Here is a 115,343-nt window from a genome sequence, read left to right as displayed (position 1 = left end):
AAAAAAAGAAGAAAACAAAATGGAAGCTAAGATTTCCCGTGATTCGATTATTAGTCTTATGCTTTATCCTTTTACCCATTATTATCTTTAGTGTTATTTCATATCGTGATAGCGGTAAAAAAATCATAGGTACAGAAAAAACCTCAAGCGATTCTATCGGATATGAAACCATTAATCTCGACAATAATGAAGATGAAAGCAAGGCGGATTCTGTAAAAACTGAGGATAATATTCAAAACGATTCAAATGTGAGTAGTCCAGAGGAACAAAGTGAAGTTCCTTTGGTAGAAGAGAAATCAACCGATGATAGTAGTCAGCCAACCACCCAGAGTGTGCCTGCTAGTTCTAATCAAGCCCCGGGTGATCAACAACAAACAGATAAAAATAGTAGTACACAAACAGTAACAAAAAAAACAGAGCCCACTGTAAGAGTAAAATATCATACGGTCCAGCCTGGTGAGGGTCTATTCCGAATTGCAATGGATTATTACCAGTCTCAAAAAGGGATAGACATTATTAAAAAGGCGAACAATTTAACCAGTGAAAATATTTATGCTGGTCAAGTATTAAAAATCCCATTAAACAACTAACCGATCATCCTTTGGTCGGTTTTTTTATGGAAAAAAACATATTGTTTAGGACAAGTTCATAAGTATATAAGGAGAAATGGAGGGATAAGAATGGATTCTCCAATCCAATTACTTGAACATACCGACCAAGCAACTAAACAAATGTTAGAAAACGTGAGAAAACGGAAAAAAAAGTTTGATGATACAAAACTATGGCATTATATTTCGATATATGCGACTCTTTCCCTTGCTTTAATCTTTATGGCATATTTTTATTTTACGATTTATCTGCATTTTTCTTATTCTTTTTTAGCTGTATTATCCGCAACTATCAATGATTCATTCAGTGTGTCACTTTTATCAATCGTGCTTATTGGACTAGGGTCCATGAATGTGTTAAAACAACAAAAAGAGAAAAAGGAAAAGGAATATCAGGAACTAAGGTGTGAGATTGTCGATCGGAGTAAAGATTTATGGAAAAAGGAAGATGAATGGAAGAATCGTCATGTTGTGTTTGAAACTATGAAGAAAAAATACGATATTAACCTCTATCACGAAAAAAAATAAGAAGCAGAGTCGTTTCTGCTTCTTATTTTCATTAAAAGAACTTTTTCTTGTCACGTTCTTCCTTTAATATCTCTACAGCTTCACGGAAGCGAAGGGAGTGAATAATCTCACGTTCACGTAAAAATCGAAGACTATCATTAATATCCGGATCATCACTTATGTTTATTAACCATTGATAAGTAGCCCGTGCCTTTTCTTCTGCCGCAATATCCTCATATAAGTCAGCAATAGGATCTCCTTTAGCCGTAATATATGTTGCTGTCCACGGTACTCCCGCAGCATTATGATAGTACAAGGCACTGTCATGATCGACATAATGTTCCCCTAGTCCAGCGGCTTTTAATTGCTCTGGTGTTGCATCTTTCGTTAATTTATAGACCATTGTAGCAATCATTTCGAGGTGAGCAAATTCTTCTGTTCCGATATCTGTAAGAAGCCCGATTACCTTATCAGGAATAGTATATCTTTGGTTTAAGTACCGGAGGGCAGCGGCAAGTTCTCCATCTGCACCTCCATATTGCTCAATTAAATACTTTGCTAATGTTGGATTACATGTGCTCACTCGTACAGGGTATTGAAGTTTTTTTTCGTAAATCCACATGAATGAAAATCCCTCCTTTTTAAACTTTTTTCAGTAACCGGCTCCGATACAACTGTTCACTACTAAACCTGCCAAGGCCAGGGTGTGTCATCCCAGTTCCAAGGATAGCCTGAGTAACTGTTCCCGTATTGCAACAAGGGACCAAATTGACTTTCAAATTGCTTTTTCAATCGTTTTCTTTCTTTTGCATAATGATTGAATTGATTAATAGCTTCAAGGTCATCGTTATGTGTGTCTAAGTATAGGGTTAGCTCGACTAAAACAAAGTCAACTGCTTGGAGCTGTTCCATTAATTGATAATATTCAGCGGGTACCTGTTTCATGTGGATAGACCCCCTTGCGCTTTTTCAGAAGAATTAAAGTAAGGATCATAAAGGTCCTTCCATAACGTGCCAGCTTTAAGTGCATCTAGTGGAGAAAATTGTGGAAGGTTCGGTGGCTGGAATCCCATATATAAATGAGGTGGAGTGGAATAAGTTTTTTCTAGTATTGTCTTACAAGGGTCAAACGGACTCACGTAAGGATGATATGTTTTAAAATGAGTATTCATGGTAGCCCTCCCTATATTCAACATCAATTAATCTTATGAAAAAATTATCGTTTCATGACATAAAACTTTAAGATATTAAAGGGTTTTATTATCTGTTTGTAGAAGTATAATGAGAAGAATGGATTATTATTTTGAGGTGATGGGAATTGTTCGTAAAAAATATAATGATACCAAAGCATGAGTGTTATACGGCACAGGATAATATAACGTTGAAGGATGCTTTGGACATGTTAGAGAATCATCAGATTGACGGATTACCTGTCTTACATGGAGATCAATATTTAGGGGTAGCGACCAGATATAAGATCTATGAAAACTATTTTCTTTCCAATAAACAAAAGGAAGAGTATTTAACCTCGACTTTTGTTAAAGATGTTGTTACACACCAGGATAAGTTTTTGCAAGGTGAGGAACTATTTGAGAAAACACTCATTGACCTGAAGGATTTCCCTTTGTTGGCAGTAGTGGATTCAACTAAAAAATTCCTTGGAGTGGTGACTCGTTCTGATGTCATTAGCTCTTTTGAAAGTGCTTTTGGAGTAAATCGTCCAGGTGTTAGAATTGCATTCACTTCAGTTGAAACGGAAGGTCGTATTGCCCGCTTATCTGAAATTGCCCATCACTTCCATGAACATATCATTTCACTTGTAACATTTGATGAAACTGATAAATTAGTGAGAAGAATCGTTATGAAGATTGAAAAGAAAGACAATATCGACAGGTTTACGAAAAAGCTAGAAGAGCATGGTTTTCGTATCTTGAGTATTCAAGAAGACTAATTAACTCCAAATAGGTAAAGAAATAAAATCCCTCTCATACATTTATATGGGAGGGATTTTCATGTATTTTAATATAGTTATGCTGCTAGTCACTTTCTTATCCGGCTATTTAACAATTAAATGGATACCAATTACACATCCGTTCGTCCTATCTGACTTTTTTATTAGTCTTGTTGTGAATCCAATAAAATTTTTTGCTGCTTCTTTAGCTTTTTTTATCGGAATCATCTGTGTGGGTAGTCAAATTCGAATGATCATACATACAGCTAAAAGAACCTGGAAAAAAGACTTTCATTTAAAGTTGTTATTTTATTCCAAAATTGTAGGACTCTTAGTAGTATTCTTCTTACTTTTTCAATTGGGCTGGGAGCACACGCTTGTTTTTTTTAGTTTAAGTATGGTTTATGGTATTATTTCCGTAAAACAATAAGACAGCAAAGGGGAAAAATGAAATGATTATTTTATTGGTAGTCCTATTCATTCTTGGGGCATGCCTACTTGCATATATGTTATTGGAAGCTTTCAGAAATAAAGTTTTGGAACATAAGCTGGCCTTTCCAGACTTTCCGGAATCCTTAGGAAATGTTTCGCTATTTTTTATTTCAGATATACATAGGAGAGAGATTTCAGATACCATTATTAACTTAGTTAAGGGAAAAGCGGATTTTGTCGTAATCGGGGGAGACTTAACAGAAAAAGGTGTATCCTTTGATAGGGTTAAAGCCAATTTAATGAAGTTAAAGCGGGTAGGCCCTGTATATTTTGTTTGGGGAAACAATGACTATGAAGTGGATTATCACGAATTAGATGCTATTTTGCTAGATGCAGGTGTTAAAGTGTTAGATAATACAGCAGTTACCTTTGAATCCAGACTGGGAGAGAAATTATGTTTATTGGGTGTAGATGATTTAAATCAAAACCGAGATCGACTTGATTACGCCCTTCAAGATGCTGAGGAAAGTAGTTTCAAAATTTTAGCATGCCACTATCCAAACATTACTGAGAAGATAGTTCCAGAACACAGTATTCGTCTAGTGTTAAGCGGACATACTCACGGGGGGCAAATACATATTTTTGGTTATAGTCCCTACAAAAGAGGCGGTATTAAAAAGTTAGCAAATACCATACTTCTCATTAGTAACGGATATGGAACGACAGCTCTTCCTCTAAGATTAGGGGCACCTGCTGAAACACACCTAATAACGCTAAGCAGGGAGCAAAAACAATAGGTCTATGTAGACAATTCACCAATAACCCCTTGAGGCATACACTGAAAATAAGAGTTATGTCACGGCAGGGGGCAAAAGCATGCGCTTAGAACGCTTAACGGCCAATAAGATTAAAATATTTTTAACCTCTGATGATTTATTTGAAAGAGGGCTATCGAAAGAAGATATATGGAAGGATTCAAGCAAATGGAACCAGCTCTTTCATGATATGCTTGAAGAGGCAAGTGAGGAGTTTGATGTAGAAATACAAGGTTCAGTGGCAGTTGAGATTTTCTCCCTTCAAGCTCAAGGGATGATATTAATCATTACAGTCGACGATGTAAAAGATGATGATGATGATTTATTGTATGATGGATTTATTGAAATGCAGGTTAGGCTTGAAGGCTGTGAGGATCTTTTATATGAATTTAAAGACTTTGAGGATATCATAGACCTTTCAAAAAGGTTATCCATTGCAGATATAAGGGGAGGCAGTTTATATATCCTAAATAACCGGTATTATCTTCTGATGGACCAGGTGGATACGACAAAAAAAGAAATAGCTGCCTGTATATTATCGGAATTTGGAAACCCATCCATCATTAGTACTTACGTTCTCGCTGAATATGGCAAAGTAATTGTTGAAAATAAAACAGTGGAAACCATACTTCTATATTTTAAGTGAAATATTATAGTAACATTTTTTTCGAGGGGGCTTCGGTCCCTTCTCTCTGTTTATGGACAAAGAATAACAAAATAGGAGTAGAATTTTTTAAGATTCCCTATTAAAATAGGAATGACAGCGTTTACAAGTTTGCGCAATAAATTATCTACATGTGCATTTTTCTTCTTGCATAAATCAATTAAACGTGTATACTTGTCTCTGAAAGCGGACAACATTCGTAAAAGCAATTTCTTAGGAGGATTACAAATGGGAGCCGAAAAAGCTAATGAAAAGACTAATCAAGAGGGAAATCATGATGTGTTGAAATCAACGCAGACGGTTATACATAAGGCCCTTGAAAAATTAGGTTATCCAGAAGAAGTATATGAGCTCTTGAAAGAACCGTTGCGTATGATGACAGTGAAAATTCCAGTAAGAATGGATGACGGTTCTATTAAAATATTTACTGGCTATCGTGCACAGCATAACGATGCGGTTGGTCCAACAAAGGGTGGAATCCGTTTCCATCCAGGTGTAACTGAAACAGAAGTGAAAGCCCTTTCCATTTGGATGAGCTTGAAGTGTGGTATAGTTGACCTTCCATACGGTGGTGGTAAAGGTGGTATCGTTTGTGATCCACGTGATATGTCCTTTAGAGAGCTTGAGAGACTAAGCCGAGGATATGTACGAGCAATCAGCCAAATCGTTGGGCCAACGAAAGATATTCCAGCGCCAGACGTATTTACTAACTCGCAAATCATGGCGTGGATGATGGATGAATATAGCCGGATAGATGAATTTAATTCTCCAGGATTTATCACTGGTAAACCCCTTGTCCTAGGTGGATCACATGGACGTGAATCTGCAACTGCGAAAGGTGTAACCATTTGTATACGTGAAGCGGCTAAAAAGAAAGGCATTCAAATTGAAGGTGCCAAGGTAGTTGTTCAAGGGTTCGGAAACGCAGGAAGTTATTTATCAAAATTCATGCACGATGCAGGAGCTATCGTAGTGGGAATTTCTGATGCGTATGGTGCCTTGTATGATCCGAATGGTTTGGATATAGATTATCTTTTAGATAGACGCGATAGTTTTGGTACGGTTACAAAATTATTTAATAATACCATCACCAATAAAGAATTGTTAGAGCTTGAATGTGATATTCTTGTACCTGCTGCAATTGAAAATCAAATTACTGCAGAAAATGCCCGTAACATTCGTGCAAGCATAGTAGTGGAGGCGGCTAACGGTCCAACCACTTTAGAGGCAACCGAAATCCTAACAGAACGTGGAATTCTACTTGTTCCAGATGTCCTTGCTTCTGCAGGCGGTGTAACAGTATCTTATTTTGAATGGGTTCAAAATAACCAGGGTTACTACTGGTCTGAGGAAGAAGTAGAGGAAAAACTTGAAAAAGTAATGGTTAAATCATTTAAAAGTATTTATGATACAGCTCAAACGCGTCGCATAGATATGCGTCTTGCAGCCTATATGGTTGGGGTTAGAAAAATGGCGGAAGCAAGTCGCTTTAGAGGCTGGATTTAAATAGAAACCTTTTGTTCTTGAAACACTTTAAAAAATCTCCTATCATTATACGGTAGGAGATTTTTTATGTGAAATTACAATCTACTTCATATATTTGAAATTTTAAGGAGATGTACCAAGTTGGAAATTGAAGATGTAATTATAATAGGTGGGGGTCCCTGTGGATTAGCTGCAGCAATTTCATTACAACAAATTGGGAAAAAGCCTTTGATTATTGAAAAGGGAAATCTGGTTAATTCTATATATCATTACCCGACACATCAAACCTTTTTTAGTACAAGTGAAAAATTAGAGATTGGTGAAGTACCTTTCATAACAGATAGCTACAAACCCAAAAGGAATCAAGCGCTAGTTTACTATAGAGAGGTCGCCAAACGAAAGCAATTACGTATTCATTCATTCGAGACGGTTGCTAAAGTATCCAGCAGCGGAGAAGTATTTCTAGTTGAAACAAATGTGAGGACATATAGTGCTAGATATGTTGTTGTAGCAACTGGTTACTATGACCATCCGAATTATATGAAAGTACCGGGGGAAGACCTGTCAAAGGTTTTTCACTATTTTAAGGAAGCTCATCCCTACTTTGACCAAGACGTTTGTGTTATCGGAGGAAAAAACTCTAGTGTGGATGCTGCTATAGAACTTGTTAAGGCAGGTGCAAGGGTGACCGTCCTTTATCGAGGGAAGGACTACTCTCCAAGTATTAAACCATGGATTCTCCCAGAATTTGATTCATTAGTTAAAAACGGTACAATTGTTATGGAATTTCAGGCTCATGTAAAGGAAATTACAGGGGACCATCTTGTTTATGAAAAGGATGGTAAACTACACAAGATTCGAAATGATTTTGTTTTTGCTATGACAGGGTACCATCCAGATCATCAGTTTTTGAAAACAATGGGCATTCAAATTGATGAGGAAACAGGAAGGCCGCTTTTTAACCCGGACACAATGGAGACAAACATAGAGGGAATTTATATTGCAGGTGTCATTGCCGCAGGAAATAATGCAAATGAAATCTTTATTGAAAATGGTAGATTTCATGGTGGGCAAATTGCACAATCAATAGTAGAAAAAGAAGGCAAAGGGTGAGTGCAGATGAATAAGGTGGTATTATTAACAACTGGTGGGACAATTGCTAGTAAACCGAATAAGGATTCAGGTAAATTAGCTTCAGGTGCTATAACAGGGGAAGAACTGGCATCTATGTGTAATTTACCGAATGATATTGAAGTGATAGTCGAATCTGTTTTTCAAAAAGCAAGTATTCATATTACATTTGATGATTTAATAGTCCTAAAGAATAAAATCGAAGAATATTTTAAAGATGAAGCTGTTTCAGGAGTGGTCGTAACACACGGTACGGATACAATGGAGGAAACTGCTTATTTTCTTGATTTAACTATTAATGATTCCAGACCTATTGTTGTTACTGGCTCACAACGTTCTCCCGAAGATCAAGGTAGCGATGTATATATAAATATGCGGCATGCTATTTATTCTGCATGTTCTAGTGATTTGACTGACGTGGGAACAGTTGTTGTTTTTAATGAACGAATCTTTGCTGCTAGATATGTGAAAAAGGAACATGCATCAAATATACAAGGGTTTAATGCTTTTGGTTTTGGATATCTCGGAATTATTGATAATGATAAAGTACAGGTTTTTCAAAAACCAATTAAAAGAGAATATTTTAACATCCAATCATCTATTCCGCAGGTTGAAATTATTAAATGCTACATTGGTGCTGATGGGAAATTTGTTAAGGCTGCTCGAGAAGCGGGTGTTGCGGGTATTGTACTTGAAGGAGTAGGACGAGGTCAGGTAGCCCCGTTAATGATGGAAGAAATTGAAAAGTCGATAGCAGCAGGAATAAAATTAGTGGTCACAACTAGTGCGGAAGAAGGAGCAGTTTATACGACCTATGATTACGAAGGAAGTGCCTATGACCTTTATAAAAAAGGGATAATTCTTGGCAGTGACAATGACTCTAAAAAGGCAAGGATTAAATTGGCAGTCGCCATGGCTAGTGGATTGAAGGATATTCATTTTTGAAAAATCAAACTATCATTTTCTTTATAAAGGTTCCATGATACGATAAAGAAAACGGATTTGAAAAGAGGTTCATCATGCTTGGAATATTATCAGCCGGGATTGCCCCCGGACTGGCCTTACTAAGTTATTTTTATTTAAAAGATGAATACGACTCAGAGCCGATTTCCTTTGTTCTTCGGACATTTCTATATGGAGCACTACTTGTGTTTCCAATTATGTTTGTTCAACATGTGCTTGAAACGGAACATTTATTAAAGTCTGATTTGATTAATGCGTTTCTTAGCTCCAGTCTTCTCGAGGAATTTTTCAAATGGTTTATTCTTTTTTATGCTGTTTACCAGCACGTTGAGTTTGATGAACCTTTTGATGGAATTGTATATGGAGTAGCTGTTTCACTTGGATTTGCAACAGTTGAAAATATTTTTTATCTTTTGGCTAACGGAATTGAACATGCAGTCACTCGTGCACTTTTACCAGTTTCAAGTCATGCCCTTTTTGGGGTTATTATGGGATTTTATATTGGAAAAGCCAAGTTTACTGAGGGGATGAAAGTAAAATGGGTGATTCTCTCGTTACTATTGCCATTTCTTCTCCACGGATCATATGATTTTATATTAATTTCACAAGAACATTGGTTGTTTATTATTTTTCCGTTCATGATTTTCCTATGGTGGTTTGGCTTAAGAAAAGTAAAAAAAGCAAAAGTATTGAGTGCGACTCATATGAAAAAACAGTATTCAGTTCAGAAAACCCTTCACTCTTGAGGGGTTTTTTTAATTATTTGTTTAAAATGGAATAAAAACACCAAGATAACAAAAAATAGGGTTACTGTTAAAAAGATTCATTATGGGGGTTATTATTCCATGTTAAAGAAAAAAATCCTAATCAAATGCTTCTTAGTTATCTTTTTCTTTACTATGCCATTTTCTTTTATGGTAAATCATGAGGCCCATGCTTTTTCCGGCCAGGTCATTCAAAAAGGAGCTGTAGGAGATGATGTCATTGAGTTGCAGTCTAGGCTTCAGTATATTGGCTACTATAATGGGAAAATCGATGGAGTATTTGGATGGAGTACATATTGGGCTTTAAGAAACTTTCAATATGAATTTGGATTACCAATTGATGGATTGGCAGGGACAGGAACAAAGGCTAAACTTGCCAAAGCTAGTAAATATAATGAACAGTTTGTGAAGAAACAAATCAACACTGGTAAAAAGTTTACCCATTATGGCGGGGTTGATCAAAGTAAGCAAACAGCACCTAGTCCAAAAGCACCAACCAAAAAGGCTCCGGCAAATAATGAAACAACCAAGTCTCCTGCACCTAAGGCAACAGCACCAAAAGCAGCGGCAACTAAGAAACCAACCGCAGCAAACACGCCAAATGGTTTTTCACAAAATGATATCCGTTTAATAGCCAATGCTGTTCATGGGGAATCACGAGGAGAGCCATATATTGGTCAAGTGGCAGTAGCGGCTGTTATCCTAAACAGGGTTAATAGTTCAACATTTCCTAACACCGTTTCTGGTGTAATATTTGAGCCTGGCGCATTTACTGCAGTTGCTGACGGGCAAATTTGGTTGACACCTAACGAGAGTTCTAAGAAAGCTGTTATGGATGCAATAAATGGCTGGGATCCAACGGGTGAAGCATTGTATTATTTTAACCCAGACACTGCCACTAGTGGGTGGATTTGGGGTAGACCCCAAATTAAACGAATTGGGAAACATATTTTTTGTAAGTAGAGAGGTGAATAGAATTGATTAGAGGCATATTAATAGGAATACTTGTCGTAGGCGTTGCAGGAACAGCTTATTGGGGGTACCAAGAGCACCAAGAGAAAAATGCTATTCTTTTAAATGCGGAAAATAGCTATCAACGAGCATTCCATGATCTTACCTATCAAGTTGATTTATTGCATGATAAAATCGGGACGACTTTGGCAATGAACTCTAGAAAGTCACTTTCCCCATCATTAGCCGATGTATGGCGCATCACTTCACAAGCACATAGTGATGTTGGGCAACTTCCATTAACCTTACTTCCGTTTAATAAAACGGAGGAATTCTTGGCGAAGATTGGTGATTTCAGTTATCGGACAGCTGTCAGAGATTTAGATAAAGAACCGTTATCAAAAAGTGAATATGCAGCCTTACAAAAATTATATAAGCAATCAGGTGATATTCAGAATGAGCTAAGAAATGTTCAGCATATGGTCCTAAAAAATAATCTTCGTTGGATGGATGTTGAACTGGCGCTTGCTTCTGGTAAAGAGCAGACCGACAATACGATTATTGATGGTTTTAAAGCAGTTGAAAAAACTGTTTCAGGCTATGATGAATCTGACCTTGGTCCTTCATTTGCTAATATGCAATTAAAGGATGAAAACTTTAAGAAGATTAAAGGAAAAACTATTTCACGTGATGAGGCCGTTAAGATTGCGAAAAAATATATGAATTTCGATGGGAATGCAAAGGTCAAAGTAACGGAAAATGGTAAGGGTTCAAATTACGGTTTTTACAGTGTATCTATTAAAAATACCCAAACAGGCCAAGAGGCTAGTATGGATATAACGAAAAAGGCTGGACACCCAATTTGGTTTATTAATAATCGAGATATAAAAAAACAGATCATAAGCCTAAATGAGGCTGATAACAAAGCTGCAGCCTTTTTAAAGGAAACAGGTTTTAAAGATTTGGAAGTGTTTGAAAGTACTCAATATGATAATATCGGCGTATTTAACTTTGTTACGAATGTTAATGGAATTAGGATTTATCCTGAGGCAGTAAAGGTAAAAGTTGCTTTAGATAATGGTGATATTATTGGCGTATCCGCAGATGAATATTTAAAGTCCTTCCAAACTAGGGAAATAGGAAAACCATCAATTACTGTAGAGCAGGCGCGGAGTAAGGTGAATCCTAACTTTAAGGTCATGGAGGACAGGCAAGCAATCATTGTTAATGACCTGAATAAAGAAGTGTTGTGCTACGAGTTCCTGGGGACGATTGGAAACGATACGTATCGGATATTTATCAATGCAGTAAGTGGGATGGAAGAAGAAGTCGAAAAGCTTAATAACGCAGAGGCTATTTACGAAGACGTACTATGAGGAAAAGCTTTGCTTTTCCTCCTTTTCAATTTAGGAATAAAATGAAACAATCGCTCCCATACTATTACTATATGGATTCTGGAGTGGTAGGTATGAAAAAGGTTGAGCAAATATTAATGAAAGTGGTTATCATTCAGTTTATTTTTCTGTTTTTATCACAATTAATCTTTCATCAAATGGATGTATTTCCTCAAATTAAGCAATTAACTAAATATGAAGGTGTAAATGAAAATACATTCACAGAGATCCTCCAAACCTTCCAAGGAAAGTAAGAAAGCAGGCAACCCTGCTTTTTTTTATTTCTATAAGATTCTATATTAAATAATTCATTTTTAAAATGTTAAAAAAAAGAGGCATTTCTTCATCTTGTGGTAAAATAAGTAGAAGAGAAATTAGACGATCATGATGGCCATATAGGAGGATTTATGGAAAAGAAACTATCTATTGCAATTGACGGCCCTGCTGCAGCCGGAAAAAGTACCGTAGCAAAAATTGTAGCCGAAAAACTATCTTACATTTATATTGATACTGGGGCAATGTACCGCTCATTAACATATAAAGCTATTGTGAACCATGTTAATTTAGAAGATGAGGCTTCTTTATTGGACACGCTTTTATCAACTACAATTGATTTACAGCCATCAGAAAAAGGGCAAATAGTATATTTAGACAATAAGGATGTAACAGACGAAATTCGATCTGCAGAAGTAACTAACTCTGTATCTTATGTTGCAAAGCATGAGAAAGTTCGCAAAGAAATGGTTAGAAGGCAGCAAGCTTTTGCTGTCGGTGGTGGCGTAGTAATGGATGGACGGGATATTGGTACTCACGTACTACCCAATGCGGAAGTAAAAGTATTCCTCCTTGCAAGTGTAGAGGAAAGAGCAGTCCGTCGTCATAATGAAAACATGCAAAAGGGATACCCATCAGACTTAGAACAATTAAAGGTAGAAATTGCACGAAGAGATAAGATTGATTCAGAGAGAGAAGTAGCACCTTTGAAAAAAGCGGATGATGCAATTGAAATTGATACAACTTCTTTGACCATTCTAGATGTGGTTGAAAAAATAATGGCTCTGGTGCTCGAAAGGATTGGATAAGTGTGACGTTTTATGATTTTGCAAAGTCGGTAGTTTCTGGGGTTTTTAAACCTTGGTACAGAATTGAAGCTATTGGGGTAGAGAACTTTCCTAAAGAAGGCGGAGTTCTACTTTGCTCTAACCATATTCATAATTTTGACCCTATAGTCGTAGGTATTATGGCACCACGTCCTGTTCACTATATGGCGAAAGAAGAGATTTTTCGTGTTCCTGTATTAGGGGACGTTGTAAGAAAATGTAATGCCTTCCCTGTAAAAAGAGGGTTTGGCGATCGTGAGGCATTAAGGTCAGGGTTAAAGGTCTTAAAGGAAGGGAATGTCTTCGGTCTTTTTCCTGAGGGAACTAGAAGTAAGACAGGAGAATTAGGAAAAGGACTTTCAGGAGCAGGTTTTTTCGCTTTAAGGTCTGAAGCTTTTGTGTTACCATGTGCAGTAATTGGCCCATATAAAAGTTTCAGTAAACTGAAGGTGGTATATGGGAAACCAATTGATATGAGTGAAATGAGAGCGGCAAAAGCTTCAGCAGATGAAGTCACTGAATTAATTATGTCAGAAATTCAAAAACTAAAAAATGCGTATCAATAGGTTCTGCTTGACAAAATAGTCTATTTGTAAGAAGTTATTAAAAAGGGATTTTTTTTGAAAATTCTTTTCTTTTAAGTGTGTTTTATATGTGGTGTTTACTGCGTGGTATTCACCAGATCATATATAGACTTTTTCAGTAAAAGGATTAAGGAGGAATACATAATGACTGAAGAACTAAATCAAGTAGATGTGAAGAGCTTTGAAGTGGGTGACAAAGTAACTGGACAAGTTACTAAAGTCGAGGAAAAGCAAGTGTTAGTGGCTATTCAAGGCAGTAAACTTGATGGGATCATTCCAATTAGTGAGCTTTCAAGTCTGCATATTGAAAAAGCAACTGATGCTGTGTCAGAAGGGCAAGATTTAGAATTAGAAGTCTTAAAGGTTGAAGAAGAAGCACTAATCCTTTCAAAAAGAAAAGTAGATGCTGAAAAGGCATGGGAAAACTTAGAAAAACAATTCCAAAGTGGCGAAGTATTTGAAACTGAAGTGAAGGATGTTGTAAAGGGTGGCCTTGTAGTTGACCTAGGCGTCCGTGGTTTTGTACCTGCCTCCCTAGTGGAAGCACACTTTGTAGAGGATTTCAGCGATTATAAAGGACGTACACTTACTTTTAAAATTGTTGAACTCGATAAGGAAAAAAATCGTTTAATCCTCTCACACCGAGCTGTTGTAGAAGAAGAAAAAGGAAGACAAAAGCAAGATCGTATTGGAGCAGTGCAAGTTGGCCAAGTAATCGAAGGTACGGTTCAAAGGATTACTGATTTCGGTGCTTTCGTCGATATTGGTGGTATTGATGGTCTTGTTCATATCTCCCAATTATCTTACGAACATGTTGATAAACCTTCAGACGTTGTCCATGAGGGGCAAAAAGTTCAAGTGAAAGTGTTAAGTGTTGATAGAGATAATGAAAGAATTTCCTTATCAATAAAAGAGACTTTACCTGGACCATGGTCAAACATTTCCGAAAAAGCACCCAAAGGAAGTATTTTAGATGGTGTAGTAAAAAGATTGGTATCTTATGGTGCTTTTGTAGAGGTGTTCCCTGGTGTAGAAGGACTTGTTCACATTTCTCAAATTGCACATAAGCATATTGGTACACCACACGAGGTACTAAAAGAAGGTCAAGAGGTAAAAGTAAAAGTGCTTGATGCAAATGAACAGGATCAAAGATTATCACTAAGTATTAAAGAACTGCTCGAGAAAGAGTTTGAAGAAAACTTTGATTATGAGCTTCCAGAAGAGTCAAAAGGCTTCCAATTAGGTGAAATGATTGGCGATAAATTAAAGAATCTAGGAAAATAATGGTGATATTAAGTGTCTAGATCGGAACGGAAATGGGATCACATTCGCTTTGCCCTTCAAAAAAGGCAAAACAGCTTACCTTTTTTTGATGATATTAAATTTATTCATCAAAGCTTACCGGATATCAGTGTGTCCGATGTACGATTAGACCACAAAATTGGCGAACTTTCTTTAAGTTCGCCAATTTTTATCAATGCGATGACTGGCGGCGGCGGTGAAAAAACGTATCGAATTAACCAAGAATTGGCGATGATAGCTAGCCAGATGGGATTAGCTATGGCAGTTGGTTCACAAATGTCTGCACTGAAAGATAAAAGTGAGCGGTTTACTTATGAAGTAGTCCGTAAAGAAAATCCAAAGGGGATTCTTATAGCTAATCTCGGCAGTGAAGCAACAGTAGAAAATGCTAAAGCGGCAATTGATATGATCGAAGCGAATGCATTACAAATTCATTTAAATGTTATTCAAGAATTAACCATGCCTGAGGGAGACCGAGATTTTTCTGGTGCCTTAAAAAGAATTGAAACAATTGTCGAACATGTTGATGTACCTGTGATTGTTAAAGAGGTTGGTTTTGGTATGGCTAAAGAAACGGTCCAATCCCTTATTTCTGTAGGAGTAGCTGCAGTGGATGTGGGAGGGGCCGGGGGAACGAATTTTGCGGAGATAGAAAATAAACGCAGAGAAAAAGCCCTGCCGTTTTTCCACCAATGGGGTATTCCAACACCGGTATCTATCATAGAAGCCTCTACTGTACATCAAGCATCAATTATAGGCTCTGGTGGGTTTTTATCAGCTAGTGATTTAGCAAAGGGGTTAGCCATCGGTGCGAACGCAATCGGATTTGCTGGACATTTTTTACGCATTCTTGTAGAAAAAGGAATGGAATCCTTGCATAACGAAGTGGAATCCCTTCATTACGAGTTAAAATTGATTATGACTTCTTTAGGAGCTAAGTCTATTTCAGACTTACAAAGAGCACCTCTCATGATTACAGGTGAAACCTTCCATTGGCTTAGCCAGAGGGGAATAGAAACGAAACACTTTAGCCAGCGTTCCATTAAATAAAGCTCTCGCATTTGCGAGAGCTTTTTCTTTTTCTGGCTATCTTTTCCCGTCGTTTAGTCCCCTTGCTTCTTCCGGAGTGGATAGCTTTGTTGCGCCTGGATAGTGTAATGCCTGGTCACGATCAGATTCAACTCTTCCACTTTCTCTTAGTTTTTTTTCTTGGCGGTCTTTTCCCATGATTCACACCTCCTCTTAATAAGATGATACACATTGGAAATATTATTCGAGGAAGTATGAAAGTACATAAAGATTACCAATAATGAAAATAATAGGAGGTGTGTGGAAATGGAAGGGGCAATGTTTTATTGGATTTGTTGGTCATTTTGGGTGTACCTAACATTTATTTTAGATAAACATCATCCATATCGTTTGAAGCTTTCGGTATTCGTTCTACTCTTAATAATATCTTCAAATTTTCATTTTACTTTTGCTGAAGTTGAATTTTATGCTAGCGGATTTTATTTATTGATTTTATCTTATGCGTTGATCAGTCAGGAAAAAATAGGAGCTATTTTCTATTATTTTATCTGTTCCTTTATTGTCTCAATGGCGTATGTGACCTTTCATTTGTTTGAGATTTTTGATCCTATTTGGATTATATTTAAAAAAGAGTGGATGATGGGAATATGCTTTGGTTATTTAGCCATTCTATTGCAAAAAACACTAAGAGGACGATTACTCATTATTTTAGCTGGAACAATGCAGGGGGAATTTTTATACGCCTATATCCTAAGTAAATATCAGTTTCCATATACGATTGGTGCTTTTGCATACTTAGATGTATGTGCATTAATTTCTGCTTTACTGGTTGGCTGGAGTATTTTTGAAAATGCTGGTGTTTTTTTACAAAATCATCTTCACTTTCTTGAAAAAGGGAAACAAAAATCGTCATGAATTAGATTCATGGCAAGCTTTCCATTGAGGAAAGGATTAACATTTGTTAAAATAATAAAGTTAGGCCCTTCTACATAACAGAAGGGTTTCTTTACTTAATAAGAACTCTATAAATGTTGCTAACATAATAAAATATATTTTTAATATAAGAATAAGAAAGGATGGCGATCAAAATGGTTAAACCTGTTATTGCCATTGTAGGACGGCCAAACGTTGGTAAATCTACTATTTTTAATCGAATCGTTGGTGAACGAGTTTCTATCGTAGAGGATATTCCTGGAGTTACAAGAGATCGTATTTATAGTTCTGGTGAGTGGTTAACACATGACTTTAATGTAATTGATACGGGTGGAATTGATATTGGTGATGAACCGTTTTTAGAGCAAATTCGTCAGCAGGCAGAAGTGGCAATCGATGAGGCGGATGTTATTGTCTTCTTAACAAATGGTCGAGAAGGAGTAACAGCTGCGGATGAAGAAGTAGCAAAAATTCTATATAAGTCTAAAAAGCCAATTGTATTAGCTGTAAATAAAATCGATAATCCTGAGATGCGTGAGCAAATCTATGATTTTTATGCACTTGGATTTGGGGAACCGATTCCAGTTTCTGGCTCACATGGTCTAGGACTAGGAGATTTACTGGACGAAGCAGCAAAACACTTTCCGAAAAATAAGCAAGCAGATTATGATGATGATGTCATTAAGTTTTCTTTAATTGGGCGTCCGAATGTTGGGAAGTCTTCACTTGTTAACGCGATATTAGGTGAAGAACGTGTTATTGTCAGCAATATTGCTGGGACAACGCGTGATGCTGTCGATTCACCGTATACGTATGATGGAGGAAAATATGTCATAATAGATACAGCAGGAATCAGGAAAAAAGGAAAAGTGTATGAAACTACGGAGAAGTATAGTGTGCTTCGTGCGCTAAGGGCGATTGAACGTTCCGACGTAGTCTTGGTTGTTATTAATGCCGAAGAAGGTATTATTGAACAGGACAAGAAAATTGCAGGTTACGCACATGAGGCAGGACGAGCCATTGTTATTGTGGTTAACAAATGGGATGCGGTAGAAAAAGATGAGAAAACGATGAAGGAACTAGAACAAAAGATAAGAGAACATTTCTTATTTCTTAGTTATGCTCCAATTGTATTCTTATCTGCAAAGACGAAGAAGCGAATTCATACCCTCCTTCCGATGATTAACACAGCGAGTGAGAACCACTCAATGCGTGTAGAAACAAGTGTGTTGAATGATGTTATTATGGATGCAATTGCTATGAATCCAGCACCAACTGACAAAGGGAAACGCTTGAAAATTTATTATGCAACTCAAGTTGCAGTAAAGCCTCCTACTTTTGTTGTTTTTGTCAATGAACCAGAATTATTGCATTTCTCCTATGAACGTTTCTTAGAGAACAGGATTAGAGATGCGTTTGGTTTCGAGGGAACCCCTATCAAAATTTATGCTAGAGAAAGAAAATAAAGATAAGGTGGGTGTAATATATGCAGGATCAGAAAGCAGCAATAGCTGTTGTAGGCGCAGGGAGCTGGGGCACAGCACTTGCGATGGTTTTAGCCGATAACTCACATGAAGTTCGTTTGTGGAGCCATAACGATGTCCAGGTAAAGGAAATCAATGACTGTCATACAAATAAAAAATATTTACCTGAAATTGTTCTCCCAGATTTAATAGTTGGGTATGCATCCTTACATGAATCATTGGACGGAGTTGACACTGTCATCTTAGCAGTCCCAACCAAAGCAATTCGTGAAGTTCTAGGAAAAATACGAGGCGTCATTTCAAGTCCAATTACCATTGCGCATGTTAGTAAAGGAATTGAACCAGATACACTTTTACGTATATCAGAAATGATTAAAGAGGAAATGCCCAAAGAACTGTTGCAGGATGTGGTTGTTCTTTCTGGTCCAAGTCATGCGGAAGAGGTAAGTCTTAGACACCCCACAACCGTTACCGTTACATCTGAAAATATGGCTGCTGCTGAAAAAATCCAGGATCTTTTTATCAATCATAATTTCCGGGTATATACAAACTCAGATGTTATCGGAGTCGAAATTGGTGGTGCACTAAAGAATATTATTGCATTAGCTGCGGGGATTACAGATGGTCTAGGGTATGGAGATAATGCTAAAGCTGCATTAATGACTCGTGGATTGGCGGAAATTGCTCGTCTAGGCACCAAAATGGGTGCTAATCCGTTAACGTTTTCTGGATTAACTGGAATTGGTGATCTTATTGTTACATGTACCAGTGTTCATTCGAGAAACTGGCGAGCTGGAAATTTGTTAGGCAAAGGCAAAACCTTGGATGAAGTCCTTGATAACATGGGGATGGTTGTAGAGGGTGTTAGAACAACAAAGGCTGCTTATCAGTTAGCTAAGGAGTACAATGTAAACATGCCCATTACAGCTGCCTTATATGATGTCTTATTTAATGGGAAAAACGCGAAGGACGCAGTTGATGTATTAATGGCCCGTGGTAAAACCCATGAGATGGAAGATTTAGTTAATGTGTTAGATGAACGAAATATATAGTCTATTTGAAGCCGTTTCATTAGTAACAGTTGGCAAGAAATATAAATAATTTTGAATGATTTATTTTCTTGTGGAAAAATGTGCATTTTTATAAAGAAAATAGGCGTACGATGATACGCTTTCTATGTAGATTGCATACAATGCAACGAAGCAACCTGGTAGTATGACGCTGGAGTTTGGGTTATTTAGTCCAATTGGCTGAAGTAAAGAATTCGCCCCTCTTTACTTCAGTTTTTTTCTGTCCGAAAGTTATTTAGATAAGGACAAGGTATGTTATAATTAATTTTTGAAAAAAGGGGGAATTAGAGTTGTCACCAGCAATGATTAAAATGTGGATTTCAATCGCAGGAATGGGTTTGATGTTTCTTGCAATTATTACCATATATTTTAGCAGGTATAAGTTAAAAGGAGTTCTACGAGTTATTACAGCTTTTTTTGCTTATTTATTTATGCTCGTCGCCGGCTTGACTTTGCTTATCGTTTTCTTTACTTAATATCCTAATACATAAATCTAAAGGTGATTTTATGAAAATAAAAATGTTAGGCCTCATACTTGTTATTACCGCTGCTCTTTTATCCGGGTGTATGTATCCTAAAGAGGAATTAACCCAAAATCAAATACCATATAAAGATCAAGTTCAGGCAGTACAAACGGCCGTTGATGACTTTAAAAGGGACAATGGTGGAATTTTGCCGATAAAAACAAAGGAAGCAGAAACGCCTATTTATCAAAAATACCCCATTGAGTTTAAGAAATTATCGCCAAAGTATATAGCAGAGCCCCCTGGAAATGCCTATGAAAACGGAGGGATTTTTCAATACGTCCTTGTTGATGTGGAAACAAACCCAACCGTTAAGTTACTGGACTTAAGGATGACAGAAACCATTCGAGAGCTTAAACTGAGGATTAAAACGAAGGGCTATCCACCCTATAAAACTCAAATTGCAAAAAATGTGTTTTCACTTGATTATAAAAAACTAGGCTATGAGACGGCTCCGTTTGTTGTGAGTCCATATACCAATCAAAATCTATCCCTGGTGATAACGGGGAGTGCGGAGGTCTATGTAGATTATCGCCCTGATCTATATCAAAAGTTAAAGAATAGTGACATAGTGGTCAAACCAGGTGAAGATATTCGTTCTATTTTGGTCAAGGATTCTATGTTTGTTCCAGCCTATTCACTACCGTACACCATTGATATAAAAACGAAAGAGCCTATATTCCTAGAAGAGTAGATTGGTTTTTCCTACTTTCAAGTTGTGCAAATAGTCCTAAAGGATATAGCTGCTAATATTTTTTTTAGTCATAACCCTTTTCCTAAGAAATATATTGTAGGAGAAGGGTTTTTTTTGCTAAAAAATTTATCGTGATATGGAAGTTAGTTTGCTTCTGTATCCGTGACAATAGTTAGAAACCCTCCATAACATCATACGTTCAGAGAAATACAGATATCAGAGCATCAGGTGAATTTTTAATAAGGGGGGTAAAAAATTTTAGAAAAGTGTCATAAGAATGTAGGACAACGTCATAAACATATACTGTCCAAAAATACCTAAAATGGATGATATTATCCCACTTTACTCTATGATCAGGAGGGGATCACTTGGAAAAGGTAGACATTTTTAAAGATATTGCCGAGAGAACTGGAGGCGATATTTATTTAGGAGTAGTAGGAGCAGTTCGTACAGGAAAATCAACTTTTATCAAGAAATTTATGGAGCTTGTTGTTTTACCGAATATAAACAGTGAAGCGGAGAGATCAAGGGCACAAGATGAGTTGCCACAAAGTGCAGCAGGTAAAACAATTATGACAACAGAACCTAAATTTGTGCCTAATCAGGCAGCTACGGTTCATGTAGATGAGGGCTTAAATGTTAATATTAGGCTCGTAGATTGTGTGGGTTATACAGTACCAGGAGCCAAAGGGTATGAGGATGAGAATGGTCCAAGAATGATTACAACACCTTGGTATGAAGAGCCTATTCCGTTCCATGAGGCAGCAGAAATTGGTACGAGAAAGGTCATTCAAGAGCATTCAACAATCGGAGTTGTTGTAACAACAGATGGTACGATTGGAGAAATACCAAGAAGTAACTATATTGAAGCTGAGGAAAGAGTCATTAACGAACTTAAAGAAGTTGGTAAACCTTTTATTATGGTCGTTAATAGCGCTCAACCATACCATCCAAGTACAGAAACGCTTAGATCAAGTTTAGCTGAAAAATATGACATCCCAGTCATCGCTATGAGTGTAGAAAGTATGCGCGACAGTGATGTCCTAAATGTCCTTCGTGAGGCACTTTACGAGTTCCCAGTACTTGAAGTCAATGTAAATCTTCCGAGCTGGGTAATGGTATTACGTGAAAACCATTGGCTTCGTGAAAGCTATCAAGAGGCTGTCAAAGAGACAGTTAAAGATATCAAAAGATTAAGAGATGTGGATCGGGTAGTTCAACAATTCAGCGACTTCGACTTCATTGATAAGGCTGGGTTAGCTGGAATTGAAATGGGTTCAGGAGTTGCGGAAATTGATTTATTCGCTCCGGACGAATTATATGATGATATTTTAAAAGAAATTGTTGGGGTTGAAATCCGTGGAAAAGATCATTTGCTTGAATTAATGCAGGATTTTGCTCATGCAAAAGCAGAGTATGATCACATTGCGGATGCTTTAAAAATGGTAAAGCAGACTGGTTACGGCATTGCGTCACCAACACTTTCTGATATGAGCCTTGAAGAACCAGAAATCATCCGTCAAGGAGCGAGATTTGGAGTAAGATTACGTGCTGTAGCACCATCTATTCATATGATTAAAGTTGATGTAGAATCAGAGTTTGCTCCAATTATCGGGACGGAAAAACAAAGTGAGGAGCTTGTACGCTACTTAATGCAAGACTTTGAGGATGATCCATTATCCATTTGGAATTCTGATATTTTTGGACGAAGCTTGAGTTCCATTGTTCGCGAAGGCATCCAAGCAAAGCTTTCCTTAATGCCAGAGAACGCAAGATATAAATTAAAAGAAACATTAGAGAGAATTATAAATGAAGGATCAGGCGGCTTGATTGCCATTATCCTCTAGCACGGGACTCCCTTTTGGAGTCTTTTTTTTGTTATTCTCTCAGAATTTGTAAGAAATAATAGTCCAATATAGTAGAATTTTGTTGAATCAAAGAAAAGATTACCATTATTTCATGAAATCTTCTTGATATGCTGAATTGATTGTGATAATCTTTTAACAGAATTACGTTATATATCTAATAAAACCGCGCTATGACGTATAGAAATTAGAAAAATTGTTTAGAAATGTAGATAAGTAATCTTATTTACGAATCTTGATGATAACTTTGGGAGGAGGTGAAAGGCATGAACAAGACAGAACTTATTAATGCAGTTGCTGAGGCTAGCGAGCTTTCTAAAAAGGACGCGACTAAAGCAGTTGATGCTGTTTTTGATGCGATTTTAGATGCTTTGAAAAACGGTGATAAAGTACAATTAATCGGCTTCGGAAACTTTGAAGTACGCGAGCGTGCAGCACGTAAAGGTCGTAACCCACAAACTGGTGAGGAAATCGAAATCGGTGCAAGCAAAGTTCCAGCTTTCAAACCAGGTAAAGCGCTTAAGGATGCAGTAAAATAATTACATAATTTATTGCTTTAAGCGAATAGGCTAAAGCAAAAAGGTCATGGAAAATTCCATGGCCTTTTTTCTTTTGGCTCTGTTATACTTGCCTGTTGATTTTCGCTCCAGGCACAAGCGGTTCGTGGGTGTTTCGGCGAGCCTCCTCGGCGCTAGCGCCTGCGGGGTCTCCCCTGAACCATACTCCCACAGGAGTCTTCGTGCCTTCCGCTCCAATCAACAGGGTGTAAATATCAACACTGTTCTTTAACACAGCCTTTCTTTTATCTATCGTAAAGATAGGTTCCTTGAAATACTTTGTTTTTGCTTGAACTGTAAATTGTGCTAATATGTATTTGTCATATATACTTAACAGATATACATTAGGAGGAATTTAGAATGTCACAAGTAAATCGTGCCCAAATTGAAGAGGCGGTACGTTTAATATTAGAAGCAATTGGTGATGATCCAAACAGGGAAGGTGTTCTTGATACACCTAAGCGTGTGGCAAAAATGTATGAAGAGGTTTTTAGTGGCTTAAATGAAGATCCAAAACAACATTTTGAAACAATATTTAGTGAAGACCATGAAGAACTAGTATTAGTAAAAGATATCCCATTCTATTCTATGTGTGAACACCATCTGGTGCCTTTTTATGGGAAAGCGCATGTAGCGTATATACCTAAAAATGGTCGCGTCACTGGATTAAGTAAACTAGCAAGAGCAGTTGAAGCTGTTGCAAAAAGACCTCAATTACAAGAACGAATCACTTCAACAGTTGCTGATAGTATGATGGAGAAACTAGAGCCACATGGTGTCATGGTTGTTGTTGAAGCAGAGCATATGTGTATGACTATGCGCGGAGTAAAAAAACCTGGCTCGAAAACTGTTACCACTGCGGTCCGTGGATCACTTGCTGATGATGCAATTGCTAGGTCTGAAGTGCTTTCCTTAATAAAATATTAAGGTGAATTATTTTTACTATTGGAGTGAAGAAAGTGGAAAAGCGCAATCCGCAAAATAACGAGTATGTGGTCATTAAGGCTATTGAAGATGGAGTAAGTGTAATAGGCTTAACAAGAGGCACTGATACTAGATTTCATCATTCAGAAAAGCTGGACAAGGGAGAAGTGCTAATTGCTCAATTCACAGAGCATACTTCAGCCATTAAAATTAGAGGAAATGCCCAAATTCTCACACAGTATGGTGAAATGGAAAGTGAAATAAAGAAATAGGTGTTTCAAAAGTTAAAATTGATTAAATGATTATTTTGTGAATTCCTGCCCATAAGATACCTTTTATGATATAATGGTGTCTGCCTTGTTTTTAAAGATAGGAATAGGATCTTCTTTATTTTATGGGCATGAATTTTACTTTTTAAATAGAAAATAGAATACATAAAGACATTACTTCGGGGAAGCAAGGGTGATTAAATTGCAGGACATTCGACGAAAATTTACAAATATTAGAGAGCAGGTCGAAAAAAAAGTTTTTGACGCATACCTGCTCGACCATATTGAGACGCCCATCATAGATGAAGATAAGCTCCTTATCCTTATTTCAATCATGGACCGTATCGAATTGTCTTATAGCAAAATGCAAAATTACGCCATGTCAACGATGCTTATACAAATTGCCCTTGATACCCATGAACATATATCAAACTTTTCAAAAGATGAAAAAAGCCGACAATTAACGGTTTTAGCTGGGGATTATTTTAGCGGACTATATTATAAGCTACTTGCTGATTCGGATGATATAACGCTTATTAAGGCCCTTTCTGAAGGAATCAAACAAGTGAATGAACAAAAAATCTCTGTTTATCAAAAAGAATCAGATGGTATCGAGAAGTTAATGGCAAGTATTAAAGTAATTGAGAGTGCTTTACTAATGAAACTATCAGAGGTTTTTAAAGTAGAGCTATGGAATGATTTCTTAGCACATTTATTTTTATTCAAACGATTAATAAAAGAAAAAAACCAATTTATTCAGACAAAAAGTTCATTGTTATTTGAGGCACTGAAAAAAATTGTTTTTCCAATCAATGAATACAGATTAAAAGAGATTTCGGGTGAACAACAAAATCATTTACTAATGATTTGTGATCAATATATTGAGTTATCAAGACAAATTATTGAAAAAGGATTAGACCAGCTTCCTTATTTAAATGATGTGCTAGAAACGAGAATTTCTACGTTATTGAAAGAATATAAGCCATATGCAAAAACTTTTGTGGAAGAAGGGTAAAAACATGCAGCAATCGAAAGAACAGCGAGTTCACAATGTCTTTGAGAAAATTTCTGATAACTACGATAAAATGAACTCTGTTATTAGTTTTCAGCAGCATATCAAGTGGCGCAAAGACACCATGAAAAAAATGAATGTTCAACCCGGTTCAAAAGCACTCGATGTTTGTTGTGGAACAGCTGATTGGACGATTGCCTTAGCAGATGCTGTTGGGCCTGACGGTAAAGTTGTTGGCTTAGATTTCAGTCAAAATATGCTTAAAGTAGGCGTTGAAAAGGTAAAAGAACTAGGGCTAAAGCAGGTTGAACTTGTTCATGGTAATGCCATGGAGCTTCCTTTCCCAGATAATAGTTTTGACTATGTAACAATTGGCTTTGGTTTAAGAAATGTACCTGATTACCTTCAGGTGTTAAAAGAAATGCAACGAGTTGTAAGACCTGGCGGGATTGTTGTTTGCTTAGAAACATCGCAGCCAACCTTGATCGGCTATAAACAGCTTTACTATTTTTACTTCCGTTTTATTATGCCGATGTTCGGTAAATTACTCGCAAAGAGCTATAATGAATATGCGTGGCTTCATGAATCAGCAAGGGATTTTCCAGGGATGAGGGAGCTTGCCCGCATGTTTGAACAAGCTGGCTTAACCGAGGTAAAATACAAGCCTTATAGTGGTGGAGCAGCTGCTGTTCATATTGGTAAAAAAAAATAACGGATTGAAATCGAAGACAGGATGAAAAGCAGGGTGAATACAATGAAATTAAAAATGATGTATTCATTTTTGAATTCGGATATTAACTTAATAGAAAAAAAGCTTGAAGAGACGATTCAAACCGAGTCTCGTTTACTCAAACAAGCTTCTATGCATACATTACAAGCCGGAGGAAAAAGGATTCGTCCTGTTTTTGTTTTGCTTGCAGGTAAATTTGGACATTATGATATACATGTGATGAAAAACGTTGCTGTTGCCCTTGAACTTATTCATATGGCTTCACTTGTTCATGATGATGTGATTGACGATGCTGACCTTCGCCGTGGTCAACCAACCGTTAAATCCAAATGGGATAACAAAATTGCAATGTACACAGGTGACTTTGTTTTCGCTCTTGCATTAGAATTGATGACAAATATTAAAAATCCCACTGCCCACAAAATACTAGCCAATACAATCGTAGAAGTGACAGTAGGGGAAATTCAGCAAATAAAAGATAAATATCGTTTTAATCAAAATCTCAGAGATTATCTCCGCAGAATTAAGAGAAAAACGGCCCTATTAATTGCTGTTAGTTGTCAACTAGGTGCGATAGCTGCTGATGTTGAAGAATCTGTTCATAAAAAACTTTATCGTTTCGGTTATTACGTTGGTATGTCATTCCAGATAACGGATGATATTTTAGATTTTACGGGTACAGAAAAAGAACTTGGAAAGCCTGCAGGAAGTGACCTCCTCCAAGGAAATATCACTGCACCAGCACTTTACGCAATGGAAAATGCTGCAATTCGTCAAGAAATCCTAAAGGTGCATGCAGAAATGGATTCTACCGAAATTACTAAAATTATCTCTCTAATTAAACAATCAGGTGCTATCGAGAAATCAATCGCACTAAGTGATCGCTACTTAGATAAAGCTTTAGCTGTACTGGAAGAATTACCTGCAAACAAAACACAAAAAACACTTCGTGATATTGCAAAGTTTATTGGGAGAAGAAAGTTTTAATGCAATCATCTATTTATATCAACTTGCACAATATTCGAAAAAATGGTAACATTTTTCATGGATTGTTTTCGACTAACAATCAATATACATAATTAATTAGGAGTGGAATTCATGGAAAAAACATTTTTAATGGTAAAGCCTGATGGCGTACAGCGTAATTTAATCGGTGAAATCGTTTCACGATTTGAAAGAAAGGGCTTCCAATTGGTTGGAGCAAAGTTAATGAACATTCCTACTGAACTTGCGGAGGAGCATTATGGTGAGCACAAGGAGCGCCCTTTCTTCGGAGAATTAGTAGACTTTATTACTTCTGGCCCAGTTTTCGCGATGGTTTGGCAAGGTGAAAATGTAATTGCTACTGCCCGCCAAATGATGGGATCAACTAATCCAAAGGATGCAGCGACAGGAACAATCCGTGGAGACTTTGGATTAACAGTTGGTAAAAATGTTATTCATGGATCGGATTCTCCTACTAGTGCTGAGCGTGAAATCGGCTTATTCTTTAAGGATACTGGAGTAGTTGAGTACACAAAATTAGTCAACGAATGGATTTACTAATCTAAATAATTTAGAGGCACTTGTATAGTCATTATACGAGTGCCTTTTTGTATACGATTACAAAATATTTTTCCTTATTTTCTGAATAGTTATACTAGGTTTATTGAGCATGATATGTTATATTGATACATAATTCTTTAATGAGTTGAAGGGGGAAAGAGAATGGGGATTAGATACTTAACAGCAGGAGAATCTCATGGACCGCAACTAACAACAATTTTAGAAGGCTTTCCTGCGGGGATGCCATTATTAACTGAGGATATTAATGAGGGACTAGCAAGACGTCAAAAAGGTCATGGTCGTGGGAGAAGAATGCAAATCGAGAAAGATACGGCAGAAATCGTATCAGGTGTTCGACATGGACAAACACTTGGCTCACCAATTGCCCTTGTGGTTAAGAATAATGACTGGAAACACTGGACGAATATAATGGGTGCTGAACCCTTAAATGAAGGACAGGAAGACGAAATTAAGCGTAAAATAACGCGTGCTAGACCAGGTCATGCTGATTTAAATGGAGCAATAAAATATGGCCATCGAGATATGAGAAATGTTCTTGAACGTTCATCAGCCCGTGAGACAACTGTAAGGGTGGCAGCAGGTGCAGTTGCAAAGAAATTGTTATCCTTAGTTGGTGTGGATGTCGTTGCTCACGTAGTAGAAATTGGCGGAGTGACAGCCAATGTTGACTCTTCGTTATCCATTGATGAACTGAAGGAAAGAGCAGAACTTTCACCTGTTCGTGTAGCAGATCCAAATGTGGAAGTAGAAATGATGGATGCAATTGATAATGCAAAGAAAAATGGAGATTCAATTGGTGGGGTAGTAGAGGTTATTGTCACAGGCATGCCTTCTGGAATCGGAAGTTATGTTCATTATGACCGGAAACTAGATGCAAAGCTAGCAGGTGCCATTGTCAGCATCAATGCCTTTAAAGGTGTTGAATTTGGAATTGGCTTTGAGGCAGCAAGAAAGCCTGGGAGTGAAGTGCACGATGAAATTGCTTGGAATGAAGAGAAGGGCTATTACCGCAAGACCAACCGACTGGGTGGCTTTGAGGGAGGAATGACAACAGGAATGCCGATTGTTGTTAGGGGTGTGATGAAGCCAATCCCAACCCTTTATAAGCCTTTAATGAGCGTGGATATTGAGACGAAAGAGCCTTTTGCTGCCAGTGTTGAACGTTCAGATAGCTGTGCTGTACCTGCTGCTGCTGTAGTGGCAGAACATGTCATTGCTTGGGAGCTAGCGAACTCGCTAGTGGAACAATTTTATAGTGATCGTTTTGATACATTTATGGATGAAATTAAAAGGCAGCGTGAATATGCGAGGAAGTTTTAATGGAAACCATTCAAATTCAAACGGAGTCGAAAAGTTATCCTGTCTTTGTTGGGGAAGGTGTAAGAAAAGAATTGAATGATTTTTTATTCAATCATTTTACTGACCTAACAAGAATATTAATTATTACGGATGAAACGGTTGCCAGACTTCATTTACAAGAGCTACAAAAGGTTCTAAGTGCATGGAACCCTATTATTTTTATAGCTCCTAGCGGAGAAAAGGCAAAAACCTTTGATGTATATTATCAAGCTCTGTCTACAGCACTCGAAAACGGTCTTGACCGAAAATCTGTTATTCTTTCCTTTGGTGGCGGAGCAGTAGGAGATTTGTCAGGCTTTGTTGCAGCTTCCTACATGAGAGGGATTCCGTTTATCCAAGTCCCGACTACAATATTAGCTCATGACAGTGCGGTAGGTGGTAAAGTTGCAATTAATCATCCGCTTGGGAAAAATATGATTGGAGCTTTTTATCAGCCAGAAGCTGTTTTTTACGACTTGGAATGGTTAAAAACGCTTCCCGTGCAAGAAATTCGCTCTGGCTTTGCTGAGGTTATTAAGCATGCACTTATTTCTGATTCTGACTTTCTTTATTGGCTAAAAGCAAATATTCCTGATATCCAATCAATTAGCCAAGAGCGATTAGCTGATTCCTTAATAAAGGGTATAGGAATTAAAAATAAATTTGTATCTCAGGATGAGAGAGAAACAGGGGTACGAGCCTATTTAAATTTTGGTCATACATTAGGACATGCGATTGAATCGGAAATGGGATATGGGAACTTCACCCATGGGGAAGCCGTCATGATTGGAATGGTGTATGCCTTAAAACTCAGCAATCAACTTTTGAATCTATCGTTTAATGTAACCGAATTTGTTCGATGGGTGAAAGAACTAGGATATGATATAAAACTGCCAAGTCATTTGTCCTTTGAACAGTTACTGAGAAAAATGAAGCAGGATAAAAAGTCAATTGGTCAATCGTATCGGTTTGTATTATTGGAACAAGTTGGTCAGCCAAAACTACAGGAAGTATCTGAAAAGGTTTTGTTAGAAGAGTTAAAAAGGTTATAAAAAGGGGGATTTTCATGATCAGAGGGGTAAGAGGAGCTACGACTGTTACTGAGAACTTAGAAGAGGCTATCGTTTCTGCGACTGAAGAGCTTCTAACAAATATGATAGAGATGAATGAAATACATCCCGATTCAGTTGCATCTATATTCATTTCCACAACCGAAGATGTAAATGCAACATTTCCTGCAAAGTCACTACGGAGGTTTCAAGGATGGACCTATGTGCCTGTAATGTGTATGCGCGAAATTCCAGTTCAGAACTCCTTGAACATGTGTATAAGAATAATGATGCATGTAAATACATCAAAATCACAACAAGAAATCCAACATATCTATTTAAATGAAGCGAAATCACTAAGGCCTGACCTTGACAGTAGGTTGTCATTATAAGAGAATCCTGTTAAAAGAAAGTTATAACCATAAACGATTGGAGTGGGGAAAATGAGATGGAAAGAACAATTATTAACACTGACTCCCTATCAACCAGGAAAATCAATTGAGGCAGTAAAGAAAGAGTTTAAATTGGATCAGATTGTAAAATTGGCATCAAATGAAAATCCTTTTGGATGTTCCAAACAGGCAATGGCTGCTCTTTTAGATCATCAATCTAGTATGGCTATCTATCCTGATGGCTATGCGACTCATTTAAGAGAGATACTTGCTTCTTTTTTAAATGTTGATATGGAAGAACTTATTTTAGGAAATGGTTCAGACAATCTAATTCAAATTATTTCTAGAGCACTATTACATTCCAATGCTAGTACGATTATGGCGACACCAACCTTTTCACAGTACAAGCATAATGCTGTTATTGAAGGTGCCGTTATTAAGGAAATTCCGCTTGTAGAAGGTGAACATGATTTAGATGCTATGCTAGAGGCTGTTGACGAACAGACCAATATTATTTGGGTATGCAGCCCAAATAACCCAACAGGTACATATATACCAGAACAAAAATTAAATAACTTCCTTGATCGGGTTCCATCACATATTCTTGTTGTTCTTGATGAAGCGTACTATGAGTATGTTGTGGCGGATGATTACTATGATTCCATTAATCTAACACGAAAATATGAAAATTTAATTGTCCTAAGAACTTTTTCTAAAGTATACGGACTAGCTGCTTTAAGGGTTGGCTACGGGGTTGCGAATCCAGCGATTATCAAAGCACTTGAACCTGCTAGGGAACCGTTTAATGTGAATACTTTAGGGCAATTAGCAGCAGCAGCTGCCGTGAAGGATCAGGTTTTTGTCGAAGAATGTAAAATAAAAAATAGACAGGGTCTTGAACAATATTATTCATTTTGTGAAAAATTTGATCTTAGCTATTACCCTTCTCAGACCAATTTTATACTAATTGATTGTCAAACAGACGGGGATGAGGTTTTTCATTATTTACAAACAAAAGGATATATCGTACGTTCCGGTAGACCACTTGGCTTCCCAACTGCTGTTAGAATTACGGTTGGTTCTTTTGATCAGAACGAAGGTGTACTAAACGCATTAAGCGAATTTCTAGCTGAAAAGTAAACATGTTCTTGCGCTTTTCATATTAGGGGGAAAAATCAATGAAAGGCCGGGTCTTTGTTATTGGTTTAGGGTTGATTGGTGGTTCATTAGCTTTATGTATCCAAAAAGAACATAAAGCAACCATTATTGGATTTGATATTAACAGCGAACAAGCCCGTCTTGCCAAAATGTTGGGTGTAATTGATGAGATAGCTGAAAGTATTACAGCTGGTGCAATAAATGCGGATTTAATTGTTATCGCTGCACCTGTTAATGAGACGAAACAAATTATTCAGTTGCTTTCAGAGTTACCATTAAATCCCAATGTCATTGTGACTGATACAGGAAGTACAAAAACAAAAATTGTAGAAAGTGCGACTAGCTTAAAGGAGCAAGGTATCACTTTTATTGGTGGACATCCGATGGCTGGCTCTCACAAAAGTGGTGTTTCTGCTGCGAAAGAAATACTATTTGAAAATGCATTTTATTTACTAACACCTGAAAGGCATATTGCAAATAGTAAGGTAGACCAATTGAAGAATTGGTTAAAAGGGACTAGTGCAAAATTTTTAATTATATCCCCGGAAAATCATGACTATCTTACCGGAATTGTTAGCCATTTTCCTCATATTATTGCGGCATCGATTGTTAGACAGACAGAAAAATTATCAGAATCTGAAAGTCTAATTCCCCGGTTGACTGCAGGCGGATTTAGGGATATCACTCGTATCGCCTCAAGTAGCCCCGAGATGTGGAAAGATATTTTACTTAATAATCGGGAAATTTTAATAAGATTGCTAGAACAATGGCAGGATGAAATGAATGGGATAAAAACATTACTTGAAAGTGAAAATAGCGGGGCAATTTTCAATTATTTCAAGCAAGCAAAGGAATTCCGTGATGGTCTGCCGCAGAAGGAAAAAGGAGCTATACCTGCCTTTTATGATTTGTTTGTAGATGTACCAGATTACCCTGGCGTAATTTCTGAAATAACTGGCTACCTAGCTAAAGAAAACATTAGTATTACCAATATTAGAATTCTAGAAACAAGAGAAGACATTAATGGAGTTTTAGTTATCAGTTTTCAATCCGATGAGGACCGGCAAAGAGCAGAACGATGTATTGGTATCTACTCAAGCTACGCAACCTCCAATGGTTATTAACAAAAAATGATTTAAAAAGGTGATTTTTATGGCAGCATTAACACTTAAGACTGATATTGGCCGTTTGTTTGGTGAGGTAACCATTCCTGGAGATAAATCAATCTCTCACCGGTCGGTTATGTTTGGTTCCGTTGCACATGGTGTGACAACGGTAACTAACTTTCTAAAAGGTGATGATTGTTTAAGTACCATCTCCTGTTTCAGGAAACTCGGTGTAAGAATTGAGGAAAGTAATGACCAACTACGGATCTTCGGAAATGGCTTTGAAGGGTTAACAGAGCCGAATGAGCTATTGGATGTTGGCAACTCTGGGACGACTATTCGATTATTAATGGGTATATTAGCGGGAAGACCGTTTTTTTCATCGTTAATTGGTGATGAGTCAATTGGAAAAAGACCAATGACAAGGGTAACCAATCCATTATCAAATATGGGTGCAAAAATAGACGGGAGACATAATGGATCCTATACTCCCCTTTCTATTCGTGGTGGACATTTAGAATCAATCAACTATACACTCCCTGTTGCAAGTGCGCAGGTGAAATCTGCACTCATACTAGCTGGTTTACAGGCGGATGGAGTGAGTCAGATCATTGAGCCAGCTGAAACGCGTGACCATACTGAAAGAATGATTCGTAGATTCGGTGGCAAAATCGAAAAAGATAACAAAGTAATTACGGTCAAAGGTGGTCAAAAACTAACAGCAGCTTCGATCCATGTTCCTGGTGACATTTCTTCAGCTGCCTTTTTCTTAGTTGCAGGGGCAATTATATCAGGGAGTGAAATCCACCTTAAAAATGTTGGCCTTAACTCAACTAGAACAGGGATTATAGAAGTATTGCAAAAAATGGGTGCTGATTTAGAAATACATGAAAATCAGGACAACAAGTTTGAACCTACCGGAGACCTAATTATCAAGTCTTCATCTCTTAAGGGAACAATCATCGAAGGTGATTTGATTCCAAAATTAATTGACGAGGTTCCAATTATTGCTCTTATGGCAACTCAGGCTGAAGGGGACACAATCATTAAAGATGCAGAAGAGCTAAAGGTAAAAGAAACCAACCGCATTGATACGGTGGTGCAAGAACTAAAAAAATTAGGGGCATCAATAGAGGCGACTGAGGATGGGATGGTTATCCATGGAAAGTCCAAATTACATGGTGGAGTTGTTTCAAGTCACGGAGATCACCGCATTGGGATGATGCTGGCTGTAGCCGCCCTCCTGAGTAAGGAAGAGGTCCTCCTGGAGAAACCAGAAGCTATTTCCGTTTCATACCCTAACTTCTTTGAACATTTAAATAACCTTATTCAATAAAGCTGCATTTACTGCGGCTTTTTTTTGTGGAAAATACTCTCGAAGTCATAGTTTTGTCATTTCGAGCATAGCTTGTCTTAAAGAGAAAAGCAGGTGGTGTGCTCTTGTATATTATTGAAAATGCCAATATCCTTAAAGGCGAGCAGCTAACTTCATGTTCAATCCTAGTTACAGAAGATCGGATAACTACAGTTCAAGGTAGTTTACCTCATTATCGGTTAATGAAGATGAATATTGAACCATTTTTTATGACCCCTACTTTTGTGCTTTTAAATTCAACCATCCCGAATATTCGGTCCTTTCCAGAGATGAAAAAATGTTTGATTGAACAATTCCTGTTAAAGGGCTGTACTACGTTATTTACCTATGCAAATGTTTTTTATGAAAATGAATTAGAAGAAAAGATAAATGAAGTAAAAACCTCTTTAATAAGTTGCCCGATTGATTTTATTATTGGGGTGAAGATTCCTGTACGCCTTATAACACCAAACTTTATTAGAAACTGTAAGAAAAATAAAGTGCCAGCCATATTCGTTGAACTTACAAATCAAGATGAGTTAGAAAAAATACCATGGGGATGGATAAGGGAAGCCTTGTTTCCTTTTAACTGCCCACTTTTTCCAATAATTTCTCCCACATTAAAGAAGGAACAAAAGGTAGTCTTGTCGAAATGGAAAGGTATCATGGTAAAAGAAAAAATACCTTCACACTTCGATGAAATAATTGAAGATCAGCCCTTGACAGTACATTTATTAAATAAAATTGGTTTATATCCGCAAAAAGCTAGCCTAATGAGTGGAACCGAGTTAAGCTATAACTTGTATTTAAGACGTAGAGAAATCAAGAAGGTTGATGAACTTCATTTATTTCATTATCATGGTGATAGACTGGCAGTTACAGTTCACAAAGGAAAGGTGATCCGTTCAGCGGGAAATGTTTTATTTAAACCTGGAAATGGAGAACATGTTAAGGTGCGAACCCCATCTTATTTTTCTTTGTAAAATCAAGGGGGAGAAGAGGTATTATTCCAATGGACAGAGTAAATAAAATTATTACCTTATTAGAAAACGGCCAACATAATGAGGCCTTAACTGAATATAATGTTGTATTAAATAGCGGCATGCCTGAAGAGAAATATTTACTTGGAGAAGAGTTGTACCAATACGGTTTCCTAGAAGAAGCTAAGGCATTAATTGAGAATCTGTTAAAAATTTACCCTGAAGAGGGAGAGCTTCTTGTTTTGCTGGGTGAAATATTAGTTGAGGCAGGAGAGGAAGAAGAAGCCATTCTAGTCCTTGAAAAAATTTCAGAACAAGATGCTAATTATGGACAGTCATTATTATTGCTAGCAGACCTTTATCAAATCCAGGGTCTTTATGAGGTATGTGAAAGAAAACTTTTAAAAGCAAAAGAAATATTGCCAAATGAAGTAATCATTGATTTTGCTTTAGGAGAGCTATTTAGTGAACAAGGCGAAGTAACAAAAGCAATGAATGCTTATGAAGTGGTTTTAAAGGAAGAACACGAAATTGCCGGTGTCAATATACATCAAAGAATGGCTGACTTATTGAGCGCTTCTGGAGCTTTTGAGGATGCGTTGATGTATTATGATAAAGCACTAGATGAAAAGTTAGAAATTAACACATTGTTTGGTTATGCTTTTACTGCTCTCCAGGCAGGATACAACCGGACTGCCATTGAAAAATTTAATGAACTAAAAGGCCTTGATCCAGAATACCATTCACTTTATTTACATCTCGCAAAGGCCTATGAGCGGGAAGAGGAACTAGAAAATAGCCTTGAGGCAATAAAAGAAGGAATTAAACAAGACGAATTTAATAAAGAACTATTTTTTTATGGTGGAAAAATAGCTATCAAGCTAGGAAAGGGAAAAGAATCAGAGGAATTTTTCCGTGAGTCTCTTGCATTAGATCCAGGGTTTACGGAAGCGGCTCTTACCTTAAATAAACTCTTTTTTCAACAAGAACGGTATGAGGACGTTATTGAGCTAATTTCTCAGATTGAGTATGTAGAGGATGAAGAACCTCAGCTTTTATGGGATTCTGCACTTGCATTTGAGAAGCTTGAAGCATATTCATACGCATTAGACAAATATGAAAGTGCATATACTTTCTTTAAGAATAATGAAGCCTTTTTACATGACTTTGGATATTTTCTAATTGAGGAAGGAAAAAACGACCGAGCCGCCGAAATTTTTAAACAACTACTAATTGATGATCCAACAAATGAAGAGTACTTAGATTTACTCGACCGATTAACCGAATTACAAGACTAAGAATGCTGATTATGCAGAGGAGGGAAACTATCATGGCAACCCCTGTTTCTGTCAACGAGAAGAAGGACTTTATTCGCTGGTTTTTAAATCACTACCAATTAAAGAGGAGAGAATGTGTTTGGATCTTAAACTATTTAATGAGCCACGATCAGCTAATGGAAAAGGTTCATTTTGTTGAGCAAGCACAGTACTGTCCAAGAGGATTGATTATGTCTACACACTGTGTAGATAAGGTGCCATTTCGGTTCTATAAGGAAAATGTCATGACAACCGATGCAGAAAAATCCTTTCATGATATCCGGCTTAATCGGGATGAGGATATATTTATCCAGTTAAACTTTCATGCTTCAAATCAAGCTCATCAATATGCTGCTGTTCTAGAAGAAAATCCATTCGTCCCAAAACATCTACAAGTGAATGAAAAGGATGGAGTAATTGCAGAACAACTTCTACAGAATAGTATAAAACGTTTTCAACGTGAGAAGTTACTTCAAATGATTGATGAAGCTCTTGACAAACAAGATCGTATGGCATTTGAAATGTTAACAGAAAAATTAAATAAACTAATGGCTGTTGAACAAAAGGGAAGTTTGCGCTAAGCATGCTTCTTTTTTTTATTTTGCTTTTGTTGTGTTGAAAAAATAATGATAATATATGGATAGTAATCAAAAAGGTTGGTGTAAATAAAATGAAATGGGTTCCACAAGATATAGAGACTTACATAACTGCGAAGGAATACGTAGATACTGCTATTATACCGCTTTATGCTGTTTCAGTTGGAGAGGATATGAAACAATCAGCCGCATCGGCTGAGTTTATTACTTTATTAACAAGTCATTTAGAAAGACAGTTTACAGGAAGACTATTATTATTCCCGCCTTTTACTTATCTTAAAAATGAGGTGAGAGAAAAAAGTGTAACAACCTTACAGGAGTGGGAAAAGACGATTTCACAAGGATCATTTAAGCATTTGTTTTACATAACATCCGACATTGATTGGAGAAATCGGGAAGAAGAACTAAATGGATCATTAATCTGGCTGCCAACTCTCCCGCTTGAACAGATGAATAATTCTCAGAAAATGGAAATGATTGATAGCCAAGTAAAACAGCTTTTTGTTCTTTTTACGCAAAAATGGCATGAAAATGAGTAAAACTATTCATATTATATGTTTTTAAAATAGTATGATATTGACCTTGCTTGCAGATTGATATATCATTGTTATGTCCTAGTTTTATATGTGTTTAATTTATTGTCCGCTGGACTTAACTTCGTGAATAGAGGGGGGATAATCATGAGTAAAGAGCGCGTTTCAAGACGTCAATTTTTGAGCTACACATTAACAGGTGTAGGTGGTTTCATGGCAGCCGGCATGTTAATGCCAATGGTTCGTTTTGCTGTGGATCCTGTATTAAAAGCCGAAGAAGGCGGAGACTTTATTGCAACAAAGCAAAAAGTTTCTGAAATAACAAAAGAACCAGTTCGAGTTGACTTTACCTTTAAGCAAAAGGATGCTTGGTATGAGTCAGAAGTAACTAATACGGCTTGGGTTTATAAGGGTGATGATGGAAAAATTGTGGCTTTATCGCCAACTTGTAAACATCTAGGCTGTACGGTTAACTGGAATACCGACAAGGAACATCCAGGTCAATTCTTCTGCCCATGTCATTACGGCCGTTATGAGAAAAACGGTAAAAACATTGCAGGTACACCACCGTTAGCACCACTTGATTTGTATCCATACAAAGAAAAAGACGGGTACCTTTATTTAGGAAAAGCTCAACCACGGAAGGAGGCGTAATCATTGTTAAACAAAATTTACGATTGGGTAGATGAACGTTTAGATATTACGCCTTTGTGGCGCGATATCGCAGACCATGAAGTACCAGAGCATGTTAATCCAGCGCATCACTTTTCAGCGTTTGTTTATTGCTTTGGCGGTCTAACATTCTTCGTAACTGTCATTCAAATTTTATCTGGTATGTTTTTAACAATGTACTATGTACCAGACATTAAAAATGCTTGGGAATCAGTTTATTATCTTCAAAATGAAGTTGCTTTTGGACAAATCGTACGTGGTATGCATCACTGGGGTGCAAGTTTAGTACTTGTCATGATGTTTTTACATACACTACGCGTCTTTTTCCAAGGTGCCTATAAAAAGCCTCGTGAATTGAACTGGGTTGTCGGAGTTCTTATTTTCTTCGTCATGCTTGGTTTAGGTTTTACAGGTTATTTATTACCATGGGATATGAAAGCGTTATTTGCAACTAAAGTTGGTCTTCAAATTGCTGAAGCCACTCCATTTATTGGAACTTATGTGAAGGTTTTACTAGCAGGTCATGAACACATCGTTGGGGCTCAGACATTAACTCGTTTCTTTGCAATCCACGTATTCTTCTTACCTGGTGCATTGCTTGGATTAATGGGAGCTCACTTTATCATGATTCGTAAGCAAGGTATTTCTGGACCACTATAAAATTAATCTGACATAGTATATTTTTTCTAATCTCTACGGAAAAAGGAGGGGATTTCTCGATGCATAAAGGTAAAGGTATGAAGTTCGTAGGCGATTCTCGTGTGTTAGCACCTGAAGCACGTAAACAGATGCTTCCTAAAGATTATTCAGAATACCCTGGTAAAACAGAGGCATTCTGGCCGAACTTCCTTTTGAAAGAATGGATGGTAGGAGCTGTATTTCTAGTCGGGTATTTATGCTTAACAGTAGCACATCCAGCTCCGCTTGAAAGGATTGCTGATCCAACTGATACAGGATATATTCCATTACCAGACTGGTATTTCTTGTTCTTGTACCAATTATTAAAATACTCATTTGCATCTGGTCCATATACAGTTATTGGTGCAATGATTATGCCTGGACTTGCTTTTGGAGGACTTTTATTGGCACCGTTCCTTGATCGTGGACCGGAACGCCGCCCAACAAAGCGTCCACTTGCTACTGGATTCATGTTATTGGCGTTAGCTTCCATCGTGTTTTTAACTTGGGAATCTGTTGCTACTCATGACTGGGCTGCTGCAGAACGTCAAGGTAAGATTGTTCCTAAAGTGGAAATCGATAAGTCAAGTGAAGGCTACCAAATTGCAAGTAAAAACACTTGTATAACTTGTCATGGTGAAAATCTTCAAGGTGGTGCTGGTGCACCAACTCTTATTGGAACTGGTTTATCAGCTGATGAAGTAGCGAAGATTGCTAAGCAAGGAAAAGGCGGAAAAATGCCTCCAGGTATCTTTAAAGGTACTGATGAAGAGTTAAAGAAACTTTCAGAATTTATTTCTGGATTAGGTAAAGAATAATTAAATTCAGAAAAGCTGACGGGGAATCGTCAGCTTTTTTATTACACTTCCTACAAAATAGAAATTGAAAAGGGGAGATTTTGTGCGTTGGGTTTATCCTCTCTTGGCAAATCGTTCAATCCTTCAAATCTTGCTTTTAATTAATATAGCAGGAACTATATATGGATATTATTGGTATGGGTGGCAGCTTAAGGAGACACCAGCCATTTTTCTTTTATTTGTACCCGACAGTCCAACTGCAAGTTTATTTTTTATGTTTGTCCTTATTGCTTTTTTATTAAAGAAAAATTGGCCGATAATAGAAGCCTTAGCAATTGTTACACTTTTTAAGTACGGGATTTGGGCAGTTGTCATGAATATTTTAGTTTACTTTGTTCAAGGAGAATTAGATTGGATTGGCTATATGCTAATTTTCTCTCATTTTGCGATGGCAGTTCAAGGACTATTATATGCGCCTTTTTACCGCTTTAGATGGTGGCATTTAATTGTTACGGCTATTTGGACTTTACATAATGATGTCATTGATTACGTATTTTTCATGTTGCCTAGTTATCATATGCTCAATCGCTTTACTCCACAGATTGGATATTTCACTTTTTGGCTCTCAATCGTTTCAATAGGACTTGCATATTATTTTGTCATTCGACCCGAAAGATTCAGGCTTGAAATAAAATAACCAAACATGGTCTAACCTTGTCCAGCTTTTCATACATTTTAATAGTGATGAAAGGGGGGACAAGGATTGAAAATGAAATGGTTATTTATATTTGCAATTGTCATTATGCTCACTCCCATAACTGTACATGCCGAACAGCAATCGCCAATGGAGAAGCTGGATGATATCTCTGATGAGGCTCTCCAAATGGTGAAGTTTCATAGATATGAGGATGCAAAAAAATTACTTGATTACTTTTCCGATCAGTTTATAAGTATTACTGGAACAGAAAAGCCCTTAACGATGGACGAGGTTAGGATTGTTAACACCTCCCATGATGAAGCGATGGAAGCTGCTGTTAGTCCCAATATGAAATATGAGGAAAGAATAAATAAACTAACAAAATTCCGTCTTGTCATTGATGCAATCGCAACTAGTCATCAGCCCTTATGGACAGAAATGGAAGAACAAATCATGACTGCGTTTCACCAAGCGAAGGATGCAGCAATAAATGGTGATAGGGCCCATTTTCACTCAAACTTTAATACTTTTTTATCATTATATAATGTCATATATCCAAGTATGAAAATTGATGTGCCAGTAGAAAATATACAAAGATTAGATGCCCGAATTGATTTTATCAATGAGTATCGTTCCCAGGTTATAACTAATACAGACAGCCAACAAGAGCTGACTGCACTTGATACAGATTTGAAAAATCTTTTTGCAAACATGGAAGAGGATGAAGCAGATCCATCACTATGGTGGGTCATTATTTCAACAGGCAGTATTATTATCATGACATTGTCTTATGTGGGCTGGCGCAAGTATCAGGGTGATAAAAATATGAAGAAAAACCGCTCAAGAGACCAAAAAGATTGACGCATCTAATCAGCTTTACTAAAATGAATAGCATCAAGAGCTGATTGGGAGGATTAATATGTTATACCTTGTTTACTTCGCAGTTATTATTCTTATTCCACTATGGGCCCAATTTAAAGTTAAAAATACCTTTTCAAAATATTCTCGAGTGCCCTCTTCAACCTATGTTAGAGGGGCCGAAGTTGCCAGACAAATATTAAATTCTAATGGTCTCTTCAATGTATCAGTTGAAGAGGGCAGAGGCTTTTTAAGCGATCACTATGACCCAAGGACGAAGACCGTTCGTCTATCGCCTGAAAATTATCATGGTCACTCTATTGCGGCAGCTGCAGTGGCCGCACACGAATGCGGACACGCCATCCAAGACTCTGAAGGTTATGCCTTCCTACGCTTTCGACATGCGTTAGTCCCGGTTGCCAATATAGGATCAAATTTTTCTTGGATTCTGATTATGATAGGAATATTTGCCCACCTGAGTGGTATGCTTTTACTTGGAATTATTTTTATGGCAGTAGCCGTTCTTTTTCAAGTTATCACCCTACCTGTTGAATTTAATGCTTCGAACAAGGCGATGGATCAAGTAGTTTCTTTAGGCTTAGTAGGGAATGGCGAAGAAAGGGAAGCAAAAAAAGTTTTAAATGCAGCAGCTTTAACTTATGTAGCTGCAGCTGCTGTTGCTGTACTTGAATTATTAAGACTGGTACTTATCTTCACGGGTATGAATAGAAGTGATGATTAATACCAATAAAAAAGGCTGACTCCTGTCAGCCTTTTTTAATCCCCTATTGGCATTTTATTTTCATCCAGTGTAAATCCTTCTCCGTGAACATCATGAACGACCGAAATTGAAATAAATGCGTGTGGATCAACCGAAGTAATTAAATTTTTAAGGCGGATTAACTCATTTTTAGCTACCACACAATATAAAACGTCACGGTCGTTTTTAGTATAAGAACCGTAACCTTTAAGAGCCGTAACTCCTCGATCCATTTCCTCCATAATTTTTTTGGAAATTTGTTCGTTTTTTTCAGAGATAATCATGGCTCCTCTAGCAGAGTACGCCCCTTCTTGCATGAAATCAATGACCCTTGCTCCCACAAAAACAGCGACTAACGTATACATAGCTTCTTTATAATTTAAGTATGTAATTAATGAGAGGGTAATGACACATGCATCAAAAAGGAACATCGTTTTGCCCATGCCCCAACCAAAAAATTTTTGGGCAAGCCTAGCTATAATATCAACTCCACCAGTGGTACCTCCAAAACGAAAAATGATTCCTAAGCCAATCCCAGCGAAAACACCTGCAAATAAGGCAGCTAACGTTAAATCACTCTTGAGGGGCATTTCTACAGGATTGCGTTGAAGTATCCATAGAAAAATGGAAACGCCAACGGTTCCGATGATTGTATATAAGAAAGCATTTCTTCCTAGCATCTTCCAACCGATAAAAAATAGGGGGATATTCAGTATTAGGTTTGTATAGGATGGATTCCAGCCAAACAAGAAGTAAAGCAATAGTGTTATTCCAGTGAAACCGCCTTCAGCAAGTTTATTTTGCATATTAAAATTAACTAGGCCGAATGAAAAAATGGCAGCGCCTAATAAAATGAAAAAAATATTTTTTATTTTAAGACCAAAAATCATGATCATGCCTCCTCTTCCATATATTTCTCTCTTATGGCGGTTCTTATTATAGCGAATTAATATGGTTAGAGCAATGCGAAGGTGAAAAGTACCTGTTACGAACGAAAACATTTGTAAATCAGCCTTAATTTAGCTAACATAAAAAAAGATATATATAGTAACTAAGTAAGATTTACTAGTGTTTTGGAAAGAGGTGAAAGTAAATGGCCGCAAAGTCAATGAAGGAACTTCAAAAAGAGGTTGATACATACATTGGGCAATTTAAGGAAGGTTATTTTAGTCCTCTAGCTATGCTTGCTAGACTAACTGAAGAGTTAGGAGAGTTAGCTAGAGAAATAAATCATTACTATGGTGAGAAACCAAAAAAATCAAGTGAAACTGAAAAGGCGATAGAGGAAGAGCTTGGCGATCTTCTTTTTGTAATCATCTGTTTAGCTAATTCCTTACATATCGATTTAGAAGAGGCTCATGATATGGTCATGCACAAATTCAATACAAGGGACAAGGACCGCTGGACAAGAATTAATCAGGATAATAGGGAGTGAAGAAGATGAGTAAAGTTAAGATAATTATTGCTGGCCCCCGTGGACGTATGGGGAGTGAGGCTGTAAAGCTTGTAACAAATACAGAACAGTTTGAACTAGTAGCGGTACTTGATCATAAATTTGATGGAATGATGCTAAGTGATATTGAGGGGTTTCAATCCATTTCAAGTGTGCCCGTATATACTGACATTGTGAAATGTCTGGAAACCATAGAAGCAGATGTGTTAATTGATTTAACCACTCCAGAGGTTGGTATGTACCATGCCAAAACAGCACTAGAATATAATGTCCGCCCAGTCGTGGGTACAACAGGTTTTTCCAATGGGAATTTAGATGAATTACAGCAAATTTGTGAAGAAAAGAAATTAGGTTGTATTATCGCACCAAATTTTGCAATCGGTGCAGTTTTAATGATGAAATTTTCGCAGATGGCTGCTAAATACTTTAACGATGTCGAAATTATTGAAATGCATCATGACCAAAAACTTGATGCCCCCTCTGGTACGGCAGTAAAAACAGCTGAAATGATCTCTGCTGTAAGAGAGGCAAAGAGACAGGGACATCCAAATGAAAAGGAAACACTACCTGGTGCACGTGGTGCAGAATTTGATGGGATGCACGTGCATTCTGTACGATTGCCTGGATTGGTTGCACATCAGCAGGTTTTATTCGGTTCAGATGGTCAGACGTTAACCATTCGCCATGACTCCTACAACCGCAGCTCATTTATGTCAGGTGTAAAGGTAGCGGTAGAGCTAGTCATGAAGAATCCGTCCTTTATATATGGACTTGAAAATATTTTAGAATAGAGGTGAATTATGAATATTGCATTAATCGCGCATGATAATAAAAAAAATGATTTAGTACAATTTGTCACGGCATACCAAGTGATTTTTGGGAAACACACTTTATTCGCTACTGGAACCACAGGATTAAGAATTAGCGAGGCCACTGGCCTACATGTAACACGTTTTCAATCAGGTCCGCTTGGTGGTGATCAGGAAATCGGTGCATTGATTGCAAAAAATAAAATGGATGCCATCTTTTTCTTTCGTGATCCACTAACAGCGCAGCCACACGAACCGGATGTGACGGCTCTCGTTAGATTATGTGATGTGTATGCTATCCCTCTAGCAACTAACATGGGTACGGCTGAATTACTGATTAGAGGATTGGAGCTAGGGTTAATCGATTGGAGAAATATTGTAAAAAAGACTGGTGACGAAAATGAAGAGTGAACATTTACATATCCTTGCTTTTGGGGCCCATGCCGATGATGTAGAAATTGGCATGGCCGGTACCCTTTCGAAGCTTTCTTCAGAAGGAAAAAGGGTAGGAATTTGCGATTTGACGGATGCTGATCTTTCTTCTAATGGGAACGTTCAATTAAGAAAAGAAGAAGCAGCTCGTGCAGCAGAGATTTTAGGAGTATCCTACAGAGCTTCCCTTGCAATGCCTGACCGAGGATTATTCTTAAATGAAGACTACATAAAAAAAATAGTAAATGTCATCAGAACACATAAGCCCAAGATTGTATTTGCACCCTATTTTGAAGATCGTCATCCAGATCATGGTAATTGTTCCCGTCTTGTAGAGGAGGCGGTTTTTTCTGCAGGGATAAAAAAATATCATACAGGTATAGAAATGGAGCCACATCGGGTAGAGAAAGTATATTTCTATATGATTAATGGGTTTCATAAGCCTGACTTTACTATTGATATTTCTCCATTCATTGATAAAAAACTTTCTGCCTTACGTGCTTACCGGAGCCAGTTTGAACAGAGTGATCAAAGTATTGATACCCCATTGGTAAATGGATATATTGAAACGGTGGAAGCAAGAGAAAGAATGTTTGGGAAATTGGTCGGTGTAAGCTATGCAGAAGGATTTAAAACAAAAGTACCAGTACTCTTGGATCGTGATTTGATAGGAGATTAACCATAATGAAACTTAAAATAGGTATTACTTGTTATCCAACTGTTGGAGGATCGGGAGTAGTAGCAACAGAGTTGGGTAAGATGCTTGCTGAAAGAGGACATGAAATACATTTCATTTCTTCGAGCATGCCGTTTCGGCTAAACAAAATGTATCACAATATTTATTACCATCAAGTTGAAGTAAATCAGTATTCAGTTTTTCAATACCCACCATATGATATTGCTTTAGCTAGTAAAATGGCGGAGGTTGCAAATCGAGAAAAACTAGATGTTCTTCATGTCCATTACGCAATCCCACATGCTGTTTGTGCTATACTAGCCAAACAAATGAGTAATCGAGATATTAAGATTGTCACCACCTTACATGGGACGGATATTACTGTGCTGGGTTATGACCCATCCTTAACAGATGCGATTAAATTTGGAATTGAAAAGTCTGATGCTGTGACTGCGGTATCGAACGCACTAGTGAATCAAACGTATGAACTTATTCATCCGGATAAACAAATCGAAACCGTTTATAATTTTATTGATGAACGAATTTACAAAAAGACTGATTCCTCATCATTGAAAGCTGAATTTGAAATAAAAGAGAACGAAAAGGTCATTATCCATGTTTCGAATTTCCGGGCAGTTAAAAGAGTTCAGGATGTCGTGAAAACTTTTGCGAAAATATCTGCAGTCATGCCTGCTAAACTATTATTAGTCGGTGATGGTCCTGAAATATCGATCGTGTGTAAACTCGTTAAACAGCTTGCACTGGAAGATCAGGTCATTTTTCTTGGTAAACAAGAGAATCTTGAGGAACTGTATTCCATTAGTGATTTGAAACTATTGTTGTCTGAAAAGGAAAGCTTCGGTCTCGTGGCTTTAGAGGCCATGGCTTGTGGGGTGCCTTGCATTGGTACGAATGTGGGTGGAATACCAGAAGTCATTCAACAAGGTCAAAACGGATTTATATGTGAGGTAGGAGATATAGAGGATATTTCCATTAAAGCCATTTCATTGTTAAGTGATCCTCGACTTCATCTTGATTTTTCTAATCGGGCCATGGAAACAGTAAAAACAAAATTTATGGCCGACAAAATTGTAGAACAATACGAACAAATTTATTTTAAATTAATGAATTAAGGTGAAGTGTATGATAGAACCTTTCTTATCAGCCATTCCTGTTCTAAAAATGCTAGAAGATGCTGGTTATGAAGCCTATTTTGTGGGCGGGTCGGTTAGAGATTACCTATTAAAAAAGGAAATCAGTGATGTGGATATTGCGACATCTGCAACGCCTGGAGAAGTGAAAAGAATTTTCCCTAAGACTGTTGATATTGGAATAGAACATGGAACAGTTCTTGTTCTGTTCAATAGTGGATCGTATGAAGTAACTACGTTTCGGTCTGAAGCAGAGTATCTGGATTTTCGTAGGCCGAAAGAGGTTTCCTTTATTCGTAATTTAAAAGAAGATTTACAGAGAAGAGATTTTTCGATGAATGCGATTGCAATGGACCGGAATGGAATCTTAATGGACCCCTTTGATGGTCAGTCGGCAATAAGGAGAAAAGTAATTCAGACTGTTGGTCTTGCAGAGGAGCGGTTTCACGAGGATGCCTTAAGAATGATGAGAGCGATTCGCTTTGTAAGCCAGCTTTCCTTTACAATTGAACAGGAAACATTAAATGCTTTAAGAAAACATACACATTTACTTGAACATATAGCGATTGAACGGAAGAGAGTAGAATTTGAGAAACTTTTATCTGGGAAAAGTCGGAAAGAAGCTTTTCAACTTTTGCTCGCTACTGATTTATATGCCTACTTGCCAGGAATGAACAATAATAAAAAGCTCTTAGAAGAGTTGGTACACTATCAATGTGATCATTTAGGAAGGAAGGAAATGTGGTCCTTGCTAATTTATTGTTTAAAACTAGAAGGGAAAAAAGTCGAGTCATTTTTAAGAGACTGGCGTCTTCCGCTAAAAGATATTAGGGATATCCAGCTCATTGTACAATTTACGAGAATTAGACTAGAGAATGAATGGTCTCTAAGTCAGTTATTTGCTGCTGGCCGGGATGTCCTTATCTCTGTTGAAAAACTCTACCAAGTAATAACGAATAAAATCGGTGATGAGTCGGTTTGTTACTGGGTTGAACGCTATGAGAAACTTCCAATTAAAGAGCGCTCAGAAGTAACTGTAACTGGAACTGACATAATGAACTGGTTTAATAAAAGTGGCGGGCCATGGCTAAAAGAGACCATTTCTAAAATTGAGAATGCCATTTTAGAGGGAAGAGTGGTTAACGATAAACAGAAGATTAAGGAGTGGCTTATAGAGTGCAGTCGGAAATAAGAAAAGAATTGCTTGATGCCTTTACGAATGCTCGTGAAGATTTTTTATCAGGACAACAGTTAGCAGAACTAATCGGCTGCTCAAGAACTGCTGTATGGAAGCATATTGAAGAATTAAGAAAAGAAGGCTTTGAATTAGAAGCTGTCAGAAAAAAGGGATATCGCATTATTAAAACACCTGAAAAAATCACAGCAGATGAGATAAGATTGGGTTTAACGACAGAATTCATAGGTAGGAACATCCATTATGAAGAAAGTGTTGAATCTACTCAAAAGATTGCTCATCGATTGGCTGCTGAGGATGTCCCAGAAGGAACCATGATAATTGCGGAAGAACAACGCTCAGGAAAAGGGAGAATGAACCGGAAATGGCATTCACCTAAATATACTGGAATCTGGATGAGTCTCATACTTCGTCCCAATATCCCGCTGACAAAAGCACCACAATTAACCCTTTTAACTGCTGTTGCAGCTGTACAGGCAATTGAAGAGATGACAGGGCTTAATCCGGAAATTAAGTGGCCTAACGATATTTTGCTAAATGGAAAAAAGATAACGGGAATATTAACAGAATTGCAGGCAGAAGCAGACCGAATTCATTCCATCATAATTGGGATTGGGATAAATGTTAATCAGAAAAAAGAAGACTTTCCCGAAGATATTCAAGAAACAGCCAGCTCTCTTTTTATTGAAAAGGACGAAGTCGTCTCCCGTGCAGGTTTAATTAGAAGTTTTTCCAAGCACTTTGAAAAACTATACTTACTTTATTTAGAACAGGGCTTTTTCCCTATAAAAATACTATGGGAAAGTTATGCTATCAGTATTGGCAAGGTCTTAAAAGCAAGAACATTAACTTCTACTATTGTGGGAAGAGCATTAGGAATTACGGATGAAGGAGTATTAAAGCTTGAGGATGACACAGGTGTCATTCATCACATTTATTCGGCTGATATTGAACTATAAACAGCTGTGAGATAATACTTGCGCGAATCTAGTACTTTTTGTATGATAAACACATTGGGCAGTATCCTTCGGAACTGCACCGCTTAAGTTTTGTACCAACAATTAAAAAGGTTTCTGCCTAGATCCGTTATGCGGACCGGGACAGAGGGATGGAACATGCCAAAGAGTAACGGGATCCTCTGCCTTCAGAAGGATCTTTTTATTTGCTCTTCAAACTCGTTTTGTCGCCTCTCCCATATTTTAAGGAGGGAAAATGATGAAGCAAACAACAGATTTCTTGAAAATGAAGGAAAATAATGAAAAGATTGTCATGTTGACCGCTTATGATTATCCATCTGCTAAACAAGCGGAACAAGGGGGAGTTGACGTTATTTTAGTCGGTGATTCTCTTGGAATGGTTGTTCTTGGATATGATTCTACTATTCCTGTGACGATTGAGGACATGATTCATCACACAAAAGCTGTGAAACGAGGGGCTAAAGAAACCTTTATTGTAGCAGACCTTCCGTTTTTAACCTATCATTTATCTATCAGAGATACTTTAATAAATGCCGGTAGACTCATGCAAGAAGCGGGCGCACATGCTGTTAAACTGGAAGGTGCAGATGAGGTTATTGAAAACATTACTGCATTAACCCGTGCGGGTATTCCTGTTTGTGGACATTTGGGCTTAACACCACAATCTGTTGGTGTATTAGGCGGGTATAAAGTTCAAGGGAAAGATGCCCAGGCTGCAAGAAAACTAATGGATGATGCTAGAAAAGTGGAGGAGGCAGGTGCTTTCGCACTTGTACTTGAATGTGTTCCTAAGCAGCTTGCTGAAGAAGTTTCAAGAACCGTAGCTATTCCAGTCATTGGTATAGGGGCAGGAATGGATGTAGATGGGCAAGTACTCGTTTACCATGATATTTTGGGATACGGTGTCGAGCGAGTACCTAAATTTGTGAAACAATACCATTCCGTCAATCCATTTATGATTGAATCCATTCAAGCGTATGTATCAGATGTTAAAAAGGGACTGTTTCCGGAGGATAAGCATTCTTTCACAATGAAAGAAACTGAGCTCAAGGTTCTCTATGGAGGTAAGGAATGAAGGTCATAACAACTATTAAGGACATGCAGTCAGAAATCATGAATCAAAAGGCGTTAGCTAAGTCTATAGGCTTCGTTCCCACTATGGGGTTTCTGCATGAAGGTCATTTAACACTAATAAAGCAAGCAAGGCAAGAAAATGATATCGTCGTCTTAAGTATATTCGTTAATCCATTACAATTTGGACCAAAAGAAGATTATTCATCCTATCCGCGAGATTTCGAACGGGACCGGGCTTTAGCTGAATGTGAACAGGTGGACTTTCTTTTTTATCCATCCGTAGAGGAAATGTATCCAAGTGCCCCATCTGTCAAAGTAGTCGTTCAGGAGCGAACGGACGTCTTGTGCGGAAAATCCCGTCCAGGTCATTTCGACGGAGTTGCAACAGTGCTGACGAAGCTGTTTCACATCGTCATGCCAACGAGGGCTTATTTTGGAATAAAAGATGCTCAACAAGTTGCAGTGGTCAAGGGATTAATTGCAGATTTTAATTTTCCAATTGAGTTGATTGCTGTAGACATCGTTCGTGAAGAGGACGGGCTTGCAAAAAGCTCTCGAAATGTTAACTTATTCCCTGAAGAAAGACAACAGGCACCTGTTTTATATAAAAGCCTACTGGAAGCAAAAAATGCCATTGAAACTGGAGAACGGAATTCAGAAAGGGTAATTAAACAAATCACTGAAATGATCACTAGTGAATCCAACGGCTTGATTGATTATGTTGAGATTTTTTCTTATCCACAGCTAAAACCACTGGAAAAATTAGAGGGTACCATAATTGTAGCACTTGCAGTAAAATTCTCTAAGGTTCGAATAATAGACAATTCCATTATTCATATAGAAGACTAGGGTAAAGGCATCCATAGAGGAGGAATACGATGTTTCGTACCATGATGAGTGGCAAAATCCATCGGGCAACAGTTACTGAAGCCAATTTGAACTATGTTGGCAGTATTACTATTGATGAAGATATTTTAGATGCAGTTGGAATGACAGCCAATGAAAAAGTCCAAATTGTTAACAATAATAATGGTGCAAGACTTGAAACCTATATAATTCCTGGTGAAAGAGGAAGTGGTGTTATCTGTCTAAATGGTGCCGCCGCACGCCTTGTCCAGGTAGGGGATATTGTTATCATTATTTCCTATGTCCTTGTACCTGAGGAAAAGGTTAGGGTTCATACACCGAAAGTTGCGATTATGAATGAAAACAATCGCATAAAAGAACTCTTACATGCAGAACCAGCACTCACTATTATGTAGCTAAATCCCCATTTTGGGGATTTTTCTATTTAATAAATGAATAATAATATTAAGTGGATTACTTTTAGTGTAATGTAGAATTGTTTTCTTTTTACTAATTTTGTGATACCGTTTAATGAACGAAGGTTTGGGGTGTAAATAACATGTTAAATAAATTCGTCGTTATTGATTTGGAAACGACAGGGAATCTTCCAAAAAAGGGCGATAAGATCATACAATTTGCTGCAGTTGTCATTGAAAACGGAACGATCACAGAGCAATTCTCGTCACTTATTAATCCTCAAAAGGCCATCCCTGCTTTTATTGAAGAATTGACAGGTATAAATGATGAAATGGTGAAGGGGGCTCCCTTATTTTCTGAGATTACGGAAAAAATCCAATCATTATTGGAAGAAGCCTATTTTGTAGCTCATAATGTTTTATTTGATTTATCTTTTCTTCAAGAGGAACTCATTCAAGCTGGCCATGAGGGATTTTATGGTCCAGTACTAGATACAGTTGAAATGGCAAGAATCCTTTATCCAACTGCTGATGGGTATAAGCTTTCTGATTTAGCAGAGAAAGAAAATTTGCGTCATGACCGTCCACATCAGGCTGATAGTGATGCCCAGGTTACTGCTGAATTATTTTTGATTCTATTGAATCGGTTGACAGCACTCCCATCACTAACACTAAGGCAGATCACACACCTTTCAGGGGGATTAAAGAGTGATTTGCAACAGCTTTTAGATGAATTGTTGATAAAAAAGGATAAGAAACAAGATAAATTACCAGAAACTATTGAAATATTTCATGATATTGCCTTGAGAAAAAATAAGATTGAGTCACCAGAGGTAGCGACAGAGAGTGACTTGTCTTACCCATTAACTGAAGAGGAAAAAACGGATGTCGTTAAACATGGCTTTGATGTTTTTGAGAAGAGGTCAGGCCAGTTTAAAATGATGGATACCGTTTACCAAGCTTTACAATCTCAAAGACATGCTCTGATTGAAGCCGGAACAGGTGTCGGGAAATCCCTAGGCTATCTATTACCAATGGCTTATTTTACAAAAATACATAAACATCCAATTGTTGTAAGCACGCATACCATTCAACTTCAGGAACAAATTTTAAAAAAGGAAATTCCATTGTTGGCTGCTATTCTACCTTTTAGGATTCGAACTGTTCTTTTGAAGGGTAGGAACCATTATTTAAGTCTGGAAAAGTTTTATCAAACACTAATGGACGAAAATGATAATTATGATACGACCTTAACGAAGATGCAAATACTAGTTTGGCTGACTGAAACGGAAACTGGAGATAAAGATGAATTAAATCTTTCTTCTGGAGGTCTGATTTATTGGAATAAGATTAAAAACGAAACAACCGTGTATTCGCAAAATCAGCAGTGGCAAGAAAGGGATTTTTATATTAAAGCGAAAAGAGCCGCACATGATGCAGATATCATCATTACCAATCATTCTTTATTACTAAGTGATATTAAGGGAGACGGCTCTATCCTGCCAAAGTTTGAGTATGTTGTGATAGATGAAGGTCATCATCTTGAAAAAGTGGCGGGACAATTTTTTGGTAATTCATTAGATTACCTATCCACTCGGCTGCTTGTGGGTCAATTTGGCGTTTTTGAACAAAAACAGCTATTGTATGAACTAGAGAAATTGCTTTCGCAAACTATTGGTAATAAGCTAAATTTCCAAACTTCTGAAATGAATCAACTTGTAATTGATATTAATTATGAAATGGATGAGTTTTTTAAAATGATTGCGTTGTTTGCAAAAACAAAGCTTTCCAATAAAAAAGGATTTAATCGAGTGAAGATCCGATATGCTCATTCAGACGGTGGCAAGGAAGGGAATGGGTTAAAGCATTGTGCAGAGAGATTTTCCTTTTTACTAAAGGATTTACACGCTAAAATTAGCGAACGTCTTGATTTGATTAATAACGATAGTGAATCCTTATCAAAAGAGCAGCAAATTAAAATAGAAGAAATTTATTTGTTCTTAAAAGAACTTAGTGAACTTAGAGATACCATAATGAATTGTTTTATTAAAGAATCGAAGGACGTTAAATGGATTGAGATGGATACCCGTTCACCTCAAAACGTGACAACTTTTATTGCACAGCCTGCTTCAGTGGCTGCATCACTAAAGAAGTTCTTTTTTCAAAAGAAAAAGGCAGTGATCCTAACATCTGCAACTTTAACCGTTAATAACTCATTTGATTATATGATGAAGGAAATCGGGATGGATAGCGACTCTCCTATTCAAATGACCATTCCATCACCCTTTGAATATAACAAACAAGTTCAACTATTTATTCCTGAGGATTTGCCAGAAGTTAATACCGTAACGTTAGATGACTATGTAATAGCAATAACCGAACATATTATTACCATTGCGGAAGCCACAAAAGGAAGAATGCTTATCCTTTTCACTGCATATGACATGCTTAAGAAAACCTATGAGTTGATTAAGGAAAGTGGTTTTTTAGATGAATTTGTCCTAATAGCTCAAGGGATAACGAGCGGAAGCCGTACGCGTCTTACGAGAAATTTTCAACGATATGATAAAGCAATTCTTTTTGGGACGAGCAGTTTCTGGGAAGGAGTAGATATTCCTGGTGAGGATTTATCTTGCCTTGTGATTGTAAGATTGCCCTTTAGCCCACCAGATGAACCATTAACGGAGGCAAAATGTCAATTAATTGCACAGGGGGGAGGCAACCCCTTCTCAGAGTACTCTTTGCCTGAAGCCATTTTGCGATTCAAACAAGGATTTGGGAGATTGATTCGCACCGAGAATGATCGAGGAGTTATGTTTGTTTTTGACAAAAGAATTATCACCACTAAATACGGAAAGTCATTTTTACAATCTATACCTTCAGTTCCAATAAAGAAGGGAACAATTGATGAGCTTGTTCTACGGATTCAGCCTTGGTTAAAGTAGGGGAAATAGATTATAAACATAATACAGCATAAAATTTGGAAAATTACACATTCTATTCATAATGGGAGGAATGTGTATGAGAACACTGCTCATTTTATTAGCCCTATTTATCCCTTGTACATTAATTAAGGCTGAGGAACCAATTGACAATCAAGTGGAGAACATCGATTTACACTTAAATGACCATGAAGCTGTCGTCACTTTTTTGGGTCTTTCAGAAGGTGAAGCAGTGTTGCTTCAAGCCGCAAATGGTAAAAATATATTGATCAATATGGGTGGCAAAGGAACGAGGGCAGAACTAGAAGAAGGTCTTTCTCTTTATGATGTAAAAGAAATTTCAACTCTTTTCTTAACAAATGATGATGTATCGTTAGATAAAATCAAACAGTTAATCTCTAGCTATAAAATAAAAGAAATTATCACTACTTCTGAAATCTCTGCGCAACTAACTAATGAGTTAAAAACAATCAATCATATACCAATCCTTGCGTGGGGAGCAGGGACTAAGAAGGAAATCCTTCCTGATATGACAGCAGAAGTGGAATTTGTAGGAGAAGAATCAAATGAAGGTATGGACTTAAAATTGCAATTTTTTAACCATACTATTTTTTTGATGAGTTCCAATAGTCCGCGAGCTGAACAAGTTCTTATGAAGAAAAATTTAAGGAATGTTAATGTGTTTAAGATACCCAACTGCAGTATGGAAGGACCTCTGTCAGAACAATTGATACAATATCTTAACCCTGAAATATCTATTCTATTCGAAGGGAATAATGGTATGGACACTAAAACTCTTCGTGATTTGAATGAAATTTGGTCAGAGGTCTACTCTACAAAAAAGCATGGTACTGTAACAGTTAAATTTACAGAAAATAATTATGAGGTCATCAGGATTCCAGTAAAGTTAGATGAATAATCTACCTCTAAAAAATTCAATTAATTTAATTATTATTAATAACACGGTTTCAACGTATCCTGTTATAATAGTAGAAAGATTCTTCACAAGCGGAGTTTTGGTAGGAAAAGGAGAAATATGGATGGAAAGTAAAATTGAAGTATTGTCTACAGTGAAAATTCAGTACAGCTCTGATTTATATAAAATTGTGGATGCCTTAAATCGAACCTTAAAGCAAAAAGATCTCATGTTTGGGCTTGCTCTAGACCAAGATGATAAAAATAAAGCGATTTTTACAATATATCGTACATAAAGAAGTGAACTAAAAGTGAAAAAGTGGATTCTCTCTATTGTCATATTTTTTGTAGTCCTTATTGGGATTTTAATTAAGGTGTATTTATCTGCAATGAATCCAGTGAAGGCTGCGGAAGAAAAAGCGGTTTTACTGGCAAGTAAAAAGGCACAATTAACTGAAATACAGGATTTTCATCTTTACAATGGCTTAGAGACAGTTAATGTCATTGAGGGGAAAAATAAAAAGGGTGACAAGATTATTGTTTGGATTCCTGAAAAAAGTAAGAAGGTTTTTGTAAAAAAAGCTAAAAATGGACTCTCTAAAGAAGAGGCTGTACAAAAACTGCTGCAGGAAAAGAACCCTAAAAAGATTATATCCGTTCGCCTAGGAATGGAAAAAAATATCCCATTATGGGAAATTTATTACCGTTCTGAAAATAATTTAATAAATTATTATTATGTTCACTTTGAAACAGGTGAGTGGCTAAAAAAAATTGAAAACCTATAGAGGGATGGAGAATGGAGGAAGTATTGGTAATGGAATTAGCACAAAGGGTGTTGGCACTCACACCTTCCACAACATTAGCTATTACGGCAAAGGCAAAGGAATTAAAGGAAAAAGGTGAAGATGTCATCGGATTAGGTGCGGGGGAGCCTGATTTTAATACTCCACAGCATATTTTAGACGCTGCAGTAATCTCAATGAATGAAGGTCATACGAAATATACACCTTCAGCAGGATTACCGGCGTTAAAACAGGCCATTATCAAAAAGTTTGCATCAGATCAAGGTTTAGCATATAAACCAAATGAAATTATTGTGGGCAATGGTGCTAAACATGTACTCTATACTTTATTTCAAGTACTTTTGAATGATGGTGACGAGGTAATCATCCCGACTCCCTATTGGGTAAGCTACCCAGAACAGGTTAAGTTAGCTGGTGGTGTTCCTGTTTATATTGACGGATTAGAACAAAATCAATTTAAAATTACACCTGACCAATTAAAAAATAATATTACAAGCAAAACGAAAGCTGTAATTATCAATTCCCCAAGCAATCCTACAGGAGTATTGTATACTGCTGAAGAACTTTTAGAATTAGGTAAGGTATGTCTTGATGAAGACGTTCTTATCGTCTCAGATGAGATATACGAAAAGCTTGTTTATGGAAATCATAAACATGTTTCAATTGCAGAGCTATCTCCACAACTGAAAGCTCAAACGATTGTTATCAATGGTGTTTCCAAGTCTCACTCTATGACAGGGTGGAGAATTGGCTATGCGGCGGGAAATCAACAGATTATCGAAGCAATGACTAACTTAGCAAGTCATAGCACGTCAAACCCAACAACTACTGCCCAATATGCAGCAATTGCTGCTTATAATGGGCCACAAGAGCCGGTGGAGGAAATGAGAAAAGCCTTTGAAGATCGTTTAGAGATTATTTTTGATAAGCTAACGGCCATTCCCGGATTCACTTGTGTAAAACCACAAGGTGCATTTTACTTGTATCCAAATGTTAAAAAAGCAGCACAAATGACAGGATTTAATCATGTGGATGACTTTGTTGAAGCGCTACTAGTAGAGGCAAAAGTGGCTGTCATTCCTGGTTCTGGTTTTGGAACACCTGATAATATCAGACTCTCTTATGCAACTTCATTGGAACAATTAGAAAAAGCTGTTGAAAGAATGAACCAATTTGTTATCGAGAAAACTCAATTATAAAACATTAGTAAATTAAATTTATTAACCTAACGGCTGTGTTAAAGAACAGTGTTGATTTTTACACCCTGTTGATTGGAGCGGAAGGCACGAAGACTCCTGTGGGAGTATGGTTCAGGGGAGACCCCGCAGGCGCTTTTCGCCGAGGAGGCTCGCCGAAACACCCACGAACCGCTCGTGCCTGGAGCGGAAATCAACAGGTAATTTAACAGCGCCAACCTAATATAAAAGTCTGCATTATGCAGGCTTTTTGCTTTTCCTTTCCAAAGCTGGATGCCTAATACTCTTACTAGGAAGGATTGTTCGTGGTATACTAATCAGGAGGTGTCCAAAGATGAAAACAAATATTTTAGCATGGCTTCAAGAAGGGACAATAACGGTTCCTAGCTTATTATTTTCTGAATATCGAAATCTTAATTTAAACGAAACAGAACTTGTTCTTTTATTAAATATCCTAACCTTTTTAGAAAAAGGAAACGAATTTCCTACCCCAGAAGAACTTTCCGCTCGAATGACTATTTCCATTGCTGATTGTAATGAAATGTTAAGAAGATTGATTCAAAGAGGATTTATCGAAATCATTGATTCCTACTCAACTGATGGCATTCGTTATGAAACATACTCAGTTAATCCACTTTGGGAGAAACTTGTTGACCAATTCTTATTAAGCAAAAAAATGGTTAACAAACTGGAAAAAAAGACTGAAGAAACAGACCTTTATACCTGCTTTGAGAAGGAATTTGGCCGCCCTCTATCACCATTTGAATGTGAATCTCTTGGTATGTGGATGGATGACGATCACCATGACCCTATCATAATAAAAGCAGCACTAAGAGAATCCGTTATGTCAGGAAAATTAAACTTTCGATATATAGATAGAATTCTGTTTGAGTGGAAGAAAAACGGTATTCGAACCATTGACCAAGCGAAAAACCATGGACAAAAATTTAGACAAAAGCAAACACAAAAAGCAAGCATTAAGGATGAACCCCATCAGCCATCCGTACCATTTTATAACTGGTTAGAGCAATAAATTACAAACGAGAGAATCATCTCTCGTTTTTATTTGATTTTTATATTAGCTGTGTTAAAGAACATTGCTAATTTTAATACTCTTTTGATTGGAGCGGAAGGCACGAAGACTCCTGTGGAAGTACGGGTCAGGGGAGACCCCGCAGGCGCTAGCGCCGAGGAGGCTCGCCGAAACGCCCACGGAAAGCGAAGTGCCTGGAGCGGAAATCAACAGACAAGTTTACGAGTTATATTATTATTACAGGTTAGGTGATATCTTTGTTAAATAATACACAGATTCGTTTTTGTTTAGACCAGATGGGAGCTATGTTTCCTGACGCACATTGTGAATTAAACCATTCCAATCCTTTTGAACTGGTTATTGCCGTCGCACTTTCAGCACAATGTACAGATGTACTTGTGAACAAGGTGACAAAAGACTTATTTCAAAAATACAAAACACCAGAAGATTACTTAAAAGTCCCACTTGAAGAACTGCAGAATGATATTCGGTCTATTGGCCTTTATCGAAACAAAGCTAAGAACATTCAAAGTCTATGCAAATTGGTCTTGAATGAATACGGTGGAGAAATACCAAAGGACAGAGATGAGTTAACCAAACTTCCGGGAGTGGGTAGGAAGACGGCAAACGTCGTTGTGTCAGTTGCCTATAATATCCCTGCTATTGCTGTTGATACACATGTTGAAAGAGTAAGTAAGCGTTTAGGGATCTGTCGTTGGAAGGATTCAGTTTTAGAAGTGGAAAAAACGTTAATGAAAAAAGTTCCAAAAGAGGAATGGGGCGTTACCCATCATCGGTTAATCTTTTTTGGAAGATATCATTGTAAAGCCCAAAATCCACAATGTCCAAGCTGCCCGCTGTTAGAGCTATGCAGGGAAGGAAGGAAGAGGATGAAGGGAAAGGTTGAAAATCATGGATAAACAAAGCGATGCGGCTTCTATGATTTTGAGTGAATGGAAACAAATTGAAAGACAGCTTGAAAAACTATTTTCTGAACGTGACCAAAAAAACACAAAAGAATCGATGGAAAAGGGGATCAATCTATTTCTTCATTTTTTAATGGTTTCAAATGATACTGAGTACATCGACCGTGGACCAATACCATATGAAAGTTTCCAATTTAAACCAGTAAATATTGTAGAAAGGTTGGAGTTTATCCAATCAAGACCTACTTTGTTTCATTCATACCGTCAGTTGTCAGAACTGATGTTGGAACAACAAAAGCTTTATGCAAAGAAATTAATAAAAAAATCGTCTAAGCCAATAGCCTAGACGATTTTTTTTATTAATAAGGTTCACGCGAGCCTGAACCTTGACCACTTGAAGGAGTTCCAGGAAGTGTAGCCGGTGGGGTGGTACCACCTTGGTCTCCACCATCTCCACCGTCATTTCCGTTGCCGTCTCCATTGTTATTTCCATTACCATTGTTATTACCATTACCGTTACCGTTACCGTTACCATTACCGTTACCGTTACCATTTCCATCACCGTTACCATTTCCATCACCGTTGTTGCCATTCCCATTCCCTTGATCAATTTCAGGGGTAGGAATCTCAATGGCAGTAGTAGCAGGGTCACTCCTTTTATTATCTACAATTGCAATAATTGAGAAGGAATATTTTGCTCCTGGAATTGCTGGTATCATTAATGTAGTTTCTGCTTGTGTGTATTTCTTTTGAGCAGAACCATCATTGACAGTAATTTCGAACGTAACTGGTAAGTTTTTAGGGTTGTTGTAGTTCCATGTTAATATAATGTTTTTAGTAACTTCATCATATTTTGCAGCTGCATTTGCTGGTGCCTCAAGTTTGGTATACTTCTCGGATACCTTTTTAGGAGCATGCCCTTTTACAGCATATTCTGTAGTGATTTCACTATCCGGTGTATATTCACTAGCAAGTACTGGAGGCATGGATCCTTTTTCGATTCTAACCTTTTGCACGCTGTTAGGTATCTTGAAATCAGGTGTTTCGATATCTTTTGAGACATAAGCCATAAGATTTTTAAAGATTAGCTGTGCAATTCTTTGATTGTCTCCGACAGCTGTAATTGGTGTTGAGCGGTCTTTGTATCCTGTCCAAATGGATGCAGTGTAATTTGTTGTATAGCCAGTAAACCAAGCATCCGGGACAGAGCTGCTGCTTTTTATATTCCATTTCTTCATTTCTTCATCTGTATAATTTGTTGTTCCTGTTTTTCCGGCAATTGGAAGTCCTGGTACTTTTGCTCTTGTTCCTGTTCCAGGAGATACGAGAACACTTTTTAACATATCTGTAACCATAAAGGCAGTTGAATCCTTCATGACTACCTTTGGTTTAAGTTCAGAGCTAATCATTGTACCATCACGCAATTTTATTTTATTTATAGCATGTGGTTTTGTATAAAGACCATTATTTCCAAATGCGCTATAGGCTCCAGCCATTTCTAGTGGGGAAACACCAACGGTTTTCCCGCCAAATCCTCCAATGGCATAGGATTCATATATTTCTTTTAAAGGTATACCAAGACCTAAAGCGAATTCCATTGCTCTATCTAATCCCACTTGTTGTAGTGCCTGGACGGCAGGGGTGTTCCTAGATAATTGCAGGGCAGTTCTAATTGTCATTGGGCCTTTATACTTTTGGTCCCAGTTCCCGAATTTTTTCCCAGTTGAATATGTAATGGGTTTATCTTCAATCATTTCATATGTTCCCCAATTTAAATATTCAATCGCAGGACCGTAATCAAGAACAGGCTTTATCGTTGATCCTGGCTGGCGCTGAGTATCGATTGCGTAGTTGAAACCGCGTTTTACCTGCTGGTTCCGTCCGCCACCAATGGCTCGGATTTCTCCTGTCTTTGTATCTAAAAGGGCAATACCAGCTTGAAATTCCTCATCTGGATAGTTAATAATTCCTTCTTTTGAATTTAGGATTTTTTCTACTTGATCTTGAGCATTCGTATCTAAGGTTGTATAAATCGTTAAACCATCTGTAAAAATATCAAAATCGGTAGTTGCTTTTACTTCATCAATAACAGCATCAACAAATGCACCGTAAGGGTCTTCATCTACCTTACGCTGATTTGGTGGTAAAACGGTAGATGCAACTGAAACCTTTTGTGCCTCTTCCATTTGCTCTTTTGTAATATATCCATGCTGATGCATTAATGTTAAGACGATGTTCCGTCTTTTCTCAGCTAAGTCAGGGTGTGTAAATGGATTATAATTATTGGGACTTTGAGGCATCCCTGCAATTTGAGCAGCTTCTGACAACGTTAAGTCCTTTAGTTCTTTGCCATAATAAATTTTTGCTGCAGTAGCAATACCGTGACTGTTTTGTGATACAAACACCTTATTTACATACATTTCAAAGATTTGGTGCTTTGTATATTGTTGTTCAAGCTTATAGGAAAGCCATGCTTCCTGAACTTTTCGCTTTAATGTTTTTTCATGAGTTAAAAATGAGTTTTTAACTACCTGCTGGGTAATGGTACTACCACCTTCTGCACCAAACCCGTGTTGGAAGTTTGCTATAACGGCTCCTCCAAGGCGAATGGGGTCAATCCCGTGGTGCTTGTAAAAACGATAATCTTCTGTCGCTAAAATGGCATTTTCAACTTGCTTTGGTATGTCTTTATAATTCACATATTCGCGGTTTACGGCACCTACTTCAGTAATCGGTTTGCCATCTTTATCTAATATTTTAGAAGGGATTGGATCTTTCAATAGTTTTGGGTCAAGTGCTGGAGCATCCTTTACTAAATAGGCGAAAGTCCCAACTCCAGTAATAATACCTACGATTCCAAGAATAACAAGACTTAAAAAAATTTTCTTAAAAAGTCCACTTGAATTTTTCTTGGCTTTTGGTTTACCTTTGGATTGGAGTTTCTTTCGGCGCTCCTCTCTTGATTTGTATTGTTCAGACATATAATAATTCCTTCCTTTCTAACTTCCACTTTTCCACTTTTAGAAGATCTACAGTCTTTCTATTACTTTAATATAGTCAATTCTAGGTTGAAATCCAAGTGGAATGCGATGACCTTTTTCTTCAATTTCTTCTTTGGTAATTGATTTTCTGCCACCGCTCAACATTCGTTCCCAATACATTAACAAATGTTTTGCTTCTAACAGGTAAACTTGTTCAAATTTGGTAAAACGAAGAATAACGAAACAAATACCTCCTTGAGAAATGACCTCTTCCATATGCTGAATTTGGTGCTCGTGGAAGTTTTTCAATGGAAAGGAGGTAGGGTTCTGCGTTTCCTTAGCTTCAAAATCAATATATTTACCTTTATATACCCCATTATAATCAGTAGTTGACGCAAGCTTAAAATAAGCTTCTTTAATAACTGCAGCGCTTCGATTTGGATAGTCAACCTGAACGATTTGAACAGGTGTAGGTTTTTTGTGAATCACAGCAATTTTTCTTTCACGATAGTATTCATTTGTTTCATTTAAATCTTCCTCTAGTGTCATACCTCGGTTACTATAAGAACTATTTTTCTTTTTTTTGATTGTATTTCCAGATTCCTGTTCAATGGGTTTGTACTTTTTTCCATTTGGATAGTTAAAATTCATATTTTTGCACCTCTCAAGCTATTCCCTATCATACCAAATCTTAGAGTAATCGAGGTGTATAATATATTGTTGTTAACACACTCTAATAACAATTGTACCGTGAAAGTTACACATAATCATGATTCATTTTTCTTAGAAGGCGTAATTCCATAGGACTCATTCTCTATTAAAAAATATAAGGGAAGATGAACAATGAATTTGAATCACCTAACGATACAGGAACAAACAATCATTCGTCAAATTATACATGAAACGAATAAGAAAAACATTGATAACGTATCAAGAACAGAAGCCTATTTTACATATTTTAAGAAAAATCCTGATATCATTTGGTCCTTTCTTGCAAGTATGGTTTCTAGAAACGGCGGATGGAATATGTGTGATCTCGAGGGACACATATTTCCGAATCTTTTAGCAGAAAAAGTTAGGAAACAGCTTTTCCTTACGTACGAGAGAGCTAACTGGCTTATTTTTCATGACGTTTTTCCACAATTGCTGATCTATCAATATTCGACGAAAATAAATCGACCAATGTTTCATTTACTTCCATATTTCCATGTATCTTCTTTTATACAAAATGAGTGGCAGAGATACTGGACTAATAATGATAAGGAAAGGCTCACAAGAGCTTTGATAATTAATGAGCAAAATGTGATCCATACACCTGTGATCGAGCATCCTGTATATAAGAAAAAGGTCTTTCATTCTATGATTTTTTCTTTCCAGGATTGGCTGCATTTTAGCTGTGTCCTGTTTCCAACTTGCGGTGGGGAAGTGTATGGTGCTAGTGTTAATGGATTTAAATCATTATCGAAGAGAATAAATTTAGGAAAGAGATTGGCAAGTATTCTTTTTCATCCAAGGTTGTTTCCATACTTTTTGGAGTTTGCTGAGAAAACACCACATACTGGATCAAGATATGATTATGAAAAGTATTTTAAGAATAAGACAGTGAGAAGGACTCCGGTACTTAGGGCCACTTTTCCAGTAATTGAACATTATCAGCACTTTTACGAGGACTGGAGTTTAGAGAGGCGAGTATCTCCAGTTTGGTTATATTTCCCTGCTCGCCATCGACATCCCATACATCTTACAGATTGGTATTTTAAAAAATCACACCAGCTTCAATTAATGCTGTCACTCCATCAAGTATTGCAATTAAAAAAGTGGGAATAAAAAAGCAAGGCTTCCCTTGCTTTTTTTGCTGTTTTTTTACTCTGCTGGGCGATTAGGGCCTTCTAGCTTCTTATCACCATAGCCTGTTCTTTTTGCTGTTTCTGATTGTGTTTGTTTTGTGGTTTGGTTTGTCTTTTTTGCCATTTTTAAAACACCTCCAATAGTAGCTTGTGCGGTTTTTCAATTTTTCATGCGAACTTATAAGTTGTCGAATGGACATTATGAATATGCAGTTTTGACACTATCTTTGACGAATTGCTTCTAGTTTTGTCATTCCGGAAGGAAGCCTATGAAAGAAGGAGAATTATACCTAATAGAATAATGCGAGGAGGATTTATATATGAATAAGGCACTGTCCGAAAAGGAAAAATTGCTTACTATGCTGACAGAGATATACGATCAATTAGAAGAATTGGAGTCTGTTCTAGAAGCATCTTTCTCCGACCTTCGCTCCAGTTTAAATCAAGAGGAACAGGAAAAATTAACATTACCCGTTCAAAAACTTTCAGCCATAGAAAATAAAATAGAAAACCAAAGTGCTACTCAAGAGATAGTAGGAGAGTACTTAGACAACAACCAAGTAGCAAAAGCTCTAAAACTTGAATTAGGATTTTAATTTCCGCTAAAATGAAAGTACTTGCCAAAAGTAGCAATGGGAACTGCTACTTTTTTATTTTGTATTAATAGAAGGGAATAAAAGAAATGTTAGAAAAAATTATCCATTTAACAGAAAAACTTTTGAATTATAACCAATTATTCATGAAATATTACCAGGAGGGTCGGAATACAGGCATAAAGTATGAATTTAACGATGTAATTAAACCTTTTTCAGATGAAGTGAAAGGCATAAATGACGAGTGGAAAAAAGAAATGAAAAGATGGCTGACAGTGACCGATCATAAAAATCTTCATTTAAAGCAAATTGACACTACATCAGAACATATTGAACAATTATCCATTCAAGCCTTCTTTCCTGAAACTAGTAGAACAAGGTTTTTAAATGCTCATCGTACAGTAGACTATTTCTTGCAGGAAGTTATAAAAGAATTAAAAAAATAGAAAAAAGAGATGCTGAGCATCTCTTTAATAGGTGTTTTATGAATTTTCGATGAGGGAGTTTTCGCTTTCTGTCTTAGGTATTGCCGCACCTTGATTTTCAAGTTCACGGACAAGTAGGCGATATTCTTTTATGCTAATTTCGTTATGAATATACGCTTTCTTAGCAAAATCCATTAATGCGTTAACGTCATCTGTTTGATAGTCCCGACTTTGAATAAATTTGCTTTTTAATTCGTGAATGTCCATATTTAGCTCCTCCTTCATCCTTTTTTCTATCGTAACACGAAATGAAAGGATTCCTAGTTTTTAAAATATTTAAACTTTAGACAAAATTCCTCTTTATTTGACAATGTCCTTTGCTATAAAATAATCACCTTTTTATTCTGTTCTTCATAAACTGTGTAATAGAGAATGATATAGAGGAGATGTTTGCCCATGATCAGTGGAAAAAGACCAAATCAATTCTTTAATTATGGATACTCGGGGCAAATGATGCACCAAGATCCGGTAAGCACTCAATGGCAGCAACCGTATATGAATCGAAACCAGCCATATCCTTACCAAAATCAAGTTCAAAATTATGAATGGAATCCCTATCAACAACAAAATCCATACTACCCACAGACATTTCAGCCATATAATCAAAACTATCAACAAGGCTATGTTCCACAAAATGTGCCATACCAGAATCAATCAAATTCTCAAAAGGATTCGCAATTTCTTTTCCAGAACCCGTTGCAGCCAAAGGAGGAAATGAATCCTCCCCAATCCTACATGCCTATGAATGGATACCCGATGATGAATCCTTATCCAAAATCAAATATGATTCCTAAACAACCAGGTGGGGTACAATCATTATTAAATTCCTTTAAGTCACAAGATGGATCGGTAGATTTTACGAAAATGGTTAATACTGCAGGACAAATGATGAATGCTGTCAATCAAGTATCATCGCTTGTAAAAGGATTTGGTGGAATATTTAAAGTATAAGAGAGAGGCTGACTCATAGCTACGTGAGTCAGCCTCATTGCTTTTAGTGCTTTTTTAATCTTCAATTTCAATCATCTTCCCTTTTTCTTGCGGGATTTTAATTTGTAGTAAACCGTCCCTGTAGGATGCTTTTACCATTTTTTCATTGATTGCATGTGGAAGTGAAATGGTTCGGGATGATTGCTGTCGAGTAATTCTTTGGCGATATAGTTTATTTATGTCGTCTTCTTCTGTTTCTAGCTCTTTATTTTCTACTGTAATGGTTAAGTAATTTCCCGAAATATTTAAATTGATTTGCTCTCTTTTTACCCCAGGAAGTTCAGCCGTGATGATATATTCTTTTCCTGTTTCAACCGTTTCTACATGAAAACCAGATCCAACTGGAAAAGGAGTTTTAAAGAAATCATCAATTGATTGTAAAAATCCCCTTACTGGTTTTTCAGTGAAGAAATCATTCATCGATTTAAATAATTCACGAAAAGGCTCAGGCAATGGTTTCTTTCCGTTATTTTTATCTTCAGGCAGCATAGATGACATAATAGTTCCTCCTCTTTCCAATATTTCACTTCATATAATATGCAGATGAAACTAGGGAGGTGCCGCCATAATATGGCTATAAACTTTTGAACGATTTATTACAACTTGAATTTCTGTGATATATATCACATTAATATTGGGTGATTGTTTGTATGCTAGGCAGTAGTTTTAGGAAAGTGAGGAAAAATACATGTTCTGTTATCAATGTGAACAAACACCATCAGGTGGTTGTAAAGTTATTGGAGTATGCGGAAAAGATGAAACCATTGCCAGTTTACAAGATACGATTATTTTTGGATTAAAAGGTATAGCAGCCTATCGAACACATGCTAACCAACTAGGATATACAGATGCTTTTGTAGATGCAACCACACATGAAGCATTATACTTAACGTTAACCAATTCTAACTTTAACGTGCAGGAACATATCGACATGGCGATGAAAGTAGGGCAATCAGCTGTCCGTGTGATGGGAATGCTTGATGAAGCCCATACAAATCGTCTAGGCATTCCAGAGCCTATCCGTGTAAGTCAAAATAAAATTGAGGGGAAATGTATTGTTGTTACTGGACATAACCTTTTTGCATTAGAAGAGTTATTAAAGCAAACAGAAGGAATGGGCATAAATATATATACCCACTCTGAAATGCTGCCCGCTCATGGTTATCCTGCATTAAAGAAATATACCCATTTAAAAGGTAATATCGGTAAAGCATGGTATGATCAGCGCCGCCTTTTTGAGGCATTTCCTGGAGCTATCCTGGCAACTACAAACTGTGTTATGCCAATTAAAGGGACTTATGCGGATAGAATGTTTACATATGAAGTGGCCGGACTAGAGAATGTAGAAAAAATTGTGAACGATGACTTTTCTCCTTTAATTGAGAGAGCATTAGAGCTTCCTGAAGCGGCAGTAGATTCAAATGAAACATTACTAACAGGGTTTCATCATGAAACTGTTTTAGGCTTGGCACCTGAAGTAATAGAGGCGGTAAAAACAGGGAAGATTAAGCGGTTCTTTGTTATTGCTGGATGTGATGCTCCTGGGCATGGAGGTGATTATTACCGTGAACTGGCAACATCCCTGCCACCAGAAGCAGTTATTTTAACCACCTCTTGTGGAAAATTCCGCTTTAATGATGTGGATTATGGGGTTATTCCTGGGACAAATATTCCAAGATACATCGATCTTGGGCAATGTAATAACTCCGGTTCAACGGTGAAAATTGCAATGGCATTAGCTGATGCCTTTGAATGTGAAATTAACGAGCTTCCAGTAAGTATTGTATTATCTTGGTTTGAACAAAAAGCGGTTGCTATTCTGCTTGGACTTTTCAGCTTAGGTATCCGAGATATCCGCATTGGACCTAAGCCGCCAGAATTTATTTCTGAAGGAGTTCTTCAGGTCCTCCAAGAAACATTTAACTTAAAATTAATTGGTACGGCAAAAGAAGATATGGAAGAAATGCTTCAGCTTGCTGTAAAATAAACAAAAACCCGTCTTTGACGGGTTTTTGTTTATTTTTTAGATTAAATGAATTTCTTCCATTAGTATCTCTATGTCAACAATCATATTGCCTTCTTCATCTACTTCGATTAATTCATCCTTTTTCATCTTAGTGAGTGTTCGGCTGATAGTTTCCCGTGTGGTACCAATCATGTTGGCCAAGTCTTTATTGGTGAATTCTGATTTTAATAGAATGGTTCCATCACCTTTTTCTTGACCGTGCTTTTGTGCAAGGCGAATGATCAGCTTGATAATCTGTTCATACGTATTATTCAAAATTTGCTCTTCTAATCGGTTTTGTAAATCTACAATTTTTTCACCAAGTACCTTAAACACTTTAATACATAGTTCAGGATTTTCTATAAGCACAGATTCAAATTTTGATATTGGAACAGCAATTAGTGTTGATGGTTCGATAACTTCAGCATATGCTGGGTAATCTCCTTTTCTAAAAAAACCAACATGAGGAAACATTTCTCCTTTTTTTGCTATGGCTACAATTTGTTCTTTCCCATTAATATCACTTTTGTAAATTTTAATTTTGCCATCATAAATAAAATAAACATTTTCAAGCGGGTCACCTTGAAGGAACACATGGCTCTGTTTTTTCCAATCTCGAGCAATAGCGATGTCAGTAATTTTTGTTAATTCTAGATCATTTAATTCTCGAAAAAGCGAGAATTCCGAAAGAACTTTCTTAATCGTTTCTATTTTCATTCCATCACCTACAAATTTATTTCAGTTATCTTCTATTGTAACAAAAATTCCATCAATAGTTTATTTTTATGATATACTTTTTTTACGAACGTTCATTCGCTGGAATAGAAGTAACGAGGTGAAGAGCATGTATGGAAAGAAAAGCCTGCAAGAAATGTTAATAGAATTGAAATTGAAACAAGATTTTAAAGAAAATATTGTTACTTGGCATACGATCCCGGAAAAACCAGCACAATCTGTTTCACTCCCAGATGAGTTGAACCCGGTGTTGAAACAATCATTAAAAACAAAGGGAATAGAGCAGCTATATATCCATCAAAAATCAGCCTATGAGAAAACTATGGGTGGGAAAAGTATCGTTGCTGTTACACCGACGGCTTCAGGGAAAACCCTTTGCTATAACCTCCCAGTTCTCCAATCGATTCTACAGAATCCTAATTCGAGAGCATTGTATTTATTCCCTACTAAAGCGCTCGCCCAGGACCAAAAAACTGAAATAAATGAAATTATTCAAGCAGCAGGGGTAGATATTAATAGTTATACGTATGATGGCGATACACCTGCTAATATTCGCCAAAGGGTAAGACAGGCTGGACATGTAGTGATTACAAATCCTGATATGCTTCACTCAGCGATCCTCCCGCATCACACAAAATGGGTGTCTCTTTTCGAACACCTAAAATTCATTGTTATTGATGAACTCCATACATATCGTGGAGTGTTTGGAAGTCATGTTGCCAATGTAATTAGAAGATTGAAGAGAATTTGTCGGTACTACGGAAGCAACCCAGTTTTTATTTGTACATCTGCAACCATAGCAAATCCATTAGAACTAGCGGAGAAATTAACAGAAGAAAAAATGTGTCTTATTGATAATAACGGTGCACCAAGCGGTAGAAAGCATTTTCTCTTTTATAATCCCCCTATTGTAAACAAGCCGTTAAATATTAGAAGAAGTGCAACTCTGGAGGTTCGAAAAATAGCGGGAGAATTGTTGAAAAATAAAATTCAAACGATTATTTTTGCAAGAAGTAGAGTAAGAGTTGAGATCATCCTGACATATTTGCAGGAGTTGGTAAAGAATCAGTTAGGGGACAAGTCCATAATGGGCTATCGAGGAGGATATCTTCCAACAGAAAGAAGAAAAATTGAGAAGGGGCTGCGCTCAGGAGAGATATACGGTGTTGTCAGCACAAATGCACTTGAATTAGGGGTTGATATTGGTCAACTCCAGGTCTGCATTATGACTGGTTATCCAGGTACCATTTCCAGCGCTTGGCAGCAGGCAGGAAGGGCAGGAAGGCGTCATGGAGAAGCTCTTGTTATTATGGTGGCGAGTTCAAGCCCACTTGATCAATATATCATTCAAAACCCTGCATACTTTTTGGAAAAGAGCCCAGAGACAGCTAGGATAAATCCTGATAACCTGATTATCTTGATTGACCATATGAAATGCGCTGCCTACGAGCTGCCATTTAAAGCAGGAGAACAGTTTGGTACTGTTGGGACGGAAGAACTATTGGAGTATTTAACAGAGGAAAGAGTTCTATATCGGAATGGGGATAAATGGTTCTGGATGAATGATTCATTCCCTGCACATAATATTAGTTTGCGATCGGCATCTCAAGAGAATGTGATAATTGTAGATCAATCGGATGTGGCAAATGTGAAAGTAATTGGAGAAATGGACCGTTTCTCGGCCATGACACTCCTACATGATGAGGCTATCTATCTGCATCAAGGTAACCAGTACCAAGTAGAAAAATTGGATTGGGAAGAAAAGAAGGCGTTCGTGAGGGAAGTGGACGTTGACTATTTTACAGATGCTAATTTAGCCGTTCAATTAAAAGTATTAGAAGTGGACAAACTTATACCATTGCAGCAGGCAGAAATAGGTTTTGGTGATGTAAGTGTAAGGGCTATGGCAACAATTTTTAAAAAAATCAAATTTGAAACACACGAAAATATAGGCTCCGGACCGATCCATCTTCCAGAAGAGGAGCTTCATACGAATGCGGCTTGGATTTCACTAAATAGACCACTTGGCGAAATGGGACATGAGCGGCTTGAACAAGGTCTGATTGGTACTGCACATGCACTGAGGTCCATCGCTCCACTGTTTGTAATGGCTGACCCTCAAGACATCCATGTGACACCACAAGTAAAAGCGGATCATAATGAAAAGCCAACCATATTTTTCTATGATCGTTATCCCGGTGGAATCGGCTTAAGTGAAAAATTATACACTGGCATGGCTAAGGTGTTCATAGAAACAAAAAATATGATTATTCGGTGTCAATGTGAATCAGGATGTCCATCGTGTATTGGAACAGATACAGTAAGTGAGACAGCTAAAAAGGATGCCTTAAACATTCTTGAAGCATTCCTTCGTGTTTCTGGAATTGACAAGGATGTGGAGTCATGTCTTTAAAAAACAAGTTGAATCGGCTAAAACCTCATTTATCAGCAGGAGTAACAGGAGAGGTTAATAAACCTCTTCCAACGCAGATCCCAGTCAAAGAAGTTCCTTACAGGGAACGATGGGAGCAAGAAGGTGTTGTTCCGTATTTTATGGACCAGGATTTCTGTTTAATTAGAGAAGTGAAATATCCACTTTCCCAGAAGCATGGACAATACTGTTTTCGTGATTTTCTTACCGCTGTTGATGTATGGAATAAGCAGTCTATTAATCATCCCTTGTCAGCAAAAGGACATAACGCGGAGGAATTATTCTTTTTTGACACAGAGACAACAGGTCTTGGCGGTGGAGTGGGGAATACAATTTTTTTGCTTGGATATGCTAGTTTTTCTGGAGAAGAGCTGATTTTGAGGCAACATATTCTTCCTCATCCGGGAGCGGAGGTTCCTTTATACCAAAGCTTTTTGGAAAACGTCAATTATAAAACATTAGTTACCTATAATGGAAAATCGTTTGATTGGCCACAGGTGAAAACAAGACACATGCTTGTGAGAGAGCATGTACCAAAGTTACCGAAATTTGGACACTTTGATTTATTCCATGCTGCAAGAAGGCTATGGAAGCACAAATTGGAGCGCCTAAAATTGTCAATTGTTGAAAAAGAGGTATTGGGTGTTGAAAGGATAGATGATATTCCAGGATTTTTAGCACCGATGATTTATTTTGATTTTATTGAAAGCAATCAACCTGAAGGGATGCTTGGTATTTTAAAACATAATGAGATAGACATCCTTTCGCTCGTTACTTTGTATACCCATTTAACCTTTCAATTGTGTGGAATCGATAAAAATCAGACAAGGGCTGAAACATATGAGGTGGGTCGTTGGTTTTCCACCTTAGGAGAGAATCAGGAAGCTGAAAAAGTATTGACCAAGCTTACTACAGAAAGAGATGTTACGTCATTTCAAGCAAAGCTTACCCTTGCGTTTCAATTGAAAAAAGAAGGTAATTGGGAGCAAGCTCGGATATTGTTCGAGGATGTTGTCGAATCCGGTGTAGAAGAAATGATGTTAAAAGCTTGTGTAGAGTTAGCGAAAATTTTTGAACATAGACATAAAGAGTTCCGACGTGCAATTGAATATTGCCAAAAAGCGATTTACCTACGAAATCAATCGAAAAATCTAAAGTCTTTGAAGGGACAAATATCCTTGGAGCAGCTTGAAAACAGGTTTAAACGTTTAGAACGAAAATTTGCGAAATTTCCCAGGTAAGCGCAAAATTCGTCAAAATTATTAGTTAAATGGTTATTTTCGCCATAGTTCGATTAATTGCCACGAATTTTTAACAATTTATTATAAAAAACCAGCAATTCCATATTGTTTATTGTAGTTGAAAAAGGTAAAATTTGAAATTGGATTGAGAAAAAAACGACTATAAAACTTATGGAGCTGGTAATATTGTATAAAGCCATTTTATTCTTATTTTTTATTGTCGTATGTTTGACTGCTGTTGTTTTTACAAGCTTGAAAGATAGCTTTTATTCGATGTTATAGATTGCTTGTCCATTTAAACATTAATAAATAATCAGACTTTTTGAATTTTCTGATTTGTAAAAAATAGGTGTTTTCCTTAGTACAAGAGTAACTCCTTCAACATAGGCTGTTAATGTAAACAGAATATTTGAAGGGAGAGCATTATAATGTATTTAGGAACTAATTTTATGCCGCCAGTCATTCATCCGACACAACAAATTGTGAACCACACTTTTTCAACAACGGTGGTGCCACATATTCATCCAGTACACACTACAACGGTAAATCACCATATGTACCAACATAAACACTTCTGCCCACAAACAGCATCATGTTGCGAAGAGGAATGTAATCAGCATATTAACTGCTGTAACCCATGTGCACCAGGTGTTATGCCAGCTGCAATGCCTGCTCCGAATGCCGTACCAGGTATGGGAATGGGAGCCCCAGGTTTCGCACCAGGAGGACCGGGTTTTGGACCAGGAGGACCGGGCTTTGGACCAGGAGGACCGGGCTTTGGACCAGGAGGCCCAGGCTTTGGACCAGGTGCTCCAGGCTTTGCACCAGGACCATTCATGGGACCGCGTCCCTAAGGAGAATGTTTCAATTGCAAGGGCTTCTAGCCCTTGTTTTTTATTTATGTTTACAATATTGTATGCTTGCTTGATAAAAATGTTTGTCCTATTTTAAAATTTTTATATAAAGGAGAACATTTCTTTGATAAAAGTGCTTACGATTTCAGGATATAAACCATTTGAATTAGGAATTTTTAAGAAGGATCACCCATCTGTCCAATATATTAAAGCGGCTTTTAAGAAGGCTTTAATACCAATGGTGGAACAAGGATTAGAATGGGTATTAATTAGTGGACAATTGGGAGCTGAATTATGGGCGGCCGAAGTTTTGTTTGATTTACAAACCGATTATCCTGGGGTAAAACTGGCAGTCATCACTCCTTTCCTTGACCAGCAAGCATCTTGGAACGAAAATAATAAAGAATGGTACGAATCCGTTCTTGCAAGAGCAGATTTTATTGATTCTGTAACAAAAAAGGGATATGAAAAACCATGGCAATTTAGATTAAAAAATCAATTTTTTATTGAAAAGAGTGACGGTCTTCTCCTTTTTTTTGACCTGGAAAAAGAGGGAAGCCCTAAATACCTGTATGAAATGGCTATACAATTTCAAAAAAATCACGAGTACCCTGTAGAGTTAATTACGTTTTACGATTTACAAACGATTGTCGAAGAAGAGCAATTAAAACAAATGGATTATTAGGTATGTTTAGTCCTCTTTTTGCATATTTTTATAATGATTTATAAATCATTCATTTCTTAAAACAAAAGAAAATTGACAAAAGCACATATTTTTGAAAAAATAATAGGTAATGATTGGCGAATACTGAGGTGATTTTAATGCTTTCCGATAAAGTTAAGTTAACGGCTAAGGATATTTTAGAAAAAGAGTTCAAGACTGGTGTACGTGGTTATAAACAAGAAGACGTTGATAAATTTTTAGATTTAATAATTAAGGATTATGAAACTTTTCATCAGGAAATTGAGGATTTACAGCAAGAAAATCTTAGACTTCGTAAACAAGTAGAAGATAGTTCGAAAAGACAGCCAGTGGCACAACCTGCCGGAACGACGAACTTCGATATTTTAAAGCGATTATCTAACTTAGAAAAACATGTTTTTGGCAATAAACTCTACGATTAACAGATTGTAAGGTCATTTCCTAATAATAACCATTGAATAAACAGCATGAATTACATATAATAATAAATGTCTTCATTAATGACGTTCGGGTAATCGCTGCAAGGTGCTTTGCATCTTGTAGAGGAAAGTCCATGCTCGCACAAGCTGCGATGCTTGTAGTGTTCGTGCCTAGTGAAATCATAAGCTAGGGCAGCTGGGTCTAGCATCCAGTTGACGGCCGGGAAAATACCTAAGTCCATTAGGATATGGTATGAATACCTATAAAAGTGCCACAGTGACGTAACCTTTCTAGAAATAGAAAGGGTGGAACGGGTAAACCCCACGAGCGAGAAACCCAAATTATGGTAGGGGCGCTTTCTCTGAGGAATTGAACGAGGAGAAGGACAGATTCTTTATGAATCTGTAGATAGATGATTACCACCTAAGTACGAGACTAACAGTCGCTTGCAGTACTATGGTACAGAACATGGCTTACAGAACGTTATTAATGGGAATGTATGCTGGATATAAACGGCTCTCCTGATAGGGGAGCTTTTTTATTATTTTACTAAGTAAGTTGCATTCGTTAAGTGTTTTTTGTCAATAATGATAGCAAATCATAGGTTAATTCTGTAAAGTAAACAATACATACATGTAATAAGTTAAGGGTGAAAAAATGGAAAAATATCAATTAATCGCCACTGCGGCGATGGGACTCGAAGCACTAGTTGCAAAAGAGGTTAGGTCGTTAGGGTATGACTGTGAGGTTGAAAATGGAAAGGTAATCTACACTGGAGATGAATCTGCGATTGCACGCAGTAATTTATGGCTGAGAACAGCAGACCGAATAAAAATTAAAGTTGGAGAATTTAAGGCCTATACCTTTGATGAATTATTCGAGAAGACAAAAGCACTTCCATGGGAAAAATTCCTTCCAGAGGATGCTGAATTTCCTGTTATAGGTAAATCAGTCAAATCAAAGCTATTTAGTGTTTCTGACTGCCAGGCAATTGTTAAAAAAGCTGTTGTCGAACGGCTGAAAAAACATTATAAGCGAAGCACCTGGTTTGAAGAAAGTGGTGCTCTTTACCGTATTGAAGTTGCTTTGCTAAAGGATGTTGCAACCATAACAATTGATGCTAGCGGCCAGGGTCTTCATAAACGAGGTTACCGTATTGATCAAGGGGAGGCTCCGTTAAAGGAGACCCTTGCAGCTGCTCTTGTTATGCTTACAAATTGGAAAGCTGACCGACCGTTCATGGATCCATTTTGCGGCTCAGGAACGATTCCAATTGAAGCTGCCATGATTGGGCAAAATATAGCACCAGGCTTTAATAGAGAATTTGTTTCGGAAGGCTGGAATTGGATCCCTCAGAAGGTATGGGATGTGGCACGGAGTGAAGCGGAAGATTTGGCGAAGTATGATCAGCCTTTAGATATTTTAGGTACAGATATTGATCACCGAATGGTAAAAATCGCCCAAGAGAACGCTTTTGAGGCTGGTTTTGGGGACCTAATTCAATTTAAACAAATGCAAGTAAGAGATATCTCTACAACGAAGGAATATGGAGTAATAGTAGGAAATCCTCCTTACGGTGAAAGACTGGGGGAAAAGAAGGCTGTTGAACAAATGTATAAAGAAATGGGTCAAGCACTTAGCAAGCTAGATACATGGTCCATTTATATTATGACTTCAAATGAAGAGTTTGAGCAATTTTACGGAAAACCAGCTACAAAGAAAAGAAAGCTTTTCAATGGTTTTATTAGAACAGATCTATACCAATACTGGGGAAAGCGTCCACCAAGACAAGAGGAATAGAAGTAATTAGCTATTATTAAATAGTAAAAAGAAAAATAAGTTCTTTAGAACTAGGGTGTCTAATAGAGGCGCTCTTCTTTTTTTGGAGGGATATTATGCAAAATCGGATGCCGTTTGAAATCTCAAAAACAGAATCCTTTTATGACAAATTAAGTGAATGGATTGGCGATTTATTTTATGATATATTGCCAGAAGCTGGATTTGAATTAAGGGATGAGCAAATTTTCATGGCTTTTCAACTAGAAAAAGCGTTCAAGGACAAAAAAATAATGTTTGCTGAAGCCGGTGTAGGAACAGGAAAAACGATTGTTTATTTACTTTACTCGATTATGTACGCTCGGTATACCAATAGACCTGCAGTGATTGCTTGTGCAGATGAAACATTGATTGAACAGCTTGTGAAAAAAGAGGGCGACATTGCGAAACTGGAAAAAGTACTTGGATTAAATATCGATGTTCGCTTGGCAAAATCAAGGGATCAGTATTTATGTTTAAAGAAGCTTGATCAAGTGAGGAATAATGACTTTTCAGATGATATTTCTGAAATCTATGAGAAATTACCTGATTTTGTTCACACAGGAAGCTCGATGCAAGCGTTTGAGAAATATGGTGACAGAAGGGAGTTTCCAAGTCTTTCTGATGACAAATGGAGTAATGTTAATTGGGATTCCCTACAGGATTGTTTTTCCTGTGAAAAACGCCATCGATGTGGTCTGACATTACACCGTGAATATTATCGTCATTCAACAGATCTAATTATCTGTTCCCATGATTTTTATATGGAACACGTTTGGACGAAAGAATCACGAAAACGAGAAGGACAGCTCCCATTATTACCTGAACATTCATCTGTTGTTTTTGATGAAGGACACTTACTTGAATATGCCGCACAAAAGGCATTAAGTTACCGCTTTACCGATTACACTTTGGAAACACTGTTAACTAGGTTAATGGAAAACGAAGTACGTGAAAAGACATTGTATACGATTGATGAGGCTTTACTAGAGAATGAAGCATTTTTTAACACCATTTCACAATTTTCCTCTCAATCAATAGGCTCAGAAAAACAAATAATTACTAAACATCCATTAGTAATGAAATCTTGTAGAAAACTACTCTCGACTCTTCAAGCGCTTGAGGAAGAGTTGGTTTTTGAAAGTGAATTATATGTAATTAATGAATATGACTTAAGAATTGTAGAGGAGTATTTAGAACAAATTACGTACTCATTATCACTTTTTCTACAAGAATTAAACGGAATTACTTGGTTTGAAGAGAACAGGGGTGAAAGGACACTTGTCATTATGCCAAAAATGGTTGAAGAAGTGATGAGAGAAGAGGTATTTTCACAGAAGAAACCGTTTATTTTCTCTTCAGCAACACTGGCTAATCAAAAGTCCTTTGATTATATTGCTAAAAGTCTTGGTGTACAAGACTACCTGTCATTTTCTGTTTCATCGCCATTTGATTATGATGAAAAAATGAAAATCTATCTCCCGCGGTTTTCAACTGGCAATTTTGTTGAAAAAACAAAATACCTTGTAAAAATGATTCAGAAAACCGAGGGTCGTGCACTTATCCTTTTAAATAATAAAGAAGAACTGACCTACTTGAAAAGTAAGCTATTAGGGGCTGTTCCATATCCAATTTATTTTGAAGGAGATGAAGAAATAAGTACGCTTGTTTCCAAGTTTCAAAATGAAGAGCAGGCAATTCTATGTTCTATTCATCTTTGGGAAGGACTTGACATCCCAGGAAGATCACTTGAAAACGTGTTTATCTATTCCCTACCATATCCACCTAATGACCCTGTTTTTACTGCAAAAAGAGAAGGAGTTGCTCATCCATTTGAAGAGGTGGACTTACCTTATATGCTCCTTCGCCTGCGTCAGGGAATAGGACGTTTAATCAGGAGTGAAACTGATGAGGGATTAGTCCACATCCTATTAGATGAAGACATCGATTCTGAGGTACTACAAAAAGTTAAGAATGCATTGCCTACCGAAGCAAAAGAACAATAAAAACGAAAAAAGCGGAAGCCGCCAATTTTGGCGCTTCCGCTTTTCTTTTAACGTCCTAATTGCTTTAGACCTTCTGGTGTCATTTTTTCTGGGGACCATGCTGGTTCCCAAACAAGATTAACTTCCACATTTCTTGTTTCTTCCAGTCCTTGAACACAATATCTGACACCTGTTGTGATGCTATCATGCAACGGGCAGCCAGGTGTTGTTAATGTCATGGTAATGATAACATCAGCTTCATCAGAAACTTCAACATTATATATTAATCCAAGGTCAACCACATTGATATTTAATTCTGGATCGTAGACACTTTTTAATGCTGCTAGGACTTTTTCTTTTACATTCATGATGTACACCTCACTATTTTTTTAGAACGCTTAAAATACTAACTGCAAATACAATAAATACCACCGACAAAATCATCTGGCCAATAGTAAAAAGAATCGTTACTTTTAATACAAAAGAAACAAAGATCACTAATACTGAAAGAATGAAAAACAAGAAGAGAGGAACAACAATCTTCTCATTCATCATGTCCTTTAAGGAAGGGACCGCTTTTTTTCCAATTTCCTTACTATATTTATAGGTCCACCACAGGAATGGAACGATTTTGTAGAGATATCCGATTATGCTCAGGACAACCCATAAAAATAAATAGCAATAAATGAATGGACCAGCAAGAGTGGTTATGGATTTTGTCCATACTAGGATGAATGCAGCTAAATGTAGGATATTCCCTAATCCGATCGCAACTAATGCAAATGTAAAAGGCTTATCCAGCTTCTTTTTCAATCGCTTTTTTATAATAATGCTTATATGATAACTAAAAACGGAAAATCCTGCTAACAGTAAAAAGAACCCCATTTTTAAAAGAATATGATTATCCATAAAGAAGGAAGTCAATAAAGTGACAAGACCTCCAGTATAAAGCCCATAAACAAATCTAGCATGTATCATTGGGAATCCGTGGGATAGGGAAAACATAGGTACCATTTTATAAGAAAATCCAAAAATTAGTAATGTAAACCAACCGGTTACGCCCAGTAATAAATGACTTTTAAAAATAGATTGATAATAGGCAGCACCAAAACCTGTTTTCAGGCTATAAATCATTGTAATTCCCAAGATGATAGTAATAAATAAACAAACTAATGCTGTGCCAACAAATGCTGTAAGAATATTCGGCTTTGCTTGTTTTTTTAATGTCATGTACATTTGAAATAAAAACATCATTATTCCCAATAGTGTAAGGCTTCCAGGGATCAAGGCATTTTGCGGTGCCCAATATAACATACCAGAAAAGGACAGAATTCCTGATGCTGTGATAGCAAATTGAATAAAACCGAACTTTTCACTCCATATTTTTGTTAAAAATGCTACAGGTACTAGCTGATACATAGCGCCCATTGCGGCCATCAATGCCCATCCTAAGACTAATAAATGAGCAGAAGACCAGATTGCAGGAATTCTAAAGCTTCCAGCTGTCAACATGTGACCATTTATTAATAGTATCAATTGGGAAAGAACCAATGCAATCAAACTAAAAAAGATAAAGGAAATAGGAAGCTTAATATTAGTTTCACTTCCCATAGATTGAGGAAGCATACATGATCACCTACTTACCGGAAGATTTCAATCTTGAAACTTCCGTCATTTTGTTGTTCTGTTCGTTGCTTGTAGCCCAATTCTTCCAACTGTTCGTATAGAAACATGGGTCTTCTATCATTTATTATTGTTAAAACCTCATTTTCATTCAATGTTTCTAAAGCGGCTAACGTTCTCATCATTGGCTGTGGGGGTTCTAACCCCCGATTATCTAATATCACAGTATTCACCTTCCATGTCCTAAAATTCTTTACTTTATCGCTCTTTATTCATCTTGTTTTTGTAAAGGTTATTTTCCAGTGTTTTTTATCAATTTCCTCTTCCTCATGGGTAAAACCTTTTGCCTTTAGTACGCTGAAAAGTGGAACTGGTTTAAACGGGGCATGTAGGATAAAGAGATCATTTGTTTTACACTCCTTAACGGCCTCCATAATCTTTTGGAAAGGTTCCAATTTATTTTTTAAATCCTCGCGGACATCAAGTTCAATAATTCGTTGTTCCATTTATGACAACTCCTCTAATTTTAATAGAATAATTCCTGTTGAAGTGCTTCACGGTCGATTAAGTAATATCCCTCATCGTCCTGAATGACGTATTCTTTCTTTTTAACTTGATTTATTGTGCGGCTTACGGTTTCCCTAGAAGTACCAATCATATTGGCTAATTCTCTATTCGTAAATTGAGTGGTAAACCGATATCGATCTCCAACCTTATCACCGTTAGTTTTGCATAATCTAATAAGTAATAAAATGATCTGTTCATATGTGTTATGAAGTACTTGCGCTTCCAACCTTCCTTGAAGGTCTACAATTTTTTCCCCTAACACTTTAAAAAGTTTAATGCAGAGCTCAGGATAGGAAATTAATATTTCTTCAAACTTGTCTATAGGAATTACCACTAAATGAGCATCTTCCATAACTTCCGCGTGTGCGGGAAAATTACCTTTTCTGAAAAATCCAGCATGTGGAAACATCTCTCCAGGTTCGAGAACGGATATGATTTGTTCTTTCCCAGCTTGGTCTGTCTTATAGATTTTAATTTTTCCACTATGAATAAAGAAGACTCTATCAAGTGGATCATCTTGCATGAAAACATACATCTTATGTTTATAAAATCGGGTTTGTGCAATTTTTACGATGGGTTCAAGTTCTTGTGTACATAATTCCTTGAAGATTGGAACCTCGGACAGTCTTCTGATAATATCCACTTGCTTCATTTAACATCACCTTCATATTAGTAATTCAACTTAGCTTCATTGTAGCAAGGATTTCACACTGGATATGTGACCTCCGTCATAGCTAGAGATCTTTTTGAAAATAATTCTCGGTTGCGTGATAAATATCACAGGGGTAGGATGAGGCGCTTCACTTTGTGAGATGGCTATCAAAGTTACAATACGAGTGTAAAGAAACATGAGAGGATGAAAGGGAATGGAAATTCAGCGGGGAACACAGGCAAAAAAAGTGGTAAAGGCAAATAAAAATGCCTTGTTGAAGTCCACATTAATTATTACCATTTTACTTAGTTTCACTGTCTTATTAGCGGGAGGCTATTGGATATTTAAGGAACAGGCCCCTAGACCAATAGAGGTAACCAATGAAAAAGGAGAGGTATTATTTACAAAAGACTCCATAATGGGTGGTCAGGCAGTTTTCCAAAAATATGGCTTAATGGATTATGGAACGGTTTTAGGACATGGATCTTACATGGGTCCAGATTATACAGCGGAAGCTTTAAAAATCTATACAGAAGGTATGCAGGATTTTAAAGCTAATGAAGATTATGGCAAAGATTATTCGAAATTAAATGCAGATGAAAAAGTCATTATTAAAAATAAAGTAATTAAAGAAATGCGCAAAAATAGATATGACAGCAGCAAAGATACAATGGAGCTAACAAATGCTCAAGCTTTTGGACTTGAGAAAGTGAGAGCCTACTATAAAGATATCTTTACAAAGGGTGACGGCTGGGGATTAAAGGCAAACCTTATTAAAGAAAAGGATATACCTGCTAAGGATCGTGCCTATGTTGCAAAGGGTGATCAGATTACCCAGATTTCAGACTTCTTCTTTTGGACGGCTTGGCTTTCAAGTACAGTACGTGAAGGTGATAAAATCACCTATACAAATAACTGGCCATACTATGAAGACGCTGGAAATCAATTATCCTTCTCTGCTATTTGGTGGAGCGGTGCAAGTGTAACCATACTTATTTTAATGATTGGTATTATTCTTTATTTATTCTACCGTTATCAGTTTGGTATGCAAGAGGCTTATAAAGAAGGCAAGTTTCCACAAATTGATTTACGTAAAATGCCAGTGACAAATTCACAAGTAAAATCAGGGAAATATTTTACCATCGTATCTGTCTTATTCTTCGTTCAGTGTATGTTTGGTGCGTTACTTGCTCACTATTATATTGAACCTGATACATTCTTTGGAATTAAGTGGATCCATGATATTCTTCCATTTAACATCACTAAAGGCTATCACTTACAACTTGCAATATTCTGGATTGCAACAGCATGGCTAGGTATGGGGATTTATGTAGCTCCATTAGTCGGTGGTTATGAGCCTAAGAAACAAGGCTTATTGGTAGATATTTTATTCTGGGCTCTTGTTGTGCTTGTAGGCGGCAGTATGGTTGGAGAATGGCTTGGAGCAAATGGATATTTAGGAAATCAATGGTTCTTATTCGGTCACACTGGTTGGGAATATATTGAACTCGGCCGCGTATGGCAGCTCATATTAATTGTTGGTATGTTGATTTGGTTGTTCATTGTATTTAGAGGTGTTAAAGCAGGTCTAAAGCGTGAGACAGATCGGGGCGGACTTATCCACCTATTATTCTACTCAGCTATAGCTGTACCGGCATTCTATATCTTTGCATTATTTATCAATCCTGGTACTAGCTTCACATTCGCAGATTATTGGCGCTGGTGGATTATTCACTTATGGGTAGAAGGTATTTTTGAAGTTTTTGCAGTAGTTGTCATTGGTTTCTTAATGGTTCAATTAGGTCTAGTAACCAAGAAATCAACCGTAAGACAATTATACTTCCAATTAATCCTGCTTTTAGGCAGCGGTGTAATCGGTATTGGTCACCACTATTACTATAACGGTTCTGCAGAAGTATGGTTAGGACTTGGTGCTGTTTTCTCAGCGTTAGAAGTTATCCCATTAACCTTGTTAATCCTTGAAGCATATGAGCAATACAAAATGATGCGTGAGGGTGGAGTTGATTTCCCTTATAAAGGAACCTTCTGGTTCTTAATCTCTGTCGCAGTTTGGAACTTGGTTGGTGCAGGTGTACTTGGATTCTTAATAAACTTACCAGCAGTAAGCTATTTTGAACACGGACAATTCTTAACACCAACACACGGTCATGCATCAATGATGGGTGTATACGGAATGTTTGCAGTAGCAGTTCTATTGTATTCACTAAGAAACATTGTTAAGCCAGAGGCTTGGAATGATAAATGGATTAAAGTTAGCTGTGTATTATTAAATATCGGTCTTGCAGGTATGGTATTCCTATCATTACTACCAGTTGGTTTCATTCAAATTAAAGAAGCCTTCTATCATGGTTATGCAGCAAGCCGCTCTGCATCATTCCTTCAAAAGGATATCGTACAAACTCTACTAACATGGCGTGCGGTACCTGACACCATTTTCCTTATTGGTGTGTTAATTTTAGTAATATTCTGTATAAAGGCACTCTTTAACTTACGTAAACCAACTCATAAGGAAGAAGAAAAGCTTCCTGTTAAAGACCTTTCTATCGACGAAGAGTAATTAGGGAATCCGCAAAGTTTAACTTTGCGGATTTTCTATTTCCTGTAACAGATTTTGGTAACATTCAAAACAAAGTATTTCATTGTTTTCTGTATGGATGCCGTTAAAAAAGCCATCTAAACAGTATATATTCTTGTTGCAGCACTTGCATGAGCCTACTAATTCCTTCATTTTTCTAACCTCCTAACTAAGGAAAGAGTATTAATAAAATCATTTCTTGGGTGTGATAAGATGCACTAAAAATGAGAAAAGGATTTCTTATAATGAAATAGAAGTAAACAAAATATAAGGAGTGATAATGTTGCAAACGTATGCAAAAGTAATCCATGTGCCAGACTACCCACCACGTGAAAAGCATCCAACAATCTTTAACGGATTTGATGAGCTATCATCAGGAGAAACCATGATGATTGTTAACGACCATGATCCGAGACCACTTTTATACCAGTTCATGATGGAGAGACCTGAACAATTTTCTTGGGAATACCTAGAAGAGGGTCCTGAAACATGGAAGGTTGCAATCAGTAAAAAGTAAGTTAGGAATTTACACCTTTGAATTTTCCAGGCTGCTTAACTCTTTCTAATCATTTTACGTTTGAATATTTAATTTTCAGTTTTTTCCCTATGAATATATTTTACAACAGAAAACTCTTTCTGTTGTTTTTTTTATCATTATTAATCTCAAAAGGCCAACTTTTCAGAATTATATGGTAAAATTTAAACGTTATGAAAGGGGGCAATGCTGTGAGTACAAAGACTATTCAAATAGAAAAAGAGTTTTTGGATTATGTGAAAAAAATGACTGCCTATCATGAGGCACTTGGCGTTATTTATTGGGATTTAAGAACAGGAGCTCCCAAACAGGGGGTAGAACAGCGGTCAGAAGTAATCGGTATGTTATCTTCGGAAGTATTTAAAATGTCTACTTCTGAAGAAATGGCTGCTTACATAGCAAGTTTATCAAAAGCTGAAGTAGATGATAAAACAAGAAAAATTCTTGAAGAGTGCAAAAAAGAGTATGAACGTAATAAAAAAATTCCAGCGGAAGAATACAAAGAGTTTGTGATCCTCCAATCCAAAGCTGAGAGTATATGGGAGGAAGCGAAAGAGAAAGCTGATTTTGCTATGTTTAGCCCGTATTTAGAAAAACTGGTAGAGATGACAAGAAGGTTTATTAGTTACTGGGGGCATACGGAAAAGAGATATGATGTTTTATTAGACATGTATGAACCAGGGTTGACGACAGAGGTACTGGATGATGTATTTGGTAAACTCAGAGAGAGGATTGTTCCTTTAGTGAAGAAAATCTCTGAAGCCGATAATAAGCCAACAACAGATTTTCTTTTTAAATCCTTTAAAAAGAAAAAGCAACGTGAATTCAGCTTAGAAATTCTGGCAAAGATGGGCTATAACTTTCAGGCTGGAAGGCTGGATGAAACCGTTCATCCATTTGCGATTGGGCTGAATCCTGGGGATGTCCGTGTCACTACAAAGTATGATGAAAATGACTTTCGGACAGCTATATTTGGCACCATTCATGAGGGGGGCCACGCCTTATACGAACAAAACTTTTCAAAAGAATTAATCGGTACGCCTCTATGTTCTGCTGCATCCATGGGTATTCACGAATCCCAATCCCTATTCTACGAAAATATTGTTGGTAGAAGCCTTCCATTTTGGAAAAATAACTTTGACTGCCTAAAAAAATACGCAGATGGGCAATTTGATCAAGTAGATAGTGAAAGATTTTACAGAGCTATTAATGAATCTAAACCATCCCTTATTAGAATCGAAGCAGACGAATTAACTTATCCGCTTCATATCATTATTCGTTATGAAATTGAAAAAGGCTTATTTGATGGTTCCATGCAAGTGAAGGATCTGCCTCAGATTTGGAATGATATGTATGAACAGTACTTGGGAATTGTTCCGAAGAATGATGGGGAGGGTATTCTCCAGGATGTTCACTGGGCGGGAGGAAGCTTTGGATATTTCCCTTCCTATGCATTAGGATATATGTATGCTGCGCAATTTAAGCATAAGATGATTGAGGAAATCCCTCATTTTAACCAATTGGTAGAAGAAGGGGATTTGCTGCCGATTAAAGAGTGGTTAACGAAAAATATTCATCAATACGGAAAATTAAAGAAACCTCTTGAAATTCTAAGAGATGTTACAGGTGAGGGCTTAAATGCAGAGTATTTAATTGAGTATCTCATTGATAAATATCAAAAGGTATATCAATTGCAGTGAAAAAGCTCCTTCCGATTATTTTCATTTCTAGTAGTGCTGCATTATGGGGGATTATTGCCATATTTGTTAGAAAGCTAACCGAATTAGGTTTTACACCGATGGAGATTGTCACAGTAAGGGTAGTGACTGCAGCAGTATTGCTTGGAATCCTTGGTATCAGTAAATATTCATCACAGATGAAAATCAAATGGATGGATCTTAAATTGTTTATAGGAACCGGCGTTTGCAGCATTGTGTTATTCAATTGGTGCTACTTTTCTGCAATCAATCAAATGAGTTTATCCATTGCTGTCATACTATTATATACAGCCCCTGTTTTTGTTACAGCTTTATCCTTTCTATTTTTAAAAGAGAAAATGGATACTGTAAAATTATTATCAGTCCTAGGGACAATTGCAGGGTGTGTAATGGTTGCAGGGGTAAACCTTCATGCGACAAGCTTTAGTTTTATCGGAATTTTAACAGGACTCGGGGCCGGCTTTGGATATGCCTTATATAGTATCTTTGGCAAATTTGCTTTAAAAAAATATCAACCCTTTACGGTCACTTTTTATACGTTTGTTATTGCTTCCATCACATTACTACCGTCAACAAATATTTGGGAAAAGGGTTCCTTACTGGTAAGTCATGAAGTTCTTCTATACGGGATTGGTTTGGGGCTTTTTCCAACGGTATTGGCTTATTTACTCTATACAAAAGGACTTGAAAAAATAGACACTAGTAAAGCTTCTATTATTGCAACGGTTGAACCTGTAGTAGCCACGCTGTTAAGCGTTTTTCTTTATCGGGAAGGGTTCAGTGTTACCCAGGGGATCGGTACCTCCTTGATTCTATTATCAGTTTTGCAAGTTAATCGGTCAAAAAATAATCCAAACCAAATATGCAAAAAAAAGGCTTCAATCCAATGATTGAAGCCTTTTCTACTATTATTTATACTACCATTTACTCCAAGTTTGGAATCCTTTCGATCCGGGTGGTGCATTTTGAATGATATCAATAAACGGTATGGTGTAAGCAAAAAGAATTAAAGCAGCTGTAATACCAAGCCATAGTTTCCAGTTTTCAAATACCATTGGCGCTTTTTCTTCCGGACGTTCTGCTTCACCAACTGGGAATTCTTCTTCTCCCTTTGGAGCAAAGAATGCTAGATTGATAAAGATAATTAGCACTAAGATAATACCTAAGAAAAGGATGGAGCCACCAACTGCTTGAGCAATTTGGTAAGGAATCCACTCTGCCGCTTGCTTCGCACCACCATAGGTTGAGAAGGAAGAGCGTCGTGGGCCACCAAGTAAACCTTGTGCATGCATGGAAGTTGACATGAAGGCCATTCCAATTGTCCATACCCAGCCTTGAATAATACCTAGTTTATTCATTGCTTTTGTTAATTTACGTCCTGTTAAATGCGGTACTAACCAGTAGGAGATTCCAAAAAATGTTAACGCAACAGATGTTGCTACCGTTAAGTGGAAATGGCCTGTTACCCATATAGTATTATGAACTACCTGGTCCATCTGGTTTGAAGCGTTAATAATACCACCAGCACCAGCTGGGATAAAAACAGCCATACCGATAAATGGAACGATAAAACGAGCATCACCCCATGGTAGAACTCTGAACCAGCCAAAAAGACCAGTTGCGCCTTTTGAACGGCCATATCTCTCAAAGGTTGCAAATAAAGAGAAAGCTGTCATTAATGATGGGATAATAACCATGAATGTTAAAATTACTTGTAAGAATTTCCATGCTGGATCAATTCCAGGTTCGGTTAATTGGTGGTGAAAACCTACCGGTATAGAGAAAAGCAAGAACAAAATAAAAGATAAACGAGCTAAGGAATCGGAGAAAATTTTCCCACCGATAATTTTTGGGATAATGGCATACCAACACATATAAGCGGGTAATAACCAGAAATAAACTAATGGATGACCAAAATACCAGAACAATGTACGGCTGACTAAAACATCAACAGTATCCACTAAGCCAAGTGACCAAGGCAGTAATTGGAATAAAACGGTTGCAGCAACACCTAATGTAGCCACAATCCAAAGAACAGTATTCACTACAGCCATAAAGCTTAATAAAGGACTTGGCTGTCCTGGATTATTCTTACGCCATTTTGCATAGGTCAGAATCTGAGCAGAACCATCAATCCAGCTTCCAACAACTACAAAGGTTAAGCCCAAATAAAAAATCCAGTGTGCTTTTAGTGGAGCATAGAACGTATAAAGAACAGATGCTTCTTTAAGCAAAACCATTGTTGCAGCCATTAATGTACCGATCAACATGACCCAAAAGCCAATCCAGCCGGTACGTCTTGCTGCTGGGGAATGTCCTCCAGTTGTTCTGCTTACCGCAGCATATTGAAATCCCATAATAAAGAAAGTGGTTAAAACAAGTCCCATTAATACTCCGTGGACAGTTAAAACTTGATAATAATCGATTCCCCAAGGAAGTTCCCATTTACCAGAACGAACGAGGGTTTGGAGAAGTCCCATCAAACCACCAAGAGCAAGAGCGGAGAAGGCGACAAAAAAGTGTGCCATCGAAAGCTTTGCATCACGTGGGTCAACTTTTACTTTTACAGCTGTATTGTTAACCATTATTTTACCACCTCAATCTTTGAACTCATTAGATGGTGTCCAGCACCACAATATTCATTACACACAATTAGATATTCGCCAGCCTTGTCAAAGGTTGTCGTATATTCACTGACATAACCAGGTTCAAGCATCATATTAATATTAGTTCCAGCTACTTCGAATCCATGAACAACATCTGTTGTTGTTGCAATGACCCTTACTTTCGCACCTAGTGGCACTTTTACTTGCACAGGATTAAATGAGAAGGCTGAAGCCACATACACTAATTCATAGTCCCATTCTTTCCCTTCAACTTTGTGAAGGCCTGGCTCTGTAAATGGTTTTGTTTGATTGACCTTCTCAGGATTAATAGTAGTTAAACAACTAGGTGGTTTGTTACCTAGATAAAAAGCACTAACGCCAATGGTGACCAAAAATACTACAAGGGCACCTATTCCAAATGCGAGCCATATTTTTTCAAATTTATGCATATGCATTATCTTTTTCCCCCTTCAATCATTAAAAACGTTCTACAAATAGGTAATAGACACCTACCCAAGTGACCACAATGAAAAATCCCAAAAAGAAAACGGACGCTAATGTTCCTTTGAGAGAAGAGCTGTCTTCGATCTCGGTTTTTTGTTTTGTTTTTAATTCCGTTTTTGCCATCCCCTTGCACTCCCTTCAAGAAAAGTAAAGATTAAATAATAAGTTCTCTTTCATAATACAAAACAATTGTGAAATTAAACTATAAAATTTGGAAGTTCACAAATTGTTCATTCCTTAGGTAACTACTATGTTAATGTTAAAAACTTGATATAACAGTGATTTATGTCACATTAACCTTGGGGTAAATGTGACATAAATGTGAACCATCACACTTTACCTGTGATAAAAGTAATTGATTAATGTTTCACAAGCAAAAATCCATGTTTTTGAAACCAAGTCACATTCCTGAAACATGAAAAATAAGATAAATCATAATGACTTAGTTTAATTAGGAAGCGAGGGTTTTCTATGGAAAAATATTATTGTGAACAATGTCGATTATTATATAATGAAGAACAAGATTGTGAAGTTTGCGGATTATTGGCAAATAAAAAAATAAAGATTGAGGTTCAAGCTCAACCAGAAAAACAATAAGCCACTAAAATTGGTAAAGATTATGTAATGAAGGAAATTTAAAATCGCGATATAATTTAAGAGCACAACAACAACAACCTTCAAAACGTTTGCTTCCCTGTCGTAGGGAGGCTTTTTTTTTGCCCATGTAGTGAAATAAACATTCGAATAATTCTCCTGATTACTGGAAAAAATACCCGTACATAGGATGAAGGAGAATGTATGATGCCCGCTATTCTTTCTGTTTCAGAAGTAATACCCCCATATGAAATTAATCAAAATCAAGCAGTAGAGTTTGCACGTGATCTTTTTGCGGACTCATTTAAGGATATTGAAAGACTCTTAAAAGCCTTTCAAAATGGACAAATTGAAAAAAGGCATTTTGTGAAAGGGCTAGATTGGTTTAAAGATAACCATACGTTTGAGGAGAAAAATAATGCTTACATAGAGGCTGCTGTTACATTTGGTAGTGAGGCGATTACCAAATGCTTAAATAATACTATTTTTCTTGAAAAACCCCTGCCTTATGAAGAAATAGATGCGATATTTTTTATTTCAACTACAGGTGTGGCAACTCCAAGTATTGATGCGAGAATTATGAATCAACTCCCTTTTAGTCCACACACGAAACGGATACCAATTTGGGGGCTTGGATGCGCTGGTGGGGCTGTGGGATTATCAAGAGCATTTGAGTATTGCTTGGCATTTCCTGAAGCAAAGGTGCTTGTCCTTTCAATTGAACTATGCAGTCTAACCTTTCAACGTAATGATCTGTCAAAGAGTAATTTAATAGGGGTCTCACTATTTGCAGATGGGGTTGCCTGTGCATTGGTTTGTGGCGACTCTTCGAATACAAAGAGTTATAGAAAAAAAGCGGCGTATCCATCGATTATCGGAACACAATCTACACTCATGCCAAACTCGTTGGACGTAATGGGCTGGGAGATTAAAAGTTCAGGTTTGTACGTTGTCTTTTCCAGAGATATACCTCGAATTATTGAAGAATGGTTAAAGCCAAATGTGAAGGAATTTCTAGATCTATATCACATGAACCTAAGTCAGGTAGATTATTTTATTGCCCACCCTGGTGGTAAAAAAGTGATAGATGCCTATGTTAAATCATTAGATATCCCTACTTCCATGACAGATATATCCTTAGAGGTGCTAAAGCAATTTGGCAATATGTCGTCGGTTACAATCCTTTATGTACTGAAACGAATCATGGAGAAGGATATTCCGAAGAATACTATTGGGCTTGGAACAGCTCTAGGTCCAGGGTTTAGTTCTGAACTGCTACTAATGAGGTGGGTGTAAATGAATAATGTTCTTCCATTCCTTGTTTTATTCGGAGTCATCATTTCTCAAAGAGTAACAGAGCTGCTTATTGCTAAAAGTAATGAAAGATGGATGAAGAAAAATGGTGCCATTGAATTTGGAGTAAAGCATTATAGATATATGGTTGGCATGCATATTCTGTTTTTTATTGTTTTTTTCGGCGAGAAGGTTTGGCTGAATCGCGGATTATCCCCAATATGGCCTTTATTGCTGACCGTTTTTATAGTTACTCAGTTAGTCAGATTATGGGCAATCACTTCGCTTGGAAAGTATTGGAATACAAAAATTCTTGTCTTAGCCAATGCGAAGGTTATAAGGAAGGGGCCATATCGTTTTATAAAACATCCAAATTATTTTGTCGTAGCTATCGAGCTACTGGTTGTTCCATTATTATTTTCTTCCTATATCACCTCTATCTTGTTTACCATGCTTAATGTGATGATTTTGTCTCGTCGAATTCCAGAGGAGGAGAAGGCTCTTCAGGATTTAACTGAATATGTTGATGCTTTCCAAAATTGTAATCGTTTTCTCCCTAAGATTGTTAAATAATTGTGACAGTTGATAAAACGTTATTGAAAACGATTATCAGCTATGTTAAACTAATCTCAACGATGAAAATCATTCTCAATCAGAGTTCGAAAAGGGAAGGTGTTACATATGGCTTTTGCTTTTGTTGGAGGAACTATAGTTATTTATGCATTTGTCATGAAGCACGTCTTACGAAATGCAACTCATTAAATGAAATCAGTTAAAATACTTTCAAAAGCCAAGGAGAAATCCTTGGCTTTTTTCTTTGCGATTGGATGTGTTAAAGAACATTGTTGATTTTTATCCCCTGTTGATTGGAGCGGAAGACGCGAAGACTCCTGTGGGAGTACGGTTCAGTGGAGACCCCGCAGGCGCTTTTCTCCGAGGAGGCTCGCCGAAACGCCCACGAACCGCTCGCGCCTGGAGCGGAAATCAACAGGCAATTTTAACAGTGCCTTACGTTTAACAAGAAAAAAACAAAATTGTTCTAGAAAAGGTGTGTCAAGATAGGAAATGTTTGAATTATCGTATAAAATAAAAACATTACTAAGTTGCTAAGGGGAATATGTAATGGTTAAAACTGCCAGTCAAATTGAAACTTTTGAAACACTAAAACATAAGATTGCTTCTTTATATAATTTATTAGCCGACGAAAAAGATGAAGTACAGGCTGAAAAAGTGAAACAACTTGCAAACAAATTAATGAATAGGGAGTTTCTCATTGCTTTTTGCGGGCATTTTTCAGCTGGGAAATCGACAATGATCAATCGAGTGGTTGGTGAGAATTTATTACCCTCAAGTCCAATCCCAACTAGTGCAAACCTTGTAAGAGTAAAGGCAGGAGAGGAATACGCCAAAGTTTATTTTAAAAATGAAAAACCAAGGTTATATCTAGCACCCTATGATTATGGGTTAGTCAAAAATTATTGTAAGGATGGAGACAAAATTGAATCCATTGAAATCAGCCATAAGGATTCTCGTTTACCAGAAAATACGGTAATTATGGATACACCAGGTATTGACTCTGCAGATGATGCTCACCGGATTGCAACAGAGTCAGCATTGCATCTTGCGGATCTTATTTTTTATGTTATGGATTATAACCATGTCCAAGCAGAATTAAATTTCTTGTTTACAAAGGAATTAGCGGAAGCAGGAAAAGAGGTTTATTTAGTCATTAATCAAATAGATAAACACAAAAATGACGAATTAAGTTTTACCGATTTCCAAAAAAGTGTAGTTGACTCTTTCGCATCTTGGGGTGTAAGACCAGCAAGGATTTTTTACACGTCATTAAAGGCTGAAAATCATCCTTTAAATGATTTCACTGAACTTCAGCAGTTCATTCAATCTAAGTTGAGTGAGAAAGAACATTTATTAATCCCGTCAGTTTTTCATTCGTTAAGAAAAATTGCCCAGGATCATATCGACCAATCACATAAGTTAGCTGATGAAGAGCTCATTCCTATCCTAAAAATATTAAATGAACTATCGGAGAAGGAAAGACAAGATTTAGAAGCATCCCATCAAAGAGTCTCTCGGGACCTCAAAAAGATAAGTGAAAGTACTGGGGTTAAGGAAAAAAACTTTGAAAATGAAATTTCACAAATCCTGAAAAATGCAATCATTATGCCATTTCAGACAAGAGCTTTAGCGGAGAGTTATTTAGAATCCTGTCAGCCGGAATTTAAAGTTGGGTTCTTATTCTCCAAACAAAAGACAAACGAAGAGAAAAGTAAGAGATTAGAGAGTTTCTATCAAGATTTACTAGATAAAGTAAAGTCACAGCTTGAGTGGCATATTCGAGAATTTTTACTCCGCAGTATAAAGGAGGCTGAAATTGAAGATATTGAGCTGCAAGGGTTAGCTCAAGCTTTCTCCATCCCTATTCCTATGCAGTTATTAGAGGATGCTGTTAAGTCTGGGGCACGTGTATCGGGGGAATATGTACTTCGTTATACTGAGGATGTGGCCAATGAGATAAAAAGATCCGCAAGAAATCAACTTTCTGAATTCAAAAGTAAGTTTGTAGAATGTTTAACTATTCAAACATCGAAATTACAACAGCAGTATGAAGAGGAATTTACCAAAATTGAAAGGTATGTTAATGCCTTAACAGAATTGAAAAAGGCAGAACAGTCTATTTTTATAAAAGATAAAAAGATTGATGACTTGTTTACAAAACATGAGATTCTTCAGGAGGATCGTAACCATCTATTTAGTCAGCATGATAAAGAATATGATGTGATTAAAACTCAAGAGGGCTCCCAAGTTAATACTAACCAAGAAAATATATCCAGAAACACAGTGAATACAAAGATTGTTTCCAAAGATGCAGGGGAGATGTTTGAGCAGTCAGATAATCATTTAAAGCAAACAGTTGAACGACTCCATCTTTCATCGAACCTGATAAAAGATATAGCCGGTTTTCAAAAAATTTCAAAGGAATTGGAAGAAAAGGCAAATAGGTTGGAGAATAAAGGGTTTACTGTTGCGTTATTCGGGGCATTTAGCGCTGGGAAGTCCTCATTTGCGAATGCTTTAATGGGGGAGAAGGTTTTACCGGTATCGCCAAACCCAACGACTGCTGCTATCAATAAAATTAAACCTGTGACAGCTGAAAGGCAGCATGGAACGGTCCTTGTGAAATTTAAAGATCAGGGTTCCATGCTTGAAGATGTAAATCGCTCCTTAAAGGTTTTTGATTTGCATGCTATAGATTTTAACTATGCAGTGAAAATGATTGACCAGATTTTACTAGATAAAAGCCAAGAAGGTGTACTTGAAAAAACACATTTTGCCTTTTTACAGGCATTCAAAAAAGGCTTTGCCTCTTTAGTACCTCTGCTAGGTACCACCAAAGAAACGGATATAAGTGATTTTAATGAGTTTGTGGCAAAAGAGGAAAAATCCTGTTATGTAGAGTGGATTGAACTTTATTATGATTGTGAGCTAACAAGAAAAGGGATTACGCTTGTTGATACACCTGGAGCAGACAGTATAAATGCGCGTCACACTGGGGTTGCTTTTGATTATATTAAGAATTCAGATGCTATATTATTTGTCACCTATTATAATCATGCTTTTTCGAAAGCAGACCGTGAATTTTTAATCCAGCTGGGACGTGTAAAAGAATCCTTCCAGATGGATAAAATGTTCTTTATTATTAATGCGATTGATCTTGCTGAAAACGATGAGGAAAAAGAACTGGTGGCTGAATATGTGGCGGACCAATTAATTAAATATGGAATTCGGAATCCACACTTGTATTCCTTATCAAGCTTGCTTGCATTAAACGAAAAACAAAATAAAACTCAAAGCACGCAATCAGGGATGAACTATTTTGAACAGGCATTTTATCAGTTTATTTCCAATGACTTAACGGAAATGGCTATTTCCTCTGCTGATAAGGAGCTGGATCGTGTAGTTGAATTGGTAAATAAGTTAATACAAAGTTCACAAGAAGACATAACGGTTAAGGAGCAAAAGCGAACAGAGTTTGAAAAAGAAAAGGCTAAAATTAAGGGGTTATTAGAAAAACAATCCGGGGAAAGCCTACAAAATCGTTTAATACAGGAAGCGGAAGAATTAATTTACTATATTAAGCAAAGGGTATTTTTACGGTTTGGAGACTTCTTTAAAGAGGCATTTAATCCGTCAACACTTAGGGACGACGGACGCAACTTGAAAAAAGCACTGCAAGCGGCACTTGATGAATTCCTAGAAAGTATTGGTTTTGACTTTGCACAAGAAATGAGGGCAACTACTGTAAGATTGGACCGGTTTATTGAAAAGATTCTTACAGACTATCATGGACAACTAATTCGAAACCTTCAAGAAGTGAATGGGGATCTATCCTTTTCGGCCTTTGAGAAATCCAAGTATGAAAAAATTGATTTTTCCTTAGCATTTAAAGAGATTGATCACCAGCAATTTACTAAAGCATTGGCTCATTTTAAAAATCCAAAATCCTTTTTTGAAAAGAACGAGAAGCAATACATGGTGGAAGAACTGAATCGAATTCTAAGTGTCTCTGCTGACGATTACTTAAAGCAGTCAGGAGATCATTTGAAAAGTCACTATGAAATTGAATTACTGAAGGAAACAGATTGTTTAGTAACCAATTTACAGGAACAAGCGGATGATCTTTACTTAAGTCTTCTCTCTGCATTGGATGGAGGTGTTTCAATCCAAAGGTTAATGGAGATTCAGCAAAAGTTACCAAAATAGATTGGTTTTGAGAAGGGGAGAACTTGGATGAATTTTGTGAAAGACAGGGAATGGCTGTTTACTAACATGAATGATAGTAATATCATAATTGTCGATTGCCGATTTTCCTTAGCGGATCCGCATAAAGGAAAAAAGGAATATCTCGAAAGCCATATTCCAGGTGCGGTTTACTTTGATCTGGAGAACGATCTGTCAGCGCCTGTTATGGAACATGGTGGAAGGCACCCCTTGCCAGATATGGAGGAATTGATCAGGAAACTTGAAAACGCAGGAATAAATGAATGCAAATCAGTTATTGCTTATGATTATGGGGAAGGAGCTTATGCAGCCAGATTTTGGTGGCTCCTAAAATACCTAGGTCATAAAAATGTCTTTGTCCTTAATGGAGGATATAAACAATGGCTGGAAGCCTGTTACCCAGTGACAGCAGACATTCCTGTGTTTGAAACAGTAAAATTTCATGTTGAACTAAATCCTGATATTTTAGCTACAACGAATGAAGTCGAGGAAGTTGTCCAAAATCGGTTAAAAGACTGGATTTTGATCGATTCCAGAGAAGAAAAGCGCTACCTTGGTTTGGAAGAACCAATCGATAAAAAAGCAGGACACATCCCCGGAGCACTAAATAAGCCTTGGATGGAGGGCTTACATTCTTATCAATATAAGTCAGTTGAGGAACAAAGACAAAGGTTTTCAAATATCGATGTTAAAAATCAAATTATTGTTTACTGCGGATCCGGAGTAACAGCTACCCCTAATTTCCTTGCTTTAAAGGAAGCTGGATATGAGAAAGTAAAGCTTTATGTGGGGAGCTTTAGTGACTGGATTTCTTATGCTGGAAATAAAATCGAATAAATGACAAGTCAAACCTATGGTATAATGGAAAGCGTGTGATTAGAATACCATTCAAAAGCAGGCAAATTGAATCGTTAGATGTTGCCGCTTAAATATAGGGGGACTTAGAAATTGAATAATCAAAAGCCTTCATTAATGCTTGTTGATGGGATGGCATTATTATTCCGAGCCTTTTATGCAACTGCAGTAACAGGACAATTTATGATTAATTCAAAAGGGATTCCAACCAATGGAATTCACGGCTTTGTAAAACACTTATTTACTGCTGTTTCTTCATTCAAACCAACTCACCTTGCCGTTTGCTGGGATATGGGGAGCAAGACGTTTAGGACGGAGTTATTCCCTGATTACAAAGGGAATCGTGGAGAAGCTCCTATCGAGCTTATTCCACAATTTGATTTAGTGAAAGATGTAGTTGCTTCATTCGATATTCCAAATATCGGATTAGCGGGCTATGAAGCAGATGATTGTATTGGGACAATTGCTCAACAAGCAAAGGATTTTGCTCATGTTTCAATCTTAACGGGTGACCAAGATATTCTTCAATTACTTGACGAGAGTATCTCTGTCATTCTGATGAAAAAAGGCTATGGGAATTACCTTGTGCACACTCCTCAAACCTTTTTTGAGGAAAAAGGAATAACACCTAGACAAATGGTTGATTTAAAAGCGCTTATGGGGGACCCAAGTGATAATTACCCCGGAGTTAAGGGGATTGGTGAAAAAACAGCGCTTAAGCTATTACAAGAATTTCACCATATTGAGGGGATTATTTCCAACTTGGATCGGTTATCAAAGTCTAATAAAACTAAGATTGAACAGGATTTAGAAATGCTGCACCTATCCAGAAGACTTGCAGAAATAAAATGTGATGTTCCTGTGTCATATGTTTTGGAGGAAACAGGTCTTCGAATTGAAAAAGATAAAGCTGTAAATAAATTAATGGAAGTAGAGCTTCGTGGATTGCAGCGCCTACTGCCGCTAAATGAAGCGATAATTTCTTAATTTAAGTAGGGAACTGGCTGTCTCCGTAAAGGCAGCCAGTTTTTTTATGGTATATTATTTGGTGTTTTTTTTCTTTGCGGCATTTTCAAGCTTGCTTTTTGGCTCTTCAGCGAACTCAGCATCTTGTCCATATCCTTGGGGATTCACACCAGGTCCTTTAACCCCACGATTAGCATTATGTTTTTTACTCATGAACGTTCACCTCCCATTTAGTTAGTATTTCCACAAGGAATAAAAAAATTTGGATTTCTAACAATAATGGTAGAGGTGATTGCATGAATAAAGGAGTTTATCTAGCCCTTTTTAGCATAGGGTTAGCTCAAGGCATGAAGATCCCCATACATTATGTTAAAAAGAAAGAATGGCGACCCGAGCTGTTTTTTGGCACAGGTGGAATGCCTAGTTCACATTCGGCTGGCGTATCAACACTTACCACTTATATTGCCTTACAAAGAGGATTGCCAACGTTTGACTTTGCTCTTTCACTCGTCTATGGATTAATTGTTATGTATGATGCGCAAGGTGTTCGCAGGCAGACAGGGGAGTTAACTTTAAAAGTAAACTCAATGAATGATTTAATTGAAAAAATCCAAAAAGACGAAAGTGTGGAGTTTAAACAGGAATCACCAAAAAGACTTAAAGAGATGTTAGGTCATCAACCAGAAGAAGTCATTGGTGGAGCTATAATGGGTGTATTGGTAGGGGTCATTGGTCATCTCTGTACAAAAAAGAATAGAAAATCCTCCATTTTTAAGGTAAGATTTTAAAGGGATGTTTAAAGATTTGGGCGAGAGGATTGGTTAAGTCAGTGCGAACAGTGGAAGAGTATTTGCATTACTTGGAAGGAAAAGGCTTTCAATTCCAAGATGATGCCATTGGTTTTATCTTCTTCGGGAAACATTATACGAATGCTACCGATGAAATGATCAATACAGCAATAGAACTAACATTAAAAGCACAGAAATGCTTTGATGGCAGTTTTTATGTTTCGTTATTGGAAACGCTTATTTCGAACCAAATAGACACTAGGAAAGACGCTATAAAGTTCATCAAAGAAAAAGAATTATTAGCAATATAAAGAAAAAAGAGGTTGACTTAGTCGACCTCTTTTTCGTACAGTTCTTATCTATTTTCAACCTTCTAGGCTTTTATTTTTTCTAAGGAGGGGAATCTTATTAGCTGGAAGTTCAGCAAATATCATCCCCATAAAAATAAGGATACAACCAAAAAAGGCACTGGAGGACAATCGCTCATTTGCCCAGGCATAACCAGCAATGGCAGCAAATACAGGTTCCATCGCAAAAATTAATGCCACTCTAGTGGCTGAAGTGAATTTTTGAAAATTTGTTTGAATAAAGAACGCCAAAGCCGTTGCAAAGACACTAGTGACTATTAAAGCGATGAGGACATCTTTTGACATAAGTATGTCTAATTGAAAGGATTCTTTCCCATTCTCAAAAATGAAAGATGACCCAATTGATAATAAAGCAACTGTAGAAATCTGGATGACAGTTAATAAAAGAGTGGGATACTTACTACTGAACTTACCCGTTAAAATAATGTGTAAGGCAAAACTAATCGCGCAAACAAAAACGAACCCATCACCAATATTCAAGGATGTTACATCCGTCATAGTTAGTAAAAACAGGCCGAGGGTAGCGGTTAGTACGCCAATAACTGCATTCTTGCTTGGATATTGTTTAAGTAACACCATTGAAAACAGAGGGACTAAGACCACACTTAGGCCAGTAATAAATCCAGCCTTCGATGTCGTTGTATATAAAAGACCAATCGTTTGGGTTACATATCCCAAATAAAGCCAAAAACCAATAAAGATTCCTGAGGCAACAAGTTTGAAATTTAATTGCTGCAATTGTTTCCTTTGAAAAACTAGAAGACAAAAAATTAATAATACAGCTGCAATAGAAAAACGAATTCCGTTAAAGGCAAAAGGCTCCAAAAAATCAATTGCATTTTGGACAATAACAAAAGTGGTTCCCCAGATTAATGTAACAAAAAGCAAACTCAAATCTGCAAATAATGGTCTTTTCATGTTGAATTAAAATGCTCCTTCACTTGAGTTTTTTTGTATAGCTTGCCTTGCTAGTCTATCTGCTACCTTATTTTCGGCGCTTGGAATCCATTTCAAAAAGAACAATTCCATTTTTCTTGATAATTCTAAAGCTTCCTCAAGTAAAGGCGAGTATTGTTTGTTTTTTACAAATTCTTTTTCCATAGCCCTATTAATTAATTCCGAATCCGTACGAAACGACACAACTGAGTGCATCAATCCTTTTTCAAGGCATATTTTTAATGCGTGTATAAAAGCATGGAATTCAGCTTCATGGTTTGACATCGTACCAAGTGGTAAAGAATATTCTTCAGCCAAACCGTTCCCTTTAATAAAAATCCCAGCTCCACTTGGACCAGGGTTACCAGCACTTGCCCCATCAATATAGACTTCAATCATGCTGTTTCCTCCATTAGTTAATTAATAAAGTTTATCATATTTTAACACAGTAATGCAGGAAAATATTTTCTTCTGCTTAAGTGGGTATGATAAACATATATATTTAAATAGAAGCACGTTTTACACCAAAATGTGTAATTGAAATCATTCATGAGAGGCTGAATACAATGAAATATAGGTTAGAATGGAAATATAAATTAAAAAGTAACGAAAAAGTACAATTTTCATCTGAGTGGGTATCTGGTGAAACAGCCATACAAATAGGTGAAGAACTTGAAGCAACAGGAAAAGTTACTGAACTATATTTTTATGATGAAAAAGAGACATCTTGGATTCTAAAAGAAATGAAGAAACTGTTGACTGAAGTAGAGGAAGAGCCACATGATATTACGGTTTATTTTGATGGGGGATATCAGAAGGAATCTAATCTCGCAGGACTAGGTACGGTTATTTTTTTTAAACAAGGAAAAAAGAAATACCGCATTCGGGCGAATGAACGCTTGGAGCAATTGGAGAACAACAATGAAGCTGAATACGCCGCTTTTTATTATGCACTAAATATATTAGAGGACCTAGGCGTTCAGCATTTGTCATGCGAGTTTAAGGGTGACTCTCAGGGAGTATTAAAACAGCTGGACGGTGATTGGCCCTGCTATGAGGAAACACTAAATCGCTGGCTTGACCGAATTGAGGAAAAGATGAAAACGCTTGATCTCAACCCCAAATATACAGTCATTTCAAGAAAAGATAATAAGGAAGCTGATCGCTTAGCCACCCAAGCCTTAGAAGGAAAAGAAATATTTGCGAAAACACTAATATTATAGTCGAGGAGCGCGGTTGCTTAGTGAGAGACACTGGCAGAAAGGAATTGTTAAATCACCTAGAAAACATTATGGTTCAATTTTGTGATGGCTGCTTTTTGCATCAGCATGTAAAAATAGAGGGTGGAAGAAGAGCAGCCCATCGTTTCTGTATCACACAATGTACGGTAGGAGAAAAACTCCAGGAATATGGTAAGAAACTGAGGTAATAATTGATTGCAATTAAAAAGGCTGACGATAAACGTCAGCCTTTGATTGGTTATAGTTAGTAAAGATTAAAGTTTTACTACGTTAGCAGCTTGTGGTCCGCGGTTTCCTTCAACGATTTCGAAAGAAACTTCTTGGCCTTCTTCTAATGATTTGAAGCCTTCACCTGTGATAGCGCTGAAGTGTACGAATACATCGTCTCCGCCTTCAACTTCGATAAAACCGAAACCTTTTTCATTGTTAAACCATTTAACTTTACCGTTTTGCATGTACTTCTTCCTCCTAAGCCCTTAAAGACACCCCAGGTGCCAAAGATAAATATTATCATGTAAAAAACAGCAAAAATACATTCGCATATAGTTGTTACATGATAATTTAAATATACAATATGGAAATTGGACAGTCAAGAAATGCAAACGTTTTTTTGGTTATTTTATCAACTTTCATTGGAATTTTACATAATTAGAATTTTAACGATAGAGTAACATAAAATTCCTGCTCGCTCATATGTTAGATTAAAAATATTTGTTATAGAGGCGGGGATACCATGTTTCGATTTTCAATTGCGGGGGAGGAATGGATTTTACGATTCTCACCACAAGTATTCATTGATGCAGCAGAAAAACAGGTGATCTTGATGTCGCTGCTTCATATTGGTGACGATTTAGCGAACTTTCCACATGGTAATGCCTTTATTATGTTTACAAAGAAAATTGGTGCTATTGTCTTTGATGTAGAAAGAATTCCGTCACTTATTTTAACCGTTTCAAATATTGTTCCAGAGGAAAATTGGTATTTACAAGAATCCGCTGTCAAAAAATTAAAGTAAGAATTATATATTCTTTGAGGGTTACCTAAATCAGGTAACCTTTATTTAGTTTATTTTGATATAATAAATTTGGGATGCTTTGTAAAAAGGGAGCAATTAGTATGAAATTAATTATTGCAGAAAAACCGGATCAAGGTGCAACATTAGCGTCAATTTTTAAGCATAGAAAGCAAAATGGATTTATTGAAATTTTCCCTAATGATATTTTTCAACAAGGAGCTTATGTTACCTGGGCAATTGGTCATATTTGTCAATTAGTTGCTCCAGAAAAATATTCGTCGGGATGGAAAAAGTGGTCCTTAGATAATTTGCCGATTATACCGGACCAATTTGAATATGAAGTAACAAAAGATAAGGCAAGACAATACCAAGTCATTAAACAGTTAGTGGCAAATCCAGCGGTAACGGAAATTATTCATGCAGGAGATGCGGGCCGTGAAGGTGAATTGATCATTAGAAATATACTTAGGTTAACAAAATGCAGAAAACCGATGAAAAGACTTTGGATTTCTTCGTTAACGGCAAATGCTATAAGAGACGGCTTTAAAAAACTACTAGAGGAACAAGATACTCGAAACTTATATTTTGAAGCCTATACAAGGGCTTGTGCTGATTGGGTAGTTGGTATGAATGCGTCACGTTTATATAGCTTACTACTTCAGAAGCAGGGATTTTCTGATGTTTTTTCAGTTGGGAGAGTGCAAACTCCGACATTGGCATTAATTGTAAAAAGAGAACTAGAAATAGAGAATTTCAAGTCTGAACCATTTTGGGAAGTTTTAGCTTATTTTAAGATCAATGGAAAAAAGTATCGCGGAAAATGGCAAAATGACGGGGAAACCCATGTGAAAACGAAAGAGTTAGCAGAAAAGGTAGCTGCTTTTTGCAGAGATAAACCTGCTGAGGTCAGCGAGGTACAATCTGAAAGAAAGGAATTTCTACCGCCTCTTCTTTATAATCTGTCAGCACTTCAAGCAGAAGCGAATAAACGCTTTAAGTTCTCACCTAAAAAAACACTTGATATCATGCAAAAGCTCTATCAAAAAGGAAATGTTTCCTATCCACGCTCAGACTCTCGGTATGTAACTAAAGAAGAAGCCCATACTTTCCCAGATATCCTTAATAAATTAAGTCAAATGGAAGATTATGCTGCGTATTTTCCTTTACCTAACCAATCTATTGCTAATAATAAACGATATGTCAATGAAAAGAAGGTTACGGATCACTATGCAATAATTCCTACAGAACAAATACCCAATGTTGAAAAGCTTAGTCCAGACGAGCGAAAAATCTATGATTTAGTAGTTACTAGTTTAATTGCAGCTCATTATAATAAATCAATTGCAGAATATACAACAGTGACCACACTTGTTGATGGTCGTGCCTCTTTTATTTCAAAAGGGAAAGTACAAATTGAAGAAGGATGGAAAAGGGTAATACATTCGAAAGAACGTGAGGATGAACCCGCACTACCATCCCTCCAAAAAGGGGAACAAGGTATAACTGAAAAGGTTGAAGTGAAAGAGAGTCAAACTCAGCCACCGAAACGGTATACGGAAGGTCAACTAATTACGTTAATGAAAACGGCTGGCAGGCATATTGATGATAAGGAACTAGAGAAAATTCTATCAAAGACAGAGGGGTTAGGAACAGAGGCAACTAGAGCTGGCATTATCACTATGTTAAAGGATCGTTTATATATTGATGTAAAAAAGAACTTGGTGTATGCAACAGCTAAGGCCAAAATATTAATTGAGGCGATAGGACCTGAAATATTGGCCTCACCAGAAATGACTGCTAAGTGGGAGCAAAAACTAAAAGAAATATCCGAGGGGTCGGCTGTACCGAAGCAATTCATGGAACAAACAAGAAAAATGGTTATACATTTAATTTCATCTAGTTTAGAACAGGCACAAAAGTGGTCATTTTCGGAGGATGTTCGAAATCAATTTACTCCTGGTAAACAAAAAAATAAAAGACAATCGTATACTAAACTGGGCCCTTGTAAAAAATGTGATGGTACTATTGTTGATAAGGGAAGCTTTTACGGATGTTCAAATTATCAAAAAAACAAGTGTGACTTTACCATTTCAAAAAAGATTCTTGGTAAAACTATTACCCAAAAAAATATCAAACTTCTGCTCTCCGAAGGGAAAACCGAATTGATAGAAGGGTTTATGAACAAAGAGAAAACCTTTAACGCTCGACTTTTTCTTGATGAGAAGGATAGAAAAATAAGGTTTTTATTTAATGAACCAGTTCCAAAATAATACAGGAATGTTTGAATTAAGTGATAAAGAACCTTGTCACTTAATTTTTTCTATAGTAAACTTTTAATGATTCTTATCAATGGAGGGTACGGGATGCCAACACCAAGTATGGAAGATTATATCGAACAAATTTATATATTAATTGAAGAAAAAGGATACGCTCGGGTATCAGATATTGCCGAAGCGCTGTCTGTCCATCCCTCCTCAGTTACAAAAATGGTACAAAAGTTAGATAAAGATGAATATTTAGTGTATGAGAAGTATCGAGGGCTTCGATTGACTTCAAAGGGGAATAAAATAGGAAAGCGCCTTGTTTTTAGACATGAATTGCTTGAACAATTCCTAAAAATTATTGGAGTAAAAGAAGAAAATATATATGTTGATGTTGAAGGTATCGAACATCATTTAAGCTGGGACTCTATTGATCGAATTGGTGATCTCGTTCAATTTTTTGAAGAAGACCAAAACAGAGTGGATGCATTAAGAGAAATCCAAAAACAAAATGAACAATAGAATAAATTGAAGAGAGGCTGTTTCGATGACAGCCTCTCTTTTAGAATAGATTTGGATAATGGTCAAAGGACTGATCCTGATCAGGCAGTAAGGAAACGCTTCCTTCCCCATCCTCAATGGCTTGTATGCCCTGAATTAAACCATTTTCAGCCTCTACCAACGCTTTGCGGTATGAAATAATCCGTCCTTCTGATGTCACAAAGCTGATGATTTCTCCAAAATGATTGCGGTGAAGGGCAACGATTGTTTCCATATGAATTTCCCCCTTTCCGCACTAGTGTTTCTAAAAAGAATGAATAATAAACGAAAATGAAAGTTAAATGAAAAAAACAAGCACTGGATTATCGTCCAGTGCTTGTTTGCTCATTGGTCCTATTCCCATGTAAAAGGAGTTTCTTGATAAACATAATAATTAAGCCAATTTGAAAAAAATAAGTGACCGTGGGACCTCCAGCGGTTGATTGGTGGCTGAGTAGGGTCATTGTTAGGAAAATAGTTTTCAGGAATATGGATTTCTAGGCCTTTATTTAAATCCCTTGAATATTCTTGTGCTAAAGAATCAGATTCATATTCTAAATGACCAGTAATCATGACATGCTTTCGATCACGTGACGCAATTAATAATGCTCCAGCGTCCTCTGAAGCAGCTAATAATTTTAATCGTGGATTATTTTTAATTGCTTCGATTGATACATCTGTGTAGCGAGAATGGGGAGCATAAAAAATATCGTCGAATCCACGTAGTAAAATATCATTTTGTTCAAATATTCGATGTGCATAAATGCCAGAGCATTTTCGTTCTAGTTCGAATTTGCCAATATCATATTGATAGTACAGAGCAGCCTGTGCACCCCAGCAAATATGTAAGGTAGAAGTAACATTGGTGTTCGTCCACTCCATGATTTCCGTTAACTCTGGCCAATACTTTACTTGGTCAAATTCTAAAAGCTCCACTGGGGCGCCTGTTATAATCATTCCATCGAATTTTTGATTTTTAATTTGTGAAAAAGTAGTATAAAACTGTTCTAAATGCTGTTTGCTAGTATGTGTAGATTCATATGAATTTGTTTTTAAGAAATTCACGTTAATCTGTAACGGTGTATTTCCGAGTAATCGTAATAACTGTGTCTCTGCTTTTTCTTTTTCAGGCATCAGATTTAAAATAAGAATATTTAATGGCCTGATATCCTGAGTAGTTGCACGTTCGTTGTCCATGATAAAAATATTTTCTTGTTCCAGCACTTCCCGAGCAGGTAATAGCTTTGGAATGTTAATAGGCAAGTGACCATCCCCTTTATAATGTAGTTCCACGTTTGCTTTTATAAGTTAATCCATTAATACAACCGTATGTAATACATGTTAATGAATATTTAAAAAATTCGATATTTACATTATAAACATTATTATTAATTCAGAAAAGATAATATTTTGTTCATAATTTTTATCGGAATGAAACAGCTTATTTGATACAATGAGAATGTAGTCTTATATTAATAGCTGAATGCGGGGGATTAATTTGGTTATGACGAAAGTAAAGTCAGACATTGAAATTGCACAAGAATCAAAGATGAAGCCGATTGTTGAAATCGCTGAAAAAATTGGTTTAGTAGAAGATGATCTTGAACTATACGGAAAATATAAAGCAAAAATCTCCAATGAAGCTCTATCCAAACTGAAAACGAAAGAAAGTGGGAAGATTATTCTTGTCACTTCAATTAATCCAACTCCTGCCGGTGAAGGAAAATCGACAGTCACTGTGGGATTAGGGGATGCCCTCAATCGTATTGGAAAAAAAGCTATGATTGCGATGCGAGAACCATCTTTAGGACCGACTATGGGTATAAAAGGCGGAGCAACGGGTGGAGGATATTCTCAAGTTCTTCCAATGGAGGATATTAACCTGCATTTTACTGGAGATTTACATGCAATTACGACTGCAAACAATGCCCTCGCAGCATTAATAGATAATCATCTCCAACAGGGAAATGAATTGCAGATTGACCAGCGCCGAATTGTTTGGAAACGGGCCGTTGATTTAAATGACCGTGCCTTACGAAAGGTCATCATTGGCCTAGGAGGCCCACTTCAAGGTGTCCCACGTGAAGACGGCTTTGATATTACGGTAGCCTCTGAAATTATGGCAGTATTATGCTTAGCAACCGATTTAAAAGATTTAAAGTTACGATTATCTCGTATGGTCGTTGCTTATAATTATAATAAAGAACCTGTTACAGTTGGGGACCTGGGAGTTGAAGGTGCATTAACCTTGTTGTTAAAAGAGGCTATTAAGCCCAATTTAGTTCAAACAATTGAACATACTCCTGCACTTATCCACGGCGGACCCTTTGCTAATATTGCACACGGATGCAATAGTGTAATTGCTACAACTGCAGCAACCAAATTAGCCGATTACGTCATTACTGAAGGCGGCTTTGGAGCTGATCTAGGTGCAGAGAAATTTCTACATATAAAATCAAGAAGTGCGGGTATTAAACCAGAAGCTGTAGTTATTGTTGCGACTATTCGCGCGCTTAAAATGCATGGAGGTGTAGCAAAAACTGAGTTAGCGAAGGAAAATGTTGCTTCCTTAACGCTTGGTTTTGCTAACCTGCAAAAGCATATCGAAACCATAAAAAGCTTTGGGTTACCAGTTGTTGTTGCCATTAATAAATTTATCACCGATACAGATTTAGAGGTACAAACATTATTAGAATGGTGTGAACGAGAAAACGTGGCCGTTGCTTTAACAGAAGTGTGGGAAAAAGGTGGAGCAGGTGGTATAGAGCTTGCTAATAAGCTATTATCGGTCATCGAAAAAGAAGAGAACAAATTCCAACCGTTATATGAATTGTCTGATTCACTTGAACAAAAAGTAAGAACCATTGTGCAAAAGGTGTACGGCGGAAAAGATGTTGATTTCTCACCAAAAGCGAAAAAGCAATTAATTGATTTTGAAAAATTCGGTTGGTCCAATTTGGCAATCTGTATGGCAAAGTCACAATATTCCTTATCTGATGACCCTGCAAAGCTGGGTAGACCGACAGATTTCATCGTTACGGTAAGAGAATTCAAACCATCCATTGGGGCTGGCTTTATTGTTGCGTTGACAGGAGAAGTAATGACCATGCCTGGACTACCTAAAAAACCAGCTGCATTAAATATGGATGTTGATGAAAACGGAAATGCAGTAGGTCTTTTCTAAAGGCTGTGTTAGAGAACAGAGTTGATTTTTACACCCTGTTGATTGGAGCGGAAGGCACGAAGACTCCTGTGGGAGTATGGTTCAGGGGAGACCCCGCAGGCGCAAGCGCCGAGGAGGCTCGCCGAAACGCCCACGAACCGCTCGTGCCTGGAGCGGAAATCAACAGGCAATTTTAGCAGAGCCTTTCTAAAAAGGAGTCGAATGATAGATGTTTGATCCAACAGCCTTTGATAATATGAAAGTAATTGTTGAAGGCGCACTATATGACAGGGACCTTAGTGGAGAGATAATCATTACCGACCGCAATGACATAATCAATATGGCCAAAATGTCCCGTCAGTTCAATATCTCCTTTTCATTACCTGATAGTGAAAGAAAAATAGTTTCAGCCAAAATGGAACTTGAATCTAAGCTTGTTCATTTAGCAGCGGAGCTTCTTCCAAGTGGCAAATCCTCAAAGCTTACAGGCTGTTTGGTAAAACTTTTTTTTAATTTTGAAGTTAATGAAGATGTTATGGATTACGATAGACTTAATACTATTCTTTTGGGAATCTGGGGCACGACTAGGAAAATAACATTGTTCATTCAACAGGATCCTCTAAAGCAGGATAAAAAGGCATCAGGAATTATTACTGTTGATTTCGAACGATTGGTAAGTGAAGACCAGATGGATGACTTGGTTGATATGGCAGATGTCATGATAACAACCATACAAAAAGTAACAGACTTACTAAATATCTAAATAAATTTTTGATGTACTTTTAAAGCTGGATTGATTGTCGAGAAAGGGTATTTTTTTCTCGGATATTTTTTAAAATTGTCTAAAACAAAAAACCATTTTATTAAATTTATCACTATAAACTGGCCTGTTGATTTCGGCTCCAGGCACTCGCTTTCCTCGGGGAGACTGGAGCCTCCTCGGCGCTTTGGCGCCTGTAGGGTCTTCCAGTTACATCTCTATCCCGCAGGAGTCGAGTGCCCTCCGCTACAATTAACAGGGGCAATTTAACCTAAAGAATTGCAACATACTTTTTCCAGCCTTGCTAAGTGTGTTGCAATTTTTTTATATTTTGGCAGGCTGCAATAAGGAGATCTTGGCCTTTCTGACAGTGTTTCGTTTTTTATTGCCTAAACTGTCCGAAGATGCGTTGCCTTCTGACAATGTTTCTATTTTATTCGCATACTCTGTCCGGAGATGCGTTGCCTTCTGACAATGTTTTTGTATTTTTCGCATACTCTGTCCGAAGATGCGTTGCCTTCTGACAATGTTTCTGTATTTTTCGCATACTCTGTCCGAAGTGTTTTTTAATTAGGAACAAAAAAGTACAGGGAGCAACAAAGTACGAAAAGAGCCTATTAATAATTTTTGATTAGTTGAGTTGAAGGTCTTTATTGAATACTGAAATGTTGATTCGAGCGGAATGTGCGAAGACGCAAGCGGAAAGCGAAGCTTCTTAATCGTAAATCAAGATATTTGTTGAAAAATATTATAACAAATTAACGCGGTGATTCATTAAATTGATAGAATAAAATAAATTTTATCGACAGCGAGGCCAGCTTTTTATAGCTGGTTTTATTTGCGTTTTAAATATTTACAATATTCAAATTAAAAGGTACGATATTATTACCTAGATAATATGACCTCATACTAATTATAAGGGGAGATCACATTGGTCAAAACGGCTTGGGTTACGGATAGTACCGCATTTTTAGACGAGGAATTAAAAAATCATCCAGATTTATATACAGTACCATTAACCATTTTGCTAGATGGGGAGGAATTCTCAGATGGAATTGACTTATCTCCCGCAGAATTATTTGAAAGATTAAAGCAATTGAATACTCCACCTAAAACATCACAGCCTTCTGTTGGTGCGTTTCAGGAACTATATGAACGGCTTGCAAAGGAATATGACCAGATCGTAACCGTCCTTCTTTCGGGTAAACTTAGTGGCACAGTGTCCTCTAGTGAGCAAGCGGCAAAACTTGTAGATATTCCTGTCACTACTTTTGATTCGAAAATACTCACCTATCCCATGACGGCCATACTAAAAAAAGGAATGGAACTACTTAATAGTGGTAGCAATCTAGAATCCGTTCTTGACCACATGGGGAAAATTAGGGATACAAATGAGACCTATGTCCTGGTAGGGAGCCTAGAGCAACTTCATCGTGGCGGTAGAATGAATGGGGTACAATTTTTCTTGGGTAGCTTGCTAAACGTTAAGCCGATTATATCGATTGAAGACGGGGTGCTTAATGTAAAGGAAAAAGTTCGCAGTGAGAAAAAGGCAAAGGAAAAAATACTAGATTATTTAAAATCCTCCTATGAGAAGTATCATTTTAAGGAAGTTTATATTTTGTACGGTTTACATGAAGACCAGGCAAATAGCTGGAAAATTGATTTAGAGCAACAGTTTCCAGCATTAACAGTAATTTGCTGTCCATTAGGTGCTGTCATTGGCGTACACGCAGGAGAAAACACGCTTGGAATTAGCTGGCACAATGCATTAAAATAACTTTTTCATCTGAAGTGCATACTAATAACGCATTCAATACACAAAAAAAGAAGGAGATGCGTTATGAGTAAGCAAGGAAGGCAAAATGCAAATCAAACAAGAGCGCAAATTGAAAAACAGGATAATAAAAACGATGTTGAACTTGGAAATGAGTTTCAAATTGGAAACTCAGGGTCTCAAAGTCAGAAGAAGAGCGGACGTCAAGTAAACAAAAAATAACTCCGATATGTCGGGGTTATTTTTTTGCCGTTTTTCATGGTAAAATAGCTAGGGTGAAAGTAGGTGCACATAGTGAAAAATCAAATCATTGAGAAGACAGAGGCGTTTGTTCGTAATGAACTAGGTGAAGATGTGACTGGGCATGATTGGTATCATGTTGACCGTGTTCGAAAGAATGCTTTACATATATGCAAGGAAGAAAAGCAAGGAGATCCATTTATTATTGAAATGGCCGCTCTGCTACATGATATCCCGGATGAAAAACTAAATGAAAGTATCGAAAAAGGGAGAGCCAAACTGGATTCTTTTCTTCAATCAATTACACTTTCTAGTGAAGAACAATCGCATATCCTCCAAATAATCCATTCTATTTCATATAAAGGCGGCAGTAAAACAGATCTTGAGTCTGTTGAAGCTAAAATAGTCCAGGATGCTGACCGGTTAGATGCTATTGGAGCAATCGGAATTGCAAGAGCGTTTGCATATGGCGGTAAAAAAGAACAGCAAATATACGACCCGAAAATTCAAGTAAGGGAAAAAATGAGCCTAGAAGAATATCGAAAAGGGAAATCAACTAGCATCCATCATTTTTACGAGAAGCTGCTAAAATTAAAAAATTTATTAAATACGGATGCAGCAAAAAGCATGGCTGAGAGTCGTCACCACATAATGGGTCTATTTTTAGAACAATTTTTCCAAGAATGGGAGGGACAAGTATGAAAATGCTCACTGTAGAGAATGTTTCGAAAACGTATGGCGAGAAACAACTCTTTAACAATATATCATTTACAATCAGTGAAAAAGAGCGGGTTGGTTTAATCGGAATAAATGGAACCGGGAAATCCTCCTTACTAAGTATTATCGCTGGTTTGGATCAGGCGGATGAGGGGAAAATTATCGCTGGGAAAGATTATTCTATTTCGTTCTTAAATCAACAGCCAGACTTGGATGCTAGTAAAACAGTACTTGAGCAAGTTTTTCATGGCGAAGCACCAATATTAAAGCTCATGCGTGAATATGAAAAAACTTTGTTGTTACTTGACACAGCTCCAAACGACACGTCTATACAAGAAGAGCTTTTTCAATTACATAAACAAATGGATGCATTAAATGCATGGGATGCGAGTACGAATGCCAAGTCAATCTTAATGAAATTAGGAATTGAAGATTTCACAAAGAAAATTGGCGAGCTTTCTGGCGGACAAAAAAAGCGGGTTTCCTTAGCGCAAGTATTAATTGAAGAGCCAGATTTACTAATATTAGATGAACCAACAAACCATCTCGATTTTGATTCTGTCAAATGGCTGGAAGATTATTTAAGGAGATATAGCGGATCCATCCTCTTGGTTACACATGATCGTTACTTTTTAGATCGTGTGGCTAATAGAATGTTTGAATTGGATGGTGGAAATCTTTATAGCTATAAGGGCAACTATGCAGCCTTTTTAGAAGCGAAGGCCATACGTGAAGAGAATGAAGCGGCAACTTTTGAAAAAAGAAAGAATCTTTTCAGACGTGAGCTTGAATGGATGAGACGTGGTGCAAAAGCAAGAACAACCAAGCAAAAGGCTCGAATTCAACGTTTTGAAGATCTTGATGATAAGCTTTCAAGTGGAAAATCGACAGGCGAGAAGCTTGATATTTCTTTACATGGAAGCAGGCTTGGTAAACAGGTTTTTGAACTAAAGAACGCATCTAAGAGATATACGGATAAAACAATCTTGAGTCACTTTGATATACTAGTAAAACCGGGTGACAGGATTGGGATTATTGGACGAAATGGTACGGGTAAATCAACACTATTAAATATACTTGCAAAAAAAATTCCGCTTGATGATGGAGAATTCATCATGGGGCAAACCGTGAAAATCGCTTACTATACACAAGAAAGCGAAGATATGGATGAAAATAAGCGGATGATTGAATACATTAAGGAAACGGCCGAAATTGTTGAAACATCGGATGGAAAGACTATTTCTGCTGCTCAAATGCTGGAACGTTTTCTATTCCCGCCATATTCTCATGGAACACCTATTCGAAAGCTATCAGGTGGAGAAAAACGACGACTGTATTTATTGAAGCTTTTAATGACAGCACCAAATGTTCTTATGCTAGATGAACCGACAAATGATTTGGATACACAAACATTAACCGTTTTAGAAGATTATCTTGATGAATTTCCAGGAGTGGTTATTACAGTCTCCCATGATCGTTACTTCCTGGATAAGGTGGTTGAACAGCTTCTTGTGTTACGAGGTGAAGGGATTATTGATTCTTTCTACGGGAATTATACAGATTACCTTGAAAAAGAAACTACTTTAGAAGTCCAAAAAACGAATACTGGACTAACCCAGCCTGTTAAAACTCCAGAAAAAGAAAAAAAGAAGAACATGACCTATATGGAGAAAAAGGAATTGGGAGAAATAGATGAAGTAATCGCAAAAACCGAATCACACTTAGAAAAAGTAGCTGAGCTAATGGCGAATATTGGTAGTGATTTTACAAAAGCACAGGAATTAATGAAGCAGGAAGCAGAATTAAACGAAAAGCTTGAGCAATTAATTGAGCGCTGGTCGTACCTCTCAGAGCTTGCCGAAAAAGAATGAGGTGATTGTGTTGAAAATTAAGGCGATTGAACCAACGCCAAGTCCAAATACAATGAAGATAATTTTATATCAAGAACTCCCAATGGGAAAAAGTCATAACTATAAAAAAGAAAACGCAACTGATGCACCAATCATCATACAGGATATCTTACACATTGAGGGCATTAAGGGCGTCTATCATGTGGCAGATTTTCTTGCTGTTGAAAGAAACGCGAAATACGATTGGAAGGAATTATTGCCAAAGGTCCGATTTGCCTTTGGTGAACTGGATGTAGAGGCGGCAGATACGAGAAAAGTGGATGAACACTTTGGTGAAATAAAGGTTGAAATTCAACTATTTAAAGATATTCCGTTGCAAGTGAAGCTTTCAGATGGTAACACTGAGCGTAGATTCGGGATGCCGGAATACTTCTTAAAAGCAAGAGAACAAGCCCAGCTTCCTGAAGATAATTATATTCTCCTTAGAAAATGGAGGAATGAAGGAGTCCGCTATGGGGACTTTGAGCAAATTGGACAGGATGTGGTAGAAGAATTAATTGCATCCTATCCAATGGAACGACTTGAAGAACTAGTCGAAAAAGCACAGGCAAATGAACCAAGCTTAGAACAAAAGACTAGACCTATCCGAATGAAAGTAACAGCTGAGGATTTAAATCATCCTGATTGGCAGATCCGTTACAAGGCTCTAGAACAAATGGAGGATCCTGAGTTGCAGGATTTACCAATACTCGAAAAAGCTATATTAGATGAGAAACCATCTATTCGAAGACTTGCTACTGTATACCTTGGTATGATTAAAGAAAAGAAAGTTTTACCTCTCCTATATAAGGCACTTAAAGACAAGACTGTAACAGTCAGACGAACAGCAGGCGATTGTTTATCTGATTTAGGCTTCCAAGAAGCACAAGAAGAGATGATGAAAGCACTGAAGGACCAAAGTAAATTAGTTCGTTGGCGGGCTGCAATGTTTTTATTTGAGGTTGGAGATGAAAAGGCACTAGCTGCATTAAAGGCTGCTGAGAATGATCAGGAATTTGAAGTGAGTATGCAAATTAAAATGGCCATCGAACGTATTGAGGGTGGGGAAGAAGCAAGAGGTTCTGTTTGGAAGCAAATGACAGAGGCGAGAAAAAACGAGGAATAATAGGATTAAATTGCAAACTCTTGATTAAGTATTGTATTCTAATAGGGATAAAGGGAAACGGAGTGATCAATTTTGTCAAATGCATATGAAGAATATATGAAACAAATGGTTTTACCAATGCGCCAAGAGTTGACTAGAGCAGGGTTCGAAGAGCTACAATCAGCAGAAGAAGTTGAGGAATTCATGGAAAATGCAAATGGTACGACACTTGTAGTGGTGAATTCAGTATGTGGTTGTGCGGCTGGTTTAGCGCGCCCTGCAGCAACTCAAGCTGTATTAAATAGTGAAAAAAAACCTGACCATTTAGTTACTGTTTTTGCTGGACAGGATAAAGAAGCTACTGCAAGAATGCGTGAGTTCTTTGAGGGGATTGAGCCATCTTCACCATCAATGGCTCTGTTAAAGGATAACAAGGTAGTTCATTTTATTCCAAGACATGATATTGAAGGTATGCCAATGGAAATGGTTATGCAAAATGTAATGAGTGCACTAGAGGCACATTGCTAAGGAGGATGTCATTCGACGTCCTTTTCTTTTTGGCTGTGTTAAAGAACAGTGTTGATTTTATACCCTGTTGATTGGAGCGGAAGGCGCGAAGACTCCTGTGGGAGTACGGTTCAGGGGAGACCCCGCAGGCGTGAGCGTCGAGGAGGCTCGCCGAAACGCCCACGGAAAGCGAAGCGGCTGGAGCGGAAATCAACAGACAAGTTTAACAAAGCCTTTTTTTAAGGGGTAAGTAGGATGATGACATGTTTATAACTACTGCAGGAAGAACCAATCAGCAAATGATTGAAAATGCTATTCATACAGCAAAAACTTTAGAAGTACCCTATGTGCCAAGAAGAAAGAAATCCATTTCACTTTTACAGGAAGAATGGGACAGTGGATGTCTTGTGGTAGGAAAGGAAAGAATTGAACTATTTGAAAAAGGGAGCACGCAGCCCTTCTTCTTCCATCCTAATTCTGCAATGTTCAGGATTAAGCGGTTGTTACAAGGGGATCACGATCCTTTTGCAGATATTGCTCAGCTTTCAAAAGGAATGACCGTTTTGGATTGCACACTTGGACTTTCATCAGATGCGATTGTAGCAAGCTTCCTCGTTGGGGAAGAAGGGAAGGTAATTGGAATAGAAGGGCAAAAATATTTGGCTTTCATTGTTCAGAAGGGGCTCCAAACATGGGATTCTAGTTTGGAAAGTATGAATGGGGCAATGGAAAGAATTGAAGTCGTTCATTCTTCTTCACTTGATTATTTGAAGAATCAGCCAAATGAATCTGTAGATTGTGTTTATTTTGATCCAATGTTTGAGGAAAGTGTCCTTGAGTCGGATGGAATAAAGGCTTTAGGTCAATTTGCAGTATACGACGATTTAACAGAAGAATTGTTACAGGAAGCAAATAGGGTAGCCAAAACTCGAATAATTTTAAAGGACCATTATAAAAGTACTCGATTTGAAAAGTACGGTTTTCAAGTAGTTAGGAGAAAAACGTCTAAATTTCACTTTGGTGTGATTGATAAATAAAGAACTGAAAGCTCTTCGCTTCAGTTCTTTATTTATTACAATATAAAAAATATTAAACTGGTTTTTTCCATTTTTCTAAAAAAAGAAGTATAATATTTTTTAAGATATTAAAAATTCTAGTAAATATAAACTTCAATAGAATAAGGTGTGAACTAGTGATGAACAAGTG

General features: G+C 37.1%; 128 protein-coding genes and 1 other RNA gene (2 of these 129 only partly in view). 104 read left to right on the top strand and 25 right to left on the bottom strand.

The annotated features are described in order from the left end of the window. A protein-coding gene (locus AC3A54_RS01815; protein WP_487653157.1) for a LysM peptidoglycan-binding domain-containing protein crosses the window boundary here: on the top strand, window positions 1-590 show its 3' portion. It extends 118 nt beyond the left edge of the window; the window shows 590 of its 708 coding nt (coding positions 119-708); its start codon lies off the left edge, out of view; it ends in the stop codon at window positions 588-590. A 90-nt stretch (window positions 591-680) separates the two neighbouring features. Continuing rightward, window positions 681-1,136 carry a DUF2663 family protein gene (locus AC3A54_RS01810; RefSeq protein WP_308083347.1) on the top strand — a complete coding sequence of 152 codons (456 nt, stop codon included), beginning with the start codon at window positions 681-683 and terminating at the stop codon, window positions 1,134-1,136. 31 nt (window positions 1,137-1,167) lie between these two features. Here AC3A54_RS01810 and cotJC read toward each other — a convergent pair whose 3' ends face one another. From cotJC to AC3A54_RS01795, 3 genes are all read right to left on the bottom strand, one after another. Next, a complete protein-coding gene (gene cotJC / locus AC3A54_RS01805) occupies window positions 1,168-1,737 on the bottom strand; it encodes a spore coat protein CotJC (RefSeq protein WP_308083348.1) in 570 nt (189 codons plus the stop codon). Window positions 1,738-1,799: 62 nt separating this feature from the next. Then, a complete protein-coding gene (locus tag AC3A54_RS01800; RefSeq protein ID WP_308083349.1) occupies window positions 1,800-2,060 on the bottom strand; it encodes a spore coat protein CotJB in 261 nt (86 codons plus the stop codon). Further along, window positions 2,057-2,287 (bottom strand): spore coat associated protein CotJA, encoded by a 231-nt coding sequence (locus AC3A54_RS01795; protein ID WP_487653156.1) that lies wholly within the window; start codon window positions 2,285-2,287, stop codon window positions 2,057-2,059. The genes AC3A54_RS01800 and AC3A54_RS01795 overlap by 4 nt, the downstream gene beginning before the upstream one ends. A 146-nt stretch (window positions 2,288-2,433) precedes the next feature. On the opposite strand from AC3A54_RS01795, the gene AC3A54_RS01790 reads away from it, so the two are divergent. From AC3A54_RS01790 to fni, 15 genes are all read left to right on the top strand, one after another. Further along, window positions 2,434-3,066: a CBS domain-containing protein gene (locus AC3A54_RS01790; protein WP_335548656.1), complete on the top strand. Its 633-nt coding sequence runs from the start codon at window positions 2,434-2,436 to the stop codon at window positions 3,064-3,066. A 61-nt stretch (window positions 3,067-3,127) separates the two neighbouring features. Beyond that, a complete protein-coding gene (locus AC3A54_RS01785) occupies window positions 3,128-3,496 on the top strand; it encodes a hypothetical protein (protein ID WP_487653155.1) in 369 nt (122 codons plus the stop codon). A gap of 22 nt (window positions 3,497-3,518) precedes the next feature. Further along, the gene (locus tag AC3A54_RS01780; protein WP_487653154.1) at window positions 3,519-4,295 is read left to right on the top strand and encodes a metallophosphoesterase; all 777 of its coding nucleotides are present in this window, start codon (window positions 3,519-3,521) and stop codon (window positions 4,293-4,295) included. Between the two features lie 79 nt (window positions 4,296-4,374). Beyond that, window positions 4,375-4,959 carry a genetic competence negative regulator gene (locus tag AC3A54_RS01775; protein ID WP_335548659.1) on the top strand — a complete coding sequence of 195 codons (585 nt, stop codon included), beginning with the start codon at window positions 4,375-4,377 and terminating at the stop codon, window positions 4,957-4,959. Window positions 4,960-5,205: 246 nt separating this feature from the next. After that, window positions 5,206-6,483 carry a Glu/Leu/Phe/Val family dehydrogenase gene (locus AC3A54_RS01770; protein WP_308083355.1) on the top strand — a complete coding sequence of 426 codons (1,278 nt, stop codon included), beginning with the start codon at window positions 5,206-5,208 and terminating at the stop codon, window positions 6,481-6,483. A gap of 120 nt (window positions 6,484-6,603) precedes the next feature. After that, window positions 6,604-7,575: a YpdA family putative bacillithiol disulfide reductase gene (locus AC3A54_RS01765; RefSeq protein ID WP_487653153.1), complete on the top strand. Its 972-nt coding sequence runs from the start codon at window positions 6,604-6,606 to the stop codon at window positions 7,573-7,575. Between the two features lie 6 nt (window positions 7,576-7,581). Further along, window positions 7,582-8,538 (top strand): asparaginase, encoded by a 957-nt coding sequence (locus tag AC3A54_RS01760; protein WP_308083357.1) that lies wholly within the window; start codon window positions 7,582-7,584, stop codon window positions 8,536-8,538. A gap of 74 nt (window positions 8,539-8,612) precedes the next feature. Then, window positions 8,613-9,302 (top strand): glutamic-type intramembrane protease PrsW, encoded by a 690-nt coding sequence (gene prsW / locus AC3A54_RS01755; RefSeq protein ID WP_308083358.1) that lies wholly within the window; start codon window positions 8,613-8,615, stop codon window positions 9,300-9,302. A 99-nt stretch (window positions 9,303-9,401) separates the two neighbouring features. Beyond that, window positions 9,402-10,283, top strand: a complete 882-nt coding sequence (gene sleB, locus AC3A54_RS01750) for a spore cortex-lytic enzyme (RefSeq protein WP_487653152.1) — start codon at window positions 9,402-9,404, stop codon at window positions 10,281-10,283. A gap of 14 nt (window positions 10,284-10,297) precedes the next feature. Continuing rightward, the gene (gene ypeB / locus AC3A54_RS01745; protein WP_335548662.1) at window positions 10,298-11,647 is read left to right on the top strand and encodes a germination protein YpeB; all 1,350 of its coding nucleotides are present in this window, start codon (window positions 10,298-10,300) and stop codon (window positions 11,645-11,647) included. Window positions 11,648-11,739: 92 nt separating this feature from the next. Beyond that, window positions 11,740-11,919: a YpfB family protein gene (locus AC3A54_RS01740; RefSeq protein WP_308083360.1), complete on the top strand. Its 180-nt coding sequence runs from the start codon at window positions 11,740-11,742 to the stop codon at window positions 11,917-11,919. Window positions 11,920-12,072: 153 nt separating this feature from the next. Continuing rightward, window positions 12,073-12,747, top strand: coding sequence for a (d)CMP kinase (cmk, locus tag AC3A54_RS01735; protein ID WP_335545108.1), 675 nt, complete (start codon window positions 12,073-12,075; stop codon window positions 12,745-12,747). Between the two features lie 2 nt (window positions 12,748-12,749). Next, entirely contained in the window at window positions 12,750-13,331 is a 582-nt protein-coding gene (locus AC3A54_RS01730; protein ID WP_487653151.1) for a lysophospholipid acyltransferase family protein, read from the top strand. Window positions 13,332-13,493: 162 nt separating this feature from the next. Continuing rightward, complete coding sequence (gene rpsA, locus AC3A54_RS01725; RefSeq protein ID WP_487653150.1) at window positions 13,494-14,633, top strand: 30S ribosomal protein S1; 1,140 nt, start codon at window positions 13,494-13,496, stop codon at window positions 14,631-14,633. 12 nt (window positions 14,634-14,645) lie between these two features. After that, window positions 14,646-15,701: a type 2 isopentenyl-diphosphate Delta-isomerase gene (gene fni / locus AC3A54_RS01720; protein WP_487653149.1), complete on the top strand. Its 1,056-nt coding sequence runs from the start codon at window positions 14,646-14,648 to the stop codon at window positions 15,699-15,701. Between the two features lie 36 nt (window positions 15,702-15,737). Here fni and AC3A54_RS01715 read toward each other — a convergent pair whose 3' ends face one another. Continuing rightward, window positions 15,738-15,878 (bottom strand): YpzI family protein, encoded by a 141-nt coding sequence (locus AC3A54_RS01715; protein WP_308083365.1) that lies wholly within the window; start codon window positions 15,876-15,878, stop codon window positions 15,738-15,740. Window positions 15,879-15,986: 108 nt separating this feature from the next. On the opposite strand from AC3A54_RS01715, the gene AC3A54_RS01710 reads away from it, so the two are divergent. From AC3A54_RS01710 to AC3A54_RS01570, 29 genes are all read left to right on the top strand, one after another. Beyond that, window positions 15,987-16,595, top strand: a complete 609-nt coding sequence (locus AC3A54_RS01710; protein WP_487653148.1) for a YphA family membrane protein — start codon at window positions 15,987-15,989, stop codon at window positions 16,593-16,595. A gap of 173 nt (window positions 16,596-16,768) precedes the next feature. After that, on the top strand, window positions 16,769-18,079 hold the full coding sequence (der, locus tag AC3A54_RS01705; protein ID WP_487653147.1) for a ribosome biogenesis GTPase Der: 1,311 nt from the start codon (window positions 16,769-16,771) through the stop codon (window positions 18,077-18,079). Between the two features lie 20 nt (window positions 18,080-18,099). Beyond that, a complete protein-coding gene (locus AC3A54_RS01700; RefSeq protein ID WP_487653146.1) occupies window positions 18,100-19,149 on the top strand; it encodes an NAD(P)H-dependent glycerol-3-phosphate dehydrogenase in 1,050 nt (349 codons plus the stop codon). A gap of 308 nt (window positions 19,150-19,457) precedes the next feature. Continuing rightward, on the top strand, window positions 19,458-19,643 hold the full coding sequence (locus tag AC3A54_RS01695) for a DUF2768 domain-containing protein (RefSeq protein WP_308083369.1): 186 nt from the start codon (window positions 19,458-19,460) through the stop codon (window positions 19,641-19,643). A 31-nt stretch (window positions 19,644-19,674) separates the two neighbouring features. Beyond that, window positions 19,675-20,385, top strand: a complete 711-nt coding sequence (locus tag AC3A54_RS01690; RefSeq protein ID WP_487653145.1) for a hypothetical protein — start codon at window positions 19,675-19,677, stop codon at window positions 20,383-20,385. A 368-nt stretch (window positions 20,386-20,753) separates the two neighbouring features. Next, window positions 20,754-22,232, top strand: a complete 1,479-nt coding sequence (gene spoIVA / locus AC3A54_RS01685) for a stage IV sporulation protein A (RefSeq protein WP_308083371.1) — start codon at window positions 20,754-20,756, stop codon at window positions 22,230-22,232. Between the two features lie 284 nt (window positions 22,233-22,516). Continuing rightward, the gene (gene hbs / locus AC3A54_RS01680) at window positions 22,517-22,789 is read left to right on the top strand and encodes a non-specific DNA-binding protein Hbs (protein WP_066060959.1); all 273 of its coding nucleotides are present in this window, start codon (window positions 22,517-22,519) and stop codon (window positions 22,787-22,789) included. 378 nt (window positions 22,790-23,167) lie between these two features. Continuing rightward, on the top strand, window positions 23,168-23,734 hold the full coding sequence (gene folE, locus AC3A54_RS01675; protein ID WP_335547570.1) for a GTP cyclohydrolase I FolE: 567 nt from the start codon (window positions 23,168-23,170) through the stop codon (window positions 23,732-23,734). Window positions 23,735-23,766: 32 nt separating this feature from the next. Next, a complete protein-coding gene (gene mtrB / locus AC3A54_RS01670; protein WP_335547568.1) occupies window positions 23,767-24,003 on the top strand; it encodes a trp RNA-binding attenuation protein MtrB in 237 nt (78 codons plus the stop codon). A 190-nt stretch (window positions 24,004-24,193) separates the two neighbouring features. Next, on the top strand, window positions 24,194-25,015 hold the full coding sequence (locus tag AC3A54_RS01665; protein ID WP_487653144.1) for a heptaprenyl diphosphate synthase component 1: 822 nt from the start codon (window positions 24,194-24,196) through the stop codon (window positions 25,013-25,015). A 4-nt stretch (window positions 25,016-25,019) separates the two neighbouring features. Beyond that, window positions 25,020-25,724, top strand: a complete 705-nt coding sequence (locus AC3A54_RS01660) for a demethylmenaquinone methyltransferase (RefSeq protein ID WP_335547564.1) — start codon at window positions 25,020-25,022, stop codon at window positions 25,722-25,724. A gap of 42 nt (window positions 25,725-25,766) precedes the next feature. Further along, window positions 25,767-26,729 carry a heptaprenyl diphosphate synthase component II gene (gene hepT / locus AC3A54_RS01655; protein ID WP_335547578.1) on the top strand — a complete coding sequence of 321 codons (963 nt, stop codon included), beginning with the start codon at window positions 25,767-25,769 and terminating at the stop codon, window positions 26,727-26,729. Between the two features lie 111 nt (window positions 26,730-26,840). Further along, window positions 26,841-27,287 carry a nucleoside-diphosphate kinase gene (ndk, locus tag AC3A54_RS01650; RefSeq protein WP_487653143.1) on the top strand — a complete coding sequence of 149 codons (447 nt, stop codon included), beginning with the start codon at window positions 26,841-26,843 and terminating at the stop codon, window positions 27,285-27,287. Between the two features lie 168 nt (window positions 27,288-27,455). Further along, window positions 27,456-28,628, top strand: a complete 1,173-nt coding sequence (gene aroC, locus AC3A54_RS01645) for a chorismate synthase (RefSeq protein WP_487653481.1) — start codon at window positions 27,456-27,458, stop codon at window positions 28,626-28,628. Next, window positions 28,628-29,698, top strand: a complete 1,071-nt coding sequence (gene aroB / locus AC3A54_RS01640) for a 3-dehydroquinate synthase (protein ID WP_335547562.1) — start codon at window positions 28,628-28,630, stop codon at window positions 29,696-29,698. The genes aroC and aroB overlap by 1 nt, the downstream gene beginning before the upstream one ends. Before the next feature lie 14 nt (window positions 29,699-29,712). Further along, window positions 29,713-30,087, top strand: a complete 375-nt coding sequence (gene aroH, locus AC3A54_RS01635) for a chorismate mutase (RefSeq protein WP_335547560.1) — start codon at window positions 29,713-29,715, stop codon at window positions 30,085-30,087. A 51-nt stretch (window positions 30,088-30,138) separates the two neighbouring features. Then, window positions 30,139-31,227 (top strand): histidinol-phosphate transaminase, encoded by a 1,089-nt coding sequence (gene hisC / locus AC3A54_RS01630; protein WP_487653142.1) that lies wholly within the window; start codon window positions 30,139-30,141, stop codon window positions 31,225-31,227. A gap of 38 nt (window positions 31,228-31,265) precedes the next feature. Then, window positions 31,266-32,369 (top strand): prephenate dehydrogenase, encoded by a 1,104-nt coding sequence (locus tag AC3A54_RS01625; protein ID WP_487653141.1) that lies wholly within the window; start codon window positions 31,266-31,268, stop codon window positions 32,367-32,369. Window positions 32,370-32,397: 28 nt separating this feature from the next. After that, window positions 32,398-33,687, top strand: coding sequence for a 3-phosphoshikimate 1-carboxyvinyltransferase (gene aroA, locus AC3A54_RS01620; RefSeq protein WP_487653140.1), 1,290 nt, complete (start codon window positions 32,398-32,400; stop codon window positions 33,685-33,687). 104 nt (window positions 33,688-33,791) lie between these two features. After that, window positions 33,792-34,688 (top strand): hypothetical protein, encoded by an 897-nt coding sequence (locus AC3A54_RS01615; protein ID WP_487653139.1) that lies wholly within the window; start codon window positions 33,792-33,794, stop codon window positions 34,686-34,688. 29 nt (window positions 34,689-34,717) lie between these two features. Next, on the top strand, window positions 34,718-35,983 hold the full coding sequence (locus AC3A54_RS01610; protein ID WP_487653138.1) for a tetratricopeptide repeat protein: 1,266 nt from the start codon (window positions 34,718-34,720) through the stop codon (window positions 35,981-35,983). A 32-nt stretch (window positions 35,984-36,015) separates the two neighbouring features. Beyond that, on the top strand, window positions 36,016-36,582 hold the full coding sequence (locus AC3A54_RS01605; protein WP_308083384.1) for a ReoY family proteolytic degradation factor: 567 nt from the start codon (window positions 36,016-36,018) through the stop codon (window positions 36,580-36,582). Window positions 36,583-36,671: 89 nt separating this feature from the next. After that, window positions 36,672-37,136 (top strand): YpiF family protein, encoded by a 465-nt coding sequence (locus tag AC3A54_RS01600; RefSeq protein ID WP_487653137.1) that lies wholly within the window; start codon window positions 36,672-36,674, stop codon window positions 37,134-37,136. 141 nt (window positions 37,137-37,277) lie between these two features. Continuing rightward, on the top strand, window positions 37,278-37,784 hold the full coding sequence (locus AC3A54_RS01595) for a QcrA and Rieske domain-containing protein (RefSeq protein ID WP_308083386.1): 507 nt from the start codon (window positions 37,278-37,280) through the stop codon (window positions 37,782-37,784). Window positions 37,785-37,787: 3 nt separating this feature from the next. Next, window positions 37,788-38,462 carry a menaquinol-cytochrome c reductase cytochrome b subunit gene (gene qcrB / locus AC3A54_RS01590; protein WP_308083387.1) on the top strand — a complete coding sequence of 225 codons (675 nt, stop codon included), beginning with the start codon at window positions 37,788-37,790 and terminating at the stop codon, window positions 38,460-38,462. Between the two features lie 59 nt (window positions 38,463-38,521). Continuing rightward, entirely contained in the window at window positions 38,522-39,298 is a 777-nt protein-coding gene (locus tag AC3A54_RS01585; protein WP_308083388.1) for a menaquinol-cytochrome c reductase cytochrome b/c subunit, read from the top strand. 82 nt (window positions 39,299-39,380) lie between these two features. Beyond that, on the top strand, window positions 39,381-39,974 hold the full coding sequence (gene lhaT / locus AC3A54_RS01580) for a lipoprotein heptaprenylglyceryl N-acetyltransferase LhaT (protein ID WP_487653136.1): 594 nt from the start codon (window positions 39,381-39,383) through the stop codon (window positions 39,972-39,974). 72 nt (window positions 39,975-40,046) lie between these two features. Next, window positions 40,047-40,835 (top strand): sporulation protein YpjB, encoded by a 789-nt coding sequence (gene ypjB, locus AC3A54_RS01575; RefSeq protein ID WP_487653480.1) that lies wholly within the window; start codon window positions 40,047-40,049, stop codon window positions 40,833-40,835. A 58-nt stretch (window positions 40,836-40,893) separates the two neighbouring features. After that, on the top strand, window positions 40,894-41,574 hold the full coding sequence (locus AC3A54_RS01570) for a zinc metallopeptidase (protein ID WP_487653135.1): 681 nt from the start codon (window positions 40,894-40,896) through the stop codon (window positions 41,572-41,574). Window positions 41,575-41,609: 35 nt separating this feature from the next. On the opposite strand, the gene AC3A54_RS01565 is transcribed toward AC3A54_RS01570, so the two are convergent. After that, window positions 41,610-42,482, bottom strand: a complete 873-nt coding sequence (locus AC3A54_RS01565; RefSeq protein ID WP_487653134.1) for a YitT family protein — start codon at window positions 42,480-42,482, stop codon at window positions 41,610-41,612. A gap of 203 nt (window positions 42,483-42,685) precedes the next feature. Here AC3A54_RS01565 and AC3A54_RS01560 point away from each other — a divergent pair, with 203 nt between their 5' ends. From AC3A54_RS01560 to AC3A54_RS01475, 18 genes are all read left to right on the top strand, one after another. Next, window positions 42,686-43,027 (top strand): nucleotide pyrophosphohydrolase, encoded by a 342-nt coding sequence (locus AC3A54_RS01560; protein WP_335547542.1) that lies wholly within the window; start codon window positions 42,686-42,688, stop codon window positions 43,025-43,027. 5 nt (window positions 43,028-43,032) lie between these two features. Further along, a complete protein-coding gene (gene dapB / locus AC3A54_RS01555) occupies window positions 43,033-43,836 on the top strand; it encodes a 4-hydroxy-tetrahydrodipicolinate reductase (protein WP_487653133.1) in 804 nt (267 codons plus the stop codon). A 9-nt stretch (window positions 43,837-43,845) separates the two neighbouring features. Then, on the top strand, window positions 43,846-44,265 hold the full coding sequence (gene mgsA / locus AC3A54_RS01550) for a methylglyoxal synthase (protein WP_487653132.1): 420 nt from the start codon (window positions 43,846-43,848) through the stop codon (window positions 44,263-44,265). Beyond that, window positions 44,255-44,965: a bacillithiol biosynthesis deacetylase BshB1 gene (bshB1, locus tag AC3A54_RS01545; RefSeq protein ID WP_487653131.1), complete on the top strand. Its 711-nt coding sequence runs from the start codon at window positions 44,255-44,257 to the stop codon at window positions 44,963-44,965. The genes mgsA and bshB1 overlap by 11 nt, the downstream gene beginning before the upstream one ends. Before the next feature lie 5 nt (window positions 44,966-44,970). Then, the gene (gene bshA / locus AC3A54_RS01540) at window positions 44,971-46,095 is read left to right on the top strand and encodes an N-acetyl-alpha-D-glucosaminyl L-malate synthase BshA (protein ID WP_487653130.1); all 1,125 of its coding nucleotides are present in this window, start codon (window positions 44,971-44,973) and stop codon (window positions 46,093-46,095) included. A gap of 10 nt (window positions 46,096-46,105) precedes the next feature. Continuing rightward, the gene (locus tag AC3A54_RS01535) at window positions 46,106-47,305 is read left to right on the top strand and encodes a CCA tRNA nucleotidyltransferase (protein ID WP_487653129.1); all 1,200 of its coding nucleotides are present in this window, start codon (window positions 46,106-46,108) and stop codon (window positions 47,303-47,305) included. After that, complete coding sequence (locus AC3A54_RS01530) at window positions 47,290-48,267, top strand: biotin--[acetyl-CoA-carboxylase] ligase (protein ID WP_487653128.1); 978 nt, start codon at window positions 47,290-47,292, stop codon at window positions 48,265-48,267. Before AC3A54_RS01535 ends, AC3A54_RS01530 begins: the two co-directional genes overlap by 16 nt. A 256-nt stretch (window positions 48,268-48,523) precedes the next feature. Beyond that, window positions 48,524-49,360, top strand: coding sequence for a 3-methyl-2-oxobutanoate hydroxymethyltransferase (panB, locus tag AC3A54_RS01525; protein WP_487653127.1), 837 nt, complete (start codon window positions 48,524-48,526; stop codon window positions 49,358-49,360). Next, entirely contained in the window at window positions 49,357-50,208 is an 852-nt protein-coding gene (panC, locus tag AC3A54_RS01520; protein ID WP_487653126.1) for a pantoate--beta-alanine ligase, read from the top strand. The genes panB and panC overlap by 4 nt, the downstream gene beginning before the upstream one ends. Window positions 50,209-50,237: 29 nt before the next feature. Then, window positions 50,238-50,621 carry an aspartate 1-decarboxylase gene (gene panD, locus AC3A54_RS01515; protein WP_487653125.1) on the top strand — a complete coding sequence of 128 codons (384 nt, stop codon included), beginning with the start codon at window positions 50,238-50,240 and terminating at the stop codon, window positions 50,619-50,621. 143 nt (window positions 50,622-50,764) lie between these two features. Next, window positions 50,765-53,566 (top strand): ATP-dependent DNA helicase DinG, encoded by a 2,802-nt coding sequence (gene dinG / locus AC3A54_RS01510; RefSeq protein ID WP_487653124.1) that lies wholly within the window; start codon window positions 50,765-50,767, stop codon window positions 53,564-53,566. 76 nt (window positions 53,567-53,642) lie between these two features. Next, on the top strand, window positions 53,643-54,482 hold the full coding sequence (locus tag AC3A54_RS01505) for a ComEC/Rec2 family competence protein (RefSeq protein WP_335547529.1): 840 nt from the start codon (window positions 53,643-53,645) through the stop codon (window positions 54,480-54,482). 121 nt (window positions 54,483-54,603) lie between these two features. Beyond that, the gene (locus AC3A54_RS01500; RefSeq protein ID WP_308083403.1) at window positions 54,604-54,774 is read left to right on the top strand and encodes a YpmA family protein; all 171 of its coding nucleotides are present in this window, start codon (window positions 54,604-54,606) and stop codon (window positions 54,772-54,774) included. Between the two features lie 15 nt (window positions 54,775-54,789). Next, on the top strand, window positions 54,790-55,263 hold the full coding sequence (locus AC3A54_RS01495) for a cell wall elongation regulator TseB-like domain-containing protein (RefSeq protein ID WP_335547527.1): 474 nt from the start codon (window positions 54,790-54,792) through the stop codon (window positions 55,261-55,263). Window positions 55,264-55,292: 29 nt separating this feature from the next. Continuing rightward, entirely contained in the window at window positions 55,293-56,480 is a 1,188-nt protein-coding gene (locus AC3A54_RS01490) for a pyridoxal phosphate-dependent aminotransferase (protein WP_487653479.1), read from the top strand. Window positions 56,481-56,811: 331 nt separating this feature from the next. Then, window positions 56,812-57,510, top strand: a complete 699-nt coding sequence (locus AC3A54_RS01485) for a DnaD domain-containing protein (RefSeq protein WP_335547525.1) — start codon at window positions 56,812-56,814, stop codon at window positions 57,508-57,510. A gap of 257 nt (window positions 57,511-57,767) precedes the next feature. Next, complete coding sequence (gene nth, locus AC3A54_RS01480; RefSeq protein WP_335547523.1) at window positions 57,768-58,430, top strand: endonuclease III; 663 nt, start codon at window positions 57,768-57,770, stop codon at window positions 58,428-58,430. Beyond that, a complete protein-coding gene (locus AC3A54_RS01475) occupies window positions 58,423-58,782 on the top strand; it encodes a YpoC family protein (RefSeq protein ID WP_487653123.1) in 360 nt (119 codons plus the stop codon). The genes nth and AC3A54_RS01475 overlap by 8 nt, the downstream gene beginning before the upstream one ends. A gap of 13 nt (window positions 58,783-58,795) precedes the next feature. Here the strand turns inward: AC3A54_RS01475 and AC3A54_RS01470 are convergent, their stop codons facing one another. Beyond that, window positions 58,796-61,417: a transglycosylase domain-containing protein gene (locus AC3A54_RS01470; RefSeq protein ID WP_487653122.1), complete on the bottom strand. Its 2,622-nt coding sequence runs from the start codon at window positions 61,415-61,417 to the stop codon at window positions 58,796-58,798. Window positions 61,418-61,465: 48 nt separating this feature from the next. After that, a complete protein-coding gene (recU, locus tag AC3A54_RS01465; protein ID WP_487653121.1) occupies window positions 61,466-62,068 on the bottom strand; it encodes a Holliday junction resolvase RecU in 603 nt (200 codons plus the stop codon). A 192-nt stretch (window positions 62,069-62,260) separates the two neighbouring features. Between recU and AC3A54_RS01460 the strand changes: the two genes are divergently transcribed. From AC3A54_RS01460 to AC3A54_RS01450, 3 genes are all read left to right on the top strand, one after another. Then, window positions 62,261-63,244: a DUF2515 family protein gene (locus AC3A54_RS01460; protein ID WP_487653120.1), complete on the top strand. Its 984-nt coding sequence runs from the start codon at window positions 62,261-62,263 to the stop codon at window positions 63,242-63,244. A gap of 340 nt (window positions 63,245-63,584) precedes the next feature. Then, window positions 63,585-63,860, top strand: coding sequence for a hypothetical protein (locus tag AC3A54_RS01455; RefSeq protein ID WP_487653119.1), 276 nt, complete (start codon window positions 63,585-63,587; stop codon window positions 63,858-63,860). A gap of 86 nt (window positions 63,861-63,946) precedes the next feature. After that, on the top strand, window positions 63,947-64,303 hold the full coding sequence (locus tag AC3A54_RS01450) for a DUF1798 family protein (protein ID WP_487653118.1): 357 nt from the start codon (window positions 63,947-63,949) through the stop codon (window positions 64,301-64,303). 36 nt (window positions 64,304-64,339) lie between these two features. Here the strand turns inward: AC3A54_RS01450 and yppF are convergent, their stop codons facing one another. Further along, window positions 64,340-64,549 (bottom strand): YppF family protein, encoded by a 210-nt coding sequence (gene yppF / locus AC3A54_RS01445; protein ID WP_308083413.1) that lies wholly within the window; start codon window positions 64,547-64,549, stop codon window positions 64,340-64,342. Window positions 64,550-64,769: 220 nt separating this feature from the next. After that, window positions 64,770-65,048, bottom strand: coding sequence for a hypothetical protein (locus AC3A54_RS01440; protein ID WP_487653489.1), 279 nt, complete (start codon window positions 65,046-65,048; stop codon window positions 64,770-64,772). Between AC3A54_RS01440 and AC3A54_RS01435 the strand changes: the two genes are divergently transcribed. After that, complete coding sequence (locus AC3A54_RS01435) at window positions 64,979-65,293, top strand: YppG family protein (RefSeq protein WP_487653478.1); 315 nt, start codon at window positions 64,979-64,981, stop codon at window positions 65,291-65,293. The genes AC3A54_RS01440 and AC3A54_RS01435 overlap by 70 nt on opposite strands. A 54-nt stretch (window positions 65,294-65,347) precedes the next feature. On the opposite strand, the gene AC3A54_RS01430 is transcribed toward AC3A54_RS01435, so the two are convergent. Further along, entirely contained in the window at window positions 65,348-65,830 is a 483-nt protein-coding gene (locus tag AC3A54_RS01430) for an Hsp20/alpha crystallin family protein (RefSeq protein WP_487653117.1), read from the bottom strand. Window positions 65,831-66,020: 190 nt separating this feature from the next. On the opposite strand from AC3A54_RS01430, the gene hcp reads away from it, so the two are divergent. Continuing rightward, complete coding sequence (gene hcp, locus AC3A54_RS01425; RefSeq protein ID WP_487653116.1) at window positions 66,021-67,319, top strand: hydroxylamine reductase; 1,299 nt, start codon at window positions 66,021-66,023, stop codon at window positions 67,317-67,319. Window positions 67,320-67,355: 36 nt separating this feature from the next. On the opposite strand, the gene AC3A54_RS01420 is transcribed toward hcp, so the two are convergent. Further along, on the bottom strand, window positions 67,356-68,054 hold the full coding sequence (locus tag AC3A54_RS01420; RefSeq protein ID WP_335528847.1) for a Crp/Fnr family transcriptional regulator: 699 nt from the start codon (window positions 68,052-68,054) through the stop codon (window positions 67,356-67,358). A gap of 127 nt (window positions 68,055-68,181) precedes the next feature. On the opposite strand from AC3A54_RS01420, the gene AC3A54_RS01415 reads away from it, so the two are divergent. The 8 genes from AC3A54_RS01415 (at window position 68,182) to AC3A54_RS01380 (ending at window position 77,542) form a co-directional block, all read left to right on the top strand. Continuing rightward, window positions 68,182-70,485 (top strand): DEAD/DEAH box helicase, encoded by a 2,304-nt coding sequence (locus AC3A54_RS01415; protein WP_487653115.1) that lies wholly within the window; start codon window positions 68,182-68,184, stop codon window positions 70,483-70,485. Then, entirely contained in the window at window positions 70,476-71,744 is a 1,269-nt protein-coding gene (locus tag AC3A54_RS01410) for a ribonuclease H-like domain-containing protein (protein ID WP_487653114.1), read from the top strand. Before AC3A54_RS01415 ends, AC3A54_RS01410 begins: the two co-directional genes overlap by 10 nt. Before the next feature lie 428 nt (window positions 71,745-72,172). Next, a complete protein-coding gene (locus AC3A54_RS01405; protein ID WP_487653113.1) occupies window positions 72,173-72,598 on the top strand; it encodes a CotD family spore coat protein in 426 nt (141 codons plus the stop codon). Between the two features lie 127 nt (window positions 72,599-72,725). Continuing rightward, entirely contained in the window at window positions 72,726-73,283 is a 558-nt protein-coding gene (locus tag AC3A54_RS01400) for an SLOG family protein (protein ID WP_487653477.1), read from the top strand. A 137-nt stretch (window positions 73,284-73,420) separates the two neighbouring features. Further along, complete coding sequence (gpsB, locus tag AC3A54_RS01395) at window positions 73,421-73,723, top strand: cell division regulator GpsB (RefSeq protein ID WP_308083421.1); 303 nt, start codon at window positions 73,421-73,423, stop codon at window positions 73,721-73,723. Between the two features lie 81 nt (window positions 73,724-73,804). Beyond that, window positions 73,805-74,202, top strand: an RNA gene (gene rnpB / locus AC3A54_RS01390) — RNase P RNA component class B. A gap of 176 nt (window positions 74,203-74,378) precedes the next feature. After that, a complete protein-coding gene (locus AC3A54_RS01385) occupies window positions 74,379-75,521 on the top strand; it encodes a THUMP domain-containing class I SAM-dependent RNA methyltransferase (protein WP_487653112.1) in 1,143 nt (380 codons plus the stop codon). Between the two features lie 95 nt (window positions 75,522-75,616). Further along, complete coding sequence (locus AC3A54_RS01380; protein WP_487653111.1) at window positions 75,617-77,542, top strand: ATP-dependent DNA helicase; 1,926 nt, start codon at window positions 75,617-75,619, stop codon at window positions 77,540-77,542. A 47-nt stretch (window positions 77,543-77,589) separates the two neighbouring features. Here AC3A54_RS01380 and AC3A54_RS01375 read toward each other — a convergent pair whose 3' ends face one another. From AC3A54_RS01375 to AC3A54_RS01355, 5 genes are read right to left on the bottom strand one after another with little or no spacing between them, the layout of a single operon-like run. Next, entirely contained in the window at window positions 77,590-77,889 is a 300-nt protein-coding gene (locus tag AC3A54_RS01375; RefSeq protein ID WP_487653110.1) for a metal-sulfur cluster assembly factor, read from the bottom strand. A 13-nt stretch (window positions 77,890-77,902) separates the two neighbouring features. Beyond that, window positions 77,903-79,147, bottom strand: a complete 1,245-nt coding sequence (locus AC3A54_RS01370; RefSeq protein WP_487653109.1) for a hypothetical protein — start codon at window positions 79,145-79,147, stop codon at window positions 77,903-77,905. A gap of 14 nt (window positions 79,148-79,161) precedes the next feature. After that, window positions 79,162-79,368: a DUF2249 domain-containing protein gene (locus AC3A54_RS01365; RefSeq protein WP_308083426.1), complete on the bottom strand. Its 207-nt coding sequence runs from the start codon at window positions 79,366-79,368 to the stop codon at window positions 79,162-79,164. A 48-nt stretch (window positions 79,369-79,416) separates the two neighbouring features. Continuing rightward, window positions 79,417-79,650, bottom strand: coding sequence for a DUF2249 domain-containing protein (locus AC3A54_RS01360; protein WP_309861234.1), 234 nt, complete (start codon window positions 79,648-79,650; stop codon window positions 79,417-79,419). Between the two features lie 20 nt (window positions 79,651-79,670). Further along, entirely contained in the window at window positions 79,671-80,363 is a 693-nt protein-coding gene (locus tag AC3A54_RS01355) for a Crp/Fnr family transcriptional regulator (protein WP_487653108.1), read from the bottom strand. A gap of 214 nt (window positions 80,364-80,577) precedes the next feature. Here AC3A54_RS01355 and AC3A54_RS01350 point away from each other — a divergent pair, with 214 nt between their 5' ends. The 4 genes from AC3A54_RS01350 (at window position 80,578) to AC3A54_RS01335 (ending at window position 86,102) form a co-directional block, all read left to right on the top strand. Further along, window positions 80,578-82,941, top strand: a complete 2,364-nt coding sequence (locus tag AC3A54_RS01350) for a nitric-oxide reductase large subunit (protein ID WP_487653107.1) — start codon at window positions 80,578-80,580, stop codon at window positions 82,939-82,941. 298 nt (window positions 82,942-83,239) lie between these two features. After that, complete coding sequence (locus AC3A54_RS01345; protein ID WP_374121041.1) at window positions 83,240-83,476, top strand: DUF2249 domain-containing protein; 237 nt, start codon at window positions 83,240-83,242, stop codon at window positions 83,474-83,476. A 209-nt stretch (window positions 83,477-83,685) separates the two neighbouring features. Beyond that, the gene (locus AC3A54_RS01340) at window positions 83,686-85,194 is read left to right on the top strand and encodes a carboxypeptidase M32 (protein WP_487653106.1); all 1,509 of its coding nucleotides are present in this window, start codon (window positions 83,686-83,688) and stop codon (window positions 85,192-85,194) included. Further along, complete coding sequence (locus AC3A54_RS01335) at window positions 85,191-86,102, top strand: DMT family transporter (RefSeq protein ID WP_487653105.1); 912 nt, start codon at window positions 85,191-85,193, stop codon at window positions 86,100-86,102. Before AC3A54_RS01340 ends, AC3A54_RS01335 begins: the two co-directional genes overlap by 4 nt. A 27-nt stretch (window positions 86,103-86,129) precedes the next feature. On the opposite strand, the gene AC3A54_RS01330 is transcribed toward AC3A54_RS01335, so the two are convergent. The 3 genes from AC3A54_RS01330 to AC3A54_RS01320 are packed head-to-tail and all read right to left on the bottom strand — an operon-like array spanning window position 86,130 to window position 88,445. Beyond that, window positions 86,130-87,797, bottom strand: a complete 1,668-nt coding sequence (locus AC3A54_RS01330) for a b(o/a)3-type cytochrome-c oxidase subunit 1 (RefSeq protein ID WP_308083432.1) — start codon at window positions 87,795-87,797, stop codon at window positions 86,130-86,132. Then, the gene (locus AC3A54_RS01325; protein ID WP_308083433.1) at window positions 87,797-88,273 is read right to left on the bottom strand and encodes a cytochrome c oxidase subunit II; all 477 of its coding nucleotides are present in this window, start codon (window positions 88,271-88,273) and stop codon (window positions 87,797-87,799) included. The genes AC3A54_RS01330 and AC3A54_RS01325 overlap by 1 nt, the downstream gene beginning before the upstream one ends. A gap of 22 nt (window positions 88,274-88,295) precedes the next feature. Then, window positions 88,296-88,445 (bottom strand): cytochrome c oxidase subunit 2A, encoded by a 150-nt coding sequence (locus tag AC3A54_RS01320; protein ID WP_308083434.1) that lies wholly within the window; start codon window positions 88,443-88,445, stop codon window positions 88,296-88,298. Window positions 88,446-88,793: 348 nt separating this feature from the next. Between AC3A54_RS01320 and AC3A54_RS01315 the strand changes: the two genes are divergently transcribed. The 6 genes from AC3A54_RS01315 (at window position 88,794) to AC3A54_RS01290 (ending at window position 96,851) form a co-directional block, all read left to right on the top strand. Then, window positions 88,794-88,919 carry a hypothetical protein gene (locus AC3A54_RS01315; protein WP_487653104.1) on the top strand — a complete coding sequence of 42 codons (126 nt, stop codon included), beginning with the start codon at window positions 88,794-88,796 and terminating at the stop codon, window positions 88,917-88,919. A gap of 204 nt (window positions 88,920-89,123) precedes the next feature. Next, the gene (locus AC3A54_RS01310) at window positions 89,124-90,212 is read left to right on the top strand and encodes a type III polyketide synthase (RefSeq protein WP_487653103.1); all 1,089 of its coding nucleotides are present in this window, start codon (window positions 89,124-89,126) and stop codon (window positions 90,210-90,212) included. After that, a complete protein-coding gene (locus tag AC3A54_RS01305; protein ID WP_487653102.1) occupies window positions 90,213-90,782 on the top strand; it encodes an isoprenylcysteine carboxyl methyltransferase family protein in 570 nt (189 codons plus the stop codon). 549 nt (window positions 90,783-91,331) lie between these two features. Next, window positions 91,332-94,991, top strand: coding sequence for a dynamin family protein (locus AC3A54_RS01300; RefSeq protein ID WP_487653101.1), 3,660 nt, complete (start codon window positions 91,332-91,334; stop codon window positions 94,989-94,991). A 27-nt stretch (window positions 94,992-95,018) separates the two neighbouring features. Further along, window positions 95,019-95,846, top strand: coding sequence for a sulfurtransferase (locus tag AC3A54_RS01295; RefSeq protein WP_487653100.1), 828 nt, complete (start codon window positions 95,019-95,021; stop codon window positions 95,844-95,846). A gap of 135 nt (window positions 95,847-95,981) precedes the next feature. After that, window positions 95,982-96,851 (top strand): 5'-3' exonuclease, encoded by an 870-nt coding sequence (locus AC3A54_RS01290; protein WP_487653476.1) that lies wholly within the window; start codon window positions 95,982-95,984, stop codon window positions 96,849-96,851. Between the two features lie 54 nt (window positions 96,852-96,905). Here the strand turns inward: AC3A54_RS01290 and sspL are convergent, their stop codons facing one another. Next, a complete protein-coding gene (gene sspL / locus AC3A54_RS01285) occupies window positions 96,906-97,043 on the bottom strand; it encodes a small, acid-soluble spore protein L (protein WP_487653099.1) in 138 nt (45 codons plus the stop codon). 83 nt (window positions 97,044-97,126) lie between these two features. Here sspL and AC3A54_RS01280 point away from each other — a divergent pair, with 83 nt between their 5' ends. Both AC3A54_RS01280 and AC3A54_RS01275 read left to right on the top strand, forming a co-directional pair. Next, the gene (locus tag AC3A54_RS01280; RefSeq protein WP_308083440.1) at window positions 97,127-97,618 is read left to right on the top strand and encodes a divergent PAP2 family protein; all 492 of its coding nucleotides are present in this window, start codon (window positions 97,127-97,129) and stop codon (window positions 97,616-97,618) included. 41 nt (window positions 97,619-97,659) lie between these two features. Beyond that, window positions 97,660-97,929, top strand: coding sequence for a DUF6123 family protein (locus AC3A54_RS01275; RefSeq protein ID WP_309867824.1), 270 nt, complete (start codon window positions 97,660-97,662; stop codon window positions 97,927-97,929). 54 nt (window positions 97,930-97,983) lie between these two features. Here the strand turns inward: AC3A54_RS01275 and AC3A54_RS01270 are convergent, their stop codons facing one another. Then, entirely contained in the window at window positions 97,984-98,904 is a 921-nt protein-coding gene (locus AC3A54_RS01270; protein ID WP_487653098.1) for a DMT family transporter, read from the bottom strand. A gap of 6 nt (window positions 98,905-98,910) precedes the next feature. Then, window positions 98,911-99,321: a reverse transcriptase-like protein gene (locus tag AC3A54_RS01265; RefSeq protein WP_487653097.1), complete on the bottom strand. Its 411-nt coding sequence runs from the start codon at window positions 99,319-99,321 to the stop codon at window positions 98,911-98,913. A 167-nt stretch (window positions 99,322-99,488) separates the two neighbouring features. On the opposite strand from AC3A54_RS01265, the gene AC3A54_RS01260 reads away from it, so the two are divergent. Then, on the top strand, window positions 99,489-100,145 hold the full coding sequence (locus AC3A54_RS01260) for a reverse transcriptase-like protein (RefSeq protein ID WP_308083443.1): 657 nt from the start codon (window positions 99,489-99,491) through the stop codon (window positions 100,143-100,145). Window positions 100,146-100,165: 20 nt separating this feature from the next. Next, on the top strand, window positions 100,166-100,351 hold the full coding sequence (locus AC3A54_RS01255) for a zinc-finger domain-containing protein (RefSeq protein ID WP_308083444.1): 186 nt from the start codon (window positions 100,166-100,168) through the stop codon (window positions 100,349-100,351). Window positions 100,352-100,417: 66 nt separating this feature from the next. On the opposite strand, the gene cspD is transcribed toward AC3A54_RS01255, so the two are convergent. Beyond that, on the bottom strand, window positions 100,418-100,618 hold the full coding sequence (cspD, locus tag AC3A54_RS01250) for a cold-shock protein CspD (RefSeq protein WP_026563856.1): 201 nt from the start codon (window positions 100,616-100,618) through the stop codon (window positions 100,418-100,420). A 278-nt stretch (window positions 100,619-100,896) separates the two neighbouring features. Between cspD and AC3A54_RS01245 the strand changes: the two genes are divergently transcribed. The 3 genes from AC3A54_RS01245 (at window position 100,897) to mntR (ending at window position 103,961) form a co-directional block, all read left to right on the top strand. Further along, window positions 100,897-101,178, top strand: a complete 282-nt coding sequence (locus tag AC3A54_RS01245) for a hypothetical protein (RefSeq protein WP_308083445.1) — start codon at window positions 100,897-100,899, stop codon at window positions 101,176-101,178. 101 nt (window positions 101,179-101,279) lie between these two features. Beyond that, complete coding sequence (locus AC3A54_RS01240; RefSeq protein WP_487653096.1) at window positions 101,280-103,448, top strand: DNA topoisomerase III; 2,169 nt, start codon at window positions 101,280-101,282, stop codon at window positions 103,446-103,448. Window positions 103,449-103,541: 93 nt separating this feature from the next. After that, a complete protein-coding gene (mntR, locus tag AC3A54_RS01235) occupies window positions 103,542-103,961 on the top strand; it encodes a transcriptional regulator MntR (protein ID WP_335545985.1) in 420 nt (139 codons plus the stop codon). A 40-nt stretch (window positions 103,962-104,001) separates the two neighbouring features. Here mntR and AC3A54_RS01230 read toward each other — a convergent pair whose 3' ends face one another. Both AC3A54_RS01230 and metA read right to left on the bottom strand, forming a co-directional pair. Beyond that, window positions 104,002-104,214 carry a DUF3892 domain-containing protein gene (locus tag AC3A54_RS01230; RefSeq protein ID WP_335545987.1) on the bottom strand — a complete coding sequence of 71 codons (213 nt, stop codon included), beginning with the start codon at window positions 104,212-104,214 and terminating at the stop codon, window positions 104,002-104,004. Between the two features lie 119 nt (window positions 104,215-104,333). Then, on the bottom strand, window positions 104,334-105,242 hold the full coding sequence (gene metA / locus AC3A54_RS01225) for a homoserine O-acetyltransferase MetA (RefSeq protein WP_487653095.1): 909 nt from the start codon (window positions 105,240-105,242) through the stop codon (window positions 104,334-104,336). 241 nt (window positions 105,243-105,483) lie between these two features. On the opposite strand from metA, the gene AC3A54_RS01220 reads away from it, so the two are divergent. The 10 genes from AC3A54_RS01220 to AC3A54_RS01175 form a co-directional block, all read left to right on the top strand. Beyond that, window positions 105,484-107,163 (top strand): formate--tetrahydrofolate ligase, encoded by a 1,680-nt coding sequence (locus AC3A54_RS01220; RefSeq protein ID WP_487653094.1) that lies wholly within the window; start codon window positions 105,484-105,486, stop codon window positions 107,161-107,163. A 208-nt stretch (window positions 107,164-107,371) separates the two neighbouring features. After that, entirely contained in the window at window positions 107,372-107,905 is a 534-nt protein-coding gene (locus AC3A54_RS01215) for a hypothetical protein (protein WP_487653093.1), read from the top strand. A 928-nt stretch (window positions 107,906-108,833) separates the two neighbouring features. Next, on the top strand, window positions 108,834-109,682 hold the full coding sequence (locus AC3A54_RS01210; RefSeq protein ID WP_487653092.1) for a DegV family protein: 849 nt from the start codon (window positions 108,834-108,836) through the stop codon (window positions 109,680-109,682). A gap of 63 nt (window positions 109,683-109,745) precedes the next feature. Then, window positions 109,746-109,901 (top strand): hypothetical protein, encoded by a 156-nt coding sequence (locus AC3A54_RS01205; RefSeq protein WP_335545801.1) that lies wholly within the window; start codon window positions 109,746-109,748, stop codon window positions 109,899-109,901. 69 nt (window positions 109,902-109,970) lie between these two features. Then, window positions 109,971-110,621 (top strand): HD domain-containing protein, encoded by a 651-nt coding sequence (locus tag AC3A54_RS01200; RefSeq protein ID WP_487653475.1) that lies wholly within the window; start codon window positions 109,971-109,973, stop codon window positions 110,619-110,621. After that, window positions 110,618-112,507 (top strand): ABC-F family ATP-binding cassette domain-containing protein, encoded by a 1,890-nt coding sequence (locus tag AC3A54_RS01195; RefSeq protein WP_487653091.1) that lies wholly within the window; start codon window positions 110,618-110,620, stop codon window positions 112,505-112,507. The genes AC3A54_RS01200 and AC3A54_RS01195 overlap by 4 nt, the downstream gene beginning before the upstream one ends. A 10-nt stretch (window positions 112,508-112,517) precedes the next feature. After that, a complete protein-coding gene (locus AC3A54_RS01190; protein WP_487653474.1) occupies window positions 112,518-113,651 on the top strand; it encodes a conserved virulence factor C family protein in 1,134 nt (377 codons plus the stop codon). Window positions 113,652-113,723: 72 nt separating this feature from the next. Then, window positions 113,724-114,158, top strand: a complete 435-nt coding sequence (locus AC3A54_RS01185; RefSeq protein WP_335545805.1) for a BrxA/BrxB family bacilliredoxin — start codon at window positions 113,724-113,726, stop codon at window positions 114,156-114,158. Between the two features lie 242 nt (window positions 114,159-114,400). After that, window positions 114,401-115,174: a class I SAM-dependent methyltransferase gene (locus AC3A54_RS01180; RefSeq protein WP_487653090.1), complete on the top strand. Its 774-nt coding sequence runs from the start codon at window positions 114,401-114,403 to the stop codon at window positions 115,172-115,174. A gap of 158 nt (window positions 115,175-115,332) precedes the next feature. Further along, window positions 115,333-115,343, top strand: partial view of a YpjP family protein gene (locus AC3A54_RS01175; RefSeq protein ID WP_487653089.1) — the 5' portion only. Its footprint extends 580 nt past the window's final position; 11 of the gene's 591 nt are visible here — the first part of the coding sequence; it begins with the start codon at window positions 115,333-115,335; its stop codon lies beyond the right edge, outside the window.

Source organism: Neobacillus sp. Soil_C_43 (genome assembly GCF_057656715.1).
This window is presented reverse-complemented; position numbering and strand designations above follow the sequence as displayed.

Excerpts from the sequence above, each read along its gene's own strand:
- AC3A54_RS01810 (WP_308083347.1), top strand. The coding sequence starts at position 681 with ATGGATTCTCCAATCCAATTACTTGAACATACCGACCAAGCAACTAAA.
- cotJC (WP_308083348.1), bottom strand. The coding sequence starts at position 1,737 with ATGTGGATTTACGAAAAAAAACTTCAATACCCTGTACGAGTGAGCACA.
- AC3A54_RS01800 (WP_308083349.1), bottom strand. The coding sequence starts at position 2,060 with ATGAAACAGGTACCCGCTGAATATTATCAATTAATGGAACAGCTCCAA.
- AC3A54_RS01795 (WP_487653156.1), bottom strand. The coding sequence starts at position 2,287 with ATGAATACTCATTTTAAAACATATCATCCTTACGTGAGTCCGTTTGAC.
- AC3A54_RS01785 (WP_487653155.1), top strand. The coding sequence starts at position 3,128 with ATGTATTTTAATATAGTTATGCTGCTAGTCACTTTCTTATCCGGCTAT.
- AC3A54_RS01780 (WP_487653154.1), top strand. The coding sequence starts at position 3,519 with ATGATTATTTTATTGGTAGTCCTATTCATTCTTGGGGCATGCCTACTT.
- AC3A54_RS01775 (WP_335548659.1), top strand. The coding sequence starts at position 4,375 with ATGCGCTTAGAACGCTTAACGGCCAATAAGATTAAAATATTTTTAACC.
- AC3A54_RS01770 (WP_308083355.1), top strand. The coding sequence starts at position 5,206 with ATGGGAGCCGAAAAAGCTAATGAAAAGACTAATCAAGAGGGAAATCAT.
- AC3A54_RS01760 (WP_308083357.1), top strand. The coding sequence starts at position 7,582 with ATGAATAAGGTGGTATTATTAACAACTGGTGGGACAATTGCTAGTAAA.
- prsW (WP_308083358.1), top strand. The coding sequence starts at position 8,613 with ATGCTTGGAATATTATCAGCCGGGATTGCCCCCGGACTGGCCTTACTA.
- sleB (WP_487653152.1), top strand. The coding sequence starts at position 9,402 with ATGTTAAAGAAAAAAATCCTAATCAAATGCTTCTTAGTTATCTTTTTC.
- AC3A54_RS01740 (WP_308083360.1), top strand. The coding sequence starts at position 11,740 with ATGAAAAAGGTTGAGCAAATATTAATGAAAGTGGTTATCATTCAGTTT.
- cmk (WP_335545108.1), top strand. The coding sequence starts at position 12,073 with ATGGAAAAGAAACTATCTATTGCAATTGACGGCCCTGCTGCAGCCGGA.
- rpsA (WP_487653150.1), top strand. The coding sequence starts at position 13,494 with ATGACTGAAGAACTAAATCAAGTAGATGTGAAGAGCTTTGAAGTGGGT.
- AC3A54_RS01715 (WP_308083365.1), bottom strand. The coding sequence starts at position 15,878 with ATGGGAAAAGACCGCCAAGAAAAAAAACTAAGAGAAAGTGGAAGAGTT.
- AC3A54_RS01710 (WP_487653148.1), top strand. The coding sequence starts at position 15,987 with ATGGAAGGGGCAATGTTTTATTGGATTTGTTGGTCATTTTGGGTGTAC.
- der (WP_487653147.1), top strand. The coding sequence starts at position 16,769 with ATGGTTAAACCTGTTATTGCCATTGTAGGACGGCCAAACGTTGGTAAA.
- AC3A54_RS01700 (WP_487653146.1), top strand. The coding sequence starts at position 18,100 with ATGCAGGATCAGAAAGCAGCAATAGCTGTTGTAGGCGCAGGGAGCTGG.
- AC3A54_RS01690 (WP_487653145.1), top strand. The coding sequence starts at position 19,675 with ATGAAAATAAAAATGTTAGGCCTCATACTTGTTATTACCGCTGCTCTT.
- hbs (WP_066060959.1), top strand. The coding sequence starts at position 22,517 with ATGAACAAGACAGAACTTATTAATGCAGTTGCTGAGGCTAGCGAGCTT.
- folE (WP_335547570.1), top strand. The coding sequence starts at position 23,168 with ATGTCACAAGTAAATCGTGCCCAAATTGAAGAGGCGGTACGTTTAATA.
- AC3A54_RS01660 (WP_335547564.1), top strand. The coding sequence starts at position 25,020 with ATGCAGCAATCGAAAGAACAGCGAGTTCACAATGTCTTTGAGAAAATT.
- hepT (WP_335547578.1), top strand. The coding sequence starts at position 25,767 with ATGAAATTAAAAATGATGTATTCATTTTTGAATTCGGATATTAACTTA.
- ndk (WP_487653143.1), top strand. The coding sequence starts at position 26,841 with ATGGAAAAAACATTTTTAATGGTAAAGCCTGATGGCGTACAGCGTAAT.
- aroB (WP_335547562.1), top strand. The coding sequence starts at position 28,628 with ATGGAAACCATTCAAATTCAAACGGAGTCGAAAAGTTATCCTGTCTTT.
- aroH (WP_335547560.1), top strand. The coding sequence starts at position 29,713 with ATGATCAGAGGGGTAAGAGGAGCTACGACTGTTACTGAGAACTTAGAA.
- hisC (WP_487653142.1), top strand. The coding sequence starts at position 30,139 with ATGAGATGGAAAGAACAATTATTAACACTGACTCCCTATCAACCAGGA.
- AC3A54_RS01625 (WP_487653141.1), top strand. The coding sequence starts at position 31,266 with ATGAAAGGCCGGGTCTTTGTTATTGGTTTAGGGTTGATTGGTGGTTCA.
- aroA (WP_487653140.1), top strand. The coding sequence starts at position 32,398 with ATGGCAGCATTAACACTTAAGACTGATATTGGCCGTTTGTTTGGTGAG.
- AC3A54_RS01610 (WP_487653138.1), top strand. The coding sequence starts at position 34,718 with ATGGACAGAGTAAATAAAATTATTACCTTATTAGAAAACGGCCAACAT.
- AC3A54_RS01605 (WP_308083384.1), top strand. The coding sequence starts at position 36,016 with ATGGCAACCCCTGTTTCTGTCAACGAGAAGAAGGACTTTATTCGCTGG.
- AC3A54_RS01600 (WP_487653137.1), top strand. The coding sequence starts at position 36,672 with ATGAAATGGGTTCCACAAGATATAGAGACTTACATAACTGCGAAGGAA.
- AC3A54_RS01595 (WP_308083386.1), top strand. The coding sequence starts at position 37,278 with ATGAGTAAAGAGCGCGTTTCAAGACGTCAATTTTTGAGCTACACATTA.
- AC3A54_RS01585 (WP_308083388.1), top strand. The coding sequence starts at position 38,522 with ATGCATAAAGGTAAAGGTATGAAGTTCGTAGGCGATTCTCGTGTGTTA.
- ypjB (WP_487653480.1), top strand. The coding sequence starts at position 40,047 with ATGAAATGGTTATTTATATTTGCAATTGTCATTATGCTCACTCCCATA.
- AC3A54_RS01570 (WP_487653135.1), top strand. The coding sequence starts at position 40,894 with ATGTTATACCTTGTTTACTTCGCAGTTATTATTCTTATTCCACTATGG.
- AC3A54_RS01565 (WP_487653134.1), bottom strand. The coding sequence starts at position 42,482 with ATGATTTTTGGTCTTAAAATAAAAAATATTTTTTTCATTTTATTAGGC.
- AC3A54_RS01560 (WP_335547542.1), top strand. The coding sequence starts at position 42,686 with ATGGCCGCAAAGTCAATGAAGGAACTTCAAAAAGAGGTTGATACATAC.
- dapB (WP_487653133.1), top strand. The coding sequence starts at position 43,033 with ATGAGTAAAGTTAAGATAATTATTGCTGGCCCCCGTGGACGTATGGGG.
- mgsA (WP_487653132.1), top strand. The coding sequence starts at position 43,846 with ATGAATATTGCATTAATCGCGCATGATAATAAAAAAAATGATTTAGTA.
- bshB1 (WP_487653131.1), top strand. The coding sequence starts at position 44,255 with ATGAAGAGTGAACATTTACATATCCTTGCTTTTGGGGCCCATGCCGAT.
- bshA (WP_487653130.1), top strand. The coding sequence starts at position 44,971 with ATGAAACTTAAAATAGGTATTACTTGTTATCCAACTGTTGGAGGATCG.
- AC3A54_RS01535 (WP_487653129.1), top strand. The coding sequence starts at position 46,106 with ATGATAGAACCTTTCTTATCAGCCATTCCTGTTCTAAAAATGCTAGAA.
- panB (WP_487653127.1), top strand. The coding sequence starts at position 48,524 with ATGAAGCAAACAACAGATTTCTTGAAAATGAAGGAAAATAATGAAAAG.
- panC (WP_487653126.1), top strand. The coding sequence starts at position 49,357 with ATGAAGGTCATAACAACTATTAAGGACATGCAGTCAGAAATCATGAAT.
- panD (WP_487653125.1), top strand. The coding sequence starts at position 50,238 with ATGTTTCGTACCATGATGAGTGGCAAAATCCATCGGGCAACAGTTACT.
- dinG (WP_487653124.1), top strand. The coding sequence starts at position 50,765 with ATGTTAAATAAATTCGTCGTTATTGATTTGGAAACGACAGGGAATCTT.
- AC3A54_RS01505 (WP_335547529.1), top strand. The coding sequence starts at position 53,643 with ATGAGAACACTGCTCATTTTATTAGCCCTATTTATCCCTTGTACATTA.
- AC3A54_RS01500 (WP_308083403.1), top strand. The coding sequence starts at position 54,604 with ATGGAAAGTAAAATTGAAGTATTGTCTACAGTGAAAATTCAGTACAGC.
- AC3A54_RS01490 (WP_487653479.1), top strand. The coding sequence starts at position 55,293 with ATGGAATTAGCACAAAGGGTGTTGGCACTCACACCTTCCACAACATTA.
- AC3A54_RS01485 (WP_335547525.1), top strand. The coding sequence starts at position 56,812 with ATGAAAACAAATATTTTAGCATGGCTTCAAGAAGGGACAATAACGGTT.
- AC3A54_RS01475 (WP_487653123.1), top strand. The coding sequence starts at position 58,423 with ATGGATAAACAAAGCGATGCGGCTTCTATGATTTTGAGTGAATGGAAA.
- AC3A54_RS01470 (WP_487653122.1), bottom strand. The coding sequence starts at position 61,417 with ATGTCTGAACAATACAAATCAAGAGAGGAGCGCCGAAAGAAACTCCAA.
- recU (WP_487653121.1), bottom strand. The coding sequence starts at position 62,068 with ATGAATTTTAACTATCCAAATGGAAAAAAGTACAAACCCATTGAACAG.
- AC3A54_RS01460 (WP_487653120.1), top strand. The coding sequence starts at position 62,261 with ATGAATTTGAATCACCTAACGATACAGGAACAAACAATCATTCGTCAA.
- AC3A54_RS01455 (WP_487653119.1), top strand. The coding sequence starts at position 63,585 with ATGAATAAGGCACTGTCCGAAAAGGAAAAATTGCTTACTATGCTGACA.
- AC3A54_RS01450 (WP_487653118.1), top strand. The coding sequence starts at position 63,947 with ATGTTAGAAAAAATTATCCATTTAACAGAAAAACTTTTGAATTATAAC.
- yppF (WP_308083413.1), bottom strand. The coding sequence starts at position 64,549 with ATGGACATTCACGAATTAAAAAGCAAATTTATTCAAAGTCGGGACTAT.
- AC3A54_RS01430 (WP_487653117.1), bottom strand. The coding sequence starts at position 65,830 with ATGTCATCTATGCTGCCTGAAGATAAAAATAACGGAAAGAAACCATTG.
- hcp (WP_487653116.1), top strand. The coding sequence starts at position 66,021 with ATGTTCTGTTATCAATGTGAACAAACACCATCAGGTGGTTGTAAAGTT.
- AC3A54_RS01420 (WP_335528847.1), bottom strand. The coding sequence starts at position 68,054 with ATGAAAATAGAAACGATTAAGAAAGTTCTTTCGGAATTCTCGCTTTTT.
- AC3A54_RS01415 (WP_487653115.1), top strand. The coding sequence starts at position 68,182 with ATGTATGGAAAGAAAAGCCTGCAAGAAATGTTAATAGAATTGAAATTG.
- AC3A54_RS01410 (WP_487653114.1), top strand. The coding sequence starts at position 70,476 with ATGTCTTTAAAAAACAAGTTGAATCGGCTAAAACCTCATTTATCAGCA.
- AC3A54_RS01405 (WP_487653113.1), top strand. The coding sequence starts at position 72,173 with ATGTATTTAGGAACTAATTTTATGCCGCCAGTCATTCATCCGACACAA.
- gpsB (WP_308083421.1), top strand. The coding sequence starts at position 73,421 with ATGCTTTCCGATAAAGTTAAGTTAACGGCTAAGGATATTTTAGAAAAA.
- AC3A54_RS01385 (WP_487653112.1), top strand. The coding sequence starts at position 74,379 with ATGGAAAAATATCAATTAATCGCCACTGCGGCGATGGGACTCGAAGCA.
- AC3A54_RS01380 (WP_487653111.1), top strand. The coding sequence starts at position 75,617 with ATGCAAAATCGGATGCCGTTTGAAATCTCAAAAACAGAATCCTTTTAT.
- AC3A54_RS01375 (WP_487653110.1), bottom strand. The coding sequence starts at position 77,889 with ATGAATGTAAAAGAAAAAGTCCTAGCAGCATTAAAAAGTGTCTACGAT.
- AC3A54_RS01370 (WP_487653109.1), bottom strand. The coding sequence starts at position 79,147 with ATGCTTCCTCAATCTATGGGAAGTGAAACTAATATTAAGCTTCCTATT.
- AC3A54_RS01360 (WP_309861234.1), bottom strand. The coding sequence starts at position 79,650 with ATGGAACAACGAATTATTGAACTTGATGTCCGCGAGGATTTAAAAAAT.
- AC3A54_RS01355 (WP_487653108.1), bottom strand. The coding sequence starts at position 80,363 with ATGAAGCAAGTGGATATTATCAGAAGACTGTCCGAGGTTCCAATCTTC.
- AC3A54_RS01350 (WP_487653107.1), top strand. The coding sequence starts at position 80,578 with ATGGAAATTCAGCGGGGAACACAGGCAAAAAAAGTGGTAAAGGCAAAT.
- AC3A54_RS01345 (WP_374121041.1), top strand. The coding sequence starts at position 83,240 with ATGTTGCAAACGTATGCAAAAGTAATCCATGTGCCAGACTACCCACCA.
- AC3A54_RS01330 (WP_308083432.1), bottom strand. The coding sequence starts at position 87,797 with ATGGTTAACAATACAGCTGTAAAAGTAAAAGTTGACCCACGTGATGCA.
- AC3A54_RS01325 (WP_308083433.1), bottom strand. The coding sequence starts at position 88,273 with ATGCATATGCATAAATTTGAAAAAATATGGCTCGCATTTGGAATAGGT.
- AC3A54_RS01320 (WP_308083434.1), bottom strand. The coding sequence starts at position 88,445 with ATGGCAAAAACGGAATTAAAAACAAAACAAAAAACCGAGATCGAAGAC.
- AC3A54_RS01315 (WP_487653104.1), top strand. The coding sequence starts at position 88,794 with ATGGAAAAATATTATTGTGAACAATGTCGATTATTATATAATGAAGAA.
- AC3A54_RS01310 (WP_487653103.1), top strand. The coding sequence starts at position 89,124 with ATGCCCGCTATTCTTTCTGTTTCAGAAGTAATACCCCCATATGAAATT.
- AC3A54_RS01305 (WP_487653102.1), top strand. The coding sequence starts at position 90,213 with ATGAATAATGTTCTTCCATTCCTTGTTTTATTCGGAGTCATCATTTCT.
- AC3A54_RS01300 (WP_487653101.1), top strand. The coding sequence starts at position 91,332 with ATGGTTAAAACTGCCAGTCAAATTGAAACTTTTGAAACACTAAAACAT.
- AC3A54_RS01295 (WP_487653100.1), top strand. The coding sequence starts at position 95,019 with ATGAATTTTGTGAAAGACAGGGAATGGCTGTTTACTAACATGAATGAT.
- AC3A54_RS01290 (WP_487653476.1), top strand. The coding sequence starts at position 95,982 with ATGCTTGTTGATGGGATGGCATTATTATTCCGAGCCTTTTATGCAACT.
- sspL (WP_487653099.1), bottom strand. The coding sequence starts at position 97,043 with ATGAGTAAAAAACATAATGCTAATCGTGGGGTTAAAGGACCTGGTGTG.
- AC3A54_RS01280 (WP_308083440.1), top strand. The coding sequence starts at position 97,127 with ATGAATAAAGGAGTTTATCTAGCCCTTTTTAGCATAGGGTTAGCTCAA.
- AC3A54_RS01270 (WP_487653098.1), bottom strand. The coding sequence starts at position 98,904 with ATGAAAAGACCATTATTTGCAGATTTGAGTTTGCTTTTTGTTACATTA.
- AC3A54_RS01265 (WP_487653097.1), bottom strand. The coding sequence starts at position 99,321 with ATGATTGAAGTCTATATTGATGGGGCAAGTGCTGGTAACCCTGGTCCA.
- AC3A54_RS01260 (WP_308083443.1), top strand. The coding sequence starts at position 99,489 with ATGAAATATAGGTTAGAATGGAAATATAAATTAAAAAGTAACGAAAAA.
- cspD (WP_026563856.1), bottom strand. The coding sequence starts at position 100,618 with ATGCAAAACGGTAAAGTTAAATGGTTTAACAATGAAAAAGGTTTCGGT.
- AC3A54_RS01245 (WP_308083445.1), top strand. The coding sequence starts at position 100,897 with ATGTTTCGATTTTCAATTGCGGGGGAGGAATGGATTTTACGATTCTCA.
- AC3A54_RS01240 (WP_487653096.1), top strand. The coding sequence starts at position 101,280 with ATGAAATTAATTATTGCAGAAAAACCGGATCAAGGTGCAACATTAGCG.
- mntR (WP_335545985.1), top strand. The coding sequence starts at position 103,542 with ATGCCAACACCAAGTATGGAAGATTATATCGAACAAATTTATATATTA.
- AC3A54_RS01230 (WP_335545987.1), bottom strand. The coding sequence starts at position 104,214 with ATGGAAACAATCGTTGCCCTTCACCGCAATCATTTTGGAGAAATCATC.
- AC3A54_RS01220 (WP_487653094.1), top strand. The coding sequence starts at position 105,484 with ATGACGAAAGTAAAGTCAGACATTGAAATTGCACAAGAATCAAAGATG.
- AC3A54_RS01215 (WP_487653093.1), top strand. The coding sequence starts at position 107,372 with ATGTTTGATCCAACAGCCTTTGATAATATGAAAGTAATTGTTGAAGGC.
- AC3A54_RS01205 (WP_335545801.1), top strand. The coding sequence starts at position 109,746 with ATGAGTAAGCAAGGAAGGCAAAATGCAAATCAAACAAGAGCGCAAATT.
- AC3A54_RS01195 (WP_487653091.1), top strand. The coding sequence starts at position 110,618 with ATGAAAATGCTCACTGTAGAGAATGTTTCGAAAACGTATGGCGAGAAA.
- AC3A54_RS01180 (WP_487653090.1), top strand. The coding sequence starts at position 114,401 with ATGTTTATAACTACTGCAGGAAGAACCAATCAGCAAATGATTGAAAAT.